Origin of the sequence: Flavobacterium sp. S87F.05.LMB.W.Kidney.N, assembly GCF_004366435.1 — a bacterium.
GTDB lineage: Bacteria > Bacteroidota > Bacteroidia > Flavobacteriales > Flavobacteriaceae > Flavobacterium.
In genome coordinates this window covers 346,029-461,371 of the sequence record NZ_SODX01000004.1, presented here as the reverse complement: position 1 = coordinate 461,371, position 115,343 = coordinate 346,029, and the positions used below count along the sequence as shown (strand labels likewise).

The 115,343-nt window shown below is 34.7% G+C and carries 104 protein-coding genes and 1 pseudogene (2 of these 105 cut by a window edge); 56 read left to right on the top strand and 49 right to left on the bottom strand.

Annotated elements, in window-relative coordinates; all coding sequences use genetic code 11:
• Positions 1-551: the 3' portion of a LysR family transcriptional regulator gene (locus tag EDB96_RS14545; RefSeq protein ID WP_134141600.1), read on the top strand. 313 nt of this gene lie to the left of the window's left edge; 551 of the gene's 864 nt are visible here — the last part of the coding sequence; the start codon falls outside the window, past its left edge; the stop codon is at positions 549-551.
• Positions 552-555: 4 nt separating this feature from the next.
• On the opposite strand, the gene EDB96_RS14540 is transcribed toward EDB96_RS14545, so the two are convergent.
• The 7 genes from EDB96_RS14540 to EDB96_RS14510 form a co-directional block, all read right to left on the bottom strand.
• Positions 556-1,002, bottom strand: a complete 447-nt coding sequence (locus EDB96_RS14540) for a GNAT family N-acetyltransferase (RefSeq protein WP_134141598.1) — start codon at positions 1,000-1,002, stop codon at positions 556-558.
• Between the two features lie 381 nt (positions 1,003-1,383).
• Entirely contained in the window at positions 1,384-1,710 is a 327-nt protein-coding gene (locus EDB96_RS14535) for a DMT family transporter (RefSeq protein WP_113678520.1), read from the bottom strand.
• A 73-nt stretch (positions 1,711-1,783) separates the two neighbouring features.
• A complete protein-coding gene (locus EDB96_RS14530) occupies positions 1,784-2,344 on the bottom strand; it encodes a Crp/Fnr family transcriptional regulator (RefSeq protein ID WP_134141596.1) in 561 nt (186 codons plus the stop codon).
• A 153-nt stretch (positions 2,345-2,497) separates the two neighbouring features.
• The gene (locus EDB96_RS14525) at positions 2,498-3,994 is read right to left on the bottom strand and encodes a TolC family protein (RefSeq protein ID WP_134141594.1); all 1,497 of its coding nucleotides are present in this window, start codon (positions 3,992-3,994) and stop codon (positions 2,498-2,500) included.
• Between the two features lie 174 nt (positions 3,995-4,168).
• A complete protein-coding gene (locus tag EDB96_RS14520) occupies positions 4,169-7,291 on the bottom strand; it encodes an efflux RND transporter permease subunit (protein WP_134141592.1) in 3,123 nt (1,040 codons plus the stop codon).
• Between the two features lie 50 nt (positions 7,292-7,341).
• Positions 7,342-8,433: an efflux RND transporter periplasmic adaptor subunit gene (locus EDB96_RS14515; RefSeq protein ID WP_134141590.1), complete on the bottom strand. Its 1,092-nt coding sequence runs from the start codon at positions 8,431-8,433 to the stop codon at positions 7,342-7,344.
• A gap of 231 nt (positions 8,434-8,664) precedes the next feature.
• Positions 8,665-9,024, bottom strand: coding sequence for a hypothetical protein (locus tag EDB96_RS14510; RefSeq protein WP_134141588.1), 360 nt, complete (start codon positions 9,022-9,024; stop codon positions 8,665-8,667).
• A gap of 231 nt (positions 9,025-9,255) precedes the next feature.
• Between EDB96_RS14510 and EDB96_RS14505 the strand changes: the two genes are divergently transcribed.
• On the top strand, positions 9,256-9,618 hold the full coding sequence (locus EDB96_RS14505; protein ID WP_134141585.1) for a nuclear transport factor 2 family protein: 363 nt from the start codon (positions 9,256-9,258) through the stop codon (positions 9,616-9,618).
• Positions 9,619-10,095: 477 nt separating this feature from the next.
• Here the strand turns inward: EDB96_RS14505 and pgl are convergent, their stop codons facing one another.
• From pgl to kaiC, 10 genes are all read right to left on the bottom strand, one after another.
• On the bottom strand, positions 10,096-10,812 hold the full coding sequence (gene pgl / locus EDB96_RS14500; RefSeq protein WP_134141583.1) for a 6-phosphogluconolactonase: 717 nt from the start codon (positions 10,810-10,812) through the stop codon (positions 10,096-10,098).
• Entirely contained in the window at positions 10,796-12,334 is a 1,539-nt protein-coding gene (gene zwf, locus EDB96_RS14495; RefSeq protein ID WP_057118277.1) for a glucose-6-phosphate dehydrogenase, read from the bottom strand. The genes pgl and zwf overlap by 17 nt, the downstream gene beginning before the upstream one ends.
• A 27-nt stretch (positions 12,335-12,361) precedes the next feature.
• Entirely contained in the window at positions 12,362-13,771 is a 1,410-nt protein-coding gene (gndA, locus tag EDB96_RS14490) for an NADP-dependent phosphogluconate dehydrogenase (RefSeq protein WP_134141581.1), read from the bottom strand.
• A 290-nt stretch (positions 13,772-14,061) separates the two neighbouring features.
• On the bottom strand, positions 14,062-15,135 hold the full coding sequence (locus EDB96_RS14485; RefSeq protein WP_134141579.1) for a calcium:proton antiporter: 1,074 nt from the start codon (positions 15,133-15,135) through the stop codon (positions 14,062-14,064).
• A gap of 188 nt (positions 15,136-15,323) precedes the next feature.
• Positions 15,324-15,659: a winged helix-turn-helix transcriptional regulator gene (locus EDB96_RS14480; protein ID WP_057118275.1), complete on the bottom strand. Its 336-nt coding sequence runs from the start codon at positions 15,657-15,659 to the stop codon at positions 15,324-15,326.
• 123 nt (positions 15,660-15,782) lie between these two features.
• Positions 15,783-16,187, bottom strand: coding sequence for a response regulator (locus EDB96_RS14475; protein ID WP_057118274.1), 405 nt, complete (start codon positions 16,185-16,187; stop codon positions 15,783-15,785).
• A gap of 1 nt (position 16,188) precedes the next feature.
• Positions 16,189-17,445, bottom strand: coding sequence for a sensor histidine kinase (locus EDB96_RS14470; protein WP_134141577.1), 1,257 nt, complete (start codon positions 17,443-17,445; stop codon positions 16,189-16,191).
• A 1-nt stretch (position 17,446) separates the two neighbouring features.
• On the bottom strand, positions 17,447-17,746 hold the full coding sequence (locus EDB96_RS14465) for a circadian clock KaiB family protein (RefSeq protein ID WP_057118272.1): 300 nt from the start codon (positions 17,744-17,746) through the stop codon (positions 17,447-17,449).
• Between the two features lie 3 nt (positions 17,747-17,749).
• Positions 17,750-18,043, bottom strand: coding sequence for a circadian clock KaiB family protein (locus tag EDB96_RS14460; RefSeq protein ID WP_057118271.1), 294 nt, complete (start codon positions 18,041-18,043; stop codon positions 17,750-17,752).
• Between the two features lies 1 nt (position 18,044).
• Positions 18,045-19,721, bottom strand: coding sequence for a circadian clock protein KaiC (gene kaiC, locus EDB96_RS14455; RefSeq protein ID WP_057118270.1), 1,677 nt, complete (start codon positions 19,719-19,721; stop codon positions 18,045-18,047).
• A 327-nt stretch (positions 19,722-20,048) separates the two neighbouring features.
• Here kaiC and EDB96_RS14450 point away from each other — a divergent pair, with 327 nt between their 5' ends.
• From EDB96_RS14450 to EDB96_RS14430, 5 genes are all read left to right on the top strand, one after another.
• Positions 20,049-20,792, top strand: coding sequence for an SDR family oxidoreductase (locus tag EDB96_RS14450; RefSeq protein ID WP_134141576.1), 744 nt, complete (start codon positions 20,049-20,051; stop codon positions 20,790-20,792).
• A gap of 260 nt (positions 20,793-21,052) precedes the next feature.
• Entirely contained in the window at positions 21,053-21,886 is an 834-nt protein-coding gene (locus tag EDB96_RS14445) for a universal stress protein (RefSeq protein WP_134141573.1), read from the top strand.
• A gap of 34 nt (positions 21,887-21,920) precedes the next feature.
• Entirely contained in the window at positions 21,921-22,967 is a 1,047-nt protein-coding gene (locus EDB96_RS14440) for a beta-ketoacyl-ACP synthase III (RefSeq protein ID WP_134141571.1), read from the top strand.
• A 37-nt stretch (positions 22,968-23,004) separates the two neighbouring features.
• The gene (locus EDB96_RS14435) at positions 23,005-24,099 is read left to right on the top strand and encodes a sensor histidine kinase (protein ID WP_057118263.1); all 1,095 of its coding nucleotides are present in this window, start codon (positions 23,005-23,007) and stop codon (positions 24,097-24,099) included.
• Positions 24,100-24,109: 10 nt separating this feature from the next.
• Complete coding sequence (locus tag EDB96_RS14430; RefSeq protein ID WP_134141569.1) at positions 24,110-24,865, top strand: LytR/AlgR family response regulator transcription factor; 756 nt, start codon at positions 24,110-24,112, stop codon at positions 24,863-24,865.
• Between the two features lie 90 nt (positions 24,866-24,955).
• On the opposite strand, the gene EDB96_RS14425 is transcribed toward EDB96_RS14430, so the two are convergent.
• Both EDB96_RS14425 and EDB96_RS14420 read right to left on the bottom strand, forming a co-directional pair.
• Positions 24,956-25,456, bottom strand: coding sequence for a hypothetical protein (locus tag EDB96_RS14425; RefSeq protein ID WP_134141566.1), 501 nt, complete (start codon positions 25,454-25,456; stop codon positions 24,956-24,958).
• A 109-nt stretch (positions 25,457-25,565) separates the two neighbouring features.
• A complete protein-coding gene (locus EDB96_RS14420) occupies positions 25,566-26,423 on the bottom strand; it encodes a helix-turn-helix domain-containing protein (protein ID WP_134141564.1) in 858 nt (285 codons plus the stop codon).
• A gap of 330 nt (positions 26,424-26,753) precedes the next feature.
• On the opposite strand from EDB96_RS14420, the gene EDB96_RS14415 reads away from it, so the two are divergent.
• Together EDB96_RS14415 and EDB96_RS14410 are read left to right on the top strand one after the other, a co-directional pair.
• Complete coding sequence (locus EDB96_RS14415; RefSeq protein WP_134141562.1) at positions 26,754-29,819, top strand: PAS domain-containing sensor histidine kinase; 3,066 nt, start codon at positions 26,754-26,756, stop codon at positions 29,817-29,819.
• A 10-nt stretch (positions 29,820-29,829) separates the two neighbouring features.
• Positions 29,830-30,297, top strand: a complete 468-nt coding sequence (locus EDB96_RS14410) for a response regulator (RefSeq protein WP_057119811.1) — start codon at positions 29,830-29,832, stop codon at positions 30,295-30,297.
• Positions 30,298-30,325: 28 nt separating this feature from the next.
• Here the strand turns inward: EDB96_RS14410 and EDB96_RS14405 are convergent, their stop codons facing one another.
• A complete protein-coding gene (locus tag EDB96_RS14405; RefSeq protein ID WP_057118259.1) occupies positions 30,326-30,535 on the bottom strand; it encodes a hypothetical protein in 210 nt (69 codons plus the stop codon).
• A gap of 238 nt (positions 30,536-30,773) precedes the next feature.
• Here EDB96_RS14405 and EDB96_RS14400 point away from each other — a divergent pair, with 238 nt between their 5' ends.
• From EDB96_RS14400 to EDB96_RS14365, 8 genes are all read left to right on the top strand, one after another.
• Positions 30,774-31,142 carry a hypothetical protein gene (locus tag EDB96_RS14400; RefSeq protein ID WP_134141560.1) on the top strand — a complete coding sequence of 123 codons (369 nt, stop codon included), beginning with the start codon at positions 30,774-30,776 and terminating at the stop codon, positions 31,140-31,142.
• 318 nt (positions 31,143-31,460) lie between these two features.
• Positions 31,461-32,384 carry a hypothetical protein gene (locus tag EDB96_RS14395; protein WP_134141558.1) on the top strand — a complete coding sequence of 308 codons (924 nt, stop codon included), beginning with the start codon at positions 31,461-31,463 and terminating at the stop codon, positions 32,382-32,384.
• A 4-nt stretch (positions 32,385-32,388) separates the two neighbouring features.
• Positions 32,389-34,368 (top strand): TonB-dependent receptor plug domain-containing protein, encoded by a 1,980-nt coding sequence (locus tag EDB96_RS14390; protein ID WP_134141556.1) that lies wholly within the window; start codon positions 32,389-32,391, stop codon positions 34,366-34,368.
• Between the two features lie 5 nt (positions 34,369-34,373).
• A complete protein-coding gene (locus tag EDB96_RS14385; RefSeq protein ID WP_134141554.1) occupies positions 34,374-34,751 on the top strand; it encodes a hypothetical protein in 378 nt (125 codons plus the stop codon).
• A gap of 43 nt (positions 34,752-34,794) precedes the next feature.
• On the top strand, positions 34,795-35,661 hold the full coding sequence (locus EDB96_RS14380) for an MbnP family protein (protein WP_134141552.1): 867 nt from the start codon (positions 34,795-34,797) through the stop codon (positions 35,659-35,661).
• Positions 35,662-35,722: 61 nt separating this feature from the next.
• The gene (locus EDB96_RS14375) at positions 35,723-36,739 is read left to right on the top strand and encodes a cytochrome-c peroxidase (RefSeq protein ID WP_134141550.1); all 1,017 of its coding nucleotides are present in this window, start codon (positions 35,723-35,725) and stop codon (positions 36,737-36,739) included.
• Between the two features lie 220 nt (positions 36,740-36,959).
• A complete protein-coding gene (locus tag EDB96_RS14370) occupies positions 36,960-37,322 on the top strand; it encodes a BlaI/MecI/CopY family transcriptional regulator (protein ID WP_057118251.1) in 363 nt (120 codons plus the stop codon).
• Positions 37,319-39,343: a M56 family metallopeptidase gene (locus EDB96_RS14365; protein WP_134141548.1), complete on the top strand. Its 2,025-nt coding sequence runs from the start codon at positions 37,319-37,321 to the stop codon at positions 39,341-39,343. The genes EDB96_RS14370 and EDB96_RS14365 overlap by 4 nt, the downstream gene beginning before the upstream one ends.
• Positions 39,344-39,448: 105 nt before the next feature.
• Here EDB96_RS14365 and EDB96_RS14360 read toward each other — a convergent pair whose 3' ends face one another.
• From EDB96_RS14360 to EDB96_RS14350, 3 genes are all read right to left on the bottom strand, one after another.
• A complete protein-coding gene (locus EDB96_RS14360; RefSeq protein ID WP_166669310.1) occupies positions 39,449-39,949 on the bottom strand; it encodes an acyl-CoA thioesterase in 501 nt (166 codons plus the stop codon).
• Between the two features lie 54 nt (positions 39,950-40,003).
• A complete protein-coding gene (locus EDB96_RS14355; protein WP_134141546.1) occupies positions 40,004-40,585 on the bottom strand; it encodes a TetR/AcrR family transcriptional regulator in 582 nt (193 codons plus the stop codon).
• Positions 40,586-41,001: 416 nt separating this feature from the next.
• A complete protein-coding gene (locus EDB96_RS14350; RefSeq protein ID WP_134141544.1) occupies positions 41,002-42,468 on the bottom strand; it encodes an FAD-dependent oxidoreductase in 1,467 nt (488 codons plus the stop codon).
• A 246-nt stretch (positions 42,469-42,714) separates the two neighbouring features.
• Here EDB96_RS14350 and EDB96_RS14345 point away from each other — a divergent pair, with 246 nt between their 5' ends.
• From EDB96_RS14345 to EDB96_RS14335, 3 genes are all read left to right on the top strand, one after another.
• A complete protein-coding gene (locus EDB96_RS14345; RefSeq protein ID WP_057118243.1) occupies positions 42,715-42,909 on the top strand; it encodes a hypothetical protein in 195 nt (64 codons plus the stop codon).
• Positions 42,910-43,107: 198 nt separating this feature from the next.
• Positions 43,108-43,788, top strand: coding sequence for a hypothetical protein (locus tag EDB96_RS14340; RefSeq protein WP_134141542.1), 681 nt, complete (start codon positions 43,108-43,110; stop codon positions 43,786-43,788).
• A gap of 125 nt (positions 43,789-43,913) precedes the next feature.
• Positions 43,914-44,360: a hypothetical protein gene (locus EDB96_RS14335; protein ID WP_057118242.1), complete on the top strand. Its 447-nt coding sequence runs from the start codon at positions 43,914-43,916 to the stop codon at positions 44,358-44,360.
• A gap of 81 nt (positions 44,361-44,441) precedes the next feature.
• On the opposite strand, the gene EDB96_RS14330 is transcribed toward EDB96_RS14335, so the two are convergent.
• Positions 44,442-45,662, bottom strand: coding sequence for a DUF763 domain-containing protein (locus EDB96_RS14330; RefSeq protein WP_134141539.1), 1,221 nt, complete (start codon positions 45,660-45,662; stop codon positions 44,442-44,444).
• A 700-nt stretch (positions 45,663-46,362) separates the two neighbouring features.
• On the opposite strand from EDB96_RS14330, the gene EDB96_RS14325 reads away from it, so the two are divergent.
• The 9 genes from EDB96_RS14325 (at position 46,363) to EDB96_RS14285 (ending at position 59,161) form a co-directional block, all read left to right on the top strand.
• A complete protein-coding gene (locus EDB96_RS14325) occupies positions 46,363-49,539 on the top strand; it encodes a SusC/RagA family TonB-linked outer membrane protein (protein WP_134141537.1) in 3,177 nt (1,058 codons plus the stop codon).
• Between the two features lie 12 nt (positions 49,540-49,551).
• Positions 49,552-50,976, top strand: a complete 1,425-nt coding sequence (locus EDB96_RS14320) for a SusD/RagB family nutrient-binding outer membrane lipoprotein (protein ID WP_134141535.1) — start codon at positions 49,552-49,554, stop codon at positions 50,974-50,976.
• A 193-nt stretch (positions 50,977-51,169) separates the two neighbouring features.
• Positions 51,170-51,763, top strand: a complete 594-nt coding sequence (locus tag EDB96_RS14315) for a hypothetical protein (protein ID WP_134141533.1) — start codon at positions 51,170-51,172, stop codon at positions 51,761-51,763.
• Between the two features lie 297 nt (positions 51,764-52,060).
• Positions 52,061-55,009: an Ig-like domain-containing protein gene (locus tag EDB96_RS14310; protein ID WP_134141531.1), complete on the top strand. Its 2,949-nt coding sequence runs from the start codon at positions 52,061-52,063 to the stop codon at positions 55,007-55,009.
• Positions 55,010-55,319: 310 nt separating this feature from the next.
• Positions 55,320-56,090 carry an alpha/beta hydrolase gene (locus EDB96_RS14305; RefSeq protein WP_134141529.1) on the top strand — a complete coding sequence of 257 codons (771 nt, stop codon included), beginning with the start codon at positions 55,320-55,322 and terminating at the stop codon, positions 56,088-56,090.
• Between the two features lie 82 nt (positions 56,091-56,172).
• Positions 56,173-56,994, top strand: a complete 822-nt coding sequence (locus tag EDB96_RS14300) for an alpha/beta fold hydrolase (RefSeq protein WP_134141527.1) — start codon at positions 56,173-56,175, stop codon at positions 56,992-56,994.
• A 56-nt stretch (positions 56,995-57,050) separates the two neighbouring features.
• Positions 57,051-57,668 carry a cysteine hydrolase family protein gene (locus tag EDB96_RS14295; protein WP_134141525.1) on the top strand — a complete coding sequence of 206 codons (618 nt, stop codon included), beginning with the start codon at positions 57,051-57,053 and terminating at the stop codon, positions 57,666-57,668.
• A 4-nt stretch (positions 57,669-57,672) separates the two neighbouring features.
• Positions 57,673-58,203, top strand: coding sequence for a hypothetical protein (locus EDB96_RS14290; protein ID WP_134141523.1), 531 nt, complete (start codon positions 57,673-57,675; stop codon positions 58,201-58,203).
• A 172-nt stretch (positions 58,204-58,375) separates the two neighbouring features.
• A complete protein-coding gene (locus tag EDB96_RS14285; RefSeq protein ID WP_243839351.1) occupies positions 58,376-59,161 on the top strand; it encodes an alpha/beta hydrolase in 786 nt (261 codons plus the stop codon).
• On the opposite strand, the gene EDB96_RS14280 is transcribed toward EDB96_RS14285, so the two are convergent.
• Together EDB96_RS14280 and EDB96_RS14275 are read right to left on the bottom strand one after the other, a co-directional pair.
• Positions 59,158-60,330, bottom strand: a complete 1,173-nt coding sequence (locus EDB96_RS14280) for a sigma-54 interaction domain-containing protein (protein ID WP_134141521.1) — start codon at positions 60,328-60,330, stop codon at positions 59,158-59,160. The genes EDB96_RS14285 and EDB96_RS14280 overlap by 4 nt on opposite strands.
• On the bottom strand, positions 60,331-61,134 hold the full coding sequence (locus tag EDB96_RS14275) for a response regulator (protein WP_134141518.1): 804 nt from the start codon (positions 61,132-61,134) through the stop codon (positions 60,331-60,333). It lies immediately after the preceding gene.
• Between the two features lie 209 nt (positions 61,135-61,343).
• On the opposite strand from EDB96_RS14275, the gene EDB96_RS14270 reads away from it, so the two are divergent.
• Both EDB96_RS14270 and EDB96_RS14265 read left to right on the top strand, forming a co-directional pair.
• Complete coding sequence (locus EDB96_RS14270; protein WP_134141516.1) at positions 61,344-63,803, top strand: sensor histidine kinase; 2,460 nt, start codon at positions 61,344-61,346, stop codon at positions 63,801-63,803.
• Positions 63,804-64,022: 219 nt separating this feature from the next.
• Entirely contained in the window at positions 64,023-64,913 is an 891-nt protein-coding gene (locus EDB96_RS14265) for an alpha/beta fold hydrolase (protein WP_134141514.1), read from the top strand.
• Positions 64,914-65,025: 112 nt separating this feature from the next.
• Here the strand turns inward: EDB96_RS14265 and acnA are convergent, their stop codons facing one another.
• On the bottom strand, positions 65,026-67,803 hold the full coding sequence (gene acnA, locus EDB96_RS14260) for an aconitate hydratase AcnA (protein WP_134141511.1): 2,778 nt from the start codon (positions 67,801-67,803) through the stop codon (positions 65,026-65,028).
• A gap of 194 nt (positions 67,804-67,997) precedes the next feature.
• A complete protein-coding gene (locus tag EDB96_RS14255) occupies positions 67,998-68,678 on the bottom strand; it encodes a metal-dependent hydrolase (protein ID WP_134141509.1) in 681 nt (226 codons plus the stop codon).
• A gap of 255 nt (positions 68,679-68,933) precedes the next feature.
• Between EDB96_RS14255 and EDB96_RS14250 the strand changes: the two genes are divergently transcribed.
• The 4 genes from EDB96_RS14250 to EDB96_RS14235 all read left to right on the top strand — a co-directional run bounded on the left by EDB96_RS14250 (position 68,934) and on the right by EDB96_RS14235 (position 72,323).
• Positions 68,934-69,503 carry a Crp/Fnr family transcriptional regulator gene (locus EDB96_RS14250; protein ID WP_134141507.1) on the top strand — a complete coding sequence of 190 codons (570 nt, stop codon included), beginning with the start codon at positions 68,934-68,936 and terminating at the stop codon, positions 69,501-69,503.
• Between the two features lie 128 nt (positions 69,504-69,631).
• The gene (locus EDB96_RS14245) at positions 69,632-70,402 is read left to right on the top strand and encodes a type 1 glutamine amidotransferase domain-containing protein (protein WP_208326197.1); all 771 of its coding nucleotides are present in this window, start codon (positions 69,632-69,634) and stop codon (positions 70,400-70,402) included.
• A 90-nt stretch (positions 70,403-70,492) separates the two neighbouring features.
• Entirely contained in the window at positions 70,493-70,798 is a 306-nt protein-coding gene (locus tag EDB96_RS14240) for a putative quinol monooxygenase (RefSeq protein ID WP_134141505.1), read from the top strand.
• A gap of 130 nt (positions 70,799-70,928) precedes the next feature.
• Entirely contained in the window at positions 70,929-72,323 is a 1,395-nt protein-coding gene (locus EDB96_RS14235; protein WP_134141503.1) for an aldehyde dehydrogenase family protein, read from the top strand.
• Positions 72,324-72,401: 78 nt separating this feature from the next.
• Here EDB96_RS14235 and EDB96_RS14230 read toward each other — a convergent pair whose 3' ends face one another.
• The 3 genes from EDB96_RS14230 to EDB96_RS14220 form a co-directional block, all read right to left on the bottom strand.
• Positions 72,402-72,677: a hypothetical protein gene (locus EDB96_RS14230; RefSeq protein WP_057118215.1), complete on the bottom strand. Its 276-nt coding sequence runs from the start codon at positions 72,675-72,677 to the stop codon at positions 72,402-72,404.
• Between the two features lie 165 nt (positions 72,678-72,842).
• Entirely contained in the window at positions 72,843-73,355 is a 513-nt protein-coding gene (locus tag EDB96_RS14225; RefSeq protein WP_134141501.1) for a DUF421 domain-containing protein, read from the bottom strand.
• A 137-nt stretch (positions 73,356-73,492) separates the two neighbouring features.
• Positions 73,493-74,497: an SDR family oxidoreductase gene (locus EDB96_RS14220; RefSeq protein WP_134141498.1), complete on the bottom strand. Its 1,005-nt coding sequence runs from the start codon at positions 74,495-74,497 to the stop codon at positions 73,493-73,495.
• Between the two features lie 298 nt (positions 74,498-74,795).
• Between EDB96_RS14220 and EDB96_RS14215 the strand changes: the two genes are divergently transcribed.
• The gene (locus tag EDB96_RS14215; RefSeq protein ID WP_134141496.1) at positions 74,796-75,374 is read left to right on the top strand and encodes a flavodoxin family protein; all 579 of its coding nucleotides are present in this window, start codon (positions 74,796-74,798) and stop codon (positions 75,372-75,374) included.
• 167 nt (positions 75,375-75,541) lie between these two features.
• Here the strand turns inward: EDB96_RS14215 and EDB96_RS14210 are convergent, their stop codons facing one another.
• The 4 genes from EDB96_RS14210 to EDB96_RS14200 form a co-directional block, all read right to left on the bottom strand.
• Positions 75,542-76,282: a transporter gene (locus EDB96_RS14210; protein WP_134141494.1), complete on the bottom strand. Its 741-nt coding sequence runs from the start codon at positions 76,280-76,282 to the stop codon at positions 75,542-75,544.
• Positions 76,283-76,290: 8 nt separating this feature from the next.
• On the bottom strand, positions 76,291-76,959 hold the full coding sequence (locus EDB96_RS14205; protein WP_134141491.1) for an SRPBCC family protein: 669 nt from the start codon (positions 76,957-76,959) through the stop codon (positions 76,291-76,293).
• A gap of 207 nt (positions 76,960-77,166) precedes the next feature.
• Complete coding sequence (locus tag EDB96_RS21075) at positions 77,167-77,553, bottom strand: hypothetical protein (protein WP_166669305.1); 387 nt, start codon at positions 77,551-77,553, stop codon at positions 77,167-77,169.
• 28 nt (positions 77,554-77,581) lie between these two features.
• Positions 77,582-77,809: a hypothetical protein gene (locus EDB96_RS14200; RefSeq protein WP_134141489.1), complete on the bottom strand. Its 228-nt coding sequence runs from the start codon at positions 77,807-77,809 to the stop codon at positions 77,582-77,584.
• A 289-nt stretch (positions 77,810-78,098) separates the two neighbouring features.
• Here EDB96_RS14200 and EDB96_RS14195 point away from each other — a divergent pair, with 289 nt between their 5' ends.
• The 7 genes from EDB96_RS14195 (at position 78,099) to EDB96_RS14165 (ending at position 85,212) form a co-directional block, all read left to right on the top strand.
• Positions 78,099-79,457 carry an MFS transporter gene (locus EDB96_RS14195; protein WP_243839350.1) on the top strand — a complete coding sequence of 453 codons (1,359 nt, stop codon included), beginning with the start codon at positions 78,099-78,101 and terminating at the stop codon, positions 79,455-79,457.
• Positions 79,458-79,577: 120 nt separating this feature from the next.
• Entirely contained in the window at positions 79,578-80,291 is a 714-nt protein-coding gene (locus EDB96_RS14190; RefSeq protein ID WP_134141486.1) for a type 1 glutamine amidotransferase domain-containing protein, read from the top strand.
• A gap of 24 nt (positions 80,292-80,315) precedes the next feature.
• On the top strand, positions 80,316-81,242 hold the full coding sequence (locus EDB96_RS14185; protein ID WP_134141484.1) for an NAD-dependent epimerase/dehydratase family protein: 927 nt from the start codon (positions 80,316-80,318) through the stop codon (positions 81,240-81,242).
• Positions 81,243-81,367: 125 nt separating this feature from the next.
• Entirely contained in the window at positions 81,368-82,390 is a 1,023-nt protein-coding gene (locus EDB96_RS14180) for an LLM class flavin-dependent oxidoreductase (protein WP_134141481.1), read from the top strand.
• Between the two features lie 179 nt (positions 82,391-82,569).
• Complete coding sequence (locus EDB96_RS14175; RefSeq protein ID WP_057118204.1) at positions 82,570-83,148, top strand: Crp/Fnr family transcriptional regulator; 579 nt, start codon at positions 82,570-82,572, stop codon at positions 83,146-83,148.
• Between the two features lie 167 nt (positions 83,149-83,315).
• Complete coding sequence (locus EDB96_RS14170) at positions 83,316-84,173, top strand: SDR family oxidoreductase (protein ID WP_057119797.1); 858 nt, start codon at positions 83,316-83,318, stop codon at positions 84,171-84,173.
• Positions 84,174-84,222: 49 nt separating this feature from the next.
• Positions 84,223-85,212, top strand: coding sequence for a VOC family protein (locus EDB96_RS14165; RefSeq protein WP_134141479.1), 990 nt, complete (start codon positions 84,223-84,225; stop codon positions 85,210-85,212).
• Between the two features lie 80 nt (positions 85,213-85,292).
• Here EDB96_RS14165 and EDB96_RS14160 read toward each other — a convergent pair.
• The 8 genes and pseudogenes from EDB96_RS14160 to EDB96_RS14125 all read right to left on the bottom strand — a co-directional run bounded on the left by EDB96_RS14160 (position 85,293) and on the right by EDB96_RS14125 (position 91,248).
• Positions 85,293-86,083 (bottom strand): annotated as a pseudogene (locus tag EDB96_RS14160) (SDR family NAD(P)-dependent oxidoreductase).
• A 50-nt stretch (positions 86,084-86,133) separates the two neighbouring features.
• Positions 86,134-86,715, bottom strand: coding sequence for a TetR/AcrR family transcriptional regulator (locus EDB96_RS14155; protein WP_134141478.1), 582 nt, complete (start codon positions 86,713-86,715; stop codon positions 86,134-86,136).
• A 79-nt stretch (positions 86,716-86,794) separates the two neighbouring features.
• Positions 86,795-87,709: a helix-turn-helix domain-containing protein gene (locus tag EDB96_RS14150; RefSeq protein ID WP_134141477.1), complete on the bottom strand. Its 915-nt coding sequence runs from the start codon at positions 87,707-87,709 to the stop codon at positions 86,795-86,797.
• A gap of 17 nt (positions 87,710-87,726) precedes the next feature.
• A complete protein-coding gene (locus EDB96_RS14145) occupies positions 87,727-88,560 on the bottom strand; it encodes an SDR family NAD(P)-dependent oxidoreductase (protein ID WP_134141476.1) in 834 nt (277 codons plus the stop codon).
• Between the two features lie 214 nt (positions 88,561-88,774).
• A complete protein-coding gene (locus tag EDB96_RS14140; protein ID WP_057118198.1) occupies positions 88,775-89,713 on the bottom strand; it encodes a ring-cleaving dioxygenase in 939 nt (312 codons plus the stop codon).
• Between the two features lie 244 nt (positions 89,714-89,957).
• Entirely contained in the window at positions 89,958-90,308 is a 351-nt protein-coding gene (locus EDB96_RS14135; RefSeq protein WP_134141475.1) for a hypothetical protein, read from the bottom strand.
• Positions 90,305-90,928: an alpha/beta hydrolase gene (locus EDB96_RS14130; protein ID WP_134141473.1), complete on the bottom strand. Its 624-nt coding sequence runs from the start codon at positions 90,926-90,928 to the stop codon at positions 90,305-90,307. Before EDB96_RS14130 ends, EDB96_RS14135 begins: the two co-directional genes overlap by 4 nt.
• A 29-nt stretch (positions 90,929-90,957) precedes the next feature.
• Positions 90,958-91,248: a GNAT family N-acetyltransferase gene (locus EDB96_RS14125; RefSeq protein ID WP_134141472.1), complete on the bottom strand. Its 291-nt coding sequence runs from the start codon at positions 91,246-91,248 to the stop codon at positions 90,958-90,960.
• A gap of 306 nt (positions 91,249-91,554) precedes the next feature.
• Here EDB96_RS14125 and EDB96_RS14120 point away from each other — a divergent pair, with 306 nt between their 5' ends.
• Positions 91,555-92,487, top strand: coding sequence for a bifunctional helix-turn-helix transcriptional regulator/GNAT family N-acetyltransferase (locus EDB96_RS14120; protein ID WP_134141471.1), 933 nt, complete (start codon positions 91,555-91,557; stop codon positions 92,485-92,487).
• A gap of 154 nt (positions 92,488-92,641) precedes the next feature.
• On the top strand, positions 92,642-93,340 hold the full coding sequence (locus EDB96_RS14115; RefSeq protein WP_134141469.1) for a DUF1826 domain-containing protein: 699 nt from the start codon (positions 92,642-92,644) through the stop codon (positions 93,338-93,340).
• Between the two features lie 20 nt (positions 93,341-93,360).
• On the opposite strand, the gene EDB96_RS14110 is transcribed toward EDB96_RS14115, so the two are convergent.
• On the bottom strand, positions 93,361-93,648 hold the full coding sequence (locus EDB96_RS14110; protein ID WP_134141468.1) for a hypothetical protein: 288 nt from the start codon (positions 93,646-93,648) through the stop codon (positions 93,361-93,363).
• 368 nt (positions 93,649-94,016) lie between these two features.
• Between EDB96_RS14110 and EDB96_RS14105 the strand changes: the two genes are divergently transcribed.
• On the top strand, positions 94,017-95,735 hold the full coding sequence (locus EDB96_RS14105; RefSeq protein WP_134141466.1) for an amidohydrolase: 1,719 nt from the start codon (positions 94,017-94,019) through the stop codon (positions 95,733-95,735).
• 112 nt (positions 95,736-95,847) lie between these two features.
• Here the strand turns inward: EDB96_RS14105 and EDB96_RS14100 are convergent, their stop codons facing one another.
• The gene (locus tag EDB96_RS14100) at positions 95,848-96,822 is read right to left on the bottom strand and encodes an NAD(P)H-quinone oxidoreductase (RefSeq protein ID WP_134141464.1); all 975 of its coding nucleotides are present in this window, start codon (positions 96,820-96,822) and stop codon (positions 95,848-95,850) included.
• Positions 96,823-96,834: 12 nt separating this feature from the next.
• Complete coding sequence (locus EDB96_RS14095) at positions 96,835-97,392, bottom strand: hypothetical protein (protein ID WP_134141463.1); 558 nt, start codon at positions 97,390-97,392, stop codon at positions 96,835-96,837.
• A 129-nt stretch (positions 97,393-97,521) separates the two neighbouring features.
• Between EDB96_RS14095 and EDB96_RS14090 the strand changes: the two genes are divergently transcribed.
• From EDB96_RS14090 to EDB96_RS14080, 3 genes are all read left to right on the top strand, one after another.
• Positions 97,522-98,418 carry a LysR family transcriptional regulator gene (locus EDB96_RS14090; RefSeq protein WP_166669309.1) on the top strand — a complete coding sequence of 299 codons (897 nt, stop codon included), beginning with the start codon at positions 97,522-97,524 and terminating at the stop codon, positions 98,416-98,418.
• A gap of 238 nt (positions 98,419-98,656) precedes the next feature.
• A complete protein-coding gene (locus tag EDB96_RS14085; protein WP_134141459.1) occupies positions 98,657-99,340 on the top strand; it encodes an SDR family NAD(P)-dependent oxidoreductase in 684 nt (227 codons plus the stop codon).
• A gap of 14 nt (positions 99,341-99,354) precedes the next feature.
• Positions 99,355-100,767, top strand: coding sequence for an SDR family oxidoreductase (locus tag EDB96_RS14080; RefSeq protein ID WP_134141457.1), 1,413 nt, complete (start codon positions 99,355-99,357; stop codon positions 100,765-100,767).
• 87 nt (positions 100,768-100,854) lie between these two features.
• On the opposite strand, the gene EDB96_RS14075 is transcribed toward EDB96_RS14080, so the two are convergent.
• Positions 100,855-101,046, bottom strand: a complete 192-nt coding sequence (locus tag EDB96_RS14075; RefSeq protein ID WP_057118174.1) for a cold-shock protein — start codon at positions 101,044-101,046, stop codon at positions 100,855-100,857.
• A 501-nt stretch (positions 101,047-101,547) separates the two neighbouring features.
• On the opposite strand from EDB96_RS14075, the gene EDB96_RS14070 reads away from it, so the two are divergent.
• Positions 101,548-102,297, top strand: a complete 750-nt coding sequence (locus tag EDB96_RS14070) for a polysaccharide lyase (RefSeq protein ID WP_243839349.1) — start codon at positions 101,548-101,550, stop codon at positions 102,295-102,297.
• A 108-nt stretch (positions 102,298-102,405) separates the two neighbouring features.
• Here EDB96_RS14070 and EDB96_RS14065 read toward each other — a convergent pair whose 3' ends face one another.
• Entirely contained in the window at positions 102,406-103,197 is a 792-nt protein-coding gene (locus EDB96_RS14065) for a glucose 1-dehydrogenase (protein WP_134141454.1), read from the bottom strand.
• Between the two features lie 46 nt (positions 103,198-103,243).
• Entirely contained in the window at positions 103,244-103,831 is a 588-nt protein-coding gene (locus EDB96_RS14060) for a TetR/AcrR family transcriptional regulator (RefSeq protein WP_057118168.1), read from the bottom strand.
• A gap of 190 nt (positions 103,832-104,021) precedes the next feature.
• Here EDB96_RS14060 and EDB96_RS14055 point away from each other — a divergent pair, with 190 nt between their 5' ends.
• From EDB96_RS14055 to EDB96_RS14030, 6 genes are all read left to right on the top strand, one after another.
• The gene (locus EDB96_RS14055) at positions 104,022-105,053 is read left to right on the top strand and encodes a LacI family DNA-binding transcriptional regulator (protein ID WP_134141453.1); all 1,032 of its coding nucleotides are present in this window, start codon (positions 104,022-104,024) and stop codon (positions 105,051-105,053) included.
• Positions 105,054-105,733: 680 nt separating this feature from the next.
• On the top strand, positions 105,734-108,823 hold the full coding sequence (locus EDB96_RS14050) for a SusC/RagA family TonB-linked outer membrane protein (protein WP_134141451.1): 3,090 nt from the start codon (positions 105,734-105,736) through the stop codon (positions 108,821-108,823).
• Positions 108,824-108,835: 12 nt separating this feature from the next.
• Positions 108,836-110,776, top strand: coding sequence for a RagB/SusD family nutrient uptake outer membrane protein (locus EDB96_RS14045; protein WP_057118161.1), 1,941 nt, complete (start codon positions 108,836-108,838; stop codon positions 110,774-110,776).
• A gap of 137 nt (positions 110,777-110,913) precedes the next feature.
• On the top strand, positions 110,914-112,644 hold the full coding sequence (locus EDB96_RS14040; protein ID WP_134141450.1) for a glycoside hydrolase family 43 protein: 1,731 nt from the start codon (positions 110,914-110,916) through the stop codon (positions 112,642-112,644).
• 106 nt (positions 112,645-112,750) lie between these two features.
• Positions 112,751-113,986: an SGNH/GDSL hydrolase family protein gene (locus tag EDB96_RS14035; protein WP_134141449.1), complete on the top strand. Its 1,236-nt coding sequence runs from the start codon at positions 112,751-112,753 to the stop codon at positions 113,984-113,986.
• A gap of 19 nt (positions 113,987-114,005) precedes the next feature.
• Positions 114,006-115,343, top strand: partial view of an alpha/beta hydrolase-fold protein gene (locus tag EDB96_RS14030; protein ID WP_134141448.1) — the 5' end (the start) only. 1,380 nt of this gene lie beyond the right edge of the window; the window shows 1,338 of its 2,718 coding nt (coding positions 1-1,338); it begins with the start codon at positions 114,006-114,008; the stop codon falls past the right edge of the window.

Sequence of the window (115,343 nt, the reverse complement as noted above, 5' to 3'; positions counted from 1 at the left end):
TTATGCCTGATATTTTGTCCCGTATTTCGAATGCTTTTCCAAAACTAAAAATCAAATTGGTCCAAGTTCTGTATGAAAATCAGCAGGAATATCTCCAAAATTATAAAATCGATTTGGCTATTACCAGAGATATTAATAATTCGCGTGATATTCGATCAGAAAAAATCCATACCGATAATTTGGCGATTGTAGTTCCTCAAAACCATCCATATCAAACTATTGAAGATCTTACCAAAGAAACACTTGTTTCTCAAAAGTTCATATTGCCAACTAACGATGAAGGCAGCAGTTACAGCGATTTAATACAACGATTATTCAATTCTTTTGAAAATGCACCAGAAGTATATCTTCATTCCGAATTCGGTTCTGCAATTATTGCCTTGGTTCGAAAAGGACTTGGAATTGCAATTCTTCCAGATTCTTATCTTTTCCATGAAATCTCGGGTATTCGATTTATAAAACTTCCTTTAGAGACTGATTTGTATATCAATTGGAGAACCGAAGATCATAATCCTGTATTAGCCAATGTTTTAAAGCTGATTCTGCCGTAATTTATTAAGTTCGGAGCATTTCAATATGCGGAATTCCGTCTTCATCATAAACTTCTCCTTGCTCAACAAATCCAACTGATTGGTAAAATTTCGACAAATGATATTGAGCGCTGATTCGAATTGGGCCTTCGCCAAATTTTTCCTGACAGCCTGCAATCGAAGCTTCCATAATTTTTACTCCTAAACCCAATCCGCGATGTGTTTTGTCAATCACAACTCTTCCAATTGCTATTTCGTCATATGATAAACCCGCAGGAAGTAAACGTGTACAGCCCGCTAATTGGTCATTTACATAATATAAAAGATGAAAACTCTTTTGGTCTTTATTGTCTAAATCTAAATAAGGACAGTTTTGTTCGACAACAAAAACTTCACTCCGTAAACGTAACATTTGATATAGTTCCTGATTGGTGAGTTCCTCAAATGATTTAATGGTATGGCTAAATTTCATGTTTTTATGGTGCTTTATTTGACAAAGATAAAGGGAAGACTAATGATATAAAATGCTATTTTTTTATCATGTGATGCTGAAAATGCATTAGTTTTTTAAATTCCAAAATTTTAAATCCCAAATTCCAAGCTGAAAACACAAAACTAAAGTGGAAACTTTGGGCTGTATTTTAAAGCTTTACGAACAGTTTGTCATTCCGAGGAACGAGGAATCACACTAGAAACTCCACACAAAATGTCTACAATCTTTGTCGAATCCCACGTGTGATTTCTCGTTCTTCGGAATGACAAGATTGGGGTAATTCCTATGTGTTTAAAACAAAAAAACTTTGTCAAAGTTCGAAACTTTGACAAAGTTGTATCCAATTCGTATAATATTTTTTTAGTGAGAAACCGCTTTTAAACCAACAATAGAACCTACTAAAGTTGCCAAAAAGAACAATCTCCAGAAAGCAGCAGGTTCTTTAAAAACAAAAATACCAACTAGGACAGTTCCAACTGCGCCAATTCCTGTCCATACCGCATACGCAGTTCCCAGCGGAAGTGTTTCTGTTGCTTTCATCAGCAAAAGCATGCTCAGGGTTAAGGAAATAAAAAATCCAATATACCAATAGTACATTTCTGTTCCTGTAGTTTCTTTTGCCTTTCCCAGACAAGCTGCAAAAGCTACTTCAAATAAGCCTGCAATGATTAAAATAATCCAGTTCATATCGTTAAAATTTTGTGGTGCAAAGTTCCTTTATGAAATTCAGAAAAAATTTAACAAATGATAAAAAATAAATTTATTTTAACTCCGCCCTTATTCGGCTTAAACTGACTTGGGTAATGCCGAGATAAGAAGCAATATGTCCTAATTGTACTCTTTGAAGCAGTTCCGGATGATCTTTCATGAGTTCGAGATAACGTTCTGATGCGTTTTTGAATTGTTTGGAAATCAAACGTTCTTCCGTTTTTATTAATTCTTTTTCAGCAAATTTTCGTCCCCAGTTCGCAATATGAACATCTTCGTTAAAGAGTTTTCTAAGGTTTTCTGTTTTTAATTCGTATAATTCGCAGTCTTCCAGAAGTTCAATCGTTTCATATCCAGGTTGTTCTTCGACATAACTTTTCATCGAAATCACGGTTTCGCCTTCTTTTCCAAACCAAAAAGTAACTTCATTATCCCTTTCAATAAAAGCTCTGACCAATCCTTTTTTTATAAAATAAATATTTGATTCTATTTTGTTGGCTCTCAGTAAAATATGACCTTTAGGAAAAGCCATTTCTCGGACATTATTTTCTAAAGCCAGTTTAGAATGCTCGGGAAGTTTGTAAATATGATCAAGAATATGGGCAATATCCATTGTTGCTTTTTTAGTAATTTAGAATAAAGATAGTAGTTGTAACAACGAACAGAAAATTTCGTTCAAAAAAAAATCCCATCTGCTGAGCAAATGGGATATAAAACTGTATTCTTGATGAGCTAAAAAAAGAACAGTTTTTGACCAATATATAAACTAATTAATTCCTCCGCCTAAAGCTTTGTACAATAGTACTTGAGAATTGGCATTTCGCAATTGAATATCAACAAAATCAAGTTCTGCCTGCAGTTTGTTTTTCTGCGCATTTATGATCTCGAGATAATTGGCATAACCGCTTAAATACAAATCGTTAGAAACGTTTACAGCAATTTCAAGATGATCGATTTCTTTTAATTTGTATTTCAAAACATCTTCAAAAGCTTCATTTCTATGTAATAAAGCGCTTAATTCGTTGAAAGCAGTTGTGATTGTATTTTGATAGTGGAGAAACGAAATTTCTTGTCTTCGGTTAGAGACATAAAATTCCTGTTTAATTTGTCCTTTATTGAAAACAGGAGCTGTTAAACCGCCTAAAATCTGCCAGGCAAAAGATCCAGCATCAAAAAAAGTATTGAAAGAAAACGAATTGAAACCTGCATAGCCACCTAAATTTAAAGTTGGGAAAAAGGCAGCTCTTGCGGATTTTGCATCAGCGTTGCTGGCTAATAATTCGAAATAAGCTTCAGCAACGTCTGGTCTTTTGTGAATAATAGAATCTACACTTATTTTTTGGTTTAAAACTTCTAAATGTCCCGATAAAAAGTCACTGCTTCTATCGATTTTTCCGCCGTATTGACCCAAAAGCGTCAATAAAGCTTTTTCGGTTTGGTCGATGCTTAATTTCAATTCCGAAGCTTGAGCATGGATGTTATTATTTTGCGCATTAAACTGCTGTACAGCCAATTCCGTAGCTTTTCCAACCGATCTTTGAGCAGAAACAATATCAAGTGCTCTTTCTTGGGTTGTGAGGTTTTTATCGTAAATCGCAGCTTGTTTGTCTAAGGCAATAAGCTTGAAATACAAATCGGCGGCATCGCTTAAAAGGCGGGTCTGCAATAATCGCATTCCTGCTTGCGAAGCAAAATATCTTTGCTGTGCCGCTTTTTTACGATTGCTCAGTTTTCCCCAAATATCAGCTTCCCAAGAAACTTTTCCACCTAGAAAAAGGTTAGGAGTAAGGTCTTCGTTAATTCTTTGTTTGTCGCTGATATTTTGTGAAAAATTGGTATCAAAATTACCAACTCCATCCATTGTATATTTTCCATAACGCGTTCCAGAAGCATCTGCGACTAGATCTAAAGAAGGGAGAAGGGCTAATTTTGCCACTTTTAAATGCGAATTGGCAATCAATATCCTTTCCTGCATAATTAAATAATCCGGATTTTGAGCAATAGCTTTCTTTAGTAACAGCTCTAATTTTGGATCTTTAAAAAAGGTTTCTGTTTTTAATGGAATAAAAGGCGAAGCATTATTTATACTGTCTTTTCTCTTCGCGTCAAAATTCTCAGGAAGTTTTACAGCAGTCAATTTATCACTGACTTTTGGCGCAGAACATGCCGTTAAAAGTAAAACTCCAGTTATTATAAACGCACTTTTGGTTGTCCTTAAAAACTGCGTATTAGCATTTTTATATTGATTTAATATCTCTTTCATTGTTTAATTTATTTGTTTAATCTGCAGCGTAATTGATTCAACACGAAACATAGTTTTTTTTTAGAAAAGGGATTGAAAGAAACTAGTTTCTAACACATGGCTATGTGACTTTAAAAAAAGTGAAACGACTTTTTATGATTTCTAAATTCTATGAATCTATGTGTTTAAAAAAAATTATACTTTAGATTTATTCATTGCTTTTTCAAGTTTGGCAAATAAAATGTAAAGTCCTGGAATAATTACCAGACCAAACACAGTTCCAATTAACATACCGCCTGCAGCCGCAGTTCCGATAGAACGGTTACCTACAGCCCCCGCACCAGAAGCGATACACAGCGGAATTAACCCTGAAATAAAAGCAAAAGATGTCATCAAAATTGGTCTGAAACGAAGTCTGGCACCTTCAATCGCGGCTTCTGTAATATCTCTTCCTATTTTGTTTTGTGCCATTGCAAATTCTACAATTAGAATCGCATTTTTGGCGAGCAGACCAATCAGCATGACGAGTGCTACCTGCGCGTAAATGTTATTGTCTAATCCAACCATCAAAAGGGCAAGATAAGAACCAAAAACTCCCACAGGAAGACTTAATAATACAGGAAACGGAAGCAGTAAACTTTCGTATTGTGCGGCCAATAATAAGTATACGAATAGTATACAAAGCGCAAAAATGTAAATGGTTTGGTTTCCTGATAAAATTTCTTCACGCGTCATACCAGACCATTCCAGTTCAAAACGGCTTGGGAGTTTTTCTGAAGCGATTTTTTCTACGGCAGCAATTGCATCTCCAGAGCTGTAACCTTCTGCAGGTTCTCCGTTAATCATTGCAGACATGTACATATTATATCGTGTAAGTACTTCTGGACCGTAAACTCTTTCTAATTTGATAAAAGTGGAGAAAGGCACCATTTCGCCAGCATCATTTTTTAGGTACATATCCAAAATACTTTCAGGATTTTTTCTAAACTGCGGACTTGCCTGTACCATTACTTTATACATTTGAGAAAAACGGATAAAATTGGTAGCATAAAAAGAACCTAACATCGTCTGCAAGGTTGCCATTGCATTGTCTACTGAAATTCCTTTTTTCGCAGCCTGATCGTAATCAATATGAATTAAATACTGCGGAAAAGTGGCGTCAAAACTGGTAAAAGAGTTTTGTATTTCGGGCGAAGCATTTAATTCTTTAATAAAGTTTTTCGTCACTTCATCTGTATTCGTAATGCTTCCGCCGGATTTATCCAGTAATCGAAGTTCGAAACCACTGGTATTACCAAAACCAGGAACGGTTGGCGGTGCAAATATTTCAATCTGTGCATCAGAGATACCTTTTGTTTTTTCAGTAAGTTGCGCTATAAATTCATTTACAGAAATATCACGATCGCTCCAATCTTTTAGGTTGATCATTCCCATTCCGTACGAAGCACCTGCGATTTCAGTTACGATACTGTATCCGGCGAGCGTAGTTACGTTATCGACACCTTGAATTCCTTTGGCAACTTTAGTTACTTGATCCAATACTTTTTCGGTACGCTCTACAGTTGCACCCTGCGGTGTTGTAACACTTACGTAAACCATTCCTTGATCTTCAGACGGAATAAATCCTGACGGTAAAAACTTGCTTGTTCCCCAAGTAAAGAGGCAGAAAAGAACCAGTAAACCAATAGTAACTGAAGTTCTGTCAGCAAACTTTACTAATACTTTAATGTATTTTGAAGTTACATTATCAAACCAATTGTTGAATCTCTGGAAAAAACGATCTAATAATGATTTCTTTTCTTTATTCGGATCATGCGCTTTTAGCATAATGGCACAAAGGGCAGGAGTAAGAGTAAGTGCGTTAATTCCAGAAATGACAATACTAATCGCCATTGTCAAAGAGAACTGCCTGTAGAAAACCCCAACCGGACCGCTCAAAAATGCAACGGGAATAAATACAGCAGCCATAACAATTGTAATTGCAATTACGGCTCCGGTAATTTCTTTCATGGCACTTATGGTGGCTTCAAGCGGTGCCATATGTTCTTCGGAAATTTTGACGTGAACGGCCTCGACGACAACAATAGCGTTATCGACTACAATTCCGATCGAAAGTACTAAAGCAAACAGAGTCAGTAAGTTGATCGAGAATCCCATCATCGACATAAAAGTAAACGAACCAATAAGCGCGACAGGTACTGCCAATACGGGAATTAAAGTAGATCTCCAATCTTGCAGGAAAATAAAAACTACAAAGGCTACTAAAAGGAAGGCTTCAATCAAAGTTCTTAAAACTTCATGAATAGAAGCATCTAGAAAACGGGAAACGTCATACGCAATATTAAATTCCATTCCCGGAGGAAAAGAAGTTCCTTTTAATTCAGTCATTTTTTCTTTTACGCTTGCAATAACTTCAGAAGCGTTAGAACCCGGACGTTGTTTCAACATGATGGATGCCGAAGGTTTTCCGTCGGTTTTAGAAACCATTCCGTAACTCATCGAACCAAACTCTATATTCGAAATATCTTTTAATCTTAATATCGTTCCATCAGAGTTGGCTCTTAAAGGGATTTCTTCATATTGTTTGGGTTCAAAAAATTTCCCGCCATATTTAATTACATATTGTAACTGATTATCAAGCTGTCCAGATCCTTCACCCACTTTACCTGGTGCAGCAGAAATGTTTTGTTTTTGAAGTGAGCTGATTACCTCATTTGCCGAAATATTATACGAAAGCATCTTTTGTGGATCCAGCCAGACACGCATAGAATATTCTTTTTGTCCCATAATTTCGGCACGTCCGACACCATCAATACGTTTTAATTCCTGCAGGATATTAATATCTGTAAAGTTGAAGATAAACTGCTCATCCTGAGTTTTGTCTGTACTCGTAATGTTCAAGTACATCAGCATACTGTTCACCTCTTTTTCGGTCGTAACACCCGCACGAATCACCTCTTCGGGAAGTTCGTCCAATATAGTTGTTACACGGTTCTGCACATTTACAGCCGCTAAATCGGGATCGGTTCCAACTTCGAAGAAAACCTGGATTAAGGTTAAACCGTCATTAGAAGTTACGGTCGACATATACGTCATTCCCGGCACACCATTTATGGCTCTTTCGAGCGGAAGGGCGACGGCGTTGGCAGAAACCTCTGCGTTTGCTCCTGTATATTTGGCTGTTACAGTTACAGAAGGCGGTACAATATCTGGGAATTGGGTAATGGGAAGCTGGAACAAAGCCAGTAATCCCAAAAGAACTATCATAACCGAGATGATTAATGACAATATTTTTCTTTTGATAAATAACTCTATCATTATATTTTTTTTAGATCAATAATTAAATAACTGCTTTACAAGTCGATAACCTACATTTGTTTGATGTTGATTTTATCGCCGTCTCTCAATGATTGCGTACCTTCCTGTACAATCAGGTCGTCATTTTTTAGACCATCATTTAGGATATAAACATCATCTAGAGTACTTCCAATTGTAACATTGGTCATTTTAACTACTCCATCTTTTTTTACCAGAAATACGTATTGTTTGTCCTGAATTGAAAAAACAGCCTTCTGCGGAATTAAAATTGCATTGGTTTTTGGTTCTGAAATAATCAGTTTACCCGAAGTTCCGTGCTTGATAAATCCCTGCGGATTGTGAAATTTGGCTTTATATTGAATAGAACCCGTTTGTCTGTCGATTTCTCCGTCGGCAGTTCTTAGTTCTCCTTTTTGATCGTAAACCATTCCGTTTGGCAAGACAAGTTTTATATCTCCTTGTGTATTAAGGGTTTTGTCTTCCATCATTTGGAAATATGTATTTTCAGGAATTGAAAAATAAGCGTAAACGTCATCCAGCTGAGAAACGGTAGTCAATAATGAACCATTTTCTACTAAACTTCCTTCTTTAAACGGAATTCTATCTACAGTTCCGTCAAACGGCGCACGGATTGTCGTAAAACTAATCTGCTGGTTGATTGCTTTTCTTTCTGCGGCAGCGTGGGCTAATTTCGCAGAAGCCGCTTCATGTTTTGCTTTAGATAATTCTAATTCTTTGTCGGCAATTACTTTTTTATTGAAAAGAGTTTGTGCTTGTTCTAATTCAACCGTTGCGATTCTTAAATCGGCTTTTGCGCTTTTGAAAACAGCTTCGGCTTTCAGCAGCTGAATTTGAAGTTCGACATCACTTATTTTAAATAAGATTTGTCCTTTTTTAACTTTTTGTCCTTCGCTTACATAAACTTTTTCTAGTAAACCAGGAATTCTAACGTGGATTTCTACATTGTTTTTAGCATGTACATCGGCAACAAATTTGCTCGAAACAATGGTGTCTTTTAAGGTGACTTTGTATACAGGAAGTGTTTTAATGTTTTCGGAATTCTTTTTTGCTTTGTCACCACACGAGACTAAAACGAACAATGATAAAGTGAACAAAAGGAATGGATTTTTATAAATATTCATGATTAGGTTTTAAAAATTAAATAAAAATATAGGCTCCCCAATGCAAGAAAAGGGAGTTTGAAATCTATGTAAATATTGAAATTAGAGATGTTTTCGGATTACTTCCTTTTTGGATAGAAGCACCGTTCTTAGAAAAAATGTTTTTATAACAATGATACTCATACGCCATATAGGCACATGAAAAATCGTTTCAGAAAAATCTAAAATATAAAAACAACCAAATTTGGAGTCCTAGAATAACTGATACAAATGAAGATAAGTATGCCTTTGAATTTGGTATATTGAAGCTATACCATAAATTAAGCTCTTTTTGTAAAGCTTGAAGTTTATTAGATTACTAAAATAAGGAGCTTTGATTGTACTTTGTTCTAAAGTAGTAGCTCTGGATTTTATTTTCTTTTTGAGTTTATAATGAACTTCTAAATTTTTAGAAGAAGAATAATCCGAAGAATTAAAGAGTGTATCATCTGCGGTAACACTGTCATGAGTGATACAGCTGCTAAAATGTACAGGCTGCTGATACGTTTCGGTGCCTCTAAAGAAAGAAAGCAGCGAAAGTAAAACGATATATATGAACTTAATAGGTTTCATTTACAGCACAGCAGGATTATATTTGTTACTTAAAAACAAGGCTTATAGTTGTTGAAAGTGCGCCAAATATAGCAATTTGAAAAGTAAGGTTTCTTAAAATTTTTCTAAAAACCATCAGAATTAAAAATTTGATAATAATTGAAGTTGATTTTTAGGGTTTTAAATTTTTGGCGGTATTTATTTTAATAAGTTAGAATTGCTATATTAGTTGACCACTTTAAAACGTATAAAATGTCAAATCAATTCCAAGATGTAATCAGAAAAGCGTATAATGCTTTTAACGAAAGAAATATAGACAAATGCTTATCGACAATGCAAGAAGATGTACAATGGTCAAAGGCTTGGGAAGGCGGCTATATTAGTGGACACGACGAAATTAGACAATATTGGACAAGACAATGGGCAGAAATTAATCCGAAAGTAGATCCAGTTGGTTTTGCTGAAAGGGAAAATGACAGTTTAGAAGTTTTAGTACAGCAAAATGTAAAAGACCTGCAGGGTAATTTGATTTTTGATGGTCTAGTTAAGCATGTTTATACTTTTGAAGATGGCTTGATTAAGACAATGGATATTGAGCTGGTTCAAGAAGATTAGTTGTAAATGAGTTTAATGGCGCAAATAATTTTAATACTGCTAGCAATGATAGTCATTGGTGCTGCTATATATATCGCTAGATATAAAGGTAAAGGCAAGCCAAAAGGTGGGAATTAAAAGAGATAATAATTCAGAATATTTTAAAGATTATATTAATTTGAAGTTGTATTGGACCTCTCAGGGTTTTATTTTTTTGGGTGTTACACTTTTAATTGTAATATTAATATTGGAGCTAGTATTTACCTAATTTTCCTATTAGAAATCGTAAGATTTTAAAATAAGTTCGAAAACTAAAGAAGATCTATTATTAAGAATGATTTTTGTCAAAAGATTATTAAAAGAGATTTTGAAATTAGATTATGCCAAAGTTTTCGATCAGTAATCTGCCTCGATCAGTAAAATCTGCGTTTAAAAAAAGCAAAAAAAAAGGTTTACACTTTTCAGCATAAACCTTCTAAATATTGTAGAAACAATTTCTTAATTCGTTCCAGCAGCAACTTTATCCACCAAAAACAATAACTCACCAGAAACTGGTTTAATCAATTGCATTGGATATAAAGTCGGATTGTATTCTCCAGTTGTAACTTCTTTTAAAGCGTGTGTTTTTTTCTCTCCAAAAGCCACTACAATAATTTTTGCAGCTTTGTTAATTAACGGAGCAGTAAGCGTAATACGGTGCATTTTTTGAGGTGCTAAATAATATGCGTCAACCCATTTAGTTTGTTCTTCCAAAACTGCTTCGCCTGGAAAAAGAGAGGCAGTGTGTCCGTCATCTCCCATACCTAATAGAATAAGGTCAAATTTTCCTTCTTCGCCTAAAACCTTTTTGATAGTCTGCTCGTATGTTACAGCATATTCTTCTGGCGTAACACCGTCTTTGTACATTTCAAAAATATTTTCCTGCGGAATAGGAACGTGGCTTAATAACGTCGAGTAAGACATTTTAGCATTGCTAAGATCGTCGTTTAAAGGTACCCAGCGTTCGTCGCCCCAAAAAATATAAACTTTGCTCCAGTCTATTTTGTTTTTGTACTTATCAGAAGCTAATAATTTATAGATTCCTGCAGGAGAAGAACCTCCCGTAAGAACGGCTGTAAATTTACCTTTTGCAGCAATGGCTTTTTGTGCCGATTCTACAAAAAGATCAGTAGCTGCAATATTAATTTCTTCTGTATTATTAAATATCTGTATCATTTAAAACTTCTTCTTCTTTTTTAACGTTTTGTGTATTCGGAATCCATTTGTGTCCTTGACGTGCCAGTAGTTCGTCAGCTTCTTCTGGTCCCCAGCTTCCTGCTTTGTAATTTGGGAAATTGGTTGGAGCAGTTGTTTTCCATACTTGCTGAATTGTATCAATAGCATCCCAAGCTTCTTCTACCTGATCCCAACGCATAAATAGGGTAGGATCTCCCGCTAAAGCATCTGCTAGCAACGTTTCATAAGCTTCTGGTGACATTGTAGAGCAGGCGAAATAATCAAAAACCATTTCGGCAGGTCTTAAAGCCAGAGATAAACCTGGTTTTTTGGTCATAAACTGCAATTTAATATCCATTGCAGGCTGAATATTGATAATCAGTCGGTTTGGTGTCATGCCTTCTTTTCCATAAGAAAATGCAGAATGTGGCACTGGTTTAAACTGGATAATAATAGAGGATTGTTTTTCTTCCATTCTTTTTCCAGAACGCAAGTAAAACGGAATTCCCTGCCATCTCCAGTTGTCTAGATATATTTTCATTGCTACGTAAGTTTCTGTATTAGAATCTGGTGCAATTCCTTTATCCTGACGATATCCTGGAACTGGTTTTCCGTTGATAGTTCCAGCATCGTACTGACCTCTAACAATATAGTGGTCAACTTCTTCTGGTTTAATACGACGAATCGATTTTAAAACATCTGCTTTACGATTACGAATATCATCTGCTGCTAGTGATGCAGGCGCTTCCATTGCAGTCATACATAAAATTTGAAGCAAATGGTTCTGAATCATATCTTTTAAAGCACCAACTCCTTCGTAAAATCCGCCGCGTTCTTCAACACCGACTTCTTCTGCTACGGTAATCTGAACAAAATCGATAAAATTACGGCTCCATAAAGGTTCGAACATTGAATTTCCAAAACGGAAAGCCAAGATATTCTGTACGGTTTCTTTCCCTAAATAATGGTCGATTCTATAAATCTGTTCTTCTTTGAAAGTCTGCGAAAGCATTTCATTCAATTCGATTGCAGAAGCTTTATCGTAACCAAAAGGTTTTTCTATAATAATACGATCCTGTTTCGAATTTGCAGCAAGTCCGATTTTTTTGATATTACTAGAAATTGTAGAGATAAAAGAAGGAGTAATCGACAAATAAAACAAACGATTGGCACGTTCGCCAAAAGCAAGGTCAAAATTGTTGATTTTCTCGTTCAATCCGATGTACGATTCTTCTTTGTCAATATCAAGGCTGTGATAAGTGATATGTGAAAGAAATTTTTCAGTTTCTGGATCAGAAATTCCTTTTTTTCTTGAAAAAGCATTTAGATTTTCTAAGACATAACTGCGAAAATCTTCATTCGATTTTTCTGCTCTTCCAAGTGCAATAATCTGAAACTTCTCAGACAAACGTCCGTCAAGGTACAGATTTTGAAAAGCGGGAAAGAGCTTTCTCTTTGCCAAGTCTCCGGTTCCTCCAAAAATAACAATGATTGTTGGATTTTTTAGTTTATTTTTAGTCATTGTGTGTAGTTGTGTTGCTTTAATTTCTTATTCAGACCATTGTGTGTGGAATACACCTTCTTTGTCAATACGTTCGTACGTATGAGCTCCGAAATAATCACGCTGTGCCTGAATTAAGTTTGTTGGAAGATTTGCAGATCTGTAAGCATCAAAATAAGCTAACGAATTCATAAGTCCTGCCACAGGCAATCCTTTTTGAACTGCAAATTGAATAACAGCTCTCATTCCGGCTTGGTTATCATTTAATTTAGAAGCAATTCCTGAATCTAAAAGTAAGTTTGGTAAATCTGCTTTTGCAACATACGCTTTTCTAAAATCTTCTAAGATGTTAGCGCGAATGATACAGCCACCGCGCCATATTTTGGCAACAGTTTCTAAATTTAATCCGTAGTTATATTCTTTAGAAGCGGTGTAAAGCTGCGCTAATCCCTGTGCATAAGTTACAACAATGGAAAGGTATAAAGCCGATTTTAAAGCTTCGATTGCTTCGTTTGTGTTTACTTCAGATGCTTCGCCGTTCCAAACTAGTTTTTTAGAAGCTTCAATTCTTTCTGGTTTTGTTTTAGACATATCGCGCATTACAACCGCAGCATCGATAGTTGGAACTGGAACTTGTAAATCCATTGCGTTTTGCGAAGTCCATTTTCCTGTTCCTTTCGATTTAGCCCAATCTGAAATTTTATTGATTAAAAGACTTCCATCCTCATCTTCTTGTTTTAAGATGCTTGCTGTAATTTCAATCAAATATGATTTAAGATCATGAGTCTGGTTCCATTCTTCAAAAGTTTTCTGAATAGTGGTATCGTCCAGATTATAACCTCTTTTCATCAGGTCATAAATCTCAGAGATCAATTGCATGATTCCGTACTCAATTCCGTTGTGAACCATTTTTACGTAGTTTCCAGCAGAACCATTTCCAAGATATTCTACGCAAGGTTCTCCATCCACTTTTGCAGCAATTGCTTCAAAAATAGGGCGAAGTCTTTCGTAAGCTTTTTGATCTCCTCCAGGCATCATAGCAGGACCTAATCTCGCGCCTTTTTCTCCGCCTGAAATTCCCATTCCGAAGAAATGAATACCTTTTTCAGATAATTCTAAAAATCTTCTGTCTGTATCAGTAAAATATGTGTTTCCACCATCAATTATAATATCTCCTTTATCTAAGTGAGGCAATAAGCTCGCAATAGCGCTGTCTACTGGTTTTCCAGCTGGAACCAACAGCATAATCGCTCTAGGCTGCTGAATAAGTCCTACAAAATGTTTAACATCTGTTGTAGCTTCAATAGTATGGTCGGCATCGGCTTCTTGTTGAAGAGAATTGACTTTCTCGGTGTCTAAGTCTAAACCTGCAGCTGCAAAGTTGTGGCTGGCGATATTTAAAAGTAGGTTACGACCCATTACGCCAAGTCCTACAATTCCAAAATCAAATTTGTTCATAGTTTTCAATTAACTAAATTATTAGAAGAATGTTTTACAGCAAAAAGTAAGAGAAAGTATGGTAATTCTTTTTCATTCAATGCTTTGCAGAAAAACAAGTTTGTTTTAATCTTACATTTCAAAATGTAGAGCGCTAAGTTAGAGAAAAATGCTGAAAAGTAAGGAGTAAAATAGTTCACTTTTAGTCTTTATTGTGATACTTTTTATGTGTGAAAATTACGCTTATTTTGATTTTGAAAAAGTATTTAAAGTTTATTTTTATGTTTCTATGTGTTTAAGCATTTAAGCATTTAAGGATAAATCATAAGAAACATAAACGCAAATAGATTCACTAGAAGCACAACTCCATAAACAATGTTGGATTTTCCTTTGCTTAAAGACAGCATTACGGTGAAAACCGATAGAGCCAAAAGTACAATAGATTTAATATCAAGTCCTAAAACAATCGGCATTTTCATGGCTATACAAACCGCCGCAACACTTGGAATTGTTAATCCGATACTTGCGAGGGCAGAACCTAAAGCTAAATTTAAACTCGTTTGAAGTCTATTTTTTCTCGCTGCGATTATGGCTGCAATAGCTTCTGGTAATAAAATAATTATCGCAATGATCACTCCAACTAAAGATTTGGGAAGATTGTAACCGATAATAATAGTTTCAATAGTTGGTGATAGGGTTTTGGCTAGTAATACGACGATTCCTAAACTAACCAAAAGAAAAACCATACTTGTATAAAATGTTTTATTATTGATTTCAATTGGATGTGTTTTAGACTCATCATAAGCTCCATTTGTTAAAAAATATTGTCGGTAGCCTTTGGTTTGTGCGAACAAAAAAGAACCGTAAATAACCAGACACGCAATAGACGCAAAAATAAGCTGTGGCTTTGAGTAGTAAGAACCGTGAACGCTTTCTGTAAAAGTGGGAAATACTAAAGTAAATACGATTATAGAAATCAGCGAAACTAAACCAATAGTTACAGAAGAAGTTGAGAAATTCTGTTCGTAATGTTTGATGCTTCCAATAAGAAGACACAATCCTATAATTCCGTTTAAAATAAGCATTGTTGCGGCATAAACCGTGTCTCTGGCTAAAGATGCAGCTTCTGATCCTTCTGAAATCATTAATGACACGATAATTGAAACTTCAATAACAGTTATTGATATTGCCAAAATAATCGTTCCGTAAGGTTCTCCAACGCGTTCTGCTATGATCTCAGAATGATGAACGGCAGACATAACGCTAAGAATAAGTAAAATGCTGGCAATAATTTGAAAGATACTGCTGTTGTCTACAAGTCCGCTAAAAAAAAGAACCCACGATAAAATTGGAATAATGATGGTCCACTGTAATAATTGTTTCATTTTGTGTTTTTTAAAATTATAGCAATAAGCACCGATAGGGCCAACATAATCGGCTTTTTATTTATGTAATATAGGGCTTTTATGGCTGTAATTCATTAAAAAACTACATTTTTAAGTACTTTTTAAGTTCATTTGGATGTTTTTTGATTCAAAAATGGTCAATTTACGATAAAGGACTAAAGGTATTTTTAGGATTTTCTAATGATTTCTTCGCGATGCGATTTTCCCCATTTTATCATTTCTTCGATAACAGGGCCAAATGATTTACAATAGGGTGTTGATTCGTATTTAACCTGAATTTCGGCATCGCGGTCTTCTGTTCTTTTAATCAGCATGTTGAGTTCCATTTCTTTGAGCTCTCTCGAAAGCATGCGTGTAGTAATTCCCGGAATACTGCGTTCGATTTCTCTAAAACGATGATTTCCGTTACAGATTGAATTGATAATTGGCAGCCGCCATTTACCGCCCAAAACGTGCAATGTATCTTGAAGTGCTTGTACTTCTTCCTTCTGATTTCTTTCCATACTAAGTTCCATTAAATTAGGAAAAATAATTGGTTACAAAGTTATACCATTTTACGGTTTAAATTTGTTCTCTAATCCTAAAATAATGGAAAAGAAAAGCTTTCTTCAGGATAAAAAATGAAATTAAGCTTCAATAATACTTAAAATAGTTTTTGGGATTTCCGCGAAAGCTTCAAAAGAATACGGCTTAATAAGATAGGCTTTTACGCCCAGATCATCGCATTTTTCCTTGTATGAAGGATTTATACTTGTCGAATAAACGAAACACGGAATGTTTTTCAATTCATTGGTATTCAGAATTTCCTGTAAAGCTTCAATTCCGTCAATAATAGGCATATTGATATCGGTAAGAATAACGTCCGGACTTTCGTTTGAAGTATTTTTTAAGTAATTCAGCAGTTCTTCGCCATTAGCCACAAGGCTTACTTTGCTGAAATGTGGATTTTTTGTAAAAGTTTCTGTGATAACATCAGCATCATCAATGTCATCTTCGGCGATTATGATATGTAAATTATTTTTTTCTGGCATTTTATAAGATTGGGAAGTAAAGATTAAATGTTGAGCCTTCGTTCAATTTACTTTCTACGGTAATATTTCCAGAGTGGTTTTCCATAATCTTTTTACAGATGGCAAGACCGATACCGTTTCCTGAATATTCATTTCGGGCATGCAGACGCTGAAAAATGATAAAAATTTTCAGCAAATGACTTTTTTCCATTCCAATGCCGTTATCTTTTACCTGAACTTTTACAAATTTACTATTTTGATTTGGTATTTCAGAATTTAAATTTTCTTCCTGAAAAATTTCTATTACTGGTGGAGTGTTGGCTTTGCCGTACTTAATGGCGTTTGAGATCAGATTAGAAAAAAGCTGTCTCATTTGAACTCTGGAAGCTTTAATGATTGGTAATTTTCCAATTTTAATTTTCGCATTTTTATCAGAAATTATAATTTCAAAATCTTCAATTACTTCAGAAATTACAGATTTCAGGTTTATTTCTGTGCGTTCTTCCTGCGCGGTATGTGAGGAATACGAAACTAAATCGTCCACCAGCGAATTCAATCGAAGGGCAGATAATTTCATAACGTTTATCGCTTTCGTGTCTGCTTCTTTAAAATAACTTCCGTCGATTCTGCCCGTATTCATCACAATTTTTCGAAGCGGTTCCTTAAGGTCATGTGAGATTACGTGAATAAATTCCTCCAGATTACGATTTGTTTTATTCAGTTCGTGTATTTTTTCTTCTAATTCCTTCTGATGCCTAATTAAGGCTTCTTCGTGTTTCTTCTTCTCGGTTAAATCGGTAATCACGATTCCAATTGCTTCCACAGAAGGCTCAAGGTCTGTTAAAGCGATATATGCAGGGAAAGTCTTCTCAACATTATCTGATTTTAAAAGAATCTCATGAGTGGTAATGCCATAACGAAGCGCTTCAATTAACTGAGTGAACTGTTCTGGATTAGCAAAATATTCATTAAGATAATTTCCAATTATTTTTTCAGACGGTATTCCGACCAATTTAGAAAAATACTCATTGCAGTAGAGTATAAGTCCGTTTCTTGAAATGCTCAGTGCGCCCTGTCCAAATTTTTCAATAAGAAGACGATAGGTATAATCTGCAGTTTCGAGAGAGTAAAGTTCAGGAACTCCATTGCTGCTTACTACCAGCGCATCGACATCTCCCTGCTTTATAGCATTAATGATGCTGGTTGACTCATAAAGTTCTTCCTTTAGCGACTCAATTTCTGCTAATAATGCGTTTATATTTTTTTTGTTGTCTTCCAAATTATTCGCTTATATTAAGTATGTACAATACTTTTTCTTTATCTGATAAATCCCCTAAAATAATCCTTTTAGGTTCTGGATGCGTTTTTATCAATGTAGGAATAGCTACAATTTGATGAATCACGGCTTGCTCTTTATCACGGCTGATATCTATTATTTCTAATTCATAATTATCTGTGAGGTATGTATCGCAGATTTTGCGCAAATTTTCGATTGCATGTCCTGATTTAACAGACATACCTGAAACAAAAAGTATGAATTTATGTTTGGTTGTACTAGTGCCATCAGATGAATCTTCCATAATTTAAGCAGTTATAGGTTTGATATTAAGTCCTACAAGCACTCTTTCTTCATTAGAAAGATCTCCAATAATTTTACGTATTGGTTCAGGAAATTTTCTCACCAAAGTAGGTACAGCCAAAATTTGATCGCCTTCTGCCAATTGCGGATTCTTCAGCAAATCGATAATCTCGATGCTGTACTTTCCTTTAAGATGTTCTTCGGCATACTTTTTTATATTTTCAAGTGCTTTGATCGATTTTGGCGTTTGCCCTGCTATGTAAAGCAATAATTGCCATTCGGCTACTTCTTTTTTCATCTTATTTGTTTTTGTTAGAAGATAATTTAGCCTGTAATTCTTCTGTTGCTTTCAGGATGCTTAATTCTTCTTCTGCCGATTCAAATTCGTTTCTTAAAGCTTCAATGTTAGCTTCAAGGACTTTGCGTTTACGTTCAATTTCCCTGTCTTTTCGGCTAATTTCGTTTTGAAGTTTAATATCAGAAATAGTTTTCTTGAATTGATGCGATTTTCTCGCAGCACCAGTCAGGATTCCCTGTGGTCCTAATTCTACATCCAATAATTCTATTCCGTTGCCGGTTATAACAAATTCTCTAACCTGATTAGAATGCCCCATTCCTCTGGCTTTGATAATAAAGATACCGCGGTTTCTTTCGCCTACACCTTCCATATCACGAACTGTGATCCAAGTATCTACCAATGACGAAACAGATTCTTCTGCCAGATCAGGTCTAAAATTATCCGTCTGTTTGTTCAAAGATGTAAACAATGCCGTAATATTATTTGCTTTAAGCATATCAATAAGTCTTACGAGCATAGATCTCACTTCTTGTTCACTTCCGACCGTAATTAAATTACTAATTGGATCAATAATAATAGTTGTTGGCTGAAAATCTTTGATCAATTTTCGCAGCGTAAGCAAATGCAGTTCAAGACCATTTAATGATGGACGTGACGAATGAATTTGCAAAATGCCTTTCTTGATATGTTTGTCCAGATCAATCCCAATTGACTTCATGTTGCGAACCAATTGCTGGGGCGATTCTTCGAACGCAAAGTAAATGGTTTTTTCGTTCTTTTGGCACTGTTCATTGGCAAAATAACAAGCCACTGTAGTTTTTGCCGTTCCAGCCGTTCCAGAAACTAATATGTTGCTGCCACGGTAGAATCCGCCGCCATTAAACATTTCGTTCAATCCAGGAACGCCCGTCGGAATTACATCTGATGAAACTTCGTTGTCCAATTTTAATGATGTAATAGGAAGAACCGAAATTCCATCCTCATCAATTAAAAACGGATATTCGTTTGTTCCATGCGTTGAACCTCTATATTTTACAATTCGAAGTCTTCTGGTCGAAACCTGCTCAATTACACGATGATCGAGAACAATTACACAGTCCGAAACATATTCTTCCAAACCTTGGCGGGTTAATGTTGCTTCACCGCGTTCTCCTGTAATAACTGCTGTTACACCTTTCGTTTTGAGCCAATGGAATAATCTTCGCAATTCGGCCCTAAGAATCGCCTGATTGTCAAGACCTGCAAATAGAGATTCGATCGTATCCAAAACAACACGGGTTGCTTTTATAGAATCGATGGCATGACCTAATCGAATAAAAAGGCCATCGAGATCGTATTCACCTGCTTCTTCAATCTCCGATCTTTCGACACGAACATGATCTACTACAAGTTTCTTATCTTTTTTAAGCTGCTCTAAATCAAAGCCAAGCGATTTAACGTTTAAAGTAAGGTCATCCGAAGGTTCTTCAAAAGACATGAAAACTCCAGGTTCATTGTAATCTGTAATTCCTTTAATAAGAAATTGCATAGACAACAATGTTTTTCCGCATCCGGCACCACCGCAAATTAAAGTTGGACGTCCTTTAGGAAAGCCGCCACCTGTAATCTCGTCTAGTCCGTCGACTCCAGTTGGAGTTTTTGGAAATATAAAACTATGTGATTTTGTTTTTTCTTGCACGATAATATAATTCTGTGTTATCTCAAATATACGTTTTCTTCGAAGATTTTCAATTAATTCTTGTTAACTTTTAACAGCTGTTTAATGAAGTTTTAGAAATAAATTAAGATAAATGAATGAAATATCTAAATAAATCGGATTTTTTTAACCTAAAAACGGCATTATAGTTAGTAGATATTTAACACTAAATTCTCCCTTTTGAATAAAATTGATTTTTTGCTGCTGTTTTACTGTTAAAATCCATATCTGGTATACTCTATGATACTGGTTACAAAGTTATACCAATTTGAATTTATCTTTGCTTTATTAATTTTAAAGGACATACAAATGAACAATTTAGAGAATAAAATTGTAGTAATAACGGGCGGAAACAGCGGAATAGGTTATGCTACAGCCAAACAATTAAAAGAGCAGGGTGCGCAGGTTATTATTACAGGAAGAAGAAAGGAAGCGATAGAAAAAGCAGCTTCAGAATTAAATGTTACTGCCATTACAGCAGATCAATCAAATATTTCGGATATCGAAAACCTGGCCGCTCAGGTAAAAGCTAATTTTGGTTTGGTAGATATTTTATTTATCAATGCTGGAATTGCAGGTTTAGGAACAATCGAACAAACCACAGAAGAACTATTTGACAATATTATGAATATCAATCTTAAAGGAGCTTATTTCACGCTAAGCAAATTTATTCCGATTCTGAAAGACGGCGCTTCAGTAGTTTTACTTTCTTCGAATACAGCGAGTATGCCGGGGCCGGGATCTTCCGTTTATTCAGCAAGTAAAACGGCTTTGAATTCAGTAATGAAATCGGCGGCATTAGAATTAGCGCCAAGAAAAATCAGAGTCAATTCAGTAAGTCCAGGACCAACCCAAACCGAAGTCATGAACAAAGTAGGTCTAGACGAAGCCACCGTTAAAGATATTATGGATGTCGTAATAGAAAAAGTCCCGCTCAAACAAATGGGAAGGGCAGAAGATGTCGCTAAAATGGTTTCTTATTTGAGTAGTGATGCTGCGGTTTTTATTACTGGTGCTGATTTTATTATGGATGGTGGAATGAGTTTGGGATAATTTTTTAGTTTTTAATGAATGAAAAAAGAGCTTGCTGATGCGGGCTCTTTTATAGAACCAATATTCTTTTTCTTGCTTGATTAGAAAGTAAAAAACAAAACCCCCAAGCCCAATAATATACGCTTATAACATTTGAAACCCATATTTTCAGAAACGAAAATTTACGGTTGGGTATTGAAAAATGATTCTTCGGTGAGTAAAAAAAATAGTGAAGCGTTTAATTGGGCAATTTTGCAGAACAAATACTTTAATCCAATTTTATGATTCCACCACTTACTATAATAGCTGCTACCAACTTTTCGGCTATAGCAAATAATGCGGTTAATTATGCTGCGGGACTTGCAAAAGCTACTGGGGCAAAATTAGTTCTATTTAATTCGTTTTCCTTGAGCGTGCACAGCGCTAATTCGCACATAACTGCAGACGCCATGCAGAAACAAATCGAGAAAGCTACTTCGAGACTTGAAACTTTAGGGAAAGAAATTGCCGATCTGTTTAAAATCGAGGTGAATTCGATCTGTAATTTCTCCTTTTTAGAAGACGAACTTCCATCTATAATTTCTCAAACTGAAGCCAGTTTAGTAGTAATGGGAATGGCAGAACGTTCTTTTGAGCAGGAATTGCTAGGAAATACCACAACATCAATCATTAAGAATTTAAATATTCCAGTTTTAGCAGTTCCAGAAAAAGCTCGCTTTGAAAATGTACAAAGAGTACTTTACGCGTGCGATGCTTTAGGTTTTTCGGCTATTAAAAAGTTCAGCTGGATGAAAAGAGTAATCGGAAATCTTGGGGCTGAAATTGAATTTTTCAGTGTTGATGAGAAATTGGATGCCCTTAAAGAAGAACAGAATAGAATTTTATTAAACTCAACGCTCGAAAAAGAGTTTGAAGAAGTGAAATATCTCTATAAAACAGTCCGCTCAAATGCTGTGATTAATGAGATAAAGAAAGAAATTAAAAGTTATGAAGCTGATATTTTAGTTATGGTACCCCAAAAATATGGTTTTTGGGATTCTCTGGTTCATAAAAGTAAAACCAGAATAATGGCAACAGGATTAGACATCCCATTATTATCGTTTCCGAATTATTAGTGTTATTTTTGTACCCGTTAAAAATTCCAAACAAATGAATGCAGTTATAACAGCTATAGGTGGTTTTGTACCATCATCAATCCTAACCAATAAAAAAATTTCAGAAACCGTTGATACATCAGAAGAATGGATCGAAAAACGAACTGGAATAAAAGAACGTAGAATTGCAGATTGTAATACAGCAACCTCAGACCTTGCCAGTGCTGCAATTGAGAACCTTTTAGAAAATTATAATGTAGACCGTCTAGAGGTTGAAGCTTTGCTTGTGGCAACAGCAACTCCCGATCATATTTTGGCGCCAACTGCTAGTATTGTGTGCGAAAAAAGCGGTCTTGCAAATGCTTTCGGATTTGACATGAATGCGGCTTGCAGCGGTTTTTTATATGCGCTGGAAATGGGAGCAAATATGATCGAAAGCGGACGTTATTCTAAAATAATTGTCGTTGGAGCAGATAAAATGAGCTCGATCGTAGATTATGAAGACAGAAATACGTGTATTCTCTTTGGTGATGGAGCAGGAGCAGTTTTGTTAGAAAAAACAGAATCGGATAACGGATTAATGAAAACTATTTTGAAGACAGACGGAAGCGGAACGTCTTCATTATTGGTGCCTTCAGGAGGATCTAGAAATCCAACTTCAATGCAGAGCCTTTTGCACAGAACCAATTATTTAAAACAAGAAGGTGCTTTTGTTTTTAAGAAAGCAGTTGCCTCTATGAGTCAGGTTTCGCAGGATGCTTTGGCTAAAAATGAATTACACGCAGCACAAATTGACTGGGTAATTCCGCATCAGGCTAACTTAAGAATCATAAATGCGGTAAGCGAAAACCTAAATATCGATTCTGAAAAAGTAAAAGTGAATATTCACCGTTACGGAAACACAACATCTGCAACAGTTCCGTTGTGTTTATGGGATTTTAAAGAAGACTTTAAACCAGGTCAGAATTTATTGATTACTACATTTGGCGCAGGATTTTCGTGGGGAGCAACTTGTTTAAAATGGGGTGTTATGCGCGAAAAGAAAGCGGTTAAAACTATTAAGACAGTAACTGTAAACGAGAATGTTTTAGTGGAGCATTAATGCAATAACAGCATTTCTGTTCGAAAAGTTATATTTAATGGGAAGACAAAAACAAAATAAAAAATCAGGAAAGAATTTTTTCTATAAATACTACAGAATTATAGTAATTCCAGCTGTTTTTTTAGTGTATTTGTCTTCCTATTACTTTTTAAATCCTTATAGAAATTTTGAAGATCAAGGTTTGCTAGACTTAGATCAGACTTTCGATATTTTCATTATTCTACTGTATTGTGCCATACTTACCGAGCTTACTCTTTTTGTCGGCAGAAGATTAAATTATTATATACGCTGGGACCAAAACCCTGCTTTTAGGGCAATAGCACAATTTATATGTCTAATTGCCGGGAATATTCTTTTAAATTATCTTTTTTTCTGCCTGTGGGATTATCTATATCCGCGAATAGATTTTGAAGAAAATGAATTGGTTATCATTTGGCAGTCAAAAATTATGGCTGCTATTATTTCGCTGTTTATAAGCGCTATTCATACTGGAATATTTTTATTGAATAGATGGCGTCTAAATTCTGAAGAAACAGCCGAATTAAAAATCAAAGCTTCAGAACTGCAGGAAGCGGTTACGAGATCTGAACTCGAATCTTTAAAATTACAGTTAGATCCGCATTTTATTTTCAATAATTTCAGTACGCTGACGGAGTTAATTTATGAAAATCAAGACGAAGCCGCCTCTTTTTTAGAAAATATTACAAGGGTTTATCGTTACATGATTTCTAACTTGAATAAAGATACCATAAGTGTAAAAGAAGAAATAGAGTTTTTAAACGCCTATTTTTATCTTTTGAAGAAAAGACTTGGAGAAAAAATCGATTTAAAAATACAGGTTGATCAATCTTGTATGGGACTTCATTTACCACCTTTGACTTTGCAATTACTGGTTGAAAATGCTGTAAAACATAATATGGCGACTTTAGCTTGTCCGCTTACAATTTTGGTATATTCCGATTTGAAAGATATTATAGTTCGAAATAACTTGCAGCGAACTGCTGGAAAAAGCCTGACTTCTACCAAAATTGGAAATAAAAACATAGAATTTCGGTATAAAATATTATTTGACCGAATGCCAGATTTTTGCGAGTCTAACGGAAATTATTATGCACGTCTGCCATTAATTTAGAGGAAGGAATATGAAGATTTTAATTGTAGAAGATGAAAGTATAAACGCCAACCGTTTAAAAAGACTGCTCGAGGAATTGGAACCCAATTGTGAAATTCTAGGGATTATCGATACGGTTGTAGATACTGTGGCGTGGCTGCAGTCAAATCCTGCTCCAGATATAATTACTATGGATATTCGATTGGCAGACGGATTAAGCTTTTCTATTTTTGAAGAAATCAACATTACTTGTCCAGTTATTTTTACGACGGCTTATGATGAATATGCCATTCGAGCTTTTAAGGTAAACAGCATCGATTATTTGATGAAACCAATTGAGAAAAGCGAACTGGAATATGCTTTAAGCAAATTCAAATCTTTAGCCCAAAAAGAAATTGGCGTTCCTAATATTGCCGGAATCATAAAAGAGCTGATTCACAAACCCAAATACAGATTACGCTTTTTGGTGACTTATCGTGACGGCTATAAAAGCGTAGATGTTTCGGATATTGATTTTGTGTATTCTGAGTTTAAAACGAGTAATTTGTTTCTAAAATCGGGAGTAGTAATTGCTATTCCGCAGACCATGGAAGAATTGGAACATGAATTAGATCCGAATATCTTTTTTAGGGCCAACAGAAAGGTTTTTATTCGTGCCGAAAGCATTTATTCTATTGCCAATTATTTCAATTCCAAACTTAAAATTCAATTGAAATTAGATCCGGAACGCGAAGTAATTATCAGCAGGGAAAAAACACCTTTTTTTAAGCAGTGGATGGATAGGTGATTTTTTTGAGGTTCTGAGGGACTAAGGTTCTAAGATTCTGAGATTCAAAGAGGCAGAGCGGCAATGGTCAAAGGTTATGAATTTAACTCTTTAGTTTGGGATAGATTTTTTTAGATAGATTTGTTTGGAAGTGGTTTCATTTTCCTCGAAATCAAATTTTTCATACCCATTAGATTCTAAAGTTTCTTTTAGAACAACATCAAATTTAAAAAGTTTTACCCAGATTAAATCGTTTTTTCTTTGTTTTGCAATTACTTCTGCGCGATCGGTAAGTAGCAGAATTTCTTTTGGGTTTGAATAAATAATGAATTCCACACAAATTGGTTTTTCTGCTTCGATATTTTCATTAAAAATCCTTGAGGAATTTAATTGTAGGAAAGATGATGGATTTTCATTTTCATACACCATCAAAACTTCAATATTAAAATCATTTTGAACTTTAAAAAGTTGTGAAATAGAAAGGCTTTTAGCAGCGAATCTTTCTCCTTCTTCAACTGATGGAAATAAAGCAGCATAAAACTTTTGAGCCTGGCTTTCCATCCAAGAAGCCGTTTCCATTATGATAACTACAAATTGCGCTTTTTTAGACATGATTTCTTTTATTTATATAGTTGAATTGTTATTTAGCAAAACTGCTATAATTTGTTTTATAAATAAAGGTTTAAAAGTCTGATATGTTGGTCAGAAAGTCAGTTCGAATCTAATTGTTGATTCGGTATTCTAAGGGAGAAATTCCCGTTTGGGTTTTAAAGAATTTTCCAAAAACAGATTGATTTGAAAAGTTTAAAGTATCACTTATTTGATTGATGGTTAATAATTTATTATGAAGTAAAACTTTAGCTTCGAGAATTACCATATTATCAATCCATTCGCGTGTCGTTTTACCACTGTTGTTTTTAATTACTTCAGAAAGATATTTTCGAGTCACATTTAAATGATCTGCGTAATATGCGGGAGATCGATGTTTTGTAAAATCTTTCGCTACAAGCTCTTTAAACTTTTCGAACAAAGGATTTTGGATTTCTTTATTGGAAAAAGCTTTTTTTATAGTATCCAGTTCAAATATGAGAATGTACAAATAACTTCTCAAAATAGAAGCTTGATGAAAATGTTCGACGCTGACTGTTTCTTTAATTAAATTAAAAAGCTTTTCGAATTTTGATTTTGTTTTTTTCTCCAAAGGAAATACATGCATATCGCTGTTTTCGAAAAAATCAAATTGAGAAAGAAAGAAGATATTACTCTGGCTTTCGAGAAAAAACTCAGGTTTAAAAAATATAATATCCATTAAAATTTCTTCGCTGTTTTTGGTAAAACTTCTAATAACATTTGGACCAATCGCAAGTATTGCAGGCGCTTCAATAACAATTTTATCCAGTCGCGTCTGCATTATAATGCTCCCTTTCTTAAGAAATTCAATTGCGTAACTTTCTGCACGATAGGGAACATCTATATAAGGATGATCTTGAATCTGCACATAGAAATAGTCTTTTGGATTAATTTCGTGTGTAAATAAACTTTTATGATGTTCGAGTGAATAAGTGCTGATTTTGCTCATTTCTATGAAGCTTTGCCGGGATTTTACTTTGCATTCAAATATAATTAATTGATTTGATTAGAATGGCACTAAAATCTGGTCAGAATTGACTACTAAAATGAAGGAATAAAGAAAATTATTATTTAATAAAATTTTAGTATAAAATGTCGCTTTTTCTTATATTTGATTAAGGAAGCTGGCAGATTATAATCTATAACCGAAATCATTATAATTTTGAATTGTTTAGATTTCGAAGTACTGTCAAATATTTTAATAACTTATAGCATAAACACACCTTAAATCGATAACCTATAAAGTTCTAAACGAAACGTCTAGACATTACAAGCAGCAATGGAGTTAATACATAATTTAGAGCTTTTTCAAACCGTTTTTAACTCTGTGCCAAATGGTATTGTAGTTCTAAAGTCTTTGTATAATGATGAAGGCCGAGTAAAAGATTTTTCAATTGTTTTACTCAATACTTATATGTTTAACTGGATTGAAGATTCTGGCTATCAAGATAAAAATTACAGCGAAATTTTTCCTAACGTAAACAGAAGCGATATTTTTCAAAAGTTTATCGAAACAGCCGAAACCGGCCTGACTGCCAGTTTTGAGCAGTGGTACGAAAGTGATGAAACCATACACTGGTTTAAATTTACTTCCACAAAACAAGGAGAGTTACTTGTGGTTACGACAGAGGATATTACAGAAAAAAGACAGGCAGAAATAGCCTTAAATAATGCACTTACTGCTGCTGAGAAACAAAAACGTCTATACGATTCTGTTATAAATAATACACCAGATTTGGTATATGTTTTTGATCTCAACTATAAATTTACCTATGCCAATAAAGCTTTATTGACAATGTGGGGGAAATCTGCAGAAGATTCTATTGGTCTGGGTTTAAGAGAAAATGGTTATGAAGAATGGCATGCCTTGATGCACGAAAGGGAAATCGATTTTGTAGCCGCTGAAAAAAGATCAATCCGAGGAACAGTGTCTTTTCCTCATGCAGAACTAGGAAAGCGTATTTATGACTATATTTTTGCCCCAGTTTTTAACGAAAAAGGCGAAGTTGAAGCCATTGCAGGAACAACCAGAGATATAACCGAAATAAAACAGGCGGAAGAAAAACGTCAGCAAAGCGAAAATAGGTTTCGCCACATGATTGAGCAGTCGCCAATAGCAATGTTACTGTCTAGAGGAGAGGAAGTTATTATTGAAACAATTAATAAGCCGATGCTCAAATTCATGAACAAAACCAATCCAGATGAGGTACTCGGAAAAAAAATGATTGATGCCTTACCAGAACTTTTGGGACAGCCAGCACTTCAAACTGTTATTAATGTTCAAAAAACAGGAGTTCCTTTTCGTGGAGAAGAACAGCCTGTAGATTTAGTAATAGATGGTATTCTGGAACGTCGATATTTCAATTTTTCTTATGATTGTATTAAAGATTCAGATGGGAATTCGGCGGTTTTACATGTTGCATTGGACGTAACAGAGCAAGTACTTTCCAGAAGAAAACTAGAAGACAGCGAAAGCAGATTAAAATCTATGATCGATCAGACCCCATCTCCAACATTAGTATTAAAAGGAGACGATTTGGTTATTGAGCAGATTAATAAACACATGCTTGAACTAATTGGTCGCGGATACGAAATTATTGGTATGCCATTAATTGCCGTTCTTCCTGAGCTTGAGGGACAATACGTGTGGGAACAGGTTAAAAATGTGTATTTTAAAGGAATCCCTTTTGATCAAAGTGAAGTGCTTGTTGTGCATAACCGCACTGGTCAATTAGGAAAATACTATTATAATTTAGCATATCGTCCTTTGCTGGAAAATGGACAGATAACAGGAATGATCCAGGTAGCAATAGATGTTACACAGCAAGTTACAGCCAGACAAAAAATGGAAGAAAGCGAAAGTCGTTTTCGAGCTTTGGTAAATGCAGCATCAAATGTAGTATATCAAATAGATGCCGATTGGAAAATCATGCGAAGTCTTGATGGAGGAGGTTCTCTTTCTGATTCTGAAGAACCTGTATCAAAATGGTTAGAACATTTTATTCATCAAAATGATCGTGAAAAGGTAATGAACCTTATCGCTAAATCTATTGCGGAGAAAAGTATATTCGAACTTGAACATAGAACTATTGCGCCAGATGGTACTGTAGGCTGGACGTTTTCGAGAGTAGTTCCAATATTAGACGATCAAAATAATATAATTGAGTGGTTTGGTGCTGCGAGTGATATTACTTCGCAAAAAGAGCTGCAACAGGTTATCAAAGAAAGTGAAGAGAAATTCAGGCAGCTTGCAGACCTTGTTCCTCAAATTATCTGGACTGGTAATTCAGATGGTTATATAGATTATTACAACAGACGCTGGTATGAATATACTGGTTTTGAAGTAGATGAATATGGAGATCTAAGCTGGGTGCCAAAAATACATCCAGATGATGTGACATTTGTTCTCGAGAATTGGTATCAAAGTGTTCAATCGGGGAATTTTTATCAAACAGAATTCCGATTGAAAAATGGGAACACTGGAGAATATCGATGGTTTTTAAGTAAAGCTGTTCCAATTAAAGAAAAAACTGGAGTTATTAGTAAATGGTTTGGTACTTGTACCGATATTCATGAACAAAAGACAATCACAGAAAAATTAGAATTTTTGGTAGCAGACCGCACCAAGGAATTACAGCGTTCTAACGAAGATTTACAGCAGTTTGCCCATGTCGCTTCGCACGATTTAAAGGAACCAGTTAGAAAAATTAAGACATTTGTGGGCCGACTTGAAGATCATTTACAAGATCAGTTAGATGAGCCTGCGTCTAAATATATTGGCAGAATTAATGTAGCGGCAGAGCGTATGTTTAATATGATCGATGGTGTATTAGCATATTCTAAAATCAATGCAGATTCACAGAAAACGGCATTAGTAGATTTAAATGAAGTTATAAAAAATATCGAAACAGATTTAGAAGTTTCACTGCAGAGAACAGGCGGAAAAATCTATCATGACAATCTTCCAGTTTTAGAAGGAGCATCGGTTTTACTTTATCAGCTTTTTTACAATCTCATCAATAATTCTATTAAATTTGCAAAAGAAGGTACGCCCCCAGAAATAAAAATTTCTTCAGAAAAAATTATTAAATTAGATAAAAATTGGGTTGTAATTACACTAGAAGACAACGGAATAGGGTTTGATGAGAGTCAAGCCGAAAGAATATTTGAGACATTTACCCGTTTAAATTCTAAAGACAGCTACGAAGGTACAGGTTTAGGATTGTCACTTTGTAAAAAAATTGCAGAACGCCATGGCGGCACAATTAGTGCTGATGGTACTGTAGGTAAAGGAGCTGTATTTGTTATTACATTGCCATTTGAGCAAAATGAGAATGATATTTAATATTAAAGAAATGGATCAAAAAATAATTTTACTGGCTGATGACGATATGGATGACACAGAAATGTTCTGTGAAGCATTAGCAGATATCGATGAAAGTATAATATGTCATTGCGCTGTGAATGGCAGCGATGCTTTGAGAATACTGGACGGACTGAAAGAACTTCCAAGTGTCATTTTTCTAGACTTAAACATGCCAATAATGAATGGATGGGATTGTCTTATGCACTTAAAATCAGATAGCCGTTATAAAGACATACACGTGATCATGATCTCAACTTCATCCCATAAAAATGATCTTGAGACCGCATCAAAATTAGGTGCAGTTTGTTATTTTGTCAAACCAAATAGTTTTAGTGATTTAAAACACGTTCTCCGTTCCATTACTTCAAATATTGACAATGGACTTAAAGATGTAGTTGTAACTCTACAAGAAAATGGTTTTAAACATGTTTTTAATTGTGACGATAATAATTTGTAAATTTTAATATTTCCGTCACAAAATATAATTAGCTCATTTGCTGTTCACTAGCTGCTGTGTCTAATTCAGTATTATCTAATTCGATATCAGATTGGGTAGTAGTTTCAATTTTATCATCCCAATGTCCCCAATCTCCGCGATAAGATCTTGTGAATACCAATTCGTCATTGTCTCCTTTAGACAGAATTGTTGTGCATATAAAGTTTCTTTTACTATTGTTGATTACGGGAGTTTCCATGGCTGTAAAATATTAAGTTAAGTATGTCAAAAGTAAAAAGACCTTAGACGAATTAGTTACATAATAATTGTAATTTGTTATCAAATTATCACATAACCTTCTTTTAATCAATAGTTTTATGTAAACTGAATCGCAATATTTTTATCCTCAAAATTAATTTAGATTATAAAAAACACTTTTAGTTAAAATAAATACAAAATAGTATGTATTTTTGTTGCGAAAATAGAACAACAAGCAGTTGAAAAGGGTAATTATAATAGCACTTTCGATTTTAATCCTATCGCCATCATTTGGCAGCTTGTTCGTATATGCTTCATTTAAAATCAATCAGAAAGAAATAGCTAAAACAATTTGTGTACAGCGTAAACTGGCATTTAATAGTTGTAATGGCCGATGCGAACTTCAAAAAAGCATCAAAAAATACTCTGATAACGAAAGAAAAATGCAGGACAGCCTAAAAGACAAATTAGAGCTAATTTACGTTCAAAGCACTCCAGAAATTAGCTTTGACATTGTTCCCGTTACTGAATCAAAAGAAAATACTTCTACTTTATTCGAAAAGAAACCAATTTCGGCTTCTAATCTTACTTTTCACCCTCCAGTCTAGTTATTTAGATCACTATTTCAGTTTTAATTTTGTTTAGAAATTATATCATTATTCATATTTAATGATATAAAACACTTGTGGTAGTATTTTTCATATGATATGAATTTTACAATTGAGTTTTTAACGAACACGTACATCTGCAAATATTATTTTCTACAGAAATCATTGATCTCTATTCAATAATTGAATAAATATACCCTGAAATGTATTATTTCAATTAAAAAACACATTCAAACTTCACAGCACTTCCGCTTTTTTGATTTTCGAAATCTGACTGCTTTATGCTGTGTTTTAAACAGTTTTCTAACATTCATTACAATGAAATCTTTTAAATTTTTAGTCATTGCACTATTGTGTGTAATTACTTCCTGTACAATCGATAAAACAGATTACGAAGCTGAAATAGGTTCTCAAGTTCCAGAATATTATGAATTTAAAGAAGCGGTTTCATTAACCAGCGGTCTTTATAAAATAAGTATTGAAGCTTTAAACGGAACATTTTATAAAGGGTATAATGAGCTTCATTTGAAAATTACAAATACGCAGACCAATCAAAATGTAAGCGCATCTGAAGTAACTTTTTTACCAATCATGAGCAATACAGACGGAAGCAAAATGTCATGTCCGCATGAGTATAATCTGCAATACGATATGGCTAATAAATATTTCGCTGGATATTCTGTATTTACCAATGAAAGCGCCGCAGCAAACAGCTGGAAACTGTATGTGAGTTTTATTGCCGACAATCAAAAATATGAAGTGACTAAAGACATTTCGGTTGAAAAGCAAAGCAATAAAAACCTCAATATGACCAGCTTTACAGGAAAAGATGACGAGCAATATGTGATTGCATTAGTTTCGCCGCAAAAACCTACCGTTTCTGAAAATAAATTAGTCGCAGGTATTTACAAATACAATAAACCAGCTGATGCAGGTGGAACTTTTCCAGATCCTTCGCAATTTTCTTATTCAGAAGTGATTGGTTATACTTTAAAATTAGATCCAAGAATGCCAGAGCCTTCAATGGGAAATCATTCTTCGCCCAATAATCAGGATTTGACACAGCAAAATGATGGTTTGTATCATGGAGTTGTGAATTATACGATGACGGGAAACTGGACTTTGAATTTAATAATGATGAATCAAAATGGGTTGATCATAAAAGGAACTGTGGTTCCAACAGATTTTACGCCTGGAGTTGAAGGCGTGAAAAGTGAACTTTATATTGATACATTATTTTAAAAACATGAAATATATAGTAATGTTACTTTTTTTAGGAATGTCTGTAACTGCTCAAAATGTGCACGTTCATCACGACAGCATAAAAAACTTAGAAGAAGTACAAGTAAAAAACGCAGCCAAAAAGAAAATCGAAACCGAAATGAAAATGGCGGTTTCAGTTGACGAATTTTTGTCATCATCAGATAATATTAGTTTTATAAAACGTGGGGCTTACGCGTGGGAACCGCTGCTCAATAATATGAGTTCCGAACGTTCTACCGTTACAATTGACGGAATGCACGTTTTTGGAGCTTGTACGGATAAAATGGACCCAATAACGTCTTATGTAGAGAGTAATAATCTTTCTACCATTGACATAAAATCAGGGCAGGAAGGAAGCCTACACGGTGCAACTGTTGCGGGAAGTATCGATTTAAAAAGAAAAAGCACTCCTTTTGGTCTCGCTAAAAAGTGGAATGGAGTCTACCAAAGCGGATTCGAATTTAATAACAAACAGTTTTTTAATCTTGGAAATGTAGCTTATTCTGGAGAAAAGTTTGTGGCAGAAGGAAGCATCTCTTATCGAAAAGCTGATGATTATTATGATGGAAATAATGATGAAGTCAAACATTCACAATATAAAAAATTCAACACCTCATTAGGTTTTGCTTATAAAACAACTGATTTATCCTCAGTAAGATTGGATGCGATTTTTGATATGGCAAAAGATGTTGGATATCCAGCGCTGCCAATGGATTTATCGCTTTCGCGTGCGCTTATCACATCGGCTTCTTATAAGCAATTATTTGAGGAAGGTTTAATAAAAGTTGTAGATACAAAGATTTATTTCAACGCAATCGAGCATTATATGGACGATACCACTCGTCCCGAAAATCTAGTTCATATGGATATGCCGGGATGGAGCACGACTTATGGTCTGGTTTCTAAAGCAAATGCAAAAAAAGGTAGTTATTCTTCTGAAATACAGTTGAATGCTTACGATAATTTATCAATTGCAGAAATGCGAATGTATCCGCAGGATCGAAGCAAAAGAACCATGTTTGCTTACAGCTGGCCGTGGGTAACGACGCGATATGCTGGACTTTCGATGAATAATTCTTGGGATCTATCAGAGAAAAGCCAGGTAAATTTAGGAGGTTCTTTAGGCGTAAATTATAATTATTCCAAATATGTAGAATTCAACTGGATTTTTCATCCTGGAGCGCCTCAGGAAAAAACAAGATTTCTGCCAAGTTTACATGCAGGTTATAATCTGGATATTGATCATTTTAATTTTTCTGTAGGAACAGGTTACGGGCATCGAGCGCCTTCTGTTTCTGAAGGTTACGGTTATTATATCTATAATAGTTTTGATCGTTACGATTATATCGGAAATCCTAATTTGAAAAATGAGATTTCATACGAAGGAAATGCAAGTGCAGGTTTTAAAACCGAAAGATTAAACATTCAGGGAAAAATAAATTATTTCTACATTGAGAATTACATCATTGGAAGGATTTTAAGCATGGGAAGTCCGATGAATTATCAGTCCGTTGGAGTAAAAGGTTATACTTCTTTAGACAATGCAACGCTTTTAAATATGTCCATGAATGCCAGTTATGATATTTTACCGCATCTGCATTGGAAAGGAACGCTGACTTATGCACGCGGAATGGATGACAAAGGAGGAAATCTGCCTTTTATTCGTCCGTTGAGTTATCAGACTTCGCTTCATTTTATGCATAAAAATTTTGGAATTCAAACTTCTGTAAATGGTGATTTTGAGCAGATTAATTACAGCCCGGAATACGGAGAAGACTTGACATCTGCTTACACAATCTGGAATATTTCTGCCGATTATTCTTTTAAAATCAATAAAGTAAAAAGCGTTGTGCAGGTTGGAGCAGAAAATTTATTAAATGAATATTATAGCACTTATGCAGACTGGGGAAATATTCCGAGAATGGGACGTAATGTTTTCACTTCTTTAAAATTCAATTTCTAATAAAAATGAAAAAAGTTTTTAGTTTCACAATGACAATGCTGTTTCTGCTGGTTTCTTTCCAGCAGGCATTGATTATTGTACACTTTAAACTGAATCAGAAGAACATAGAGCAAGAGTTTTGTGTCAACAAAGCCAAACCAGAACTGCAATGCCATGGTAAATGTCATTTAAAGAAAGAATTAGAAAAATCAGATAACAACGATTTGGAACTTACGAGTATCGGTAAGAAAATCGATATCACTTTAATATCTAATTTCGAATTTACAGTTCCAGTTCTAAAAATTATAAATTCTAGTAAAATATTAACTTATAAAGAATTGGGTTTGTTAGAACCTTGTCTCGAAATTTTTGTACCGCCACCTATTTTATTTGGTATTACCTAATCTCATTAATAAAAATAGAAATACAAAAATTAAATTAAAAGAAATGCAAAATTTTAAAAAATACTTATTACTATCAATCGCTTCATTGGCATTTGTATCGTGTTCAAGTGATGATGATAATCCTGTTGCAAACAATGTAACGTTAGAATTCAATAATACATTTAAGAATACGACTATTGTTTTAGGTGCTGCAACTTCAACTTCTGCAACGACAAATACTTCTGCGGCTGGGCAGGTACATCATTTTTCAGAATTAAAATATGTGATTAGTAATATCCGTCTTGTAAAAGATAACGGAGATGAAGTTCCATATAATGTAAATGATTTGGATAAAGGCGCAACAGTTATCGATCAATCAAAAACGGCAACATTAAATTATGTTTTGAGTAATGTGCCATCTGCAACTTATAAGCAGATTAAATTTGGTTTGGGTATTAAGCCAGAACAAAACACTTTAGACCAAGCAAGATTTCCAAATTTCTATGCTGCAGCTGGCGCTAACGATACCGCAATGATGTGGGAATGGGGAAGCGGCTACCGTTTTACAAAAGTAGAAGGCTTTTATGATACTGATAATAAAACAATGTCTATTCACACAGGAAGTACTGTACAAGGAACTGCAGGCAGTTATACGCAAGGTGTAAATGCTTATAGAGATATTACATTAAACTTGACAACAAATGCAGTTGTTGGAAGCAAAGCTCCGAAAATAAAAATTAAAGCTGATTTTGATAAAATGTTAAGCGGAAAAACAAATACAATTACGCTATCTACTGGAACAGGAGATGCCGACAACGCAACTCCAAATATTCATACAGCTGCTCAAATGGTAAAATTTGTTGATAATTTCGGAGGAAATGGTTCAAGTGATATTACAGGAATGTTTTCTGTTACAAGTGTAGAAAACTAAAATCATATTTTCAGAACCGTCTACATTTAAGAATTGGCGGTTCTGTTTTAAATTATTTATAATGAAAAAAATAGCTGGTTTCATATTACTTTTATTGTTGTTTACGTCTTGTAACAGCCATGATTCGGATATGATTTCTATTGACAATCCCGAAATTTCGCTCAGTATCCCATCTGGATTTCCAGAACTCAATAGTTTTGTAAGTCTAAACAAGCCGACTAAATACGGTGTGGAATTAGGTGAAAAGCTTTTCTCAGAAAAAAAATTCAGCGCAGATAATACTATTTCATGCTCAAGCTGTCATATTCAGACAAATGCTTTTACAGACCAGCGTGCACAAGCAGTTGGAATTGAAGGCAGAATTGGACTTCGCAATACGCCTTCCATTCAAAATTTGGCTTTTATGAAATTTTACAATTGGGATGGAAGTAAACTGCAGCTGGAAACGCAAACGTTAGTGCCTATTATAACGCACGAAGAAATGGATTCCTCTATTTTAGAAGTTATAGGTAAAATTAAAGATGATGCCGTTTATAAAGATTTGTTCCAAAAAGCCTTTGGAGATGAGGGTATTACTCCTGAAAGGATCTATAAAAGTATCGCACAATTTGAATACACTTTAATTTCTGCTAACAGCAAATATGATAAAGTAAAACGAAATACGGCATCTTTTACAGAAAGCGAATTGCAGGGTTATCAAACTTTTCAGCAAAAATGCGCGAGTTGTCACAGTTCAGAATTGTTTACAGATCAGAGTTTTAGAAATATTGGTTTTCCTTTAAACACCGATACCAATGAAGCAGGGCGTGGCAGGGTTACTGGAATTGCTGCTGATTTTATGAGTTTTCGTGTGCCGACGTTAAGAAATATAGAATATACAGCTCCTTATGGAAGTTTTGGACAATTTGCAACTTTAGAATCTGTTTTGGATTATTTTGATAGTGGAGTGTTAAATGCAGAAAATTTAGATCCAATTTTTAAAGAAAATGGCAAACGAATTCCGCTTACTGAACAAGAAAAAATCAATCTTATTGCTTTTATGAAAACTTTAAGTGATACTGATTTTGTCAAGAACTAAGTGCATTTAGATTTCGAAAAGAATGAAAAAGCTAGACTGAAAAGTTTAGCTTTTTTTTATTTAGTTACTGAAGATCAATTGTTTATTTTGTTTTTTAATGATTTTTTTTGCGCCGTAATTACTATATTTTTCACATGAAAACTAATTTATTAGTTAAAAAACTAAAGAATTAGTTTGTCTACTAATTAATTAGTAGTATCTTGCATCAAAATATTCAACCATGATAAAATTAGCCAAAAGAGAAGAACAGATCATGCAGGTTTTTTGGGATCTGAATAAAGCCTTTATAAGAGATATTATTCCATTGCTGCCAGATCCAAAGCCACATTACAATAGTGTAGCCACAATTGTGAAGATACTTGCCGAAAAAGGATTTTTGAATTATGAAACTGCTGGAAATATGCATTGCTTTTTTCCAATAATCAGCAGGGAAGAATACCAGCAATTTGCTTTGAAAGATATTGTAAGTCAGTATTTTGATAATTCGTATCCGAGAATGCTTGCCTTTTTTGCAAAAGAACAAAAGCTTTCAGAAAAGGAATTGGATGAAATCGTCAGCATCATTAAAAAAGAAAAAATATGATACCTTATATTTTATATACAGCTCTTATCCTTTCGGCTTGCTTTGCGTTTTACAAACTGCTTTTGCAAAAAGAAACTTTTTTTCATTTAAACAGATATATATTGTTGTCTTGTATGGTACTGGCTTTTATTCTGCCATTAGTTCCAGTTCCTCAGCAATTGTCTTTTAGAAAAATTGATGCCGAAAAGAACATTACACTTGTCAAAGCTCCAGTTGAAAATCTTACTTCAACAGCAGTAAAAGAGCCTACAGTTCAGCCGACACTTACAGAACAGACGAAACAAGTAATCAATGTTGATGTCTTATTAAAGTGTTTGGTGTATTTGTACTGGTTTGGAGTCGTAATATTTGGACTTAATTTTTTAATGCAGGCTGTTATATTACTATTTAGGGCCAATTCTAAATCGGTTATTCAAGATGGTAAATTTCGTATTGTGGAAATAACAGGAGATAAAGCTCCGTGCTCTTTCGGCAATAATATTTTTATTAATCCTGAAAAATACGAATGGGAAACCTACAGCCAGATTTTGCTTCATGAAAAAATTCATATCGAACAGAAACACACTATCGATCTGCTGCTTGCCGAGATTGTTCTGATCTTTCAATGGTTTAATCCTTTTGCTTGGCAATGGAGAAAAGCCTTAGAGACCAATCTAGAATTTTTAACAGACGATCAAATGCTGCAACAAGATAACGTTGAAAAAGAAAGTTATCAGTTCAGCTTACTGCAGGTTGCTGCGCCGCAATTTCCATTGAGTCTTACAACCAATTATAATCAATCATTATTAAAAAAACGAATCATCATGATGAACTCAAAAAAATCAAATGTGCACACCACTTGGAAATATTTTTTCCTAGTGCCGCTAATGGTGCTTTTTGCCTGCCTTTTTAATCAACCGGCAGCGCAGAGTCAAACTCTAAATTCTAAAGGGGAAGCACAAAAAGAAACAGCCATTCAAAACGGAATGAAAACAGACGGAAACTGGTTTGCTACCATTAAAGGCAATTCTATAGAAATCAATTTTAAAAGTGATGAGAATAATTCTTCCAGTACTTTTCAATTGAGTGAAATCAGTAATCTTCCAAGAGACAAACAAGGAGAATTTACATTGACGCGTGAAGCAGGAACGATGTATTTTACAGGAAAATTTGAAGGAGACAGAGGAATGGGAACTTATAAATTTACTGCAAACAAAGATTACAGCACAGCAATGCGCAAAGAAGGAGTAGAGCTTGCAAATGATAATGATCTTTTGGTTTTCTTTATGATAAACGTCAAAGTGTCTTACGTACAGATGCTTAAGAAAAATGGTTATACCGATTTAGACAAAGATCAAGTTATTCCCCTAGCGGCTTTAGATGTGAATGAAGCTTATATTACTTCAATAAAAAAAGCAATTCCAGAGATTGATTTAGACAATCTTGTTCCTTTCAAATCATTAGGAATAGATAAAGCTTTTATTGAAGAAATACGCAGTTCTGGTTATAAAGATGTTAGTCCAGGTAATATTATTGCATTAAAATCGCAGGGAATTGATGCCAAATATATTAGTGATTTTCGCTCTGCTAAAAATAATAACGATAGCAATGATAAAGAAGTTAGCAGCAATAATAATGACAACGATAATAGCGACGATGATATTATTGCATTTAAAGCATTAAATATTGACAAAGCATATGTTGATTCTTTTAAAAAGCTGGGATATAAAAATATCTCAAACAGTGATCTTATTGGTATGAAATCACTGAATGTAACTCCAGAGTACGTAAAAAGTTTTCAGAATGCTGGTTTTCAAAACATAGAGGCAGAAAATCTGATCGCTTTGAAATCACAAGATATAACGCCAGATTTGGTAAAAGAATATAAAAGTCTTGGTTTTGAAGATCTAAATTTAGAAGATATCGTTGGAGCAAAAGCAACAGGCACCACACCATCTTATATCAAATCAATGAAAGCAAAAGGCCATAATTTTAAAAGCCTGGACCGATATGTTGCATTGAAAGCTCTTGCTAATAATTAAAAGAAAACTAATTATTTGAATTAGTTAAAAAACTCAAGTTGTAAGACAAAATAAAGCCCAAACCGAATAGGAATGGGCTTTTTTATTTATTAAATTATTGAAGCTTTATTGCTGATTCACTTCCGTTCTGCTTTTTAATTTTTGAATAATTTCTATAGATCTTTTTTCAAAAATAGATTGGTCTACAGGTACAACAACCGATTGAAATAACTGCATCAATTCATCAGAATGATTGGCTGTTTTTTGAGTTTGAAGATTAAAATGCACAAACTTTATCCATAAAACAGATTTTAGTTCGGTTTCACTTTCGTTCCACATTTTCATCTCAACCAGCAGGAAATTATCCGTATATTGAATCAATTGCGATACAATTAAAACGGTTTCCATTGTAAATGCTGGTTTTATATAACTTATTTGATTAGATGCCACAACCCAGCTGAGACCTGTTTTTTTCATGTATTTAAAAATATCAAGGTCATAATGCTCTGCGATTTGATCTTCTCTCACATTAATAAAGTACTCTAGATACTTTGAGTTATTTAAATGATTAAAAGGATCACAATCCTGAAATCTAACTTTTCTTTTTGTCTTTAATATTTTTTCCATTTTATAAATGTATTGCATCAAATACCGATCGGTATTTGAAAGGTTAAAAATTTTTTATTTGGTAATAGCGGCAATTATAGTACTGTCTATAAAGTCCATAGCATTGGCTATGTAACTTTCATCGTTATGGGTAAATGCTAGAAGTGAACTTCCTTCAATGAGTGATAAGATTATTTTGGCATATTTAATAGGATCTGAATCTTCTTCAATTTCATTAGTAGTGATTCCATCATTAATAATAGTAGTCAGACCGATAATAAATTTTTTAGATAATTTTTGTGCCGCTTTAAACAATAACGGATTAATAAATTTTGTATCTATTCCTGCTCTCAGCATCGGACATCCGCCTCTGTCTTTCACTAAATCATAATAACTACGCTGATAATTGGTTACGGCATGAAGTTTATTTATACTGCCTTCTGTAGCAGCGACTAATTTAAACAAAGGTGTTATTGCTTCGTTTATATTATAGTGAAAAGCTTGTAATGCTAAATCTTCTTTATTAGAAAAATTACAATATATAGCGCCTTTTGTAAGTCCAGTTGCATTTGTAATGTCTGTAAGACTGGTTCCAACATATCCTTGTTTGTTGAAAATTGGGGCAACTTTTTCTAATATAAACTCAGAAGTATTCATGATTTTAAGTAGAATTAAATATTCTCCGTAAATGTAACAATAAATACCGATCGGTATGTATAGCGTTTTTAAATTTTTTCAAAATAAATTAACTGCTTGTTTTTTATAAGAGGTTAAAATTTGTAAAACCCGCCAGATGCATAAAGCATAAGGCGGGCTGTCCATAAACATAATCTTCCATTTTATGTTTACTACAAAATCTTTAATTATAGTGAAGGGAAATTATTTCAAAGTGTGAAAAAAGTTTAATAATTTGATGCAATTATAGTTATTTATTTAATAATTATCACCAAATTTAAGATATAGGTGTTATTATTATCATTTTTGAGAAATATTGTAGGGGAATTTCATCAGTTATAAGATTTGATGAAAGAAAAAGTACACGATATTTATTTTAAAATTAGAATAGAAGAATTTTAAGCTTCTTTTTTCTTCAAACAACGTCCTCTCGGTTCATTGCCTTCGTGAAGTACGATTTCCGAATGAAGAAATTGTGCCGCATCTGCAGAGTCTTTTACTTTAACAGCACTTCGTTCTAGCATTTCTGTTTCAAAGTCGGTTAAAACAGTTTTTCTAATTCCTTTTTTTCTCCATTCAGAAAGCGGTCGGCATTCTTTTGAAATTCCTCTTGCGAGTGTGAGAGCATCCAGTAAAGCTTGATTGGCTCCTTGTCCTTTAAACGGACTCATTGGGTGGGCTGCATCTCCAATTAGTGTAACTTTTCCAGCTTTCTCCAGTAATTCAGATTGGAGTAATTCACGGTCATATACCGGATATCCAGAAATTTGCGCTTCCATTGTCGCTGATAAAATTTGAGGAATAGGATTATGCCACTGAGTTCTACGGCAGGCTTCTTCTTTAAGTACTTTTGGTCCAAGTGCGCTTAACGCTTTAGCATCTTCTTCCGGCATTGGAAAACTAAGCTGCCACATTACAGAATCTGCCGTGTAAGGCATTATATAAATTCGTTCATTTCCATTGGCAGTTTGAAATACAGTTGCTGAATCTAATAAAGAACTCTCAACATCTATTAGAGCGCTTAAAGGGCAAATTCCTAATATTACAATACAATCGAGATAGCGAAGAGGCGTAACATCCTCACCAATCAATAATCTGCGAACCGAGCTGCGAATACCATCGGCACCAACGATAAGGTCGGCTTTAGATGTTTTAAGTTCTCCATTTACTTGAAAATTCAGTTCAATATCATCATCATTTTCTTTAAAATCAATTAGTTGATGTCCCCATTGTACAGTATCATGTCCGTCGAGCTGCTCAAGTAATGCTAATCGTAAAGATTGTCGTGCGATGTGCATATTGGTGCGTTTCGAAGATTTTTTCGCATCCTGCTGCAGCCATTTTCGAATTCCCCATTCTCCAATTACTTTTCCTTCTGTAGTATGAACTAAATGTCTGGTTGAAATTACTTTTTCATCTAAAGAAAAAATACCCAATCCTTCGATTGCTTTGCTTGCTTGCTGCAAAGTAAGTCCGTAACCCTGAGATCGAGCTGCAAAATTAGCATCACGTTCGTAAAGCGTAAAAGGAATACCCCGATGTAAACAGGCAACAGCTAATGCTACTCCGCCAATTCCGGCGCCAATAATAGCAACATGGGGATAATTTTCTGTATCTGCTTCAGGATGATTGTCAGAAGGAATCAATCCAGATCCATTACAATTTAAGCAAGTATGCTGGTGAGCCTTAGGTCGAATAGGAGCTGTTCCTTTGCCATTTGTTTTTTCAAATTGGTCTATTGCATTCTGGTATTGGCGTCGCGCTTTGTCACTAAGACCGCGGCTTTTTTTGCCACGTCCTTGACACTCATTACAAATAGTCCAGCTTGTTTTATCTCTTTTCTCTTTTTCCACTTTCTCGTTCATTTGCTGGATCTAATTGTATTTCGGTACAATTTAATGGGAATAATATTTTCTCACATTTTTACAGCTGTGCAAATTTAAGGCAAAAGATTACCAGTACAAAATGAGTTTTTAACTTACGGTTAAAACGTGATGATTTTGATTATATGCATATATCTATAAGAGTATTTTATAACTTTTTGCTAGGATTATATAAGTGCTAAAGCACATATTTCGACTAATTTTAATAAAAATTAAAATGTAGAAATTATGAAAACAAATAATCAAAATCAGAATATTACTAAAGATAATAGTTCTGATAATCGCAGTGATACGAGAAAACATCAATATAAAGATCATGATGAAGTTCTAACAAATGATGAGAATTATGATGTTGACACTCATAAATTTAAAGGTGAAAAACCTGATTTCGATGACAAAATGAACAATGAAGAAAAAAAATAAAAATAAAGCGCCTTAAATTTTAAGGCGCTTTATTTTTTTTGGACCTATCTACTTGTTATTTAAGCAGTATTACTCACATTTTAAAATTTTTCAAAAAAGTTCAGAACTAAAAAAAGAACTATGAATTGATTTTTATAGATTTGTAAAACTGTATATTCCAAAAAAATGGTGCAAACCAATTATAAAAATTTAAATTCGATGAAATCTGTCAGTTCAATATTTTTACTTTTAATGTTTGTCTATTCAAGTTCTTATTCACAATTAAGTGCAGATAAAATATTCGAAAGCTTTAAACAAGGAGAACGCACAAATTGCTCGTCAATTGCTTTTATTAAAGCATCTTTAAACGTATATGGGTTGGATAATCTTTTTGTAACTGAAAAGATAAATGATAGTTTACAAAAGATCACATTAAAGAATAACGCCTCATTTCTTCTAAAAGATGAGGAAATTAAAATAGCTAAAACTTCAGCTGGGTTTGTTTACATTAAAGACAATTGCGAAAGTGAAAAAATAACAGACTACGCAATATTGACCTATGCCGTAATGGGAAAATACAAACAGATTATCGATAAAGAATCGACTTTTGATAAAGCATTAGAAGATCTGGAAGACGGTACAGTATATACACCTACAATCTACAAATACTTAGGATTTACAAAAGGCAAACAAGTGCAGAAGCTGAAAAGACAGTCTGGAAGTGAATACTGCGGTGTAGTGGCGTGGTCAAAAGCGCATGCCGTTTTTGTATGCGAAGAATTTATGGATTACTATGGCAACAAAAAAAGTATCTGGATAAAATACCCAAGTCGTTTTAGAATAATAAAACCAGCAGAAGAGATAGAAAATAATACTCCTAAATTGGTGCAATCGTACTAAAAATACTGCTTCTGACTGAGTTAATATTGATTTGTTAAAATTTTCAGAAAAAAAGAAATCAATAAAGTTGCAATTTAAGTTAAATTATATATTTTTGTCATTAATCAACAACCAATTACATTAAAATGAAAAGCAAAATTATTTTACTAAGTTTCCTTTTCTTCTTGACGACTGGCGCTATATCAGCACAGGCAAAAAATGCCCCAAGAAGTATTATCAGTACAACAGCCTTAATCCGTAAATACCACGACCAAAAAGAATTGAGCGGTATGCAAAAAGGAGAACTTTTAGAATTGTACATTGAGCGTATTAAAGTTCTAGTAAAAACTCTTCCATATATTGCTTTGGTTACTAAACCAGGTGTTACAATGGCAGATTTAGGTATTCCAGACGATAGTGATCACAAGAAAATATTAGATAATCAAGCAGTTGGTACAACAACTTTCTTAGATACTACAGTAGAGTTTCAAAGAAAAATGATGCCTTATTCAGATAAAGGAAATCTTATCGCTGCAATCTTATTTTACGAAAATACATTAAAATCTTTACACGAGTTTAACGACTTAATGTAATATATTTTAAACAAGCTATTAATAAAAAACTCCAAAGTCATTTGATTTTGGAGTTTTTTTTTATTTGATAAATTTTTAATTTTAAAATAATTCTAATTGATTATTTGGATTTATAGGTTTCTTTTTAGGAGGTTTAGCTTCTCCAAAAATAGTTCTTCCTCCATATTTATAAGATTCATTTCTTTCTCTTTGAATTAAAGCATCAAAATTGGAATTTGGTGTAAAATTCTCTTCTGCTTTTCTAGATATTTCAGATAATTTTTGAATTGCAGCCATTTTGTCTGAGTTGCCAATTTTAGCACGGTGAATTGCTTTTTGCAGAGTATCAATCGTTTCATCATAGATTTTGACAGGAACAGGAAAAGGATGTCCGTCTTTTCCGCCGTGAGCAAATGAAAAACGCGCAGGATCTTCAAATCGGGTAGGAGTGCCATAAATCACTTCGCTAACAAGTGCTAATGATTGTAAAGCTCGTGGTCCCATTCCTTTTAAAAGCAATAGCTCTTCAAAATCTTCAGGTTTATTCTCGTGAGTTGCCCAGAGCATAGCACCGAGTCTTTTCATGTTAACATCTTCCATTCTCACATCATGATGTGCTGGCATAGAAAGATATTGCATTTCCTTCATTATTTTGGTTGGAGATTCTTTCGCTAATTCTAAAATTCCTTCTCTGGATTTTGCCGCCGCCTGAGCAGTAAGATTTAAAATAGTTCCTTGATTTTCACCATAAATAAAAATATGAGGTTCTTCAATAAAAGATTTTAAACCCGGCGAATGCCAATGGTATCTTCTCGCAGTTTTAGAATCAGGGTTCATTCCTTGTTGTATTACGGCCCATTGACCTTTATTATCAACAATAAAATTATGCTGATACAATTGAAATCCATCCTGAATAGCAGTATTATCAACTTTAGCGGCAAGTCTGCTGCAGTTGGCAAGATTATTACCATCAAGTCCTGTTTTTTCACCCACAAACAAAAGTTCCTGCGGTGTTAACATAGAATGTTTGCCTTTGCCGCCGCAGATATAGATTCCTAATTCTTTAGAATGTGGATTTACAGATTTTTTTAGTGCTCCAAGTACAGAAGTTGTAATTCCAGAAGAGTGCCAGTCCATTCCCATTACGGCACCAAAGCTTTGAAACCAAAAAGGATTACTAAGCTTGCTTATAACTTCAGAAGTTGAAAATTCTAAAGCAATCGTTTCAACAATTGCAAAACCAAGTTTAGACATCCGTTCGGAGAGCCATAATGGAACTTGTCCATAGTGTAGTGGGAGATCAGCTGTGCCAGAACGCTTCATTTGAAAGTATTTTTACAAAAATAGGCAAAAATGGTTTTAATAATTTTAATTGTTTCTTAAATCTTCTCGTCTCGTTTTTACATCTTTTTTGACTGCATTTTGACTTTTAGATGCAAAAAAAATGCAAATAAAGTCATTCACTTAGTCAATATTTTTCATTTTTTAATTTTGTTTTAAATAAAAATCTTACATAAACTGTAAAAATTCCTTATTCAATAACTGTCTTGTTTATAGTAGTTTAAAATTACTAAAACGTTTTTGTTAACATTTTTTTTTCAGAAAATTAAATTAAAATTTGGGAACTTAAATATTTAATTTACTTTTGTTCTATCGAATTAGTAGAGTTTAAAAAATAAGTTGAAAACATTGAGATTAAGACCATTTGTATGTTTATTTCTGAATACAAAAGACTTATTTATCATTCTATAGCTTGTGAGTTACTACGGTTAAAACCTTCTCTTTTTAATTCATATAAAAATTTTAAAAAAATGAACCTGAAAGGGTTGAAATATTGTATAGGCCAAAAATAGTAATCAAAAAAAAAAGTAAAAATGAAAAAACGAATGTGTTTGTAGATACAAAAAAACATTTTTGTTGCAGCAGAAATGACGAAGCTTAAAGAAATTGTACATCTCTATAAGGAGCTTGAAAATGATATATCCGTTTCGATCTGCCTTATTTATAAAACTAAAATTAAGTAATGAAAAAAAAATTAAATAGCTATATCTGGTTATGTGTTTTGTTGATTTCCATAGGAGTTAAAGCTCAAGAAACAAAACCCTTGATCCAGTCTAAACTAGAAGGAACAGTAATAGATGCGGTTACAAAAGATCCTGTTATTGGTGCTTCGGTTAATATAAAAGGAACTACACACGGAGTTCAAACAGATTTTGACGGAAAGTTTTATTTTCAAACTGGACAAAAATTTCCTTATACTTTAATAGTAAGTTATTTAGGCTACAAAAAAGCAGAGGTTGTAGTCGATAAAAATGCTGTGGTTATTGAGCTTACTGAAGAACAAAACCAGTTATCAGAAGTTGTAGTGACTGCACTTGGTATTTCAAAAGAAAAGAAATCTTTAGGATATACAACTCAAGCACTTAAGAATAAAGATATTGCAGAGACAAAAGAAACGAACTTTTTAAACAGTCTTAGCGGAAAATTAGCTGGTGTTCGTATTACAAATTCTCAAGGAGATATGGGATCTTCTCGTATTATTATTCGTGGAGAAACTTCTATCGCAGGAAATAACCAGCCATTATTTGTGGTAGATGGCGTTCCTGTTGATAACTCGCAGTTAGGAAGTGTGGGTGGAGCTACTCGTGACTTTAAAAATGCAATTGCCGATTTGAATCCAAATGATATTGAAACATTAACAGTATTGAAAGGACCTAACGCTGCAGCTCTTTACGGATCACGTGCTGCGCATGGTGTGGTTTTGATTACTACTAAATCTGGAAAAAGTCAAAAAGGATTGGGAATTACTTTAAATTCTGGTATTACGATTTCTCAAGTAGCTACACTGCCAAGTTTTCAAAATACATTCGGACAAGGATCAAACGGAAGATTTAGTTATGTAGATGGTAAAGGAGGCGGTATAAATGATGGTGTTGACGAAAGCTGGGGACCAAAAATGGACGGACGACTTATTCCTCAATTTTTCTCAAACGGCCAGGCAGTGCCTTTTGTTGCGCATCCTAATAATGTAAAAGACTTCTTTAATACAGGTGTTACTTACGACAATAGTATTTCTGTTGCCAGATCTGACGAAAAATCAGATTTCCGTTTAGGAGTAAACAATCAAAAACAATTAGGAACGGTACCTAACAGTGAAGTAAACAAAACAAACTTTACAATTAACACAAATTATCAAATATCTAAAGGAATAAGAGTAGGGGTAACGGGTAATTATATTACAACTAATGCTCCAGCGCTGCCCGGTGGTCCATCTGGAAACCGTGCTGCTGGTGTAATGCTTCAGTTTCTTTGGTTTGGTCGTCAGGTTGATATCAATCAGTTAGAAAGCAATAGAGATGTTAACTGGAACAACAGCTACTACAGTAATCCGTATTGGAATGCTTACTATAATACAACAAGCCAGCAACGTAACCGTATAATTGGTGACGTTCATTTGGATGCAAAATTGGCTGAAGGACTTAATTTTAAATTCCGTACAGGAGTTGATTATTATAACGACCGTAGAAAATACACCATTAAATATGGTACAAATGGAACTCCTTTCGGATCGTATGCAGAAGATGCTTACACTGTAAATGAGCAAAATACAGAAGGTATTTTTACTTATACTAAAAAACTAAATGATGATTTTAGTTTAGATGCTCTTGCTGGATTCAATATTCGTAATCACAGTGATGCAAATAACTATCAAAAAGCGCCTCGTTTGGCAGTACCAGATTTGTATACATTAACAAATTCTAGAGACCCTTTAACTTCTTCAAATTATTTGTCAAGATTGAGAGTTTACAGCGCTTATGCATCTGCTCAATTAGGCTATAAAAACTATGCTTATTTAAACCTTACAGCTCGTAATGACTGGTCATCTACATTACCAAGCAGTAACCGTTCTTATTTCTATCCTTCTGTTAATGGAAGTTTGATTTTATCTGAAGCTTTGAAACTGAAAAGCAGTACGCTTGATTTCTTAAAATTACGCGGTGGATGGTCTGAAGTAGGTAACGATGCAGATCCTTATCAATTATCGACTGTTTATAATTTCCAAACTGCATTTGATGGAAACCCGATTCAAACTTCTTCACAAAAGAAATTGAATGAGAATTTGAAACCAGAAACTACGCGTTCAACTGAAGTTGGTTTAGAAGCTTCTTTCTGGAAAAATAGACTGCATTTTGATGTGGCTTATTACAACACGAATAGTTTCGACCAGATTTTGGAAATTAAAACAACTGCATCTAGTGGCTACAACTCTCAGTTAATTAATGCTGGTAAAATCAACAATAATGGTATAGAAGTTCAATTGGATGGAAGCCCGATTCAGACGGAAAATTTCAAATGGAATATTGGTGCCAATTATTCTAGAAACAGAAGTAAAGTGGAGATTTTGGATTATGCAAAACAGATTCAAAACTATACAATAGGTACATCAGGAGGTGTTGATGTATTAGCATCTGTAGGACAAGCATACGGAGCACTTTATGGAACTGCTTACCTGCGTGACGCTAGCGGAAATATCGTAGTAGGAGCAAATGGATTGCCAAAAGCTGATCCGACTAAGAAAGTTTTAGGACATTATACGCCAGACTATTTAGCAGGTGTTACGAATACATTGACTTATAAAAACCTTGAATTATCATTCCTTGTTGATGCAAGTGTAGGTGGAGAAATTTTCTCAGGTACTAACAGAACAGGTACTTATACAGGAGTATTGGCGCAAACTCTTCCAGGTCGTGATGCTGCAAATGGAGGTTTAAGCTACTACTTGAATGGTACTACGAAAACTTTAGTAACTGGAACTCCTCCAGCTGGAACGACTGTATATGATGATGGAATGATTTTTAATGGAGTATACGATAATGGAACTCCAAATACTCAAGTTATTAGTGCTCAAGAATATTACAAAGCTTCATACAACATTAGCGAGGCTTATATCTACAGCTCAACTTTTGTAAAAATGAGAGAAATAAAATTGTCTTACAATTTAAATAAGGCATTTGCCAAAAGACTGGGGTTAGAAGGAGCAAGTATTACTGCAGTTGGCCGTAACCTGTTCTTTATCTACAAAGATGCACCAAATATTGATCCAGAAACAGCTTTCAATACTGGAAATGCTCAAGGTTTGGAGAGTTTATCTTTGCCAACAACCAGAAATTTCAGTCTTAATGTTAATCTTAAATTCTAAAAATACAGAATCATGCTAAAAAAAATAGCCTATATAACTCTATTTGCATTAACGTTGACCTCTTGCAGCGATACGTTGGATGATATCAATAAAAATCCAAATGCAACTGAAACACCATTGGCGCCTTACCTGTTAACAGGATCGTTAAAACAAGGGGCTGATTTATACTGGGGCGCAGATAACAATTTTAACTCGTCTCTATTGTTTGTACAGCATTGGGCTAAAATCCAATATACGGAACCAGACAGATATGATGTTTCGAACACTTCTTTCACTTCTTTGTGGAATACTGGATATGCAACTTTAATTACGGATTTAAATACAATTATTAATTTCCCAGATGGACAGGCAAATCCAAACTATAAAGGAATTGCTTTAACGCTGCGTTCTTGGACATTTTTATTGTTGACAGATGCTTACGGAAGTATTCCTTATAAAGAAGCAGGTCAAAAAATAACTCCTGCATATAATACTCAAAAGGAAGTTTATACAGGATTACTTGAAGATTTAAAACAAGCTCAGTCATTATTAAACGCATCAAGCGGTGCTGTAACGGGTGATTTGGTTTATAAAGGAGATATTTCAAAATGGAAAAAACTGGTAAATTCATTCCGTCTTCGTATAGCTTTGAGAATTTCAGACAAAGAACCTGAATTAGCTAAACAGGCTGCTATTGAAGCAACATCTGATGCTGCTGGTTTATTAAGCAGTAACAATGACACTTTTAAGTTTACTTATATCAGTTCGCCTCAGCAAAATCCAGCATCAGCTTGGTTTGAAACTCGTGATGATTTCCGTATTTCGAAAACAATGGTCGATCAGTTAAGTGCATTATCAGATCCGCGTTTACCTGTATATGCTCAGCTTCCGTCAGATGCGAGCGTTGGTAAATATGTTGGCGGCGCTAACGGATTATCAAATAGTGATGCTAATAGTCAAGGTTTTGCTAAAACATCAAAACCAGGTACTTATTTCTTAACATCATCATCACCAGCTGTTATTGCTTCTTATTCAGAAACACTTTTTAATCTTGCCGAAGCTGCAGCCCGCGGTTTCATTGCGGGAGATGCAGAGCAGTTCTATAAAAATGCAATTACAGCATCATTAAATCAATTTGGTATTACAGATGCAGCAGTTATTTCTACTTATCTTAATCAAGCTTCAGTAAAATACGATGCAACAAACTATGCCAAATCTATAGGAACTCAAAAATGGATTGCTTTTTACGGACAAGGGCTTGATGCTTTTACAGAGTGGAGAAGACTTGATTATCCTGTATTGAAAGCAGGTCCTGCGACAGTTTTAGACGGGCAAATACCTTCTCGTTTCTTCTATCCAGGTACAGAACAATCATTGAATGGAGTTAGCTACCAAGCGGCAATAACTGCCCAAGGAAAAGATTTGTTAACTACAAAATTATGGTTTGATGCCAAATAAAACTAGATTCCGAAAAGAATAATTTTAAGTAGCATTCATAGATATAAACCCTTCAAAGTCATTTGATTTTGGAGGGTTTCTTTTTGTATTCTATTTTATGCTCTACAATTTCTTATAGCAAATAACCATGAATACAGGTATTGTTTCTAGAATTTACCAGTAGTAAATTTGTTATTAATCAAAAAAATATACAATGATGAATAGCAATAGTCTTTTAATAACGAAGTCAGCATTAAAAAATAAAACAGCAAGTTTATTTAAAAAACTTTTTTATGTATCAGTTTTTGCGATACTATTATCTGCTTGTTCAAGTGATGATGGCGGATCTGATAAAACGGCATCCGATTATTATTTTAGAGCAGCTCTGGATGGTCGAAAAATAGATTTTTACACTGTAAACTTTCAGGGCGGCGGTAACGATGATCGTTTCGAGCAAATCGTAATAGGAGGATTTGAAGCGCCCCATCCTACGAAAGTTGGGGAGCAGCTGCCACCTTCACTAGATTTTGAAATATGGAAATTAGGAGGTAACATTACTGCTGGTACTTATTCAACACCAGTCGATGAAGGAATGGTTGCACGATATGCAATTCAAACTCCAAACGGAACTATACTTTACAACACACGAACTGCTGATGATATTTTTACTGTAAAAATTGAATCTATAAGTAAAACCGGAATTAAAGGTACATTTTCTGGAAAAGTTAGAAACATGGAATCAGGTGCAGTAATAAATATTACAGATGGTAGTTTTAATCTTCCGTATATGGATATTGTAAATCCATAATAATATACAATAAAAGTATTTATATCACTTAAGAACACTAATCACTTCTGCAATTTTTTGTATTTGCGGAAGTGATTTTTTTATGTATGCAAAACAAAATGCCTTTTAGCATCTATACTTATTCTTGATTCTTTTTTATCTCTTTAAAGTGTATTGTATTGATATATAGGATTTTGGCATGATGAAATCATTGTATGAATCTTGATTTTTAGCACATCTTTTCTTTAATTTATTTTTTAGGTCTAGTTTCGTTATATCCTTATTTAAGGAACCTTACTAATTAAAAAACCAAAAATTATGAGAAAACAATTACATGCTATTTTTTTAGAAAAGGGCAAATGCTGTCCTATTATAATGTGGATCTTTTTCATCCTCTTGACCTCCAATTTATATGCGCAGCGTGGATATTATGATGCGCCGTATAAAAGATATGAAGCAAACCTCGGACAATTATCTAACGGCAGTACAACTACTTCAAAATCATACAATCAAGCCGATCTTCAATCAGAAGCTTCAGACCAGCAATGTGTAAACATGTCTGCTACCAATGCAACTGTGCAATGGACATTAACAGAAGCAGCCGATGGACTCGTACTTCGATACAGCGTTCCTGACGGACAGACAGCTACTCTGGGCGTATATAATGGAAACACAAAAATTACAACACTGACTTTGACTTCAACCTGGTCTTGGGAATATTTATGGAGCAATGGAAATCCGAATAATAACGGAATTACCAACCAAAACCCAAGGATGCGATTTGATGAAGTTCGTTATAAACTTCCTAGCAAAATACCTGCTTCTGGAACATTAAAACTAGTTAGAGAAACAGGTAATCTGCATTTGGATTTTGCTGAGATGGAACCAATTCCAACTGCCGTAACAGCTCCAGCTGGTTCGGTAACTTATACTGGAAACGGAAGCGATCTTCAAACTTTTATTGATGCAAACGGCGGTAAAAAAATATTTATTCCAAGTGGTGTTTACAGCGTTAACCGAGAATTGTATTTTGGTGTTGCCAGTACTTCTTTAATAGGAGCAGGAATGTGGTATACTCAAATTAATTTTACCAACACTAGCAGTTTAAATGGAGGATTGCGTGCCAATGCAAGTAATATTTCATTTAGTGATCTTTATTTAACAACAAATTCAGCATCCAGAAGTAATTCTTATAAAGCTATAAATGGCGTTTTTACAGCTGGTTCTACAATAAAAAACATTTGGGCAGAACATTTTGAATGTGGTGCCTGGATTGCACAATACAATACTGGTCCTGCAATAGCAGATGGCTTTACACTATCGCATTGTCGTTTTAGAAACAATTATGCCGATGGAATTAATCTTTGCAAAGGAACAGCAAATGCAATTGTGGAGCACTGCAGTTTTAGAAATAATGGAGATGATGATCAGGCAATTTGGTCTGCAAATGGGCAGGAATGTATCAATAATACATTTAGATACAACACCTCAGAAAACTGCTGGCGTGCCACTGGTTTAGCTATTTATGGAGGAAAAAATAACAAAGCCTATAATTTAATTATAAAAGACAATCTAGAAGCAGGTATTCGAGTAAGTAATAATTTTGATGGAGCGCCATTTAACAACGACGGCATGCATGAAATACATGATATTACAATAACAGCCTGCGGAACTTTTAATGACACTTACAACAATCCTGTAGCGGCTGTAGATATTTTTAGTGCCAGTAATGCGGGAACTCAGGTTAAGAATGTCCAGTTTTACAATATTGATATTCTTGATTCTAGAAATGATGCTATTTCTATAAGTAAAAGGTCTGGTGAAGGGATTTATAATCTTTCGTTTAAAGACATAACCATCAACGGAACAGGCAAAGAATTCCCAAACAATAATGTACTTAATAGAAATTGGGGCAGAGGTTATTTTGTTCTTATTGCAGGTTCTCCTAGTGGAAACGGAACTTATTGCAACATGAATTATTCTAACAGAGGAGGAAATGCCACAGCTAATGAGGAAATCAGTGCTATTGGTACATTTTCTTGGACACAGAGCTCTAATTGTTCCACTACATCAGTTCCAGTAACAGGAGTAACCGTTTCGCCTGCAGCAGTAACTCTAGGCGCTGGAGCGACGCAGCAATTAACACCGACTGTTTCTCCAGCAAATGCTACAAACAAAACGGTAACGTATAGTTCTAATAATACGGGTGTAGCAACCGTAAATTCTGCTGGTTTAATCACTGCCGTTGCATCAGGATCAGCAACAATAACTGTGACTACACAAGATGGAGCTAAAACGGCAGCTGTAGCAGTTACGGTAAATTCATCTAATGTAGCTGTAACAAGTGTGAGTCTTAATCCAACATCAGCAACACTTGCGGTAGGATCTACGCAGCAATTGACAGCAACTGTTTTACCATCAAATGCAACCAATAAATCAGTTAGCTATGCTTCCAATAATACAGGTGTAGCAACCGTAAATAATTCAGGTTTAGTGACTGCAGTTTCAAACGGAACAGCAACAATCACAGTAACAACTGCAGATGGAAATAAAACAAGTACAGCTGTAATTTCGGTTAATACGCCGACAGGAAATTATTTTACCATTAAAAATAAGTGGACAAATAATTATTTATATGATGCAGGAGCAAATGTGGGATATGGTGCAACAGTAGCAAATAATAATTACAAATGGGAAAAAGTCGCTATTGACGCAACTTATTTCATACTAAAAAATGTAGGCACTGGAGATATCATGCATATTGAAAATCTGACAGGAGCTGTACAATGTACTGCTGGATCGACTTCTTGGTGGAGTGCGCAATGGTCAAGCGAAAATGTTGATGGCACTTGGGTAAGAATTAAAAATAGATGGCAGACAGGAAGCATGATTCATATAGAAAACCTAAATGGTTCTGCTCAATATGCTGGAGCTCAAAATAATTGGGAAAGCGCACAATGGCAGTTTCAAACAACTTCAACTGCAAAAAAAGCCAGCGTAAATGAACCAGAAGTAATGGCTGAGAATAATTTGATTAGCATTTACCCAAACCCAGCAACGAATAATGAATTTAATATTGTGCTGCCAGAATTAAAAACAGGTGATGTGGCAACATTAACAATTACTGATATCACTGGAAGAGAAGTCCTGATCAAAAAGGTTAATACTTCTTCTGCTAAAATCAATCATAATTTAGGATCAGGAATTTATATTGTTAACATCAATTCAGATGCGTTTAATGTTTCTAAAAAACTTATCGTAAAATGATTTAAAGATAATTTTACGAAATACTAATCTTTAGCAAAACAACCTTCGGGTTGTTTTTTTGTTTTTTGATGATTCAAGTCAAATATTTGTTTTCAATACTGTTTTTATATTTAACAATATCGATACTAATTTGCGAAATATAGTAAGTGAGAAAACAAATAAAGGGCCTATTTGTTTGATTTTTAAGGGTTAATTTGTTTAGTATAATTGTTGTTCTCTGTTTTGGCATAATTGGATACAATTAAAAAAACTGTCATCCAAACAGTTATCAATTTCAGATTATGCTATTACTAATTAAACAATTAATCTTATGACAAAATCTAAATCCATTATTCTCATACACGGGAATTTTGTAAACGACACAAGCTGGGCAAGGTGGAAAGAACGTTATGAAGAAAAAGGCTATAAGGTTTATACGCCAGCCAATCCGGGTCACGAAGGAAATCCTTCTGATTTAAGAAAACAGGTTCATCCCGATCTTGTTCAAACAGGTTTTGTAGATGTAGTTGACAACATTGTAAGACTTGTGGACAGCCTGCCTGAAAAGCCATTGATAATTGGGCATTCGATGGCAGGAATGGCAGCTATGAAATTACTGGAACTCGGCAAGGCAGACGCCGCAGTTAGTATTGACGGAGCTCCTCCAAAGAATGTTTTTCCTCCCTTTAAAACATTAAAATCGGTATTGCCGGCTTTTGGTTTTTTTTCGTCTTCAAAATATTTTATGGGCAGCCGCGACTGGTACGACAAATGTTTTTTCAACACATTGCCCGAAAGAGAAAGGGCAGCTGCTTTTGACAGCATTGCAGTTCCCGAAAGTTATAAAGTAAGCCGTGAACTTGTTTTGAACTCTTTCTCTAATATTGATTTTGGCAAAGCTCATAATCCTATTTTGTTTATTGGAGGGGGAAGCGACAATATCTTTCCTGCATCTCTTACAACAACGCTGGCAAAAAAATATAAAGACAAAAACAGCAGAGTTAATTTGAAGATTTTTCCAGGTAAAAGCCACTTTATATGCGGAGAACCTGGATGGGAAACAGTAGCTGAGTATATTATCGAGTGGTACGAAAACTTATAAATGCTTCTGACAAAAGCTTAAAATTTATGATCAGAAATAGAATTCATTTTAAAATTATAATAACTATTAAAAAGAAACTAATATGGCTAAGATTACAGTAAAAGACGGAACAGAGATTTACTACAAAGATTGGGGAACTGGAACACCAATTTTTTTTCATCATGGCTGGCCATTGTCAGCAGACGATTGGGATGCACAATTATTCTTCTTCCTAAACCAAGGATTTAGAGTAATTGCACACGACAGAAGAGGGCACGGAAGATCTACACAAACAGTTACAGGTAATGAAATGGATACCTATGCAGCAGATGTAGCAGAACTTACAGCTTTTCTAGATTTAAAAGATGCGATTCATATCGGACATTCGACTGGCGGCGGCGAAGCCATTCGATATGCTGCAAAATATGGTAAAGACCGAGTGTCTAAAGTGATACTGATTAGTGCTGTAACACCATATATGATTCAAAACGAAAATAATCCTGATGGAGTGCCATTAGCAGTATTTGATGATATCCGTTTTAATACAGCAAATAACAGACAACAGTTTTATCAGGATATTACTTTTCCTTTTTATGGATACAATAGAGAAGGGGCAGTTATAAAAAAAGGAATTCAGGATAACTGGTGGCGTCAGGGAATGGCGGGCGGCATAAAAGCACATTTTGATTGTATAAAAGCATTTTCTGAAACAGATTTTACAGAGGATTTAAAAAGCGTTGATTATCCAGTACTAATACTTCACGGCGAAGACGATCAAATTGTTCCTCATAATGTTACAGCACTAAGAGCTATTAAACTTGTAAAAAATGGAAAATTGATCACTTATCCAGGACTTTGCCACGGAATACCAACAACAGATGCTGATAAAGTGAATTTAGATATACTTAATTTCATTAAATCCTAAGGTTCATTTTGAAATCTATGTGCATTTTAGAAGACGAATTATAAAAATAAAAGAAAATGGATGCAAGTAAATATTCAAAAACAGCCCTGATATTAATTGACCCATTCAACGACTTTCTATCTGAGGGAGGGAAACTTTATCCGCTTACAAAAGAAACAGTAGAAGGTATTTCGCTGGTGCAAAATCTTAAAAAGTTAATTGAAGGAGCAAGAGACCGCAAAATACAAGTTATTTATGCTCCGCATCATCACACAACGAAACCTGATTATTTAAATTGGAAATTTTTAGCACCTTCTCATGAAGGAAGTCAGAAAGTTGTCTTGTTTGAAAAAAATACTTGGGGAGCTGAGTTTCATCCTGAACTTCAACCACAGCCAGGTGACTTAATAGCTCAAAATCATTGGACAGCCAGCGGTTTTGCCAATACAGATCTGGATTTTTTATTGCGAGTACATAATATCGATCATATCATACTTGCAGGAATGAGAGCCAACACCTGTATTGATTCAACAGCTAGATATGGAGTAGAATTGGGTTATCATGTAACGCTGGTTAAAGATGCAATAGCTGCATTCAATTGGGAAGAAATTCGGGTTACTGTCGAAATTACTTTTCCAAATTATGGACATGCGATGTTGACTACTGAAGAATTTGTAAATAGTCCTAAATCTTGAAGTAATGGAAATCATTTCAGAAAGCAGTGCAACAGCCTTAATTAATGCGTCTATAGAAAAGATTGATCTGACAGAATGGCTCTTTAGTTTAAAAAGCCACGAATATCAAGCTTGTTCGCCTTCACATATTGCTGCAGGCAGATCTGTTTCTGTAAATGGAAAAAGAATGTCTATAAATGTTGAACAGGTTGCTGATACACTGTTAATACAAAATTACATTGAAGAAATAGGAGAGAAAGACTATTGTAAAGTAAACTCAATATCAGACTCTTTTTCTCCTTTAGGCAGAACTAAATTAGGAATAGTCTGGGAACTCAAAGTAAAAAAGATTACAGAGAATAGTTGTGAGTTTACTAATGTAGTTACAATTTTAACTACAGATGAATTTTCTTCATTGCTCAAAAAGGCAGGTGTTACCGATTTAAATACTGTTAAATCTCTTATGGGGCAAAATGTATCAATGCATAATAAAGAAGAAACACCACTATTTGCAAAGGACATTGAGAGTAAAGCTCTTTTGGAAATTTGGAAGTAAAGAGATCAAGAGTTGCTTTAAATGTTAGAGTTGCTGCATAATTTTATTAAATCTTATAAAGAAAAATTAAGAAAACGTCTTGTTATTTGACTGGGCGTTTTCTTATACTTTACTTCAAATGAACTTCACCTGTACTGCAAAAAAATAGGGCAAAATATTAAAAGAAGGTATTATGTATGCAACCACCACCAAAACCATTATGCTCATTTCTGGAGTTTTTGTGAGTCATCACTATTGGGAAGAGTGGATTGTTTTTTTGGAGGAAAGAGGTTATAAAGTTGTTGCGCCGCCATGGCTTTATAAAAACGACAGTACAGAAAATCTAAGAATGCAAAATCAAACACAGAAAATTGGAACTATAACTTTATCAGACCTTCTTTGTTATTATACAGAAATAATTGAAATACTTCCCGAAAAGCCTATTTTAATAGGACATTCTTATGGTGGTCTTTTAGTACAGTTATTGATTCAGAAAGATTTAGCATCGGCTGGAATCTGCATTAATTCTTTTCCGCCATCAGGATGTGCGTTTGCAAAATTTACATTTTATAAAACCATTTTTAGCCTTTCTACCAATTTAATTTCTTTAAAAAAAACACATAAATTATCTTTCAAAAAGTGGCAGCATATTTTTTTCAATAATGTTTCGTATCACGAACAATCGACTAAATATGAGAAATACGCTATTCCAGAATCTCAAAAGGTATTAAGAGATTTATTTTCAAAAAAAGCTGTAATAAATTTCAAAAAAAGACATTCTCCTCTTTTATTAATTTCCTGCTCACAAGATAAAATTGTAAGTCCAAAATTAATTTATTGGAATTTTAAAAAATACAGAAATGTCCATTCTTTAACCTGTTACAAAAATTTCGACGACCGCAATCATTTTGTTGTATTGGAGCCTCACTGGAAAGAAACTGCATCGCATATCGTGAAATGGCTGGATAAAATATCTTAGCTTATTTTTTTATTGATTTCCAGTTTTTTAATTCTTGAAGTTAGAGTGGAAGGATTGATATCTAGAATTTCTGCAGCCCCGCCTGCTCCAGAGACTTTTCCATTACATTTTTTAAGAATATAAAGAATATAATCACGCTCATTTTCTAACATTGTTTTAATTGAAAATGATTCTGTGGTTTGCTCTGTTTTAAGTATCGATGATGGCGAAAATTCAATAGTTTTGATTGTATTTTCTTCATTAAGCAGTAATGTTCGCTGTATAACATGTTCCATTTCTCTAATATTGCCTTGCCAGCTGTAATTTATAAGCTGTTGTAAAGCGGCCTTAGAAAGTGTTGGAGGTTTTATATTCATATTTTCACTATACATTTTTATAAAATGATCTGCCAATTCTGGGATATCTTCAATTCGGTTTCTAAGAGAAGGCACCAAAATTGGAAAAACGTATAATCTGTAATATAAATCCATTCTGAAGCGCCCAGCAGCAACTTCATTTTCAAGATCTTTATTTGTCGCTGCTATAATTCGCACATCAATTTTTAGAGGTGCCGACCCGCCAACACGTTCTATATTCTTTTCTTGGAGAACACGCAGTAATTTGACTTGAAGTGTCAGTGGCATTTCTCCAATTTCGTCTAGAAAGATTGTGCCTCCGTCTGCCAATTCAAATTTTCCAATACGTCTTTCCAACGCTCCTGTAAAAGCGCCTTTTTCATGGCCAAAAAGTATAGATTCAGCCAGATTTTCAGGGATTGCGCCGCAGTTTATAATAACTAAAGGTTTTTCTTTTCGTGGAGATAAAGCATGAATACTTTGCGCAATTTTTTCTTTTCCAGTTCCACTTTCACCCAAAATTAGAACTGAAGTCTCAGAGGGAGCTACTTTTTTGATATAGTTAAAAACCGTTGCCATCTGTGAGCTGCTGCCAATTATGCCTTCAAAACCTGATTTTGTAATTTGTGATAATTCTTTATTTGGAGAAACTTCTTTGATTTTCGGTTCAATAATTGTTTTTTTATCCGAATATAACTGCTTAAAAAATTGGCAAATGGTGCTTTCTATTGGAATCAATAAATTCAAATTCTCATCTGAGTAAGCATTGTAATCCCTGCTGTAGAAAGTAACACTGAACTTTTGTGAGTTTCCTATTGAAAATGGGAAAACCAATTATGATTTAATGCCGAAATTATGAGCAATTATTCCTTTTATAGGAGAAACTTGAAAATTGTTAATCAAAGATTCTCTGCTGTAAATAGCAGGATGCAGATCAATCTGAGATTTTTTATAAGTTTCATCTAGTTCTCTACTCGAAATCTCCGCTATTTTAGAAAGTTTAGCTACAGGAACAAGTTGATATTCTTCTATATTTTTACGGATAACACCTATGTTGGAATACTGCTCAGTATCAGTAAATCCAGCCTCTAGATAATCAAATGAAATAAAAGTCTGAATTATTTTGGCAAACGAAATCAAACCGTCTTCAAGATTTAGATTTGAGTTTATTAAATCAGTGATATTATTTTTAAGTTGAAATTGATGTTTTAACTGAGATTCTAAGCTGTATTGCTGTCTATAAAAAGCAATTTCCAGAGTAGTCAAAATATCTTGCTCTCTAAAGGGTTTGATAATAAATCCGTAAGGACAGGTTATTTTGGCTTCATTGAGAATTAATTTACTTGAATTTGCCGAAATAAAAATAAATCCAATGTTTCTATTCTTTAAAATATGAGCCAGATCTATCCCGTTTTTATCACCTTTCAGCATGATATCTAGAAATACAAGATCTGGAGTCTGAGTCTGGAGTTTTTCCAAAGCCTGATCTACAGAACGCGCAATTCCCAGCACTTCATAATTCGCTTTTTCAAGAATTAGCTGGAGATCATGTGCTTCAACAAATTGATCTTCAACAATAAGTATACTTTTTTTTACTAGATTTTCAGATTGTGGGGTTTCGTTATAGAGCATTCCCATGTTAGACTATTATTGAGATTAGAAATCTTGTAATTAATTGATATAAAAATAGTTAATTCTTAGAAATAATCTAGTTGTTTCTTTTAAAATATTAGCAATAAAAGCATATTTAATGTGAATTTTCTTGATATTTTTAAAAGAGCTTTCTTGTTTATTTCTATATTTGTTTTTAAACCAAAATAAAACAATAACCTGATTTAAAGCTGATTATGAAAAGAAAGCTGTGTTACTATTTAACTTTATTATTTATTTGTTCGGCAGCAGCTCAAGTGCCTGTAAAAGTTGCCAAATATGACCTTCCTAAAAAAAGGTTATTACTCCAGCTTTGTTCAATGTATTTGTATAATGCTAATCAAGGGGCAATAGATGCAGACAGCTCCGTTGTTTTAGCTGCTACAGCCTATAAATTGCCTTTGATGCTGGCATATGATGAAGGTTTTAGTGACAAGATATCAATTGGAAGTGATTTAATCGAAAAAGGAAATATTGATAAAGCAAAAACGCTTCTCGCAAATTTAAAAGGAGAAGAGAAGATTAAACTGCTATTACAATTAGGAAGTTTTTATCTATTTAAATCAGGTGCTAAACCAATAGATCTTCAAAACGCAAAACACTATATCGACAGTGCAATTGCAGAAAGTAATCAAATCAAAACAGTAAAATGGCAGCATCAAAGTATGTTATTGCTGGGGAAATATTATTTTCAGGCCAATAATCAGTCCCAAAGTATAAAATGCTTTTCGCAGGTTATAAACGAATGCCGAAAAAGTAAAGACAAATTGGGTTTAGCGCGGGGTCTAGAAGCCAAAGCAGATGTTTTGTCTAATCAAGATCCAGAAAAAGAAAAAATACTTAACGAAGTGATCTCAATTTATGCTTCATTAGGATTAGAGGAAAAAAGAATCGAAAATTATTCTAAGATTACTACTATTTATTTTTGGTCAGGAAGAATACGAGAAGCAAAAAAGAGGCTCTATCAAAATCTAGTTGATTTGCGAAAAATTGATTTTGCACATCAGCAGTTTGCAGAAACAACTATATCCTTTCTCGAATTGTATCAGCATAATATAAGACCAGCTTTATACTACGCCTTAAAAAGCGTGAAAAGAATGGAAACTGAAAATGATTATACTTTTGCAGACATTTTTTACATGCGTCTGGGTGATGTTTATAATGTATACGGCCATAATCAGGAGGCATTGCAGCTTTATCAAAAAAGTATTAAAATAGGAAAAAATAATTTAGATACGGGAGCTTGGTATAAGAGTTTTTTTAGTGCTGTTGCGGCTTTATCGTTAAAAGGGAATAATAAAGAAGCTATTGCTTACATTAATTCCATGACCGCACAATACCCTCCAAAAAGTATTTTCGATAAAATGTCGGTTGCCTTTATTAAAGCTAATTGTTATGAAGCTTTAAAAGATAATATTCAGGCTGAAAAATATTTTAAGGAAATGGATTTTTATTCAAAACAGCTTAATACACCTGAAACAACCAGAGAAATCGCGCATCAATATACTACAATGGCTTTGTTCTACATCAATACAAACAGACCTAAATTAGCTCAATTCTACACAGATAAAATACTAATGTTTGGTAAAAGAGGTATTAGTACTGCTAATACAGAAATGCTTAACATATTGCTTTATAAAATGGATTCGATCAATGGCAATTATAAAGATGCTTTACTACATTTTCAAAATTATAAAAAAATTAGTGATTCAGTGCACGGTATTTCCAAAAACCAACAAATTGAAGAGCTAAAAATTGAATATGAAACTAAAAACAAAGAACAGAAAATCAGACTTTTAAACAATCAATCTAAACTGCAGCAAAGTGAATTGCAAAAATCTAAACTGCTTAATAATGTTTCGAGTGGAAGCTTAGTTCTTTTGCTGATAATTATTGGGTTATTGTATAACCGATATCGATTAAAACAACGAAATCACGCCAAACTGGAGATTAAAGAAAGAGAAATCAACCAAAATAATATTAATCTTAGACATTTACTAGATGAAAAAGAATGGCTGTTGAAAGAGATTCATCATCGGGTAAAAAACAATCTGCAAACGGTAATAAGTCTTTTAAGCTCGCAAGCAGCTTACTTAAATAATGATATGGCTTTGTCTGCAATAAAAAACAGCCAGCACAGAATACACTCCATGTCATTGATTCACCAAAAACTTTATAAGTCAGAAAATATTGCAACAATTAATATGCCCAGCTATATCAATGAATTGGTTGAATATTTAAAGGATTCTTTTTCTATAGGACAGCGAATTCGTTTTGAAATTAGAGTTGAGCAGTTAGAATTAGATGTTGCGCAGGCAATTCCAATTGGGCTTATCTTGAATGAAGCCATTACCAATTCAATTAAATATGCTTTTCCAGATAACGCGGGTGGAATCATTAGTATCATACTTGAAAAAACAGAAGGAGATCAATACTTGCTGACGATTTCAGATAATGGAATTGGAATTGATACTGCTTTAAGCACAAATAAATCTGATTCTTTTGGTATGAGTTTAATAAAAGGTCTGAGTGATGACTTGGAAGGAAAATTGGTTATGGAAAACAATAACGGTACTATTCTAAAATTGGAGTTTAAACCAGAACATCCTCTTAATAAAAAGTATTTGAAGAAACCAGATGTAACTTTGGATATCTAAATTGCTTTATGATATTGAATTTGTTTTTATCATATTTCACAAATTTGCTACTAAGCATGGCGAAATATAAAAAAGTATATTTTAAAACAGTGCTTTAAGTGTTTATAATCAACTGTTTATGTTTTGGTACTTGAATTGTTCTAGTTTATTTCGAGCATTTATAAGATGCTGATTTTTAGACAATAGAGTGATCAATATATTATAAAAAACAAAGTTATTATGAAAACAAATTCTTTAAATGCATTAATACTGACAACTGTAGTTGGCAGAAATGAGAAAGATACCGCGCATGGCAGTGAAACTCAATATGCCGAACTTTCGGGAAGAACACTGGCGTATCGCTCCATCGGTAGCGGAACACCTATTATTTTAAGCAACCGTTTTAGAGGTACTCTGGATACATGGGATCCATTATTTTTAGATACACTTGCGGAGAACTTTCGTATTATAACTTTTGATTACACTGGAATCGGTTATTCTACAGGAACACTGCCAACAAATGTAATCTCTGTCGCAAAAGATATTAAAGATTTGGCTTCCTATTTAAAACTGGATAAAATAGTTGTGTTAGGCTGGTCTTGGGGAGGATTAATTGCACAAGCTGCGGCACTTGAATATCCAGAATTAATAACTCGTGCAGTTGTTATTGGTGCGGTGCCATTAGGAGAAAGAGTAGTGGAGATAGGACCTGCTTTTTTAGAAGCCGCAGTAAAACCCATAAATGACTTTGATGATGAAATTATTCTTTTTTATGAGCCAAAATCTCAAAAATCAATAGAAGCTGCTAAGATTTCTTATGAGAGAATACGCAAGAGACTTGATGTGTCTAAAATTCCTTCTACAATGGAAGTTTTTCAGCTGTATTTTCAAGCTGGCGGTGCAGCAGTAGAAGATAAAGAAGGACTTAGAGATAAACTTAAAGAAACTACTGTTCCAATTTTAGTAATCTCAGGAGACAACGATATTAGTGCTGCTATAGAAAACTGGTTTCCGCTGCTTCGTGAGCTTCCTACTGTGCAAATTATTATACTTCCGCATGCTGGCCACGCTCCGCAGCATCAAGAACCATTATTGACTGCTGGGTATATAAATACCTTTCTGTCACAATAAATGTAATTAATAAGGTTTTAAATGTACTTAATGCAGGTATATCAAAAGTTGGTTAATTCTCTGTATTAAAATAAAGCGGGCTCTTTTCGCAGGCCCGCTTTAATTTTTTCAATTACGCTTTTTGAAGAAATTGTCTTAAAACATATTGAAGTATACCTTCATTTCTATAGTATTCAATTTCTATTTTTGAATCGAGTCTTGCAATTACCTTAAAATTTAATACTTCTCCGTTCTCTTTAACAGCAGTAACGTCGAGCTCTTTCAAAGGAGTTATATCCTCTGCAATTCCAGTTATCGTAAAATATTCTTTACCTGTAAGTCCAAGCACTGCTGCATTTTCTCCATTTTTGTACTGCAGCGGAAGAACGCCCATACCAACGAGATTGCTTCGATGAATTCTTTCGTAGCTTTCTGCCAGAACTGCTTTTACGCCAAGTAAAAAAGTACCTTTGGCCGCCCAGTCTCTAGATGAACCGCTTCCGTATTCTTTTCCTGCAAGAATAATTAACGGTGTTTGAGCTTCCTTGTATTTAATAGAAGCCTCGTAAATATTCATTTCTTCTCCTGTGGGAAGGAATTTCGTAAAACCTCCTTCATGATCGGCAAGTGCATTTTTGATACGGACATTGGCAAAAGTTCCTCTTATCATCACTTCGTCGTGGCCTCTTCGTGAACCGTAAGAATTAAAATCACTTTTTTCAACACCGCGGCTCATCAGGTAGGCGCCTGCAGCAGAATTTTCTTTAAAGGAACCAGCCGGAGAAATATGATCGGTGGTTATACTGTCTCCCAAAACCAACAATGTTCGAGCATTTGAAATGTCCTGCAGCGGTTTTGGATTTTCAGGAAGATTTTTAAAGAAAGGAGCTTCTTTTATATACGTTGAATTCTCATCCCAGCGGTAATTTTTTTGTTCTGGAATAGGAAGCTGCTGCCATATTGAATTGCCTTCAAAAATTGATTCATAACATTGCTGAAATTGTTTTGGAGACAGTACTTCTCTCAATACCGTATTGATTTCATCATCTTCAGGCCATAAATCTTTGAGGTAAACAGGCAGTAGATTTGAATCATATGTAATAGGCTCATTTAACAAATCAATATCAACTCTTCCTGCAATAGCAAAGATCACTACGAGCATCGGAGACATTAAAAAGTTCATTTTGACCTGCGGATGTATTCTGGCTTCAAAGTTTCTATTTCCGGAAAGAACAGAAGCAAGTACAAGATCATAATCTTCTGCCGCTTTTGCCACATGAGGAGGAAGCGGACCGGAATTTCCTATGCAAGACGTACAACCATAACCTGCCACATGAAATTTAAGAGCTTCTAAATCTTTCAATAGGTCAGCTTTTATCAAATAATCTGTTACAACTTTAGAACCTGGAGCAAGTGAAGTTTTTACCCAAGATTTTGTGTCAATTCCTCTTTCACGTGCTTTCTTGGCTATCAATCCCGCTCCAATCATTACAAAAGGATTGGATGTATTGGTACAGGAAGTAATTGCAGCTATCGCAACTGCACCATCAGAAAGTGTAAATTGTTCAGATCCAAGAGAAACTTCTACACTGATGCTTCCGTTTTCTGTTTTTTCTTGAATTATTGTTTCATCTGGAAGAGGTGCACTGCTTGTAATTGTTGGCTGCGATCCTCCTTCGGCGAACCATCTCGAAACTTGTTTTTCAGATTTTTTATATTTTCTGCCAAAACTTTTATCAAGTATATCAACAAAAGAAGGCTGTAAATTTTTAAGTAAAATTTTGTCCTGTGGTCTTTTTGGACCTGCAATTGTAGGCTCTATCGTAGAAAGATCGAGTTCAATTACGTCAGTATAATTTATAGATTCATTTCCTGTGCGCCAGAGCATGTTTGCTTTGCAATAGTCTTCTACTAGGCTTATCTGTTCTTCTGAACGGTTACTGAGTCGCATATATTCTAAAGTCTTCTGATCAATTGGAAAATAAGAAACCGTACATCCAAATTCTGGCGACATATTTCCGATAGTTGCACGATCTGGTACGCTCAAACTGTCAAGACCTGGTCCAAATACCTCAACAAATTTACCGACTACACCGTATTTTCTAAGAAGTTCCGCAATGGTTAAAACCATATCTGTAGAAGTTGATCCCAGCGGAATTTTGCCACTTAGCTTAAGTCCGATAACTTCGGGCATAATAAAATATACAGGCTGCCCGAGAATTGCAGCTTCAGCTTCAATACCGCCGACGCCCCAAGCAATAACCCCAATTCCATTAACCATAGGAGTATGGCTGTCAGTTCCCACGAGCGTATCAGGAAAAACTTCTCCATCACGTTCGATTACACCTTTTGAAAGATATTCCAAGTTAACCTGATGGCAGATTCCCATTCCTGGAGGAACCACATTAAAATTTGTAAAAGACTGCTGTGCCCATTTCAAGAACTCATAACGTTCACTGTTACGTTTGTATTCCTCATCCATATTGCGCTGATAGGAATATTCTGTTCCAAAATAATCGACCTGAACAGAGTGATCGATTACCAGATCAACAGGAATCAACGGATTAATCGCTTCAGAATTTTTTCCTTTTCTAGAAGCTTCAGCACGAAGCGATGCAAGATCAACAACAGCAGGCACACCCGTAAAATCCTGCATCAAAACCCTGGCAGGTTTAAAAGGAATATCTTTGTCTGAAGCTTCAGGTTTCCAGTTTAGAATGGTTTCAATATTTTCTCTGGTAATGGCAAAATCATCAAAATTTCGCAGTACATTTTCTAAAAGAATCCGAATTGAAAAAGGCATTTTTTCGATATTAAATCCTTGTTGCTGCATTTCAGTTAGACTGTAATATGAAAATTCACCGCTTTGGGTTTTTAACTGCCTTTTAATATTATAAATGTCGTTCTGCATACTCGATGTTATTTAAATTAGTAAGTATTGGACTTAGTCTTAATGTGTTTTGTCTAATTTGTTCAGTTATTAAATTTAATTATTTATTTCTAAACAGTCTATGGTCTATGCTTTATTAAATCTTTTCTTAAATTTCGCTAAAAAAAAACTGTTTTTTGCGAAATATAAAAAATGGACTCACAGAAAATAGATAATTATAACTCGATTCTGCTGCCTATTTCTGGAAGATAAAGTTGTAATCCAGCATTTTTAAATTTATCAAATGCCTTTTGATGATCCATAACAATAAAGCCGAAAGTATCGTAATGAACACCTAAAATTTTAATAACTCCAACTAATTTTGAAGCCTCAACAGCTTCGTCTATACCCATAGTCAAACCATCTCCAATTGGAAAAACAGCAAAATCAAGAGGCGTAAATTTAGGTATCAGCTGCATGTCGAGAGTCAGGGCGGTATCTCCACTATAGTAAAAATTCCCTTCAGAAGTAGTCAATACAAAACCGCTGGCAATACCGCCGTAAGAGCCGTCACTAAAACTGCTGGAGTGTTGTGCAATTACGCATTTTACAGTTCCAAAATCAAAATCATATTGTCCTCCGGGATTAATTGGATGCGAATTTTCAATTCCTTTTTTTAAAAGCCAGTTATATATTTCAAAATTACCAAGTACTTTGGCTCCAGTGTTTTTGGCAATAAGTTCAACATCTTGAATATGGTCATAATGTGCATGAGAAATAAATATATAATCTGCTTTTATGGCATTTACATCTACATCTTTAGCAAGTTCATTGGGTGTGATAAAAGGATCAAAAAGAATATGCTTTCCATTGGTGAATACCGAAAAACAAGAATGTCCGTAGTAAGTTACTTTCATAATAAATAAGATTAATAAATTGATAATTAGAATAATTGACAAAATTATTATTCAAGTAATGTGCCGCTAAATCGAATAGAAAATTAGAAAAAGGCAAAAATATTTGGCAGCAGTATTTTTCTTTTAAATTGGTTTATCTCAAATTTACAAAATTATATACTATCTAAGCACTAGAGAAACAGTTTACATTTTGAAGATCTTACCTCTCATCCAGCCAAAATATTTCTTCTATCTTTGAAAAGGTAAAAACAAACTATGGAAAAGCTGAGAAAACATATTGAGGAAATTATTCCGATTACTGACGAGGAGTTTGAATCAATTAAACCCTTTTTTACGATCAGAAGAGTATTAAAAAATCAATATCTGATTCAGCAGGGAGATGAGGCAAAATATGAATATATTATCATGAGCGGTATTTTCAGGGTTTTTTACCTCGATGAAGATGGAAAGGAACACATCGTACAATTTGCAACAGAAAACTGGTGGATGTCTGATTATATTGCATACTTCAACCAAAAGCAGGCCAACATGTATGTGGTTTGTATGGAGCCGGGAGAAGTTTTATGCCTTACACTTGAAGGCAGGGAACAACTTTCTGTCATACTTCATAAAATGGAACATTTTTTTAGAGTAAAACTTACCAAAGGATATATTGCACTACAGCAAAGAGTTATTTCATTGCTTTCTAATAATCCGCAGCAGCGATATACAGAATTTGCGGCTCTTTATCCAAATCTCATTCAAAAAATTCCAAAAAAATATATTGCAGAATATCTCGGGGTCAGCCGCGAAACCCTCAGCAGGCTTTACTCCAATAACAAATAACAGCTGTTTAATCCTCAAAGTGTGATTTCGATCACACTTTTTTTGTGACTTTTCTCCTCGTATTGAGGAGGAGAGCTGGCATAAATTTGCCCTATAAATAATTCATTAACAACCTAAAAATTATAGAAATGAAAAGACTTATGATCGCATCAATGGCACTTGCCTTTTTTTCTTCTTATGCACAAAATCAAAAAACAACTTTTAAAAACGAAACAAAAATGAACAAGAAAATTTTAATTATTGTGTCTAATGCCAATGCAATTGGACCAAATAACAGAAGAACTGGAACATTTCTTCCAGAAGTAGCGCATCCTTATGCCGAATTTGAAAAAGCAAATTATCAAATTGATTTTGCAAGCTTAACTGGAGAGACTCCGTATTTAGATGCTCTTAATTTGGCAAATGATCCTGATAATCTTGCTTTTCTAACAGGAAAAGGTTGGGAGACGATGCAGAAAGCAGTTAAACTTTCAACTGTAGAGGTGAGTAAATACGATGCTGTTTTTGTTCCTGGCGGATTAGCTCCAATGGTGGATATGCCGGAAAACGAATTGCTAAAAAAGGTGATTAAAGAAACCTACGAACGCAATGCAGTTGTAGGAGCAGTATGTCACGGTCCCGTATCTTTACTAAATGTAAAACTAAGCAATGGCTCTTATCTCGTAAATGGAAAAAATATCACTTCTTTTACAGATGAAGAAGAAAAAGGTTACGCTATTGCAGATGTACCGTTTTTATTAGAAACAGCATTAACAAAACAAGGAGCAAAATTCCATGCTGCAGCAGTATGGTCAGCTCACAGTATTGCAGATGGTAATTTGGTTACTGGTCAAAATCCTGCTTCCGCGAAAGGCGTAGCAGAAAAAATGATTACTATTTTAGAAAATTCTAAAAAGTAATTGCTTAATTGTATTGACCTTCTTCAAAATGTGGAAGGTCAGTATAATTTCACTTTTAAAATTTTAAAATAATTATAAAAATATATCAAAATGGAAAATCAAAATCCAGTTCATGTTTTTGCTACATGGAAAGTTAAAGAAGGTCAGCTTGAAAATGTTTTAGAATTACTAAAAACGGTACATGCTGAAAGTATAAAAGAAGATGGTAATTTGTTTTATAAAATTCATCAAAGCAATTCAGATGCTAATACAATCGTATTATTTGAAGGATATACTAATGAAGCTGCAGTTGCAGAACATAGAAATTCAGCTCATTTTCAAGACTTCGTTTTGGGTAAAATTGCGCCTTTATTAGATACTAGAGAAATTCTTTTGGCAACGCCTTTGCATTACTAATTTATAATATTGTGAACAAAACGTATTGTAATCCCTGATAATTTGACTAAATTTAAAGGAACAAATCATGAAGAATGACTTAGAATAAAAGCATGATTTTTTTAAGATTATCTATTAAAAAAAAGCATTTATGGAAAACACCACAAAAATAATATTTCCCTATGATCAAAGTCTGGTTAAAGAACTGCCGCTCATTAATAAAAATGATATTGAAAAGATATTGAATACCGCTCAAAATTTATTCAATGATCAATCTAATTGGATTCCAGCTTTTAAAAGAATTGAAATATTAGAAAAAGCCGCTTCGATAATGAATGAAAGAAGCGAAGAACTAATTCATTTGGCAATTAGCGAAGGCGGAAAACCCTATAAAGATTCTAAAGCAGAAATACTTAGAGCCATTAAAGGAGTAAAATTAGCAGCTGAACACATATCACAGATAAAAGGAGAACAAATCCCAATGGGACTTACTGAAGCTTCTGTAAACAGGATTGCCTTTACTTCTAAAGAACCAATTGGCGTTGTGGCTGCTGTAAGTGCTTTTAATCATCCATTAAATTTGGCTGTGCATCAAATTGCGACTGCTGTTGCCGCTGGGTGTCCGGTTATTTTTAAACCGTCAAGCAATACACCTTTGTCTGGTCTTGCCTTGGCTGATATTTTAAGAGAAGCCGGTTTACCAGAAGGATGGGTTCAAGTAGTATTATGTGATAATGAAACAGCAGAATTGTTAGTTACAGATTCCAGAGTTCATTTTCTAACCTTTATTGGTTCAGCAAAAGTAGGCTGGCATCTTAAAAGCAAATTACCGCCTGGAACAAGATGTGCCTTAGAGCATGGCGGAGCGGCGCCTGTAATTGTAGAAAGTGATGCCGATTTTAGCACAATGATTCCAGATTTGGTAAAAGGGGGATTTTACCATGCTGGTCAAGTTTGTGTATCGGTTCAGAAAATATATGTCAATCAGGAGATTTGCGATCGTTTTGTGGAACAGTTTGCTGAAGCAACCAATAAATTAGTTGTTGGAAACCCGTTTGATGAAAAGACAGATGTTGGCTCACTTATTACACCAAAAGAACTTAGTCGTGTTGAAGAATGGGTTAACGAAGCGATTCAAGAAGGCGCAAAATTAATTGCAGGAGGAAAACGTATTTCTGATACTTGTTTTGAGCCGACAGTATTATTTAACCCATCAGAAGATTCTAAGGTTTCAACAAATGAAATCTTTGGTCCAGTGGTATGTATATATCCTTTTACCAATAGGGAAGAGGCGATTAAAAAAGCAAATGCTTTAGACGTACATTTTCAAGCTGCTGTTTTTACTAAAAACTTAGACATTGCTTTGGATGCTGCTAAAAAATTAAATGCAACTGCCGTTATGGTAAATGACAATACAGCTTTTAGAGTAGATTGGATGCCTTTTGGCGGAAGAGATGCTTCTGGTTTAGGAATGGGAGGAATCTCTTATACTATTGATGATATGACAAGAGAAAAACTGACTGTTTTTAAAAGCAAATATTTATAATTTTAAATAAATTCATAAAAAAAATAGTAACGAAATTAGATCTGTTACTATTTTTTTATGGGTAATCGTAATCGAGTCTTAGCTTTTCATTATAAAAGTTCCAGGATCTTTATCGCTCTCTTCTTCATTTGGTTCTTCTTCTTCCCAGTCATTTTCGTCGTATTCTGAATCGAAATCTTCTTCAAGATCTTCTTCCAAATCTCCAAGCACTAAATTATAATGGCCGCTGGCTGTCAAGTTATTTGCAAAACCTCCTTCAAGATAATCATCATAATTTAACAACAATTGTTCTTCATAAGATGTCATATCGCCTGCAAAGTCATCAGACGCATAAAAGTAATTCTCGGATTTCATATATATCAGTTTAAATTAATAGCTTACTTATTCGCTAATTTTCCAATTAACTATTATTAAAAGTAAGATTTTTAAATGCTGAAGGTTTTATATAATTTGCGCAAACCATTGTCAAATTCTCATATACGATATGAAAAATATTCAAGATGATGAAATGTAAAACAACTAAGACATAATATCATCTAACGAACTGTTTCCATTACCATTTGATTTTCTTACAACAGTAATCTGTCCGTTAAGTTCCATTACAATTGCTTTTACTTCTTCGATCTGGTCAATTCCTGAATTTCTAATTGTAGAAAATATTTCCGCTTTTGTTATGGCTTCTTTCGCCATAGTTTTTTCTATAAATTTTCCATCATAAAATATTAAGCTGGGTACGGCATTTATAAGTCTTTCCATTTTTTTTGAGGAACGAGCCGTTCGTGCAAAAATATATTGTAAGATGATAATCAAAAATAAGACAAGAGCTCCTTCAACCAGCGGAACCATTGCCAGCATCATATACGATAGAGTAGAACCCAGAGCAACAGTAACGACAAAATCAAAGGCATTGAGTTTTGCTAAGGTTCGTTTTCCTGAAATTCTCAGGAAGAAAAATAAAGTAATGAATGCAATTATAGTGGCAATTATAACATGTCCTATACTGATCCAATCTTTAAAAAAAACTTGTTCCATATTCTTAGTAATTAATGGTTATAGATAATTGTTGCTTTCCAAATAAACGAAACCTCCGTAATTGTAATTACAGAGGTTTTAAATCAATCTGTTTTCTATTGCTGTACATTTTGAAAAGATTAGTGCGTCATTTTTATTTACGGATTTCCTTCACCACCGCTTGCACCATAAATCTGTCCAGTTGCATAACTAGCATCATTAGCAGCAAGCTGTACATAAATGGAAGCAAGTTCAACTGGCTGCCCAGGTCTTCCCATAGGAGTTTGTGATCCAAATTCTTTAAGTTTTTCCATTGTTGCGCCGCCACTAACTTGAAGCGGTGTCCATATTGGTCCGGGTGCAACTCCATTAACTCTTATGCCTTTTGGGCCAAGTTGTTTAGCCAGCGATTTGATATAGTTGGTAGTAGCTGCTTTTGTCTGAGCATAATCGTATAAATCTTCACTAGGCGCATAAGCCTGAACTGAACTTGTTCCTATTATCGAAGCACCTGCTTGTAAATGAGGCAGAGCAGCTTTAATAATCCAAAAAGGAGCATAAATGTTAGTTTTCATTGTCCAGTCAAATTCTTCTGTAGAAATATCTAGAATTGAAGCATTTGTCTGCTGACGAGCAGCATTGTTTACTACAATGTCAAGTCCGCCGAGTTCTTTTACAGCCTTTTCTACGAGTGATTTGCAAAATGCTTCATCGCGTAAATCTCCAGGTATTGCAACGGCTTTTCTTCCTTCAGCCTTAATCAGCTGGATTACTTCTCTGGCGTCTTCTTCTTCAGTTGGAAAATAATTTATAGCTACATCAGCACCTTCTCTTGCATACGCTATTGCAGCAGCTCTTCCCATTCCAGAATCACCTCCAGTTATTAGTGCTTTACGGCCTTTTAAACGGCCAGTTCCTTTATAACTTTTCTCGCCGTGATCGGGCCTCGGATCCATTTTACTGACAAGTCCCGGCCATGGTTGCGATTGTTCCTTAAATGGCGGTCTCGGATATTTTGTAGTAGGATCTTCTGGTCCGTTTACTATGTGTACGCCAGCGTCATTGAGACTGCTGGCAAGTACAGGGTTAATTGCTGCCGTGGCAAGTACCGCCCCCATACCTGTTAGGGCTGAACGGCGCGACATTATGTTTTTAACATCCATAATATTTAGATTTAAAAATTTACTTTTTATTTAAAATTCCAATTAAAATTAGAAAATGTAGAAAGGATAATCTTATAGAATTTTAAGATTATATTGTAGATATATAATACGTTAGTGACTGGTTTACTACTAGTTATGATGATTTGATTAATGAAAATTAAATCAATAAATGCTGTAAATGTTGCCAGATATTATGTAACGGTCTAAAATAAACGATGAGTAATTTTAATTAAGTTCAGCAGAGACAAATTTTTACTTATGTATGCTAATTAGAACTTTAATTAAAAAAAACGATTATATGAAAGCGATTATACTCTTAGGTACACTTAAAAAGAAAGGAAGATCAAATACCGAAACTCTTGTCGAATTTCTCGGCACTTATCTTGAGAAGCAAAATATAGAGTATGAAGTAATTAAACTTGCCGATCATCATATTGTTCCGGGTACTTACACTCACATGGATGTAAAAGATGACTGGCCGTCAATATATCAAAAAATAACTGAAGCACAGATTTTGCTTTTTGCAACTCCACTGTGGTGGAATAGTCATTCTTCGGAATTACAAAGATGCATAGAACGTTTAGATGAGGTGTATGATAAAATACTTGCTGGAGAAGATTCACCACTCGATGGTAAAATTGGAGGAGTTGTTATAACTGGAGATTCTGACGGAGTAGAACATGTAACGGGAAATATTGCCAATTTTTTCTGCAGCATTGGTGTAACACTTTCACCGTATTCATCTCTTGGTGTAATATGGGAAGGACATGCAAAAGGTACAAAGAAGACCAAAACACAGCTTCTTAATTATTATCACCGTAATTATGCAAAAGACGCGAAGTCAATGGCAGAATCTTTAGCAAAAGCTGTAAAATAAATAGAGCAATTACAAAGAGATATTTCCTGGTAATACAGATTTTTTGATCTCACTGCTAAACTTTTCATTAGTACGAAAGGATACCGGTTTTACTGCTGATTTTTTATCATAAGTTCTGGAACTAGTACTATTATTTTTATGATTTAAATTTGTCATAACCTTTAGATTTATAATTTATAAGACAATCCAATTTCTACGAATTTTTGTTGAGGTGAATGCATAATGTTAGAGCCAGCCATAATATCCAGCTGCATGTTTTTCTGAAGGACATATAATACCGCAATATCGGCAGTATTTTGAGCATGATGGTGAGATTCTGCATAACCATAAGCTTCTGCTACTAGTTTTATCTTTTTAGTCAGCGCGTGATCTGCAGATAAGGTATATATGTATTCTGGATGAGCAGTTTCGGCAAGCCATTTTACTCCCATATTGTAACCAAGATGTGAAGATTTAGATAGTTCATGCTGCGCCAGCATACGGATTTCAGGACTATATTTGGGTTCCTGAAAAGCATTATCAGCCAGCCACGGAATACTTACTCGTGCTAGTAAAGCAAGATCAGGAATTAATCCTTTATGATTAGCGATATGATATTTTGCGCCCACAACTAAAGGCTCTATTCCAGATTGCTGTTCTTGCTCTTGATGGTCTATTTTAAAAGCACTTTCAATTCTGATTTCAGCATTTTTAAAAACTCCGTATCGAAAAACAGCATTTGGAACTTCAAATGTTTTGTCATCATCTTCTTTTTCAAAAGAAAATCCGCTTTCAATTTGAATATGACGCGTTGTAATGACTGCCGGACTTTCGGTTTCATTAGGCCTGTCTGTTTGTATTTGCTGTGCTTCAGCAATGCAGGTAAAACAAAATAGACCGGCAGTCAATAATTTTTTAATTTTTTTCATGCTCTATGCTATGATTCAAGATATGCTTTAAGACCGCTGATATCATCATGCACCAGTTTCTCAAATATTGGATTTAAAAGTTTTGCAGCTCCTTGTCCCGCAATACCTAGCGGGGCGCGGTAAGAAATCGTAATTTCAATTTGAGTAGCGTCTCCCACGGCTTTAAAAAGTACTTTTCCAAAGTTTTTTACAGGCGCGCCCTCAATTGACTGCCAGCTTAGAAGTTTTTGCTTTTGGTCTTTAATGATTTCGGCTTTCCAAGTCAGCGAACCAATACCAGCAGGTCCTTTTGCTGTCCACTCAGACTGGGTGCTGTTAATCGTTTTAACAGATTCTAGGTGCTTCATAAATTTTGGCAGATTTTCTAAATTACGCCAAAAAGCATAAACTTCGCTGATCGGTTTATTGATCGTTACCTCTGTTCTGATATTTACATTAGAGCCTTTGTCATTTTTTATATGATCAATAGCGCTGTAAATTGGGCAGTACCCGCTAATTCCACGAGCCAGCATAGCGCCGCCCGAAGTAATTTGCGCAATACTTTTCTTTTCCTGCGAAAGACCTTTATATAAAAGATATGATCCGCTTGTAATCATAAGAATACGCTCAATTGTTGATACATTGGCATTTGCTTTTGATGAGCTTCCTTTTTTATGTGTTAATGCGTTAGTTTCCATATTTTAAATTTTTAAATTTTCAGTGTAATAAAAGTAAGCTTCGGATGCTCGTTTTTTCTTATAGCATTCCCGAATTTTCTTATACAATTTGTTTGAGTATGAATTAGTATAGCTTATAAAAAAAAGCCCTTTATGTAAAAAGGGCTTTTAAGTTTTTATGAAAATGGTGAGGTTTTGCATATTTTAACTCTAATAAAGTTTAAATTGTTAGTCTACTTTAAAACTATCATCGGCAAAAGTTTCAGGCTCAGGCTCACGATCATTTTCGTCATAATCTTCTACAAGATCATCGTCCAAATCATCAGGATCAAGATCATCGTCTTCATCGTCTAAATCATCTTCTTCCAAATCATCTTCCTCTAATTCGCTGTCATCGAAATCTTCGTCAAGATCATCTTGATCATCTCTTTCTAGTGCATTCGAGAATTCATTATCCAAATAATCATTGTCAGATTGATTATCCTCTAAAAACTGCTCTTGCTGTGAGTCTTCATCACCAATTCGTTCTTGTTGGTATGGATCTGTGGTATTTTCATTATTCCAAGTGAAATTACGGCTGTTCTGATCATAATTTCTGTTGTCATCTGTGATCATAATATTGTTTTTTTAAGTTTAAAATCTATTAACTGTTTGTTGCGGCACTTCCTGTACTTCCTGCTCCGCCAGAATTGTTATTTCCGCCTTCTTCTTCGTAACGATTTGGATCTGTGCCATCTTCATCACGCCCGTCTTCCCAATCACCAGTATTTACATGTTCTTCTGGATTTTTATCATTACCTTGACTATTTAACATTGCATGGTAAGGACATTTTTGAAGATCTTCGCTGTTGGTATTTTTTGTAGTTTCCATAACTGTCTAATTTTTAAATTTTTAATATTCTAAAATTAGATCATAACTATAAATTTTATTTACAAGAAAAATTTGATTTGTTATCAAATTAACATGCAGGGCCTCAAAACTTGAAAAAATAAATTTTAAAATTCTGTAATATTTAATGATATAAATGAAAGATAAAAATTAACCGTTATCCTTATATTTGATTGTAATAAAACTTAAAACTGCACTTACAGAGTGTAATTCAAATTCGGATTTCCTTTACGATATGATAAATAAAACAGAGCAAAAAGAGAAGAATGCTGTGCATCTTCTGCCATGGGTTACAGCTGTGGCAATGTTTATTCAGTCCCTTGACGGTACAATTTTAAATACATCACTTCCTTCTATTGCACGCGATATGGCATATTCTCCCGCACAAATGCATTCTGTGATAGTAACTTACACACTTACACTGGCGATGTTTATTCCTTTATCAGGATGGCTTGCCGACAAATTTGGCACACGAACTATGTTTATGATTGCTGTGGGTTTATTTATTACAGGTTCACTGCTTTGTGCATTATCAGTTGATTTAACGACTTTCAATCTTTCAAGAGTTGTTCAGGCTATTGGTGCATCAATGATGGTTCCTGTAGCCCGACTTGCCATTTTATATCAATATCCAAAGAAAGAACTTTTAAAAACGATGAACTTTATCACCATATTTGGACTGCTCGGTATGGTAGTGGGGCCGAGTCTGGGCGGTTTTCTGTCTGATAATTTTTCATGGCATTGGATATTTTTGGTAAATGTGCCAATCGGACTCATTGGAATCTCAATGGCTTATCGAATTATGCCGAATTTCAAGCATGCCGTGGGCAGGTTTGATTTTAGAGGATTAATTTACTTTAGTCTTGCATTGATATTAGTCACTATGGTTTTAGAACTCCTAGGAAGAGGACGCATACACATTATGCTTATTATGGGCTTGTTATTTCTTGCAGGATTGCTTTCTGTATTTTATTTTATTCATTACAAAAGAACAGAAAAACCAATTATTGATCTGCGTCTTCTAAATATAAGAACGCTAAAAATAGGTTTAACAGGGAGTTTGATAACACGATTAGGAATAGGAGGACTGCCTCTTTTACTGCCATTAATGTTGCAGACAAGTTTTGGGTATTCAGCCTCTGTATCTGGTCTTTTGCTTTTACCATCAGCTTTGGCTAATGTCGCAATCAAACCTTTTATGGTTCGCATTATAAAATTTATGGGATATAGAACTGTATTAATCAGTAATACAATTATGCTCGGAATTATATTAATCGTGCTGGGCTTTGTAGAAAAAGATACTCCCATTGGATATTATATTATTCTAATGGTTTTTTATGGCGTTTTTACCTCCATACAAATGTCTGCAATGAATACCATAACCCTTGCCGATTTGGATCAGGATTCTGCCAGCGGTGGTAATACCATGCTGGTTATTATGCAGCAATTATCAGTTAGTTTTGGGGTATCGGTGGCAAGTCTTGTGTTGTCCTTGTTTCAATCTGGTATGTTCGAAATGGATTCAACTCATGCTTTTCAATATACCTTTATAACCTTGGCTATTTTTACGATATTATCTAGTATAACATTCTCTAGATTGAGCAAAACAGACGGAGAAGCTTATAATTGATTTATTGATTTTAATATTAAACTTAAATTTGCCATTAGGAGATTATGTTACAAATTAAATTGATTGAGTTACAATCAATTTAAAGTATGTCCGAACTTTATATGACTTAAACGATATTATATGAATACTTTAAAGTTATTAATTATTGTAACTGGGACCAATAAGTACGAAGGAAGCAATCTGCCGACTGGATTATGGCTCAGTGAACTTACCCATATTTATGATCAAGCAAAAGAACAAGGTCTGGACATTACCATTGCAAGTCCAAAAGGAGGAGATACTCCAATAGATCCCGAAAGTCTGAAACCCTTAGTTTTAGATGAAATTTCAAAAGAATATTGGTCAGATACACTTTTCAGGGAAAAATTAAAACATACCAAAAGCTTAAGCGAAATAGCCAATCAACAGTTTGATTGTGTTTATTTAGCCGGCGGTCACGGAACAATGTATGATTTCCCTAACGACATCACTTTGCAGAACATCATTCTGAACCATTATGAAAGCAATAAAAAAGTGGCAGGGATTTGTCATGGCGTGAGCGGATTTTTGAATGTTAAACTTTCTAATGGAGATTATTTGATAAAAGGCAAAAAGATAACTGGATTTAACTGGTTTGAAGAAAGTCTTGCGGGACGAAAAAAGAAAGTTCCTTTTAATCTCGAAGCCGCTTTAAAAGAAAGAGGTTCCAATTATACAAAAGCCTTTATTCCTATGACTTCTAAAGTAGTTGTTGATGGCAATTTAATTACAGGTCAAAATCCTTTTAGTTCCAAAAAAATGGCAAAAGTGGTTATGCAGGAATTGAATGGAAGCAATACAAGCAAAAGCAATTAACGATTAAATTAATAAGGAAAAATTATGCAGACCATATTAGGAGCCAGCGGACAAATAGGAGAAGAGCTGGCAAGAGAATTAAAAAGAAATTTTACTTCAGATATTCGAATTGTTAGCCGAGATGCGAAAAAAGTAAATGACACAGATACAGTGTTTTCTGCAGATTTAACTATCAAAGAAAAGGCAGTTGAAGCTTTAAAAGATACTGAGATAGCTTATTTTACTTTGGGGCTTCCAATGAATTCTGATTTATGGGAAAAGCAATTTTCGCTTATTGTAAGAAACGTAATCGATGCTTGTAAAATCAACCAAACAAAATTGGTCTTTTTTGATAATACTTACATGTATCCACAAGATGATCGTCTGCTAACTGAGGAGACTGTTTTTGATCCCGTTGGAAGAAAAGGAAAAGTAAGAAAAGAAATGGCCGAAATGGTTTTAAATGAAATAAAATCAGGCGAATTGAACGCAGTTATTTGCCGCGCACCTGAATTTTACGGACCTGCAAAAACACAGAGCATAACCAATACTTTAATTTTTGATAATATTAAACAAGATAAAAAATTGAAAGTCCTTTTAAGGGACAATACATTAAGAAGTTTAATTTGGACACCAGATGCAAGCCGTGCAGCAGCTTTAATTGGCAATACTCCAGATGCTTATGGACAGACCTGGCATTTACCGATTGATGACAATAAGTTAAACTATAAGCAATTTATTGCACTGGCTTCAAAAATCTACGGAAAGGAATTAAAATATTCAGTTATACCAGAATTTGTTTTTAAGATTGGGGCGATATTCAATAAAAGACTGAAAGAACTACAGGAATTGCTTCTAAGGTATAAATATGACAATTTATTTGATGATTCTAAATTTAAAAAGCGTTTCCCAGATTTTCAAGTTACGACTTATGAACAAGGCATTCAACAAATAAAAAATGAACAGCAGTAATAACTTCATTGCATCATTTTTAGAATTGAAACGCTAAATTCTTTGATTGGTTTATTTGGCTTTAATAATGGTGACTCCAATAATGATGCGTATATTTGAAATTATAATTAATAGTAAAGCTATCTATGAAAAAAATAGGATTTTTATCGTTTGGTCATTGGGCCAATCATCCTTCCTATCAAGCTCGTACGGCAAGCGATACATTACTTCAGTCTATTGATCTGGCCGTTGCTGCAGAAGAAATCGGTTTAGATGGCGCTTATTTTCGGGTACATCATTTTGCACGACAATTAGCATCACCTTTTCCATTACTTGCAGCCATTGGAGCTAAAACTAGCAAGATAGAGATTGGGACAGGAGTGATAGACATGCGCTATGAGAATCCACTATATATGGTGGAAGATGCCGGTGCTGCAGACTTGATTTCAGAAGGACGTTTACAATTAGGAATAAGCAGAGGATCACCAGAACAAGTTATTGACGGATGGCGCGCTTTTGGTTATGAACCTTTAGCAGGTGAAACAGATGCCGATATGGGACGCCAAAAAGCTTTGGAATTTTTAGAAAGACTTAACGGAGAAGGATTTGCAGATCCAAATCCAACTCCAATGTTTCCAAATCCGCCAGGATTATTACGTCTAGAACCGCATTCTGAAGGATTACGAGAGCGTATCTGGTGGGGAGCGGCCTCTAATGCAACTGCTGTTTGGGCGGCTGAAAATGGAATGCACCTGCAAAGTTCTACTCTGAAGTATGATGAGAATGGAAAACCTTTTCACATTCAGCAGGCAGAACAGATCAGGTTGTATAAGGAAGCTTGGAAAAAAGCTGGACATCAACGCGAGCCAAGAGTTTCCGTAAGCCGTTCTATTTTTGCCTTGGTCAACGATCAGGACAAATATTACTTTGGAGATCAAGGTAAAGCGGCCGACAGTTTTGGTTATATCGAAAGTGATAAGCGAGCAATCTTCGGAAAGAGTTATGCTGCAGAACCAGATAAACTTATTGCCGAATTAGCTCAAGATGAAGCTATTCAAGAAGCCGACACCTTGTTACTCACAATACCCAACACATTAGGTGTTGATTACAACGTACATATATTGTCTTCTATACTTGAACATATTGCACCAGCGCTCGGCTGGCGTTAAATCTTTTCAAAATAATTTGAAGTCCTCTAATTTATTATTAGAGGGCTTTTTTTTTGAACTTATTTTTATTGTGACAAGTGCTATGCATGACTCGCGATGTATTATTTTTAGTTAGATTTTTACCAACGTAAATTGGAAAAATTTGTGCATAACCTGCTATTTATATAAATTTACAGTCTATGTACGAAATATTCCAAAAATATCTGGACGATAAAACCACACTGACCCAATCAGAATCAGATTATATACAATCCTTTGCCATTATTAAAAAACTTCGTAAAAGACAATATCTGCTTCAAGAAGGAGATATCTGGAAATATGATGCTTTTATAACACAAGGCTGCCTTCGTACTTATTCGGTTGATGAAAAAGGAAGTGAACACATTAATAGTTTCAGCATTGAGAACTGGTGGACAGGCGATAGAGAAAGTTTAATGTTCCAGCAACCGTCCCGTTTCAATATAGATGCCATTGAAGACAGTGAACTCGTATTGTTTACCCATGAAAATTTTGAAATGCTTTGCAGGGAAATTCCAGCCTTTAATAATATGGTAAATGCCATTTTACAAAAAAGCTTTATAGCGGCACAAAACAGAATTCAGGCATCACTTAGTTTTACGGCAGAAGAAAAGTATCTAAATTTTATAACGAAATACCCGGGATTTGCATCACGAATTCCTCAAACCATGATTGCTTCTTATCTGGGCATGACACCAGAAACCTTAAGCCGAATACGAAAACAAACGGCAAAAAAATAATATTATAGAATCAGGAGCTTTTAAGCTCCTTTTTTTATGCCAATTACCTAACTCTTGATCTAGATCAAGTTTTTACTTATTTCTAATCAATGTGGAGATTTTGCATTCTACGCAACTTTGTAATGTTCAAAAGAAACAAACATTATAAACATTTAAAAATAGAAATCATGTCAAAAACAATTTTCATTACAGGTACAAGTTCAGGATTTGGTAAACTTACAGCTATCACTTTAGCAAACGCAGGTCATTCCGTAATTGCAGGAATGCGCAACACAAAAGACAAAAATGCAGCTGCTGCAAAAGAACTTTCAGCACTTTCAAACATTGAAGTAGTAGATATCGATATTACAGATGATGCTTCTGTAAACAGCGCTTTTGAAAAAGTACTTATCAAATACGGAAAAATCGATGTTCTTATTAATAATGCTGCAGTAAGCGGTTTTGGTTTGCTGGAAGGATATTCAATCGATCAAATGCGTAAAATGTTTGACGTAAACGTTTACAGTGTACTTCGTACTTATCAGGCCGTTCTTCCTTCAATGAGAAAAGAAAAAAACGGACTTATAATTAATATCACAACTGGAGCAAGCGGACATACACTTCCTTTTATGATTCCGTACATCGCTTCAAAATTAGTTGTCGAAAGTTTTACAGAAGGACTGCAAGATGAACTTGCCGATTACGGAATTGAAAACGTAAGTATTCAGCCAGGAGTTTATCCAACCGAAATGAATAACGGCTCAAAAGCAGGAATACATGCCGACAAACAAGAAATCATAGAACAATATGGAGACGCTGCAACAGAGAAATTCAATGCTTTGGGCGGTGCATTATTTGGTAAAATGGCTCAGTTTGATATGAATCCGCAAACTATTGCCGACGGAATTCTGGAATTGGTTAACATGAAAAAAGGGGAGCATCCGCTTCGTTTTCCACTAGATGCTATCGCTCAGGGAACCGACAAAGAATTTATAGAAGCACGTGCTGCCATAAAAGCAAAATGGTTAGCTGCATACAGCAATTAATTTTTCGAATAATCACATTTTAATAATAATTCAAATACTTTATACAATCATGAAAACAACTCATAAAATACATACTCCCGCCATTGCATTACTAAATTTAGTTTTTTTCTTCTCAACTTCAGAAAAAGCAGCAGCGCAAAACAACTCAGGAATTCTAGGAATAGATCACGTTGGAATTAACGTTCCCGACTTAAAAGTAGCAGTAACCTTTTTTCAAGATGTACTTGGGTTCACTCCAGTTACACAACTCGGACCAATTCCGCTTGATGCGGGATGGAAAGAAGCCAACCATATTAATCCGGCTACTGGAGCCGTAACCATAAAAATGATAAACGCCGGAACGGGAGCCAGTATCGAAGTGTTTTATTATGCCGATAATAAAGGAAGCAAAACACATCCTAATTCTGATGATATTGGAGCTTCACATATTGCTTTTTATACTTCAGATATCAATGTAGCAGTAAAATATTTAAAAAGCAAAGGTGTTAAAGTATTGGGCGAACCATTCCTGACACCATCAGGAGACACGGCTGGTGAAACATGGGTTTATTTTGAAACTCCGTGGGGTTCTAAAATGGAACTTGTTTCGTATCCAAACGGGAAGGGATATGAAAAATCAAATCCTAAAACAGTATTATGGTCACCAAAAACAGCAGTGAAAAAGCCTGCATCAGATGATTTTGATCTTGAAAAAAAGAAAGCTATAATTGAAGGACATTTTGAAATCTGGAATGAAAGAAACGAATCTAAACGAGCTGCATTATTGAATAAAGTGTATGCAGCAGATATAGAAATGATAGACCGCCACTTTATATCAGAAGGAACAGGTGAGATCAATAAATTTGTAACAGAGCTGCAGCAAAAAAATAAAGATTTCACATTCACCGTTAAGTCATTTGAAACACATCATAATATAGTGCGTGTTTATTGGCAATTTGGTACAAAAAGCAAACCCGCAGCAGGAACTGGAATGGATTTGTTTGTTATTGAAAACGGAAAAGTGCAAAAGCTGTACGTTTTTGTGGATCAAAAAGAATAATTTTTAAAAGATCAATTTTAATAAGCCGGAATTTTTTCCGGCTTATTAATTGCTATTAGGAAAATATCATCTTTAAATGATCATATAGTTTTTAAAACACCTCCATCTGCTCGTAGCGATGCCCCGTTTGTTGCAATTGAAAGCGGACTTGAAAGATAAACTGCCAGCGAAGCAATTTCAGAAGGATCAATAAAACGCTGCAATAAAGAATGCGGATTGGTCTGTTGTACGATGGCATTTTTCATTTGTTCAATCTCGATATTCTGTAAAGAAGCGATATGTTCAATTGTTGAAGCAACTCCATCAGAATAAGTTGGGCCGCCTAAAATTGTGTTTACAGTTACTTCCGTACCTGCAGTTAGTTTAGATAAACCATTACTTACTGCGGTCATTGCTGCTTTTGTCATTCCGTAATGAATCATATTTCCAGGAATATTCACGCCAGATTCGCTGCTGATGAAAATGATTCTTCCTGATTTTTTCTGAAGCATTTGCGGTAAAAGTTTTTTAGAAAGCCTGATACTGCTCATCACATTAATATCAAAAATTCGATACCAATCCTGATCTTCCAGATTTTCAAAATCTTTCAATTCGAAAATGCCAACGTTATTAATTAAAATATCAATATTGTTTAATTTATTTAATAAAGCAGTTACTTCCTCTTTTTTTTCAAAATCACAGACAATTCCTGAAACTATAGCATCTGGAAATTCATTTTTTAATTTTGTACTGCCAGATTTGTTTTTTCTTCATGCCTTCCATTAATAATAACTTCGGCTTTTTCATTTAATAATTGTTTGGCTATTGCAAAACCAATTCCTTGTGTCGAACCGCTTATAAAAGCTTTTTTCCCTTCTAATTTTAAATTCATTTTTATTTATTTTATTTTTGTAATGATCGATACATAAATAGCCGAAAAAATTAGCTGATAACAGCTAATTGCATTTCGATTTGATTTTTTAAGACATTTTTGTCCGGGTACATTCTTCTGAGTGTATTAAGTCCGCACCAAAATGTTATTAGATACCTGCCCAGAATTTCGGGATCTGTTTGTGTTTTTAAATTTCCTTTTAATTTTTCCTCTTGAATTGCCTGAGTAAACATTTGTTCGACCTCTTTTAAAATCTGTACCGCATTTGCTTCCAGATTTTTATCAATAAAAGTCATTTCTACAACCGTATTGGCAATAATACAGCCTTTAAGATGCTCATTTTCTTCCGCGGAAGCGATACTTCTAAAAAAGTCTTTAATTAATTCTAATGGAGATTCGCTTTTGTTTAATTCCGTTTTAAAAGCATCAAAAGCTAGTCGTCTTTCTTCAATGGCTTTTTGAAAAACCTCTTTTTTACCTCCCTTAAAAGTATTGTAAAAACTTCCAGCGCCGGCTCCAGTTGCTTTTTGCAGATCACTTAATGAGGTTGCACTATATCCTTTCTGCCAAAATATTTCTTGTGCTTTCTTGACAATATTTTCGTCTTCGTAAATGGTTGGTCTTCCTCTCATCGTTTTTAATTTTGTAATGATCGGTACAAAATTAAATAAAAATAAGTGTACTCCAAATTTTAAAGCAATTTTTCTCTTTTTAATTAAATGACTGTCTGAATTGCAGGGGAGTTATATTGGTTTTCTTTTTGAAGAGTTTACTAAAAGACTGCGGATACTCGAAACCTAATGAATAAGCAATCTCATTTACACTTAAATTTGATCCTGCCAGCAACTGTTTTGATTTTTCAATAATGTGATTCTGAATGTATTGTTGAGTATTTAAGCCCGTAATACTTCGGAGTAAGTCACTTAAATAATTAGATGAAATATTTAATTCCTGGGATAAATACTGAACTGTTGGAACTCCCTTTAAAACTCCATTCTCATTTTCAAAATAGTTCAGTAAAGTTTGATCTATTCTGCTCAATAAATCAGGATTTGAAGTTTTTCTGGTAATAAATTGGCGGCCGTAAAATCTATTAATATAATTGAGCAGTAAATCGAGATGTGAAACAATTAAATCCTGACTGTAATGATCAATATTGTTTTTCAATTCGTCCTGCATTTGTTTTAAAAGACCAGAAATAATTACATCTTCCTTGTCAGAAAGATGTAATGCTTCGGCAATTGAATAAGAAAAAAATCCATAATTGTGTATTGTTTTTCCTAAAGGGTAATTTCGGATTAGATCGGGTTTAAAAACTAGCATAAAACCTGTAACTGGATTATCATTAGTATGCGTTACCGAAAATACCTGATCGGGTTTTGTCAATGTGATCATTCCTTCATCAAAATCATAATCCCGCTGACCGTATTTAAATTTTCCGTTGATGCCCTTTTTCAAGGTAATGCAGTAAAAATCATTCGTAAAGTGTTTCCAGATATCGCTGTGTTTGTAACTCAGTAAAGCAAAATCAATTACACTAACCAGAGGATGATCTGGTTTAGGAAGCGCAAATAACTGATGCAGCTCTGAAATGCTTTTGATTTTATGTGGACCCGATTTTTTCATTGAAGCAAATTTACGAATTAATCGAAATTAGTTGAGTACGAAAGATGTTTCCATGTTTCCATTTCCTGCGCTTCATTTTTTCGATGAGCTACAATCGAATCATAACTATCATTTCCTAATGGAAGGTGTACAGGCGGATTTGGCAATTCAGTTACAGCAAGCAGAACTTTGGCAAGTTTCTTTGGATCTCCGGGCTGGTTTCCGTCAAAACTTTTCAGCATATTTACATGTTGTTCTACATTGTAAACGGCTATTTTATTTTTGGCTTCTGCCAAAGTGCTGTCGCTCATAAAACTGGTACGGAACATTCCTGGAGCGATTGCAGTGACTTTTATATGGAAAGGTTTTACTTCCTGAGCCAATGCTTCTGAAAGTCCGATTACGGCAAATTTTGCGGCGTTATAACTTCCAGTATTTGCATATCCGATATAGCCCATATTGGATGCGATATTTAAAATATGTCCTGATTCTTGCTGACGCAGAAAAGGCATTGCGTTGCGAATTACGTTTACGGTTCCCAATAGGTTGACATCTATGGTTTTGCGAAATTCTTCATCGGTGATTTCTTCAACACTTCCCACCAGATAATATCCAGCATTGTTTAACACAACATCAATCCTTCCGAAAGTATCAATTGTGCTTTGAATAGCATTTTTTACTTCTTTATCATTGGTAATATCAACCTGAAGCGGCAGGAAATTTTCAGTTTGATTTCCAATATTATCAATCAATTCTTGTAGATTTCTGGAAGTGGCTGCAACTTTGCCACCGTTTTTTAAAACAGCATTTACAGTTTCAAGTCCCATTCCTTTTGATGCGCCGGTAATAAACCATACTTTTTGAGTGCTCATGTTTTTTAGATTTTAATTATAAAGCAAAATTCAGGAAGTTATGGATTTAAAAAGTGTTCAGATTGAGGATTTATGTGTTCAAATTTAGTTGTCTTAACTTTAAGAAATAATCATTTCCGTAGAAAGAGTTTTAAATTATGTACTAAAAGTATTCTCAAACAAAAAACCTGCAAGTCAAAGATTTGCAGGTTTTTAAAATATATGGGATTTTAAATTAATTAATTGGAACCAAATGCGCTTCAATAGCGGCTCTATCAGATTCGTATTGTGCAGGAAGTTTTAGGTTTTTTCCTAATTCTTCTAAGCTTTCATCTACAGTAAAACCAGGGTTATCTGTAGCGATTTCAAACAAAACTCCGCCTGGTTCTCTGAAATAAAGAGAGTGGAAATAATTTCTGTCAATCTGCGGTGTAATAGACAATCCGTAGTCTTCGATTTTTTCACGGAAGTGCATTAAAACTTCGTCATTTGGAACACGAAAAGCTACGTGATGCACAGATCCGTTTGCTACATGACCGCGTTTTTCTTCTTCTAACTCTACCAAATCAACAATTGCAGCGTTTTCCACCGCATCTGTTGCATAACGGTAACGGTTTACATTCTGCTCAATCAATTTATAACCAAATATTTCGGTTAAAATTGCAGCGGTTGCTTTTATGCTGTTTAAAGTCAAAGTAATGTTGTGGAAACCTCTTGTAGCTACATCAGCTTTTACTTCATCAGTTTCCCAAGGTTTTCTGTTGTCTTCTGTTTTAGACTCTATTAATTCTAATTTTAAACCATCTGGATCTAAGAAAGTAAGATACTTTTCGCCAAATTTTTCAGCTGGTTTATTGTAAATTACATTGTATTTCTCAAAACGTTCCTGCCAGAAATCAAGGCTTCCTTTTGGAACAGAATAACCAATTTCAGTTGCCATTCCAGAACCTTTTCTTCCTTGCTGGATTCCTTCTCCCCAAGGGAAAAAAGTTAAGATTGTTCCCGCGCTTCCTACTTCGTCACCAAAGTAAAAATGGTATGTTCCTGGATCGTCAAAATTCACTGTTTTTTTAATGAATCTTAATCCTAATATGTTAGAATAAAAGTTGAAATTACGTTTGGCGTCACCTGCAATTGCAGTAATATGATGTAAGCCTAAAATTTTATTTTCCATGGTATCTTATGTATTAAATTGTTATTGATTTTCTTATACAAATTTACTTCAGTTATGCTTCTGAATCGATTAACCTAGATTAAGAAATACAAAGCCATAATTTTGTTGAGAAAAATTTTTAACCGCAAAGTTCGCAAAGCTTTTTATCTGATAGTGTAATACGTTATAATTAGAAAGTTCGCAAAGCTAAATCAGTTAAGGCTTTGCGAACTTTGCGGTTAAATTTTTATTTCGAGTATTTAAATTACAGTTTTATAAATATAGATTTCCGAAGTTTTGGTTCTATATTTTTTGTTTTATGACCTTTTCCTGTTGTGTCTTCAACCAATAAAATTGAACCAGTTTCAAACGTTCTTTTTTCTCCCAATGAAGTTTCTATTTCTACACCGCCTTCCAGTAAAACAATATATTGCCGATCTGGAGCATTATGAAAATCATAATCGTAAGACGGGCTGACTTCTCTAAAAACAATTGATTTTACGGGCTCATCATCAGATAAAAATCCGATATCGCCATTGTTTTTCAACGGAATTTCAAAGTCTTCAAAATGACTTTCGCCATTTGCGTCGCTGTAAACACGGGTTATTTGTATCATTGTTTTTTTGTAAAAATAAGTTCGTTAGCCAAGTCTATTTCGTCCTGACTTATGCTGTGCCCCATATTTGGGTAGATTTTTTTTGTTACCGATGCACCTAATTTTTGAAGGAGCGCTTCAGATTCATTTACTCTTTCCACAGGAACATGAAAATCTGGATCGCTTGTTCCGATGAAAATCGGAGTATTTTCGAAATTTCCTGCATAATGATTTTCATATACTTTATCGCCAATAAGTCCTCCTGTAAAAGCTACGACACCGCCATATTTAGCGGCATTTCTGGCTGTGAATTCCAAAGCAAGACAGGCACCTTGAGAAAATCCAAGGAAATAAATATTCTCTTTTTCGATTCCGTTTTGCTGAATTGCAACAACAACCTGATGAATAGCTTCTAACGATTTTGAAAAAGAAGGTTCGTTTTCTTCAAGCGGAACTAAAAATGAATACGGATACCAAGTTCTGTTTTCTGCCTCAGGTGCAACCAATGCAAAATCGCTGACTTTAAGGTGTTTCGCAATCGAAAGGATATCGTGAGCACCAGCACCGCGTCCGTGAATCAGAATCAAGGCTTTTTTAGCATCATTTAGAGGAACTCCGTCTGTTATAATTTCTAAATTCATGAGTTTATTTTTTAATTATTAAGTGGCTGTTATTTTTTCCAAATGTCCTGATATTCATCTGGACGTCTTTTAAATTGTGCGTGAACATAAGGACAAAGCGGTAAAACCATTAAATTATTGGCACGCACGTATGACACCATTTCTTCAAGTAGTTTTTTTGCGTAACCTTTTCCTTCTGCTTCTGGTTCAACTCCTGTATGATAAACGGTTAGCAAATCATCTTTTAGACTTACTGTCATTTCGCCCAGTTTTTTATCCTCTACATAAAGATTAAAAGCGCCGTGTTTTTTCTCGTCTAATTCTAGTTTTATTATTTCCATGTTTTTTGAGTTATCTATTTTTTTGATTCTTAATTCTATTTATAACAGAAATAAAAAGGATAAAATGCATTCTTAAAGATAATATATTATTAGAAATCAGCAATTTTAAATCCTTGTTACTTAGTGTTCTTGGTGATAGAAATAACAGATATTGTTAAATCTTTTACAAACTTACTACAGCTATAAAAGTTTGTCGATTAATCTAGATTAAGAAAGAAAAAATTGAGCACATTTAATGTCTTTTTTTTAAAAACAAGTTGACAAAAGCAACTATTTTATATATTTGCAAAACATAATAGTAGAAAAATGAAAAATATAAGTTCAGAAATTAGATCGTTTAATAGGTTTTATACAGCACATTTAGATATTTTAAATCAAAATTATCTTGATAGCAATTATTCATTAACAGAAGTCCGTATTATCTATGAAATAAATGAAAAACAAGATATTACAGCACAGGAAATCTGCGAAACGCTCAACTTAGACAAGGGATATTTGAGCAGACTATTAAAACGGCTCACAAAAGATGGAGTAATTGAGAAAGTTCCTTCCGTAATAGACAAACGTGCTTTTAATATTAAATTGACATCTTCAGGAAACAAACTTTTACAAAAATTAAATGCTATTGCAGATCAGCAGTCAGAATTAAAAGTGAAAAACTTGAGCACAGCAGAACAGGAAAAACTTGTGAATGCAATGGGGGATATTAAGAAAATGTTAGACAGCAAAAATAGCTCGAAAATATCTGCTAGTGATATCAGTTATCGTTATGATTTAAGACCGGGAGACATTGGTTATATAATTTATTTGCACAGTAAAATTTATGATCAGGAATCAAGTTTTTCAAATGAATTTGAATTTTATGTAGTGAAAACTTTTTATCATTTCCTAGAACAGTATTCTCCAGAAAAAGACCGTTTGTGGATGGCTGAATATAACAACCAGATTATTGGCTGTATAGCCATTGTTCATCAAAGTGAGCATGAGGCTCAATTAAGATGGTTTCTGTCCGATCCTTCTTTCAGGGGACTGGGGATAGGAAAAAAGCTTTTGAATGATGCCATAGCTTTCTGCCGCGAAAAAAGGTATAAAAATGTTTTTCTGCTTACTACCGATAAACAGGAACGTGCCTTAGATATGTATAAAACCGCAGGCTTTAAGCTGACTAATTCTCAAGAAGTAAATCAATGGGGAGCGACATTTCGTGATGAACGCTATGATATGGAAATACTAGAGTAACCTCAAATTTCTTAGTTATTGATAGGAACAGAGAGATTACTTTTTTGCAGAAAAGGGCAATCTCTCTAAAAGGTTATAGCGATAAAATACCGCAGCTGACTACTATTACATAATTTTGCAATGCATGAAGTAACCAGCTTTTTACTATTACACTATGAGCAATACATTTTCTGACAACAGCCAAATAGGAGTGGTGTCTACTTTCGCTGAGCTTGTACATACCGATTTCAAAGGAGAAATGAATGCGCTGTGCTGGTACAGAAATTTGGATGGCGATTTTAACGAAATTGTAGCCCAATTGCATTTAAAAGAAAATATAACAGAAGTTTATCCAGAAGATTTACAAGCGCTGCAACTATCAGAAAAGGGAAATAAAGCAAGAGAAATAATCTTAAATGATTTGCAATTATTAACTGATTTTGGCGCTTCGCCTTCTCTAAATTTACTGAAATGTTATGACCGTGACGATGAATTTGATTTCATATCTACAGATGTGTATTCGTTTCATGTTGATCGTTCGCCCATTGCAACAGACACTTTTTTATGTACCTATCACGGCGCTTCGAGTGATATAATTTCTAATTCGCAGGCAGAGCAAAAAATCCTAGTTCCAGAAATTCGAACAAAGCTAAAAGAGCTTTACGATGGACCAGAGGAAGAATTCGAAAACTTTTTAAAAGAAAATTATTTTGATTTGCATTATCAGCTGCATCCCAATGCAGAGCCTATTAATTTAGGATTAGGTCATCTTTGGCGATTGGCCGTAGATCATCCAAAACAACAAGTACAGCCTTGTATTCATAGAGCACCAGTAGAAAATGAAGGGGAATATCGGTTGTTGTTGATTTGTTAATGGGATTGGGATGATATAACCTAATTGCAAATAACTTTATTATTAACTAAAATTAGACCTTTTATACTTATTGTACTTTCATCAGAACTTGAACTTAAAAAGATATATCCCTCTTTATTCAAAAGTATTAAAGCATCTAGTACCCTCGCTTGTTTTTTCTTTTCATCAGCGATACTGTCTTGCAGTAATGTGTAAGTATTAAAAACAGGAGTTAAGAGACTTGTCAGTTCTTCTAAAGTACAGCTCATACCGTATCTGTCGGCAAGCATCTGCAGAATTTTTACAAGAAAAATTGGTAATGTTTCCATGACAACAGCTTTTACTTGTATATACGAAAAACTGTGTGGAAATGGATTTTATTAAGGCAAAAGTATTGGTTTGTAATTATAGGGTTCCCAATACTAAAATGAAAGTAAAATTCTCAGTTGTTGTTGATTGAATCCCGATCGCTCTAATGTGTAGCGATCACTCGAAATTTTTTCCATGCTCGTTCCTATAGTTAAAAACTGGATTTTTTTTAATATGTTGAGCTATACTTTGCGGGCGCGGATTACAAATCCGCGCGATCGAATTAACTTGTATTAATTTAAAATTAAATATACTGTCTATTAAATAATTAAAAAACAGTATGTTATTTCTATATTTATGAGATGTAAAACAACTAAATAATTTTGAAATGAAAAATATACTATGGACATTCATGTTATTAATTACATTAACAAGTTGTAAAAAAGAAGTGAAAGATTCTGCAGATACCATTTATTATGGAGGAGATATCATAACAATGGAAGGCAGCCAGCCGCAGTATGTGGAAGCCGTTGGGGTAAAAAACGGGAAAATTATTTTTGCAGGCTCAATAGCTGAAGCTGAAAATTTTCAAGGAGGTGAAACAGAAATGAAGGATATAAAAGGCAAAACAATGCTTCCTGGATTCATAGATGCGCATGGTCATGTTTGGAACGCCGGATTTCAAGCGGTCGCAGCTAATTTACTTCCGGCTCCTGACGGCACTGGTAATGATATTGCAAGTATTATTTCATTGCTTAATAAATGGAAAGCATCTAACAAAAATGCTATCGGAAAATATGGCTGGATAGTGGGGTTTGGATATGATGATGCACAATTGAAAGAAAAGCTTCCTCCAACGGCAGATGATTTAGATAAGGTATCTGCAACAATCCCCGTTATTATTATACACCAGTCTGGGCATTTAGCAGTAATGAATCATAAAGCATTAGAAATGTCTGGTTATAATGCGGCATCAAAAAATCCTGCAGGTGGCTTAATTAGAAGAAAAAATGGATCTAATGAACCTAATGGAGTGCTGGAAGAGATGGCTATGTTTACCCCGCTTTTTAAAATTATGGGAACACTGGACGAGGAAGCCAATGAAAAAATTGCTGAAGCAGGTTTAAAATCTTATATAAGATTTGGTTTTACAACGGCACAGGAGGGAAGAGCAACAAGTGATGCGTGTACTACATGGTTAAAACTTGCGGCAAAAAATAAATTAACTATCGATGTTGCCGCTTATCCTGACATACAGAGCCAAATGGCCTATATGAAAAAAAATGGCATTCAAAAAGAATATAAAAATCATTTTAGGATTGCAGGCGTGAAACTCTCATTGGATGGTTCGCCACAGGGTAAAACTGCATGGCTTACAAAACCATATATTATTCCGCCGCCAGGCCAGCCGAAAACTTATTCCGGCTATCCTGCATTTCCAAAAGAGAGCGATGCTGTCGCGCTTGTAGATTCAGCATATGCAAATAACTGGCAGATTTTAGCCCACTGTAACGGAGATGCAGCAATTGATGAGTATATAAAAGCGGTAAAGCATGCCACCAGACTATATGGAAAAAAAGACAGGCGTACAATTGCTATACATTCACAAACTGCCCGCTTAGACCAGTTAGATACAATGAAATCTCTTGGAATTATGCCTTCTTTTTTTGGAATGCATACCTATTATTGGGGAGATTGGCATAGAGATGAAACATTAGGAAAAGAAAGGGCTTATCGTATTTCACCTGCTGGAACAGCTCTTAAAAAAGGAATGATTTTTACACAGCATCATGACGCGCCTGTTGCTCTTCCTAACAGTATAATGATTTTGTATTCTGTGGTAAACAGAATAAGCAGAAGTGGTGATGTGATTGGGCCTGAGGAAAGAATCAGCGCTTATGACGCTTTAAGGTCCATAACGATTTGGGCGGCTTATCAATATTTTGAAGAAAATAATAAAGGATCTCTAAAGAAAGGAAAATTGGCAGACTTGGTTATCCTTGATAAAAATCCAATAAAGATAAATCCTTTAAACATTAAAGATATTCAAGTGGTTGAAACGATTAAAGAAGGAAAAACTGTGTTTAAAAATACTGCTCTCAAATAAAAAATAAACAGTAAAGCTAAAAGTATATATAAATTGAAGATTTCTAATGACTAACTAAAAAGGCCTAATTTTTATTAGGACTTTTTAGTGGTTAAATTCAATGAAAATAGTATTATGATTCCCAGTCGATTATTATTTTACCAATATGGCTTCCGTGTTCCATACATTCATGAGCGCTTACAGCATCGCGATGGGAAAACGTTTTGTAGATAACAGGCCTGAATTTACCATTTTCAATTAATGGCCAGACATTTTTAAATACTTCTGCGGCTAATCGTTTTTTGTATTCGTAATTTCGTGCACGCAGTGTACTTCCTGAGATCGTAATTCTTTTTAGCATTAACTGCCAAATATCAAGCTCTACGTTTTTACCATTTTCTGCATTGATATGAATAAGCCTTCCTTCTTCGTTTAAAATAGAAAGATTCTTTTGAAAATAGGTTCCCGCTATCATATCAAGAATAACATCTACACCTTTGGTTTTTAAAATTTCTTCAAAGTCTTCTTTTTTATAATTTATAGAAAGATCAGCACCTAATTCATAACAATATTGTGCTTTTTCATCTGAACCAACTGTCGTAATGACCTTTGAACCAAAAGCATGAGCGATCTGAATCGCTGTAATTCCTATACCGCTGCTGCCTCCGTGAACTAATAAAGTTTCGTCTGGTTTTAATTTTCCTCGTTCAAAAATATTAGACCAGACTGTAAATACCGTTTCAGGCAGACTGGCTGCTTCTATAAAATTTAAGCCTTTAGGAATGGGTAAACACTGACCTTCTTTTACAGTAACATATGCTGCATAACCTCCCCCAGAAAGCAAGGCACAAACGTGATCGCCTTTTTTCCATTGCGTAACTTCTGGACCACAGTCTACGATAATTCCAGATACTTCGAGACCTGGAATTTCATTAGAAGTACTGCTTGGAGCAGCATATTTTCCCTGGCGCTGCAAAATGTCACTTCTGTTAATGCCTGAAGCTTTTACCTGAATTAAAACTTCATTTTGCGATGGAATTAAATCAGGAACCTCGACCAATTGCAAAACTTCAGGCCCTCCAAATTTTGAGATGGTAATAGCTTTCATAATCTAATTTTTTTAAAAAGGTAGATTATATTTTCCAAATAGCGCTTTGTTCTCAATACTTTTTGCAAACAGCGGTGTTTCTTCATGATTATGGGCGTCAGAAGCATCCTGTCTTGCTTTTGCAGCATCGGCTAGAGAAATTCCGTGTTGTTTGATGAAATCTAAAAATTCAGGAGTCGCGGTTGCATGAATGGTATTAGTAAATTTTGTTGTTGTATCATCTATTTTTTCTGCTTTCAACTCCCAAAGAACCTGTACTTTAGATCTTCCGCCTGCAGTAATAGTATCAGAAATTGAAAGCATTCGGCAGTAATCAGCACGATATTCATCAAAAATATAATGCTGTACAACAAGTGCTGTTCCCACATATTCTACATTAATAGACATCGGTATACCTTCAAAATTAGAAGTTATTCCAGCAGCAATATGGTTAACAGAACAACGTTGATATTCTGCATCCGGCAGGTTAAGCAGCCAGTCGGCAATATTAATTTTTTCAATTGGAGCATTAATTATTGCTGAAACAATTGATGCTGATAATGCGTTTTCGGGTGTTTGTAAAATTTCCATCTTTTCTGTTTTTTAAATTAACTTATGTCAAAGTTCTGCAATATAAACCAATCGTGGAAATGAAATTTTTAGATGTATTCGATCGAAATTTTCGATTTAGAGTTGTACTTTTATAAAAAATTAAAGAAAATGGAACTTCGTCAATTGAAATACTTTGTCCGCGCGGCAGAACTTTTAAATTTTACACAGGCTGCAGATGATTTATACATTACTCAAAGTACATTATCTCATCAAATAAAAGAATTAGAAAATTCATTAACGGTTCTTCTCTTTGACAGAGTAGGAAAGAGGGTTAAACTTACGGAAGCGGGTGAAATTATGCTGGATTACGCCCGAAAAACGATTCGTCAGGCAGAAGAAGGAAAGCAGGTTTTAATGGATTTGAATAATTTAAAAACCGGTAAAATAACTATTGGGTCCACTTACGGACTAGTAAATTTACTTCTTCAAACGATTACGGAGTTTAATGAGGAATTTCCAGATATTCAGATTCAGGTAGTGCTGGGCTCTACTTCAGAATTGCTTCAAAAAATACGCTTATATGAAATTGATTGTATGCTGTCTTTTATGCCTTCCTGTGAGGATCAACAGCTTGATATAATGCCATTATTCTCTGCCACTCTCTCTTTGATTCTTCATAAATCGCATCCGTGGAGTAAACTTAAAAAGATAGGGCTTCAAAAAATTACTGAATTAAACTTAGTGCTGCCATCTCCAACTTACAGTATCAGAAATTTTCTGGATGAAACGCTTCTAAAAAATAACATAAAATTGAAGGCAAAAATAGAGATCAATGATATTCATAGTCTATTGGAACTGGTTAATACAAAAAAATGGTTTACTGTATTAATGAATTCTTCCTTATTTGATTTCTCTGAACTTGTTGCAGTTCCAATTGAAGGTAAAAACATGAGCCATGAGGCAACTTTAATATTTCCTTCGGGAATTTACCGCAAAGCTTCACTCTCACTTTTTAATGACTTATTAAAGAAAAAGATTGCTGTGATGAATTTAAAAAAGGCGTAAATTCATATGATTTGTTTTTAGCACTTAGTAAATAAAAAGAAAATAGCTTTTAACTTATTGGCTGACTTTGAAAATCAATCCATTCTAATTTAATGTCACAAATGTTATTTTGTTTAATATTTTTCGAAAATAATTAAACAAATTCTTATCTTTAACATGGATATCGAACGTTATCTCAATTAATAAAAGAAGAATAAATTGTTTTTACATTAAAAAAATAAGTAGTTCAATAAGAAAAATGAAAAAAATTGTCATCATCGGGGGAAGCAGAGGAATTGGCAATGCTATTTTGCAGCAGCAGCTTGAAAAACATTTAGTGTATAATATCAGTCGGACTATTCCAGATTTTTCCCATCCTAATTTGATTCATTTTTCAGTTGATGTGCTGCAGGATGAATTGCCTGATATTGAAATTATTGATGCTTTAGTATATTGTCCAGGATCAATAAATCTCAAACCTATTTTAAGTTTAAGCATTGACGATTTTAGAAACGATTTTGAAATTAATGTGATAGGTGCCGTTAAAGTGATTCAGCATTTTCTGCCTGCATTAAAGAAAGGGAAAAATCCCTCAATTGTATTATTTAGTACCGTTGCGGCAAAACTCGGAATGCCTTTTCACTCCAGTATTGCGGCATCAAAATCAGGGGTAGAGGGACTCACTAAATCACTAGGTGCGGAACTTGCTCCTTTGGTTCGAATCAATGCTATTGCTCCCACAATTACAGAGACTTCGTTATCTGCTTCTATTTTAAGAAACGATCGCATGAAGGAAAATATGATGGAACGGCATCCTATGAAAAATTACCTAAAACCACAGGAAGTTGCTCGTATGGCAGATTATCTGATATCTGAAGATGCCGCTTCAATTTCGGGACAGATTTTCCCGATGGACTATGGACTGGTGAGCTTTAAATTATAAAGATAACTTAAGAAATGAAAATTCTTTTAACAGGCGCTACAGGTTATATCGGCAAGAGGCTTTTGCCCTTGTTATTAAGTCATGGAAATGAGGTAGTTTGCTGTGTAAGAGATAAAAGCAGGTTTCATTTTCCTGAAAACTTTATAAATAAAATAGAGGTTGTCGAAGTTGATTTTCTGGATCCTGAAAGCATTAAAAATATTCCCGATGATATTGATGCGGCTTATTACCTCATACATTCCATGTCCGGTGCTTCTAATTATGATGAACTCGAAAGTATTTCGGCAAATTATTTCATTGAAAAAATAAACCAGACAAATGCAAAACAGATCATTTACCTTAGCGGAATTGTAAATGACCAATCATTATCCAAGCATTTATCATCAAGAAAGGCAGTTGAAGAAATTTTAAAAACTGCTTCAGTACCATCGACTGTGCTCAGAGCGGGAATTATAGTAGGATCAGGAAGTGCATCTTTTGAAATAATACGGGATCTGGTTGATAAACTGCCGATTATGATTACTCCAAAATGGCTCAATACTAAATGCCAGCCAATTGCAATCAGCGATGTTTTAGAATTCTTAATTCGGTCACTCTTAAATCCATTAACTTATAATCAAAGTTTTGACATTGGAGGACCTGATGTATTGACTTATAAAGAAATGCTCTTGGAGTTTGCCAAAGCAAAAAAACTAAAGAGGTATATTTTTACGGTACCGGTCATGACTCCAAAATTATCTTCGTATTGGCTTTATTTTGTAACCTCAACTTCTTTTAAACTCGCCTCTGCGTTGGTTAGCAGTATGAAAGTAGAGGTAATCTGCCGCGATAATAATATTAATAGTATACTGGGAGTTAAACCTATTACTTACCGCCAGGCATTAGAAAGAGCTTTGAAAAAGATTAGTGAAGATGACATCATTTCGAGCTGGAAAGATTCGCAGGTAAGCGGACGGTTTAAGGGTACTGTTTCTCAATATCTTAAAGTTCCAAAAAAGGACTGTTATATTGATAGAAGGAAAAGAACCATAATAAATAGGGAATATACAATTGCACGAATTTGGTCTATAGGCGGCGAAACCGGATGGTATTATGCCGATTGGCTCTGGGAGTTACGTGGATTCATCGATAAAATTTTTGGAGGTGTCGGTACTCGAAGAGGAAGGACAAATAAAAATGAAATACATGCAGGAGATGCACTTGATTTCTGGCGGGTTGTATATGCCAATAAATCTGAAGGAAAATTGATTTTATACGCCGAGATGAAACTGCCTGGTGAAGCCTGGCTTGAATTTAAAATAATCAATAATACTTTATACCAAGCTGCCACTTTTAAGCCGGAAGGTCTTATGGGAAAAATATACTGGTATTCCGTTCTGCCGTTTCACGGTTTTATTTTTGACGGCATGCTTAAAAAATTAATTTAGTTAAGTACGAATGATTTGTTGAACTGGTTAAAATGAAAAAGCACCTGTTTTAGGCAGGTGCTTTTTATAAACTTGTTCTATAGTATGTTATGCTATCACTACGTTTACTGCGTTTGGACCTCTACGGCCTTCTTCTATGTCGTATCGAACTGAATCGTTTTCACGAATGTTTTCTGATAAACCAGATACATGAACAAAAACTTCGTTTCCGCCATTATTAGGTGTTATAAATCCGAAACCTTTTTCTTCATTGAAGAATTTTACTGTACCTTCTTGCATATTAAATATTTAATTTGTTCAAATGTAACGTATTAAATATTGGAAAGTGCCTTTAAAATTTTTAATTATGTTTTTATTAACTTTTAGCCGCAAGTGTTTGGATTAATACTTAGCAGATAAAATCTACTTGTACATTCTTTTGCCAAATAAATACAAAAACAGATTTACTGGATTTTTTTGTATCTAAATACGTACTTTCTTACTCCTGAAATTAGTAGTAATTATTCAACTTTACAGTATCTATTACAACAGGACTAACGCCATAGATGCTTATCGTACTGAACAATAAAAATTCAAACAAATTTTTCAAGTTCAGGATCATTTTTATGATCGTATCAAAATAAAAACCTTGTTTTTGTTTGCGTAACCATGGATGCTCATTTTAAGGATTAGAGTAAGCTTCTGTTCAGTTTCAAATGCTGTGATAAGATTAATTATTTACTAACTATTAATTTTTTTAAAATGAAAAAAGCCTTAAAATTTTCAAGTTTGCTGGTTATTATGGCATTAGTGTTTAGTTCCTGTGAAAAGGAGCAAGATTTGAATGAGCCGCAAAGCGTTCAAAAGGATGAATTGCAGGTTGTTGAAAACGGCAGCGTAGCGGGTAATGATGCTCCAGCAGGCAGTACTACTGCAAAAGGTACTGCTGGATCAAGAACGATTACATTGCAGACAAATACATTGTCATGTCCTGGTGGTTTGTGCACCTCTTATGGTGTTTGGTCAACAGGGGTTTACACCGTTTGGTTCCAGATGAGATTTAATTCTGGATTTTATTGGAGCAGAGGTGGTAAATGTGGATATGGAATTCTAATTGGGGATCAAAATACCGGCGGTGACCCAGGATGGGATGGCAATGGAGGCAGTGCCAGATTTATGTGGTATTGCCCAAGTGGGTCAAACACCGCGAAAGGAAGTGGCGCTTATTTGCAGCCGTATGTTTATTACAAAGATCAGCCGGGCCAATTTGGTAATGATTTTGGAAAGAAATACTACATACAAGAGGGAGTGACCTATAATTGTCAAATATCTGTTAAGTTAAATACTGGATCAAATACTAACGGATATGTGAAATACTATGTTAACGGTACCGAGATATTGAATCAGACAATTCGATGGGTGACAAACGATGCTAAGCGAAATGTGAATGCAGTAAGTCTGCACACCTTCCGTGGCGGAAGTCAAAATTACTGGACAGCTCCTGTAACAAGTTCTATTTACTATCCTAGCGCGTCTTGGGATGCGCAATAGAATTTATATGCTATAAAACAATATCGTTAAAAAGTATATAACAGCATTACATAAAAAAACGGATCATAGCTTAACCTATGATCCGTTTTTAAATTAAAGTCTATTAATTTATGAATTACCATATAGATTTGATTCTCCACCATCAATTGCAATTGTCTGACCGTTTACATACTGACACTCATCGCTAAGAAGAAAGGCCACGAGGTTACCCACATCTTCAGGTTTACCTAATTTTCTTGTAGGGTTTCTTTGTGCGTATGTTGTTTCAGCTGCTTTCGGGTCGGCTGGGTTTACCTGTTTAAAAGCTTCAGCCACCATTGGGGTTAGGATAGCACCAGGTGCGATTGCATTGGTAAATATTCCATCTTTACCATATTCAATGGCTGCATTTTTTGTCATACCAGAAACAGCATGTTTACTTGCTACATATGGCATTTGATTAATAACACCTCTAATTCCACCTACTGAAGCTACGTTTACAATTTTTCCTCCACCTTGTTTCTGCATTACAGGAATTACGTATTTCAGACCGTAATAGACACCCATAAGGTTAATATCGATTACTTTTTTAAAAATATTGATATCGTAGTCAACTAGTGGTGCCTGTTTCCCTTCAATACCTGCATTGTTGTAGAATCCATCAATACGGCCAAACTCTTCAACTGTTTTGTCTACATAATTTTTGACCGCCTGTTCATCTGAAACGTCAGCGACTATAGTTATGATTTTTGCAGCTGGTGCGACTGACTGGATTTCTGCTTTTGCTTTTTCGAGTGCTTCGGCGTTGTAATCTACTATAGAAAGGTTGGCTCCTTTTAATGCTACGGCTTTACTTGCTGCAAGTCCCAGCCCCATAGCTGCACCTGTAATTATGATTGTTTTGTCTTTAAAAATGCTCATGATATATAGTATTAAATGTATTAATGAAAAATTTGTGATTTAAAGTTTAAAATTGTTTGTTCATGCCCCTCCATATCATATCAAAGTAGTCATCCACGAGTTTTTGGCTTAATGGGAACAACTTTTGGATAATCCCTGTGGAGCAGGAGCGTACCGCCCCATCAAAAAAGCTGATAAGCATAATTGCATCCAGTTCTTTTATAATTCCTTCCTGCTGCCCTTTTTCTAAAAGATCATATAGTGGTTTATTCTGCATTTCATATTCTGCAAGTTGTTTGGAGAAATTCAGCTGTATGTATCCAGACTGTTGATACTGATCGATAAATATAGTTTCGTCATAATTTTTTAACCTATAGTTCAGCATATTGATATAAATCTTCTTAAGTGATTCCTTTACAGGTAGATTAATATCAAAGTCCTGATACATTGCCTGTGTCATTTTATCTTCTACCGCTGCATAGGCCGACTGTACGACCTCTTCTTTATTTTTGAAATAGATATAAAGGGTTCCTACAGCAACTCCAGCTATTTTACTTATACCTGAAATATTAACACTTGCCAATCCCTGTCTGCCTGTAAGTGCATAAACAGATTTTAAAATTTTCTCTCTTTTAAAAGGGTCTAAAGGTCTCATATAGTAAAGTTAAATGAATTAATATTCATTTAAGCATAAAAATGAAAATTATAACTTTTTTTTAAGGAGTTGGTTTAAGATGGTTAAGTAGAAATAAGATACAACAAAATCACATTTTCCAATTATGTAGGACCAGTCCTTTCGTTTTAAAATTATATCTATATTTACATTTACTAATACTTGTATAGTAATGGAAGAGCATAGACATGTAACTATTTACGATATTGCAGCGAGACTCAATCTGGCCACATCGACTATTTCAAGAGCCTTGAAAGACCATCATACTATAAGTGATAAGACTATTAAAAAAGTAAAAAAAACAGCTGAAGAAATGGGCTTTGTTCCTAATACTTTGGCTGCGGGATTAAGAGGCAACAAGTCTAAAACGATTGGTGTTTTAATTCCAACTATCACTCAGCCTTTCTTATCATCACTAATTAGCGGGATTGAAATTACAGCTAGAAAATCTGATTTTTCAGTTATTATTATGCAGTCGCACGATTCATATGATGAGGAAGTTAATATGGCAAAATCACTTTATAGCAGCAGGGTAAGCGGTGTTATTTGTTCGCTGGCAATGGAGACAAAAGATACTTCTCATTTTCAGCAGTTTTCAAATAATAACATACCTCTTGTATTTGTCGACCGAGTTCCCAAAGGCTATAATACTTTTAGGGTTGTAATTGATAATTATACCGCTGGTTATAAGGCAACAAAACATCTTATTGAACAAGGCTGTAAAAGAATAGCCCATATGACTGCAGGCGGAGAATTTGGTAATCTTTACAATGAAAGAAAAAGAGGTTATATTGATGCATTAACAGAACATGGTCTGCCACTGAAAGAGGAATTAATTATAAATCTAAAGGCAATGACCTATGATGATGGTGTAAAGGCTTGCAATAAGCTGTTTAATTTAAGACCACCGCCAGATGGTCTTTTTGCACCAGGAGATATTCTTGCTGTGAGTGCTGTGCAGACAGCCAAAAAGAGAGGTATTAAAGTGCCTCAGGATTTAGCTGTAATTGGCTTTAATAATGATCCTATTTCAGAAATAATCGAGCCCAATATTTCAACTATTACGCACCCTGCTGAAAAAATGGGAAAAGCAGCTGCAAATATTATTATAGATAATATCAAATCACTCAAGGAAGAAGAAGCCAAAGAAATAACTTTTCTTAATACAGAGGTTCTTATTCGCGAATCTTCAAAAAGATTATAATTTTTTATACTCAAAGAAAACTATTCTTTACTATTTAAATTATCATAGTCAGAGAGCGTTACAATCTGTTTAAAACGGTTTCTGATTTCGAAAGCATGTAAAAGTTAATTATATTCCGACATTTACGAAAATTGATTTTTTATTTTTTGAATAAATCTTCTTTCTCTTCTATAAAATTTAATTGTAAAAACCTTTCGTGTACTGCGAAAGGTTTTCTTTTTTGAAAAACAATCGATTGTTTTAGGTTGCATTTAATCTTTTTATTGACCTCTATTATAGAACAATATTTGTAATGTACTATTTTACTGGTAATTTTTAATGGTCTGAAACAACTAGAAGTAGTAAATCTTAATTTTTTTTAAATAAAAACCAAAATTTTATCTTTTTATATTTTCTTTAAGAATAAAGCAGTAGTGTCTTATTTTTATTAAATTTTGCTACAACGTTGTAGTTGTTTTTGATATATTATTAATATTTTGGGATTAATTATGAGATAATTATTTTTTTAGACGCTATTTTTTTTATAGTGTGTAAAAAATAATTACACAACCGATTGTGTTTGAAATATATTTTTTTACATTTGTAATAAATACACTTATAAGTAGTACTACATTTTAACCTTAAAAGTGTTAATGAAAACTTACTAACAAAAACCAATTTTAATAATTAAATCCATTTTTATGAATAATTTTTTTATTACAAGTAAATCGAAGCATTGCAAAGGCTTTGGTTTTTTGATCCTGTTGTTTTTGGCCTCATTTCAAATGAAGGCACAAACAACAGTTACAGGCACAGTTTCGGACGCAAGTGGTCCAATTCCTGGAGTGAATGTTACTTTAAAAGGAACAAAAAACGGGGTAAGCACTGGTTTCGATGGAAACTATCTTATAAGTGCTCCTTCAAATGGTGTACTCGTTTTTAGTTTTATAGGCTTCAAAAGCAAAGAAATTAATGTAAATGGACAAACTAAAATCAATGTACTTTTAGAGGAAGACTCAAATAACTTAAAAGAAGTGGTCGTTATTGGATATGGTACCCAAATTAAGGAAGCTGTTACAGGATCGGTTGCTTCATTGGGAGGGAAGGAATTAAATGAAGTGCCTGCGGCTAATATTACTCAAGCCTTGCAAGGAAGACTGCCTGGGGTTGAGATGACACAAACTTCTTCTAAACCTGGGGCAGCCATGCAGATCAGAATACGAGGAACAAGATCCCTTACAGGTAGTAATGATCCGTTGGTTGTACTCGATGGAGTTCCGTTTGCAGGTTCCATAGGAGATATTAATCCTGCAGATATTAAGTCGGTTGATATTCTAAAAGATGCTTCTGCAACTGCTATCTATGGTTCGCGTGGAGCTAATGGTGTAATTTTAGTGACTACCTTAAAAGGGAAAAAAAATCAAAAAGCAACATTTTCATACAACGGTTTTAGCGGAATAAAACAGGTTTTTTCAAGATATCCTATGATGGATGCCTCTAAATTCGAAGCACTTCGTGATTATACAGGCTTGTATGTAGATGGTGTTGACGAAAAAAGAAATGTAAATACAGACTGGCAGGATTTATTGTACGGTTCTGGAGAAATGATTAGTCACGATGTAAGTGTTTCGGGAGGAAGTGAAACGGGAGCTTACAATGCAGGTTTTGGATATTACAAAGAAGAATCAGTTCTTCCTGGTCAAAAATATGAGCGTTTCAGTCTTAGAGCAGGTTTAGACCAGCAGATTAACCGATCTATCCGCATAGGTTTTAATACCAATAGCAATTACAGCATTACAAATGGAGATAATATCGGAACAGGAACTATTCTAGGGACTTCACCGCTGGCTAATCCATACAATGCAGATGGTTCTCTGAAAAGAACAGTCAGCATGGCGGCTGATGATCAATGGGTTTACACCAGACAATCCATTAAAAGCTTAGGAGATTCTTATGTTAATCTAAATAGAGCTTTCAGTTCTTATAATAACATTTTTGCAGAAGTTAAAATTCCTGGTATTGACGGACTGAAATACAGACTTAATACTGGTTTAAATTTAAGAACATCAAATGCAGGATATTATGAAGGTCAGGGAGTTTTTGACGTTAACCCTACGACACTTTCTAATGCTGCAATAACAAATGGCTGGTCTACGCAATGGCTGCTGGAAAATTTAATCACTTATGATAAAACTTTTGCACAGAAACATACCGTGAATTTTGTAGGATTGTATTCAAACGAGCAGTATACAGGACAGAGTTCTAGAGTGACTCGAAACGGAATTACCTCTGATGCCTTCCAGTTTTATAATTTAGGACAAAGCGAGGAAGAAGCTGTAATTAACCCTGCAGATCAAGATTATACCCAATGGGGATTAACATCGTATATGGCAAGGTTAATGTACTCTTATGACAATCGTTACTTTATATCTGGAACAGTACGTTCCGATGGTTCATCAAGATTATCTCCTGGAAACAAATGGGTGACTTATCCTGCAGTTTCTGCTGGATGGACACTTTCAAATGAGTCATTCCTTAAAGATGTTAAAAGCATTAGCCTATTGAAATTGAGAGCAGGATATGGTGAAACTTCCAATCAGGCAGTATCTCCGTACGCAACTCTTGGAGCTTTAAGCACAAGACCATACAATTTCGGAAGTAATAATTCAACTGGAGTATATGTTACTGAGCTTCCAAATCCTAATTTGGGATGGGAGTTTTCAACTACATGGAACTACGGTTTAGATTTCGGATTTTTTAATAACCGTTTATCCGGTACAGTCGAATATTATAAAACAAATACCAAAAATCTATTGCAGCGAGTGGGACTGCCTGCAACATCTGGTGTGAGCAGCTATGTGGCAAATGTGGGAGAAACAGAGAACAAAGGTTATGAAATCTCGTTGAATGGAGTTATACTTGATAACCCTAATGGTGTTACATGGTCTGTTGGAGTTAATTTTTATAAAAATGAAAATAAGCTTGTTGCATTAGCCTCAGGGGCAAGCCGTGACGAAGCAAACAATTGGTTTGTTGGATATAATATTAATTCCATTTTTGATTATGAAAAGACTGGAATCTGGCAGGAAGGAGATCCGTATATGTCAATTTTAGAGCCAGGCCCAACAGGAATTAATCAGCAGGGAACAGTTGTAGGATCGATTAAAGTTAAATATACTGGAGAGTATAATCCAGACGGTTCACCAGCTCGTGCGATAAATGCAAGCGATCGCCAGATTATTGAAACAGATCCAGATTTTCAAGGAGGTTTCAATACCAATGTAACCTATAAAGGATTCGATTTTAATGCAGTAGGGGCATTTAAAAGCGGAGGAGTCTTAATCAGTACGCTGTATGGTGGAGCAAGTTATTTGAACTTATTAAACGGACGAAGAAGCAACGTTGATGTAGATTACTGGACTCCAGATAACAGAGATGCAGAATTCCCTAACCCAAGAGGTATCCGAAGTGGAGACAATCCTAAGTACATGTCAACAATGGGGTATTTTGATGCATCCTATGTAAAAATCAGGGCAATTACTCTTGGATATACTATCGATCAGACTTTTACAAGAAATCTGGGTATAGATAAATTAAGACTGTATTTTACAGCACAGAATCCGTTTGTTTTATTTTCTCCATATCATGATAAATCTGGAATGGATCCTGAAACTAATTCACTAGGTGATGAAAACCAGGCAGTAGCATCGTATCAAAGAAGATTCTCTGTTATTGGTACCAATACACCTACAACCAGAAATTATTTATTTGGACTTAATTTAACATTTTAATCAGATACAGACATGAAACGATATATTTTTAAAAATTTAATTATAGGGTCAACAGTGTTACTTTCATTAGCTGGCTGTTCAGATATATTAGAGGAAAAACCTCATGATTTTTACGAACCGGGTTACTTTAAAACAGAGCAGGGAGTTAAGCAGGGATTAACCTCTCATTATGCGCATTTACGCTGGATTTATGGTCAGGCTTATTTTTACAATTCCAGTCAGACGGGAACAGACGAGGCAACATATGCTCAGAGCGCTGACGGAAATTTTAAAGATCATGATTTATCAGGAGTAGGTATTATTAATCCAACGTCAAGCCGTTCAGATGTTTTGTGGAATAATTCGTATTATGATATTAATACTGCTAGTGGTATTATTGAGAATGGAGCTGCCGTAGGAGTTGCCAGCAGCTTAATTGCAGAATCTAAATTTTTTAGAGGTTTTGATTACTTTTTGCTGGTTCAGACTTTTGGAGGTGTGCCATTGGATTTAGGAGCTGGAGAATTAAAGTTTAATAGTAAGCCTTCAAGATATTCAAAACGTAACACGGTTCCAGAAGTGTATACAAAAGCTATTTTTCCAGATTTACTTGCTGCAGTTAATGATCTTCCTGATGCTCCAAGGCTCACAGGTACAGTAACCAAAACTGTTGCACGACTATTTTTGGCAAAGGCGTATCTTACTTATGGCTGGTGGCTGGAGAACCCTAATAATATTCCAACTTACCCAGACACTCCAAGAACAGATCCTGACGGACATAATGCGCAATGGTACTTTCAGGAGGCTTATAACATTGCTGTTGACGGAATAAATAATCCAGGTTCTTATGGATTGCTTGACTCTTATTATGATGTTAATGTGGGATCAAATGACAGAAATAAAGAAGTAATGCTGTATGCTGATCATACAGAGAGCAGTGAATATTACAATGGAGCAAGTCTTACTTATGGAAGCGGTGGTGCCCCAGATAACTTTTCTGGGTGGATGGTTACGTGGAATTATACTGCTATTAGAAGCAAAAACGGAACAGCAGCAGTTTCATCAGTACAAAGAGAAGCAAATCAATTTTTAGGACGCCCATGGACAAGAATGGCTCCGCCTATTGAAGTTTTTACCAATACATTCGCAGATAAGATTAATGATTCTAGATATGACGGAACATTTGCAACAGTTTTCAGAGGCAATTGGAATCTTCAGGGAACAGGTCTTACAGGCGTGGCAACGCTAACCAATGCAAATGGTTTGACAATTAAGCCAGGTGATGCTGTTTTAACTTTCCTTGATGACGAACCACTAACTCCAATAACTTATCCTTCAGGACAAGGAGACAGCGGAGTTGGAGCGGGAGTTCTTCCAGGTAGAGCTGATTATGTGATTTCTCCAAAAGGAATAAGCAGAATAGTATACCCAGGTTTTTGGAAATTAGGTCCTTACAGAACAGATAATGCAGGAGGACTAGGACAGCCTAACGCTGGAAGTACAAGACCATTTCCTGTAGCAAAATTTTCAGAATTATATCTTGTTGCCGCCGAAGCTGCAGTGAAAGGAGCAACAGGATCTTTAAGCGCTAGGTCACTTGTAAATGTATTGAGAGCCAGAGCCGGAAAATGGAGATGGAACAATAATGGAAATACCACAAAAATACAGGATAACAGCGCGGCTATGACAAGTGCAACTCCAGCTGTAATTGATATTAACTACATTCTTGCCGAACGCTCACGCGAGTTTTTTGGAGAAGGATACCGTTGGTATGACTTAGTGAGAACACAGAAGTGGAATGAAATTGCTGGAAAATACTCTATAGGAGGTTCTAACTATGGACAACACACACCAGAAGTAGTGACCAGAACAATTGAACCACATCATTATCTAAGACCTATTCCACAGGCGCAGATTGATGGAATGGAAATGTCAGCTGATGAAAAAGCTGCATATCAGAATCCAGGGTATTAAGTTCTATCTTATAAACTAATTGTATACAGATAGAGATAAAGTCTTATGGTTTATTTAAGTTAGTTTTAATAAAAAGCCGGGAGTATCCATCTCGGCTTTTTAATATTTTTCGAATATATTTTAATAAATACAATACAATGATCAAGAAAAAAAAGTTTCTCCTATCAGTTGCAGCTTTGTTTTGCTCTGTCTTTATTCATGCTCAGGGAAGCACAGTTTCAAAAATGAAAAACAGTAAAAAGCCTATTTTTTCTAAGGTTTATTATATGGGAGACGACCAGATTTATAAAAACAATCCCTTAAAAGAGGATGAATTTTATTCGCCAATTCTACAAGGATGTTATCCTGATCCGGCTATTACAAGAAAAGGTGACGACTATTACATGGTATGTTCTTCATTTGCGATGTTTCCAGGAGTGCCGATTTTTCATTCTAAAGATTTGGTAAACTGGACAGATTTAGGTGGGGTATTAAACAAAGTTTCAGAGTTTAATCCTCATGATACTGGTATCAGTGCAGGAGTTTATGCACCAGGCATTACTTATAACCCTCATAATGATACTTTCTATATGATTGTAACGGCTTTTACTGGTAATATGGGAAATATTATTGTAAAAACGAAAGATCCTAAAAAAGGATGGGGAAGCCCGATTAAATTAGCTTTTAACGGAATTGATCCTTCTATTTTCTTTGATGATAACGGCAAAGGTTATGTGGTACACAATGATGCTCCTGATAAAGGAAAAGAATTGTACAGCGGACATCGTGTAATTAAAGTTTGGGAATATGATTTAGAAAAAGATCAGGTAATTCCAGGGACAGATAAAATTATAGTGGATGGCGGAGTTGATCTTTCAAAGAAACCTATCTGGATTGAAGCTCCTCATTTATACAAAAAAGACAATCATTATTATTTAATGTGTGCCGAAGGAGGTACAGGAGGAAATCATAGTGAGGTAGTTTTTATTAGTGATAGTCCAAAAGGGCCTTTTAAACCATCATCTAATAATCCAATCCTTACTCAAAGATATTTCCCTCAAAACAGACCAAACAAAGTAGATTGGGCAGGACATGCTGATTTAGTGCTTGGACCTGATAATAAATATTACGGTGTATTTCTAGGAATTCGTCCAAACGAAAAAGACAGAGTAAATGCAGGACGCGAAACATTTATACTTCCGGTAGATTGGTCAGGTACTTTTCCTGTTTTTGAAAATGGCTTGGTTCCAATGGGGCCAAAATTAAAAATGCCAAATGGAGTAGTAAACAAAACTGGTAAAGATGGTTTTTTCCCTAATGGAAATTTTACATTTACAGAGAATTTCACCTCAGAAAAGTTAGATTACAGATGGATAGGATTACGAGGCCCAAGAGAGCATTTTATTTCTATTGTTAAAAAAGGATTACAGATTAATCCATTTCCTGTAAATATCCAAGAATTAAAACCAACCTCTACATTATTTTACAGACAGCAGCACAATACTTTTTCTTTTGAAACTACATTAGAGTTTAAACCAGAATCTGAAAAAGATCTGGCAGGAATTGTATGTCTGCAGAATGAACGCTATAATTATGTTTTTGGAGTAACTAAAAAAGGAAAAGATACTTATATACTGCTGGAAAGAACAGAAAATGGACAGTCAGCAATTGTGTCAAGTGCAAAAATAGAAATTAAAGGAGCATTACGCCTTCAAGTTAAAGCTGCTGGAGATAGTTATCAGTTTAGTTACGCATTAAATGGTGCGGATTTTCAAAATCTGGGAAGCGCAGTTTCAGGGGATATCCTTTCAACAAACGTAGCTGGCGGATTTACAGGAGCTTTGGTAGGCTTATATGCCACTTCATTTAATAACGCGCATCCGAAATAGAATTTTTCAAACGCTCATTATTGATAAAAAGAAGAGTTTAAGGAAAGAGAAGTACTTCATCACTGTGCTTTTTGAAAAAAATAAAGATGTTTTAAATTAACAGGTTATGATAAAGAGACATTTAAAATATGTATTGTTTTTGCAGCTTTTTATTTTAATTGCAGGATGCAAGACCAGTCAAGCACTAGAAAATTCGTCTAAAAAGTCAGCTTCAGCAAACTGGGTAGGATCGTGGGCTTGTGCACAAATGCTTGTAGAACCAAACAATATGCCTCCAGCCCCAGGTTTGGCCGAAAATACACTTCGCCAGATTATAAAAGTTTCTATAGGAGGAGAGCAAATCCGTCTTCGTTTTTCAAATATATTCAGCGATCAGGTTACCGTTTTAAAGAAAGTTAGTATAGCCAATGTAATTGACGCTCCAGCAATTGATAAAAAGACACAAAAGAATCTTAGTTTTAATGGAAGTCAGGAGATAATACTAAATCCGGGACAGGAAGTGTTTTCAGATATGCTGCATTTTCAATTAAAACCTGGTCAGCTGCTTGCTATAACTATTTATTATGGAGCCGCATCACAAAAAACATCTGGACATCCTGGGTCTAGAACAACATCCTATATTCTGCCAGGTGATAATCTTGATAATGACGTTTTTTCTAATGCCGTAAAAACAGATCATTGGTACTCCATTATGGGACTGGATGTAATGGTTTCAAAAAATGCGTCTAATATTGTTTGTTTAGGAAATTCCATTACTGATGGACGCGGATCTGGCACAAACAGGCAAAATCGCTGGACAGATATTTTAGCAGCTAGATTGAGAGAAGATAAAACGACTGCAAATGTTGGAGTTTTGAATTTAGGGATAGGAGGAAATTGCGTTGTAAAAGGCGGATTAGGCCCAACAGCATTAGACCGTTTTGATCGTGATGTACTTTCGCAGGCAGGTACAAAATGGCTCGTAATTTTAGAAGGCATAAATGACATAGGCGGAATTAAGCGAGCAGAAGATGCTCCTGTAAAAGCGCAGGAAATTATAGATGCTTATAAAATTATGATTGAGAAAGCACATGCCAGAGGCATAAAAGTATATGGATGTACAATTCTGCCTTTTCAAAAATCATTTTATGATGCACCTTTCAAACAAGAAGCAAGAGATATCGTAAATGCATGGATTCGAAACAACAATTTTGATGCTGTGATAGATTTTGACAAAGAAATGGCATCAGCAACTGATTCTAAAACTATCTTGTCAAATATGCATGACGGCGATTTTTTACATCCAAACGAACTGGGATACCAAAGGATGGGTGAAGTAGTAGATGTAAACTTATTTAAATAAACAGATTTAACACGATACCATGAAATCAATAATTAGATTTTTCGCAATAGCGCTCCTTTTTTTAACAGGACAGAATGGATATTCTCAGGATCCAAATTTTCATGTTTATTTAAGTTTTGGACAGTCCAATATGGAAGGCGCTGCTCCTATAGAAGCTGAAGATAAAATAAATGTAGATCCACGCTTTCAGGTTCTGGAAGCAGTAAACTGCCCTGATTTGAATCGTGAAATGGGTAAATGGTATACAGCAATTCCGCCTTTATGCCGATGCAAAACCGGATTATCTCCAACAGATTATTTTGGAAGAACAATGGTTGCCAATCTTCCTAAAAACATAAAAGTAGGAGTGGTAAATGTTGCAGTGGGAGGGTGTAAAATTGAGCTTTTTGATAAAAATAATTTCGAAAATTATGTCAAAACAGCACCAGACTGGATGCTGGGAATGATTAAAGAATATAACGGCAGTCCGTATGCGAGACTTGTAGAGATGGCAAAAATTGCGCAGAAAAAAGGCGTTATAAAAGGCATTTTACTGCATCAGGGAGAATCTAACACAGGTGATACGCTATGGCCAAAAAAGGTAAAAATAGTATACGACAACCTGATGAGAGATCTAAACCTTGATCCTAAAAAGGTGCCGCTGCTTTCTGGAGAAACCGTTCATGAAGAACAAAAAGGAAAATGTGCCAGCATGAATAAAATCATTGCAACACTGCCTCAAACCATTCCAACTTCTTATGTAATTTCATCAAAAGGCTGTGCAGTAGCTTCGGATTTACTGCATTTTAGTGCTGCAGGATATAGAGATTTAGGAAAACGTTATGCAGAAAAAATGCTTTCGTTATTAGGGTATAAATCAAATAACACAAATGAACCCTTTATAGTTCAGGCGCCAGTAGGATTTGACCAGTTAGACAATACAGTTCCAGCGGGAAAAATAGAAATGGTAAGCTATGATTCAAAGACAGTTGGGACAATTAGAAAAGCAGCTGTTTATACACCGCCTGGATTTAGTAAAAGCAAAAAATACCCAGTTTTATACCTTTTACATGGAATTGGAGGAGATGAAAAAGAATGGCTTAACGGAGGGAATCCGCAGATTATATTTGACAACCTTTATGCAGAAGGAAAATTACAGCCCATGATTGTGGTAATGCCAAACGGCAGAGCCATGAAAGATGACAGCGCTACTGGAAATATAATGGCACCAGACAAAGTGCATGCGTTTGCAGATTTTGAAAAAGATTTATTGAAGGATTTAATTCCTTTTATTGAAAAAAAATATAATGTTTACAAAGATAGAGAGCACCGTGCCATTGCAGGATTATCTATGGGAGGCGGACAATCTCTGAATTTC

Coding starts and splice junctions, on each gene's coding strand:
- EDB96_RS14540 (WP_134141598.1), bottom strand. CDS start 1,002: ATGAAATTTAGCCATACCATTAAATCATTTGAGGAACTCACCAATCAG.
- EDB96_RS14535 (WP_113678520.1), bottom strand. CDS start 1,710: ATGAACTGGATTATTTTAATCATTGCAGGCTTATTTGAAGTAGCTTTT.
- EDB96_RS14530 (WP_134141596.1), bottom strand. CDS start 2,344: ATGGATATTGCCCATATTCTTGATCATATTTACAAACTTCCCGAGCAT.
- EDB96_RS14525 (WP_134141594.1), bottom strand. CDS start 3,994: ATGAAAGAGATATTAAATCAATATAAAAATGCTAATACGCAGTTTTTA.
- EDB96_RS14520 (WP_134141592.1), bottom strand. CDS start 7,291: ATGATAGAGTTATTTATCAAAAGAAAAATATTGTCATTAATCATCTCG.
- EDB96_RS14515 (WP_134141590.1), bottom strand. CDS start 8,433: ATGAATATTTATAAAAATCCATTCCTTTTGTTCACTTTATCATTGTTC.
- EDB96_RS14510 (WP_134141588.1), bottom strand. CDS start 9,024: ATGAAACCTATTAAGTTCATATATATCGTTTTACTTTCGCTGCTTTCT.
- EDB96_RS14505 (WP_134141585.1), top strand. CDS start 9,256: ATGTCAAATCAATTCCAAGATGTAATCAGAAAAGCGTATAATGCTTTT.
- pgl (WP_134141583.1), bottom strand. CDS start 10,812: ATGATACAGATATTTAATAATACAGAAGAAATTAATATTGCAGCTACT.
- zwf (WP_057118277.1), bottom strand. CDS start 12,334: ATGACTAAAAATAAACTAAAAAATCCAACAATCATTGTTATTTTTGGA.
- gndA (WP_134141581.1), bottom strand. CDS start 13,771: ATGAACAAATTTGATTTTGGAATTGTAGGACTTGGCGTAATGGGTCGT.
- EDB96_RS14485 (WP_134141579.1), bottom strand. CDS start 15,135: ATGAAACAATTATTACAGTGGACCATCATTATTCCAATTTTATCGTGG.
- EDB96_RS14480 (WP_057118275.1), bottom strand. CDS start 15,659: ATGGAAAGAAATCAGAAGGAAGAAGTACAAGCACTTCAAGATACATTG.
- EDB96_RS14475 (WP_057118274.1), bottom strand. CDS start 16,187: ATGCCAGAAAAAAATAATTTACATATCATAATCGCCGAAGATGACATT.
- EDB96_RS14465 (WP_057118272.1), bottom strand. CDS start 17,746: ATGGAAGATTCATCTGATGGCACTAGTACAACCAAACATAAATTCATA.
- EDB96_RS14460 (WP_057118271.1), bottom strand. CDS start 18,043: ATGAAAAAAGAAGTAGCCGAATGGCAATTATTGCTTTACATAGCAGGG.
- EDB96_RS14450 (WP_134141576.1), top strand. CDS start 20,049: ATGAACAATTTAGAGAATAAAATTGTAGTAATAACGGGCGGAAACAGC.
- EDB96_RS14445 (WP_134141573.1), top strand. CDS start 21,053: ATGATTCCACCACTTACTATAATAGCTGCTACCAACTTTTCGGCTATA.
- EDB96_RS14440 (WP_134141571.1), top strand. CDS start 21,921: ATGAATGCAGTTATAACAGCTATAGGTGGTTTTGTACCATCATCAATC.
- EDB96_RS14435 (WP_057118263.1), top strand. CDS start 23,005: ATGGGAAGACAAAAACAAAATAAAAAATCAGGAAAGAATTTTTTCTAT.
- EDB96_RS14430 (WP_134141569.1), top strand. CDS start 24,110: ATGAAGATTTTAATTGTAGAAGATGAAAGTATAAACGCCAACCGTTTA.
- EDB96_RS14425 (WP_134141566.1), bottom strand. CDS start 25,456: ATGTCTAAAAAAGCGCAATTTGTAGTTATCATAATGGAAACGGCTTCT.
- EDB96_RS14420 (WP_134141564.1), bottom strand. CDS start 26,423: ATGAGCAAAATCAGCACTTATTCACTCGAACATCATAAAAGTTTATTT.
- EDB96_RS14415 (WP_134141562.1), top strand. CDS start 26,754: ATGGAGTTAATACATAATTTAGAGCTTTTTCAAACCGTTTTTAACTCT.
- EDB96_RS14410 (WP_057119811.1), top strand. CDS start 29,830: ATGGATCAAAAAATAATTTTACTGGCTGATGACGATATGGATGACACA.
- EDB96_RS14405 (WP_057118259.1), bottom strand. CDS start 30,535: ATGGAAACTCCCGTAATCAACAATAGTAAAAGAAACTTTATATGCACA.
- EDB96_RS14395 (WP_134141558.1), top strand. CDS start 31,461: ATGAAATCTTTTAAATTTTTAGTCATTGCACTATTGTGTGTAATTACT.
- EDB96_RS14390 (WP_134141556.1), top strand. CDS start 32,389: ATGAAATATATAGTAATGTTACTTTTTTTAGGAATGTCTGTAACTGCT.
- EDB96_RS14385 (WP_134141554.1), top strand. CDS start 34,374: ATGAAAAAAGTTTTTAGTTTCACAATGACAATGCTGTTTCTGCTGGTT.
- EDB96_RS14380 (WP_134141552.1), top strand. CDS start 34,795: ATGCAAAATTTTAAAAAATACTTATTACTATCAATCGCTTCATTGGCA.
- EDB96_RS14375 (WP_134141550.1), top strand. CDS start 35,723: ATGAAAAAAATAGCTGGTTTCATATTACTTTTATTGTTGTTTACGTCT.
- EDB96_RS14370 (WP_057118251.1), top strand. CDS start 36,960: ATGATAAAATTAGCCAAAAGAGAAGAACAGATCATGCAGGTTTTTTGG.
- EDB96_RS14365 (WP_134141548.1), top strand. CDS start 37,319: ATGATACCTTATATTTTATATACAGCTCTTATCCTTTCGGCTTGCTTT.
- EDB96_RS14360 (WP_166669310.1), bottom strand. CDS start 39,949: ATGGAAAAAATATTAAAGACAAAAAGAAAAGTTAGATTTCAGGATTGT.
- EDB96_RS14355 (WP_134141546.1), bottom strand. CDS start 40,585: ATGAATACTTCTGAGTTTATATTAGAAAAAGTTGCCCCAATTTTCAAC.
- EDB96_RS14350 (WP_134141544.1), bottom strand. CDS start 42,468: ATGAACGAGAAAGTGGAAAAAGAGAAAAGAGATAAAACAAGCTGGACT.
- EDB96_RS14345 (WP_057118243.1), top strand. CDS start 42,715: ATGAAAACAAATAATCAAAATCAGAATATTACTAAAGATAATAGTTCT.
- EDB96_RS14340 (WP_134141542.1), top strand. CDS start 43,108: ATGAAATCTGTCAGTTCAATATTTTTACTTTTAATGTTTGTCTATTCA.
- EDB96_RS14335 (WP_057118242.1), top strand. CDS start 43,914: ATGAAAAGCAAAATTATTTTACTAAGTTTCCTTTTCTTCTTGACGACT.
- EDB96_RS14330 (WP_134141539.1), bottom strand. CDS start 45,662: ATGAAGCGTTCTGGCACAGCTGATCTCCCACTACACTATGGACAAGTT.
- EDB96_RS14325 (WP_134141537.1), top strand. CDS start 46,363: ATGAAAAAAAAATTAAATAGCTATATCTGGTTATGTGTTTTGTTGATT.
- EDB96_RS14320 (WP_134141535.1), top strand. CDS start 49,552: ATGCTAAAAAAAATAGCCTATATAACTCTATTTGCATTAACGTTGACC.
- EDB96_RS14315 (WP_134141533.1), top strand. CDS start 51,170: ATGATGAATAGCAATAGTCTTTTAATAACGAAGTCAGCATTAAAAAAT.
- EDB96_RS14310 (WP_134141531.1), top strand. CDS start 52,061: ATGAGAAAACAATTACATGCTATTTTTTTAGAAAAGGGCAAATGCTGT.
- EDB96_RS14305 (WP_134141529.1), top strand. CDS start 55,320: ATGACAAAATCTAAATCCATTATTCTCATACACGGGAATTTTGTAAAC.
- EDB96_RS14300 (WP_134141527.1), top strand. CDS start 56,173: ATGGCTAAGATTACAGTAAAAGACGGAACAGAGATTTACTACAAAGAT.
- EDB96_RS14295 (WP_134141525.1), top strand. CDS start 57,051: ATGGATGCAAGTAAATATTCAAAAACAGCCCTGATATTAATTGACCCA.
- EDB96_RS14290 (WP_134141523.1), top strand. CDS start 57,673: ATGGAAATCATTTCAGAAAGCAGTGCAACAGCCTTAATTAATGCGTCT.
- EDB96_RS14285 (WP_243839351.1), top strand. CDS start 58,376: ATGTATGCAACCACCACCAAAACCATTATGCTCATTTCTGGAGTTTTT.
- EDB96_RS14275 (WP_134141518.1), bottom strand. CDS start 61,134: ATGGGAATGCTCTATAACGAAACCCCACAATCTGAAAATCTAGTAAAA.
- EDB96_RS14270 (WP_134141516.1), top strand. CDS start 61,344: ATGAAAAGAAAGCTGTGTTACTATTTAACTTTATTATTTATTTGTTCG.
- EDB96_RS14265 (WP_134141514.1), top strand. CDS start 64,023: ATGAAAACAAATTCTTTAAATGCATTAATACTGACAACTGTAGTTGGC.
- acnA (WP_134141511.1), bottom strand. CDS start 67,803: ATGCAGAACGACATTTATAATATTAAAAGGCAGTTAAAAACCCAAAGC.
- EDB96_RS14255 (WP_134141509.1), bottom strand. CDS start 68,678: ATGAAAGTAACTTACTACGGACATTCTTGTTTTTCGGTATTCACCAAT.
- EDB96_RS14250 (WP_134141507.1), top strand. CDS start 68,934: ATGGAAAAGCTGAGAAAACATATTGAGGAAATTATTCCGATTACTGAC.
- EDB96_RS14245 (WP_208326197.1), top strand. CDS start 69,632: ATGAAAAGACTTATGATCGCATCAATGGCACTTGCCTTTTTTTCTTCT.
- EDB96_RS14240 (WP_134141505.1), top strand. CDS start 70,493: ATGGAAAATCAAAATCCAGTTCATGTTTTTGCTACATGGAAAGTTAAA.
- EDB96_RS14235 (WP_134141503.1), top strand. CDS start 70,929: ATGGAAAACACCACAAAAATAATATTTCCCTATGATCAAAGTCTGGTT.
- EDB96_RS14230 (WP_057118215.1), bottom strand. CDS start 72,677: ATGAAATCCGAGAATTACTTTTATGCGTCTGATGACTTTGCAGGCGAT.
- EDB96_RS14225 (WP_134141501.1), bottom strand. CDS start 73,355: ATGGAACAAGTTTTTTTTAAAGATTGGATCAGTATAGGACATGTTATA.
- EDB96_RS14220 (WP_134141498.1), bottom strand. CDS start 74,497: ATGGATGTTAAAAACATAATGTCGCGCCGTTCAGCCCTAACAGGTATG.
- EDB96_RS14215 (WP_134141496.1), top strand. CDS start 74,796: ATGAAAGCGATTATACTCTTAGGTACACTTAAAAAGAAAGGAAGATCA.
- EDB96_RS14210 (WP_134141494.1), bottom strand. CDS start 76,282: ATGAAAAAAATTAAAAAATTATTGACTGCCGGTCTATTTTGTTTTACC.
- EDB96_RS14205 (WP_134141491.1), bottom strand. CDS start 76,959: ATGGAAACTAACGCATTAACACATAAAAAAGGAAGCTCATCAAAAGCA.
- EDB96_RS21075 (WP_166669305.1), bottom strand. CDS start 77,553: ATGATCACAGATGACAACAGAAATTATGATCAGAACAGCCGTAATTTC.
- EDB96_RS14200 (WP_134141489.1), bottom strand. CDS start 77,809: ATGGAAACTACAAAAAATACCAACAGCGAAGATCTTCAAAAATGTCCT.
- EDB96_RS14190 (WP_134141486.1), top strand. CDS start 79,578: ATGAATACTTTAAAGTTATTAATTATTGTAACTGGGACCAATAAGTAC.
- EDB96_RS14185 (WP_134141484.1), top strand. CDS start 80,316: ATGCAGACCATATTAGGAGCCAGCGGACAAATAGGAGAAGAGCTGGCA.
- EDB96_RS14180 (WP_134141481.1), top strand. CDS start 81,368: ATGAAAAAAATAGGATTTTTATCGTTTGGTCATTGGGCCAATCATCCT.
- EDB96_RS14175 (WP_057118204.1), top strand. CDS start 82,570: ATGTACGAAATATTCCAAAAATATCTGGACGATAAAACCACACTGACC.
- EDB96_RS14170 (WP_057119797.1), top strand. CDS start 83,316: ATGTCAAAAACAATTTTCATTACAGGTACAAGTTCAGGATTTGGTAAA.
- EDB96_RS14165 (WP_134141479.1), top strand. CDS start 84,223: ATGAAAACAACTCATAAAATACATACTCCCGCCATTGCATTACTAAAT.
- EDB96_RS14155 (WP_134141478.1), bottom strand. CDS start 86,715: ATGAGAGGAAGACCAACCATTTACGAAGACGAAAATATTGTCAAGAAA.
- EDB96_RS14150 (WP_134141477.1), bottom strand. CDS start 87,709: ATGAAAAAATCGGGTCCACATAAAATCAAAAGCATTTCAGAGCTGCAT.
- EDB96_RS14145 (WP_134141476.1), bottom strand. CDS start 88,560: ATGAGCACTCAAAAAGTATGGTTTATTACCGGCGCATCAAAAGGAATG.
- EDB96_RS14140 (WP_057118198.1), bottom strand. CDS start 89,713: ATGGAAAATAAAATTTTAGGCTTACATCATATTACTGCAATTGCAGGT.
- EDB96_RS14135 (WP_134141475.1), bottom strand. CDS start 90,308: ATGATACAAATAACCCGTGTTTACAGCGACGCAAATGGCGAAAGTCAT.
- EDB96_RS14130 (WP_134141473.1), bottom strand. CDS start 90,928: ATGAATTTAGAAATTATAACAGACGGAGTTCCTCTAAATGATGCTAAA.
- EDB96_RS14125 (WP_134141472.1), bottom strand. CDS start 91,248: ATGGAAATAATAAAACTAGAATTAGACGAGAAAAAACACGGCGCTTTT.
- EDB96_RS14120 (WP_134141471.1), top strand. CDS start 91,555: ATGAAAAATATAAGTTCAGAAATTAGATCGTTTAATAGGTTTTATACA.
- EDB96_RS14115 (WP_134141469.1), top strand. CDS start 92,642: ATGAGCAATACATTTTCTGACAACAGCCAAATAGGAGTGGTGTCTACT.
- EDB96_RS14110 (WP_134141468.1), bottom strand. CDS start 93,648: ATGGAAACATTACCAATTTTTCTTGTAAAAATTCTGCAGATGCTTGCC.
- EDB96_RS14105 (WP_134141466.1), top strand. CDS start 94,017: ATGAAAAATATACTATGGACATTCATGTTATTAATTACATTAACAAGT.
- EDB96_RS14100 (WP_134141464.1), bottom strand. CDS start 96,822: ATGAAAGCTATTACCATCTCAAAATTTGGAGGGCCTGAAGTTTTGCAA.
- EDB96_RS14095 (WP_134141463.1), bottom strand. CDS start 97,392: ATGGAAATTTTACAAACACCCGAAAACGCATTATCAGCATCAATTGTT.
- EDB96_RS14090 (WP_166669309.1), top strand. CDS start 97,522: ATGGAACTTCGTCAATTGAAATACTTTGTCCGCGCGGCAGAACTTTTA.
- EDB96_RS14085 (WP_134141459.1), top strand. CDS start 98,657: ATGAAAAAAATTGTCATCATCGGGGGAAGCAGAGGAATTGGCAATGCT.
- EDB96_RS14080 (WP_134141457.1), top strand. CDS start 99,355: ATGAAAATTCTTTTAACAGGCGCTACAGGTTATATCGGCAAGAGGCTT.
- EDB96_RS14075 (WP_057118174.1), bottom strand. CDS start 101,046: ATGCAAGAAGGTACAGTAAAATTCTTCAATGAAGAAAAAGGTTTCGGA.
- EDB96_RS14070 (WP_243839349.1), top strand. CDS start 101,548: ATGGCATTAGTGTTTAGTTCCTGTGAAAAGGAGCAAGATTTGAATGAG.
- EDB96_RS14065 (WP_134141454.1), bottom strand. CDS start 103,197: ATGAGCATTTTTAAAGACAAAACAATCATAATTACAGGTGCAGCTATG.
- EDB96_RS14060 (WP_057118168.1), bottom strand. CDS start 103,831: ATGAGACCTTTAGACCCTTTTAAAAGAGAGAAAATTTTAAAATCTGTT.
- EDB96_RS14055 (WP_134141453.1), top strand. CDS start 104,022: ATGGAAGAGCATAGACATGTAACTATTTACGATATTGCAGCGAGACTC.
- EDB96_RS14050 (WP_134141451.1), top strand. CDS start 105,734: ATGAATAATTTTTTTATTACAAGTAAATCGAAGCATTGCAAAGGCTTT.
- EDB96_RS14045 (WP_057118161.1), top strand. CDS start 108,836: ATGAAACGATATATTTTTAAAAATTTAATTATAGGGTCAACAGTGTTA.
- EDB96_RS14040 (WP_134141450.1), top strand. CDS start 110,914: ATGATCAAGAAAAAAAAGTTTCTCCTATCAGTTGCAGCTTTGTTTTGC.
- EDB96_RS14035 (WP_134141449.1), top strand. CDS start 112,751: ATGATAAAGAGACATTTAAAATATGTATTGTTTTTGCAGCTTTTTATT.